Below are 113,941 nucleotides of genomic sequence, written 5' to 3'. Positions count from 1 at the left end.
AGAGTAACAAACCCACTGCGAGTGAAGAGTTGGTGCTTTCCCTGATGCGCCCGCTAAACACGGCTGCGTGTCAGCTTGCTGTGCACGGCAAACGGCGTGGGAGCGCGCCCTGACGGCAGCGCAAGTCCTGCATGGCAACAGACGTGAAGCGAAAACATGTTCGGCCAACGCAATCCAGCGCTGTAGCGTCCTTGTCACGGCGTCAGATTCGTTCAGATTTCGACAGATCTATCGCCGTTACGCTGTCGTTGCCCTGGGCTGGCTTGCCCATGGCTTCATCGTTTCCTTACGCCCGGCATCGACAGCGTTGCCGGGTATTTTTTTGGGCACGCATCGCCCAAGAAAAAGGCCCGGCAACCCTTGCGGGGGCCAGGCCAATGGAGAGAACCTCAATGGATGCCGCTTACAGCAGGCGCAGGTGAATTGCTATGCGCATCTTCGAATCTGAACGATTCTTACGCGGGCGCACTGCGCCTACCGATCTTCAGTTTGCCGGCACAACCACCAGCACGGGTCGGTAACCCGCCGTCGTGTGTTCCTTGGAGGCGTAGGTCACCAGGCCACCACTCCCCACGTTGACAGGCGAGGTCACAGCCAGCGCCAGCCGCTTGTCACTGCCCTGCGCGCTGATCGCCTGCGAGGTGACATCGATCGCCACGGCATTGCCGACGGCGGGTGCCGTCCAGCTCGCCAGCGGCGAGGCTCCCATCGCGGGCATGGTGCTCCAGGTGATGCCGCTTTCCGTCCAGGTGTGGTCGGCTACGGGGTAGCCGTTGTTGATAATGCCAGTCTGCCCCACGGTGGTGGAGGTCAGGTACACCGTGGCCTGCTTAATTGGCGTGCTCACGCTCGACAGATCGAACATCAGGTATGAATCGCGGGCGTAGCTGGTGGCATCGTTCTTCACGGCCAGATCGACCGACGTGCCGAAGTTCGTGCTGGCGTAGGTGCCGTCACGCACGTAGGCGTCTGCCGTGTCGTTCAGGGTTGTTGGCGTGACACCCGGGCCATTGTAGGCGCCACGGTTCGGATTGGCCGTCGCAGAGACCGGATTGCCCCAGTAGTCCCGCCCACCGTTGTTTGGCACGATCACGCCGTTGCTCAACGCGGGGGAGCTGGTCCCCAGCCAATAGCCCGCCGTCGACGCCAGTGCATTGCCGCCCGTGCCCGGCTTGATGAACCCGGGAGCACCGATCACGCCGTCAGAGGTGGGCGCAGGTACGCCCTGGTAGACGTTGCCTTGATAGTCGATCCCACTACCCGTCGGCAGTGTGGACGTCGTGGTCGCCACCCAGATGTTGTTCCACACCTTGGATGAGGTGGGCAACACGATGTTGAGCTTGGTATTGGGGCAATAGAACGTGTTGTTGTACATCCAGAGCGTGACCGCGTTGCCTACGCTGTTCGTGCGGCAATCGTTCTGGGCGACGTTGTAGCGCACGATCTGCGTGGCGCCACCGGAGGTGCCGCAGCCATCACAGTTCAAATAGAAGCCGCCGTAGTTGTCACGACTGTAGTTGTATTGCACGAGGCACGTACCGGTGTTGCCCCAGTCGCAGTCCCAGGCTTGGCTGTCCGCCACCGACGCGTGGTTGCCGGTCACAACGTTGAACTGGATGGTCGGGTTGTGATCGCCCAGCACCCACATGCCGGCAAAGTTGCCGCCCGTGAAGGGATACACGCCACCGCCCAGGTCATTGGCAACGTTGTACTCGATCAGCGGCGACTCGCTGTACGAGACCACGATGCCATCACCACCTGCCGACGTGATCGTGTTGTGGTCGACGTGGATGTTCTGGCCGCGCTTGGTCATCGACCCGGTGCGCACCTTGATGCCGCCGCCCCCGGTGTTGCTGACCTGCGTGTTGTACACGTGCACGTTGTTCAAGGTCGAGCCGTTGGTGGTGTCAGCGTCAAACTCGATGCCCGCGGAGTGGATGTAGTCGTTCGAGTTGGTCGCCTTGTTGGTCTGGCCTGCAACGCGATCCACGATCAGCCCGTTGATGTCGAAGCCGGTATGCGCCGTGCCATCCGTTGACTGCACCAGCAGCCCGTTGCGCAGCCCCACCGATGCCGCCGGGTTGGTCAGCTTGATCGCACCGATCGACCAGTAGTCGACGTTGTCCAGCTCGATCGCTGCCCGTGCACCGCTGGCGTTGATAACCGGGGGCGCGCCGCTGCCGTACGCCCCCACGGTGATGGGCGCGGTAGCCGTCCCCGAACCCTTGCCGAGAAATGCTCCCGTGCAGGTGGTGCCACTGTTGAAGAGGAGCGTGTCACCGGGGGTGAACGTCCACGCGTTGAGCTGGCTGATCGAATTCCAAGGGCTGGTGCTGGCACCGGTACCGGCCGCACTCGCGGAGCAATCGACGTAATACGTCGACGCCGCGCTGGCGATACCGGGGGACAGAACGGCGAACAGCGTCGACGCGACAAGCGCCGCAAATCGGTGCGGGCGCTTCCTGTCTGCCCTGTTGTCTGAAAGAACACTGCGCATGACCACCTCGCTATCAAGAATGGGACGGGCGCGCGGGGGAATCCCGCAACGCAGGACGCGACGACGGAACGGCCCTCTTGCGCGCACAGGGAGGCGATGTCGCGGAGCACAAAGTTAAGCGCTTAACTTTGTGTGCGCATCTTGGGAGGCGGCGCTCGTTTTGTGTACTAGTGGGAACCCGTAAATAGGATGGAGTCCGCCCCCTGTCGAAGGGGCGAATCCTGGGACACGTCTGCAGCGGCGCTCCGAACGTACGCGCAGAGCCGCATCGATTTTGATCAAAAAGACACCGGCACCGACTACTCAGACCAAACGGTGTCGACGTCCTTCATCAGATGCCCACCAAGCACGTAATCGCCAAGCTTGGCGGCCTTGGCTTCGAGCTGCTCCAGCTCGTCCGTCGCCAGCCGATCGAGGTCGAACTGGCAGTAGAGATTCCGCTGCCGGAACGTGGTTTTCAGCCGTGCAAGGCCGGCAGCCAGCGCGACCGGTGACTTGACGGCGATGTTCTCCTGCCCGCGAAACGCGACGCGAATGCCAACCGCACGACCCAGCCGGCCGAGCGCAACGGCATCCTGCCAACCGGACTCGTAATCCAGCTCAACGGCGACGATGCCGCCCGACTTCAACAGCCGGATCGCTTCTTCTCGGGTGCAGGCGCGTGCCGTTGCTGCAGCTGTCTTAATTGGCCTCACTGCAATTCGCGAGGGCATGTGTGCCACCTGTCCTGTTTGCATCATCGTCGTCTGTGCGCGCCCTGGCGGAGCCGCTTCCTTGATCAACATCGTTGCCTTGACCCAAAGTCGACCACCCTGCTCGCCTGATCAGCCTGACGTGCGGGGGTACGAATACTGTATATATATACAGCATTAAACCATGGCGGCACACGACTTTCCAGCCAAGGAAGACAGCCGACCCATCCGGTACCCGTTGCAATTTCTCTTTGGCAGAATCTGACTTGTCAAATACTGTTCTGCCCATCAACGTAGCGAACGCGAGATGAAGCACTACAACCGTGACAACTTCCAGGTGATACAAAGCGTCGGTTTCTTCCTCAACCGCGGCCGCAACCTGACCGCGATGGAACTGGATGACGCCCTGAAGCCGCTGGACATCACAAGCCAGCAGGTCGGCATTCTGCTGACGGTGGCGCGCGGCGTTGTCAATACGCCCTACGAGCTCGCCAAACTGCTCGACATCGATACCGGCTTGATGACGCGCACGCTCGACAAGCTGGAGCAGAAAGGTCTGCTCGTGCGCAGCCGCAACGTGGAAGACCGCCGCGTGGTCAATCTCGAACTGACTGTCGCGGGTCTGGACATTGCGGACCAGATCCCCGATATCGCATCGGAGGTGCTGAACAACCGGCTCCAGAAATTCAGCCCGGCCGAGTTTCAGGAATTCCTTCGCTTGCTGAAGAAGTTTGCAGAGTGAGCCTGCGGCTCGCTTCTTCTGTCCACTGATCTGACCAATCAGATCTGCGCCCCGAGCACAGGCCACCTCCCCTCACCACGAGGTGAACCCACCGCCCACAGTCAGGCCCTGCCGCGTGACGAACTTGGAGCCGGACGCGCACCACCACATCACCGCACTGACACCGTCTGGCTGCCCACGACAGGCTCGGCCCCGCTATCCGAGCAGACGCAATGTTTGATGGGACCCACCGTGCCCACCGATGGGTTTCCATTGGTCTTGACCAGGCAGCGACTACTGCTTCGTCGGCGCGGCATATGGCGTTCGCACGCCAAACTTTTCCCACACATGCAGCCAGCGAACCTATAACGTCTGGACAGGTTGCGCTCGACACACCGCCGGCGAGTCGTGTGACGGGTTGTGCAAACTTCGCACGAGCAATCTCCGCTTCCCCCAGGAGACCACGATGGACAAGCGATTGAACAACGAAGGCATGGATTTGCTGTTTCGCCAGGCGCGCACACACAACGCCTGGCAAGCGAGGCCTGTCAGCGATGACACGCTACGGGAGCTCTACGAGCTGATGAAGTGGTGCCCGACTAGCGCCAACTGCAGCCCGGCGCGCATTCTGTTTCTACGCACCAAGGAAGCGAAGGAACGCCTTCGTCCGGCACTGGCGCCGGGCAATCTTGAGAAGACGATAAATGCGCCAGTCACGGCCATCATCGCTTATGACGGGAAGTTCTACGACAAGCTGCCCAAGCTCTTTCCGCACGCAGATGCGCGGTCGTGGTTTGCCGACACGCCGGAACTGGCTGAAGTCACGGCGCGGCGCAACAGCTCGCTGCAGGGCGCCTACTTCATGCTGGCGGCCCGCTCACTCGGGCTGGATTGCGGGCCGATGTCCGGGTTCGATCAGGCCAAGGTCGATCACGAGTTCTTTCCATCAACGGCGCAGGCGCAGGGCTTCGAGCAGGAGTACTTTCCCGACAGCCACATCAAGACGAACTTCCTCTGCAATCTCGGCTATGGCGATCCGGCGGGCCTGTTCCCGCGCAGCCCACGCCTGGATTTTGACGAGGCGTGCAAGCTGCTCTAAGCAGAACACCGCGATGATGCTTGAGGACGGGCGCAGCTTTCATGCGCCCTCCTTGCTGTTCCTCCCAGGCTGGAGCCAGACTCGGCGGATTGACGATGCGACTGCCGGTCCGAACCAGCGTTGCGATGGTGGCCACCGAGCAGGCTGCCAGGGCCTGCCAGGCGCTGCTTGATCGAACGCCTGCGCAATCGCCAGACTTCGGCATCGCACGTGTGCAAGATTAAGAAACCACAACACTGCACACCACCCACTGCAGCGACAATCGCCGGCTGCACCACTCAAGACAAACCCGCCGACTGCGCCTTGCCGCAGCCTTCACTTATGCCGCTTTCGACGCTTCGCCATCTCCTGTCCCCGCTCGCCGTTGCCGTGCTGCTTGCGGGCTGCGCCACACAAGGTGCCCAGCAACCCGGCATGACGTCCACGTCCTTGCCGGCTGATTCCTCCTACGCCTGTCACTACCCAGCCGTGCCGGGTCAGCCTACCGAGGGCGACGGCAACTACGGATGCTATTTCGAGCTGCACGACACCACCTCGCGGCAGAAGCTTGCCAACACACCGTATGAACTGGTGGTGTTCAAGTCAGAGCGGGATCGGTCTGTGTTGGTCTCGGTCAACGGCGTGACCGATGACCAGGGGCGATCGGCCTTTGTCCGGACGGCAGAGCCCGTGGTGATTGGCCAGGTCCGTTTCGTCCAGACCATCGGCACCGGCAAAGCCAGCCGCGCGGCACAGATGGTGCGTCCGACGGATGGCAGTTTCGTGCCGTTCAACCCATACCGCATTGCCGGCTGCGGCTTGAACCACGAAGGCGTGAGCGATGAACGGGGCTATACGGTCAGCCTGCACTGCGAAACACAAAGCAACGTCAAGGTGGAGTTCTACCGCAAGCGGTAGGCCGCAATCAGGCGCACCACGACCTCCCATCCAACCTGCTTCTACGCATCCATGCGATGCGCGCTCTCGTCATGCATACCTTCCCGGTACCTGCCGCACTCACGACGCTCAGCGCCGCGCTGGCGCTGAACCTCCCGCTGTCGTTGCCCGCTGCTGCGCAAACGAACACGACGGCACCCCGCGTGGTCTCCGAGCTGAAAGACATCCGCATGAAGGCGGGCGCTGCCCTGCCGAAAGCCGGCGGCACCCAGCATGACCGCGAAGATTGCCCACAAGCGGTCATCCAGCCGAAGTCTGCCGCTGCCAGGCGGGTGGCCTCGCAGGGCTGGGCCGTCATGGCCGACGTGCCGCTGGGGCCGTATCGCGCAGTCAGCTTTGCGGGCCAGATGCAGGCCGCCACCAGCGGCACCTGCAGCATCACGCAAGGCAACGTGGCGGTGTTCGACCATGACAAGCTGATCGCCCTGGCCTACGGAAAATCAGCAGAAGACACCGCCATCGGCAACCTGATTCCGCTCGAAAGCGGCGCCGTGCGCGTGTGGGATGGTGATATCACCACCTCGCCCGTTGGGGACCTGCATGTCGATGCCGACGGCACGCTGCGCCTGAGCAAGATTGCCAGCGAAGACGCTGTCTGCCAGGGCCGCGCCAAGGTGCCGAGCGTCTACGGCATGCCGATCGACAAGGCACGCAAGGCGCTGGCCGCCAAGGGCTGGAACCCCGTGCGCGCCAAAGCCAGTGGCGACCCGCGGCAAGCTGCGCTGTTCAAGCGCGGCGTCATTGAGACTGACGATTGCTCGGGAACGGGCCTCGCCTACTGCAGCTACAGCTACACCAGCACGGTCGGCAAACTGTCCTTGACCACGATGGGCGAAGACGACCTCCCGAGCGTGGCCGACTACAGCGTCAAGTGCCGCTGAGCCAGCCGTCATCACCGCCGGCGACTGGCACGGCCGCACCATCCAAGTGCCGGTTCTGGCCAGCTTGGTTGCGCCGGTAGTTCAGTCGTCAAAGGTGCCTTGGTACGCCGGTGCGGCGTCCGATCGGGTGTTCAGTTCAAACATCACACCGCCCGGTGCACGGCAGAAGAAGCGCGAACCGCGGCCGTTGTTGAACACCTCCGTCTCCATCTTGACGCCCTCGGCCTGGAAACGCGCGTGCAGCTCGCGCACGGCATCCAGGCTCGGCAACTCAAACCCGACGTGGAAATTGCTGGGCCAGGCCAGGGCCTCGTCACCAGCGTGATCGATTACCACGTCAAAGCCCGGACGCTTGAGGATGTATGACTTGTCCCACGTGCCCGCAATCGTGAAGCCGAGATGGCGTTCAAAGAACTGGGCCGTCGCAAGGGTGTCGGCAGAAGGAAAACTCAGGTGGTTGAGCTTCATGGGTTGCATGGATGCTGTCATCGTCGTGCTCTCTGAGGGTGGCGGTGGCCCAATGCCGTAACCGCCTGACGACGTCAGAATATGGGCTCGTGCCCACCCCAACAACTCGCATCGAAGCTTCAGGTGAAAAGCCTGAAAACCCGCGCCACTGAGCCGTTCACGGCATGACAGCACGCGACGTGAATCGTGTTGCTCGCATTCGTGAGGCGCAGGTTCAAGCCTCAGGGCCGACGTGTTCTTGCCAGATAACCGAACACGGCGGCCCGAACGCGGCGCTCCAGATCTTCGCGGTCGCTTTCGCCGCGCTCGCCAGCGGCATCCACCAGGCCGCGCACCATGGCGAACAGATCGGCCGCAGCCACCTGCGGTTGCGGATGCCGTGGCGCCGCACGCTGGACGACGGCACTGACGAGCGATTCCAGATCCAGAGTGTTCACCTCACCACGCAGTGCCGGTCGCCCTTCTTCAATATCGAGCAGCTTGGCCAGCATGGGACGCTGCAGTTGTTGCCGCACCGATGCCCCGATTAAATGCTCCAACGCCGCCTTGCCACTGCGCATGGACAGCGCTGCAGCCATGTCTTCGCTGAACTGCTTCCGTTCGCGGTGCATGAGCGCCGCCGTGAGCGCATCCTTGCCGGGGAAATACTGATAGAGCGACCCGATGCTGACGCCCGCGCGCCGGGCAACGGCGTTCGTGTTGAACCCGTCCACCCCGTCAGCCTCCAGAACCTGGGCGGCCGCCTCGATGATGACGGCCACCGTCTCCTCGGAACGCGGCTGGCTGGGCGTCTTCCTGGGCTGAAGCGGTGTGCGCGGTGTACGCCGGCTCATCGCAACGCCCCCTTGCGCGTACGCTCGCGGGTGTTGCGGGCCACCATGGCAACGATGGTCTCGAAGAGTTCATCACGCGCCTGCTTTGGGGTGATCTCGCCATTGGCAGCGGCGTGCGAGAGCGCTTCCGCAGCGCCAAGCATCGCTCGCAGCCCAGCCTGCGCCAGCTTGCCGCTGCCAGCAAACGGCGCGAAGGCGGCGCGGCACTTGTCGAGAAACGCAGCTTCGTACGCGCGCTTGATCGCCTCCAGTTCCGGTGAACCGTTCAACGCCGCGTTGATCCCTGGTATCTCTCGCCCCTGACGCAGTACGCATTCAACGTAGGCTGCGGCGATGACCCTCGCCCGGGCCTCCAGCGTTGGTTCGCTGCGCGCCAGCGCGGCATCCATCTGCGTCGTCTGCTGCGCGTCGTACTCTGCATAAAGCGCCGCAAGCAAGCCCGAACGGGTGTCGAAATGGTCATAGGCCACCGGCTTGGTGACCCCGGCCTGTTCCGCCAGATAGCCGAGCGTAAGCGCATCCGTGCCCGCTTCACGAATCAACCGCCATGCCACATCCAGCAACTGGCGGTGACGCTCGTCCCATGACATCCGGCTGCGCGCCTTGCCGCCGGCGGCCACCTCATCAGCGTTGTCGCTTGACTTCATAACTTACCAAAAGTAGTTTACCAACAGTAACTTACTGAAAGTATATCGCCGGAGCCTCCATCGGTCTGGCCCGGGCCCACAGAAACAGGAGTCTTACCATGCATGCCGTCATCGTTGTCACGCATCCCGAGCCGCAGTCGCTCAGCCACAGTGTTGCCGCGCAGATTGGCAAAGGGATAACGCAGGCCGACCCGGACCACACGTTCGAGATTGCCGATCTTGCGGCCGAGGAGTTCGACCCGCGCTTCAATGCGGCTGACCTTGCCGTGCACCGAACACAGGCAACCCCGACGCCCGACGTGCAGGCGGAGCAGGCACGCGTTGCGCGGGCGGATACCCTGGTGCTGGTCTACCCGGTTTACTGGTGGTCAATGCCGGGACAGCTCAAGGGCTGGATCGACCGCGTGTTCTCAAATGGCTGGGCGTTTGACTATCGGCTCGATGGCACGCTAGTCAAGAAGCTGCGCCACCTGCAGGTGCATCTGGTCGGCATCGGCGGCGCCAATGCGCAGACGTATGCGCGACACGGCTACACGCAGGCGATGAAGACGCAGATCGATCACGGCATCTTCGACTACTGCGGCGCCACGGTGGTCACTTCGGAACTGCTGCTGGAATCGGAAATGCAGGACCCTGCCCCGCATTTGGCAACAGCGCAGGCGATCGGGCGATCGCTTTTTCAGCCGGCACCCCAGGCGGCGTGATGGCACGGGCGGCCCGAGAGGCGGCCATCAGTGGCCACCCGCTGCCCTGGCACACAACCGGCAAGAATGTGCATTACGGCTGGAGCGCGCGGCAAAGTGCGCCACCGCGCAATCGGTACGCGGTACGCATCTTGCTGACGACATTGGGTTGCCTATCCTCCAACGGCGGCGTGATCTCCGTCACGCTGCCGGCGTCCAATTCAGCGTGAACCGTTCTTCCTCCTCTCTTCAAAGCATCCAGGCGCTGCGGGGTTTTGCCGCGCTGTATGTCGTTGTATTCCATTCCGGCCTGGCGCTGGCCCATGCAGACATTCCCGCCCTCGCGTGGCTCACCACGCATGTGATCAAGCGCGGGCACGTGGGGGTGGATGTCTTCTTCGTCATCAGCGGCTTCATCATTGCGTGGGTCGCCATTCTGGGCCCGAAGGGGCCGGAAACGCCCGGTGAATTTCTCGTCAAGCGCGCATTCCGGCTCGCGCCGCCGTACTGGTTGATGTCGGTGCTGCACGCCGCGTGGCTCAATCCGGTGTCGGTGGGCGTGCTGCTCAGTTCGCTCGCTTTCCTGCCTCAGGCCAATGTGGATGCACCCTACTTTGGCTACCCCGCGCTCTACGTCGGGTGGTCGCTCAACTACGAGGCGTTCTTCTATGCGCTGTGCGCGCCGGGCTTGGCGCTGTTCGGCAGGCGTGCGCTGTGGCTGGTCGCGCTGGCGTTGTTCACCACCACCATCATCGTGCCGTTCTGGCACGGCGGCGTGGTATTGCGTGACCCGGAAGCGCTCTATGCCTGGGCCACACCCATGCAGGCCATGGCCGCCAACCCGCTCGTGCTTGAATTCCTGCTGGGGGCGGGATTGGCGTGGTTGTATGCGGAACATCGGCACCGTCTGACACCCGTCGTAGCGCGTGTGCTGTTTGCAGTCGGCCTGAGCGCCTTCATCGTCTCCGTCATCGGGCCCATGCCCAGGTTTGATCTGCTCGCGCGTGGCCTGCCGGCGGGTGCATTGCTAATCGGGCTGGTGGCGATGGAGCATTGCGGCCAGCTCCGCGTGCCACGCGTGTCGGTCTGGCTGGGTGAGCTGTCGTACGCACTCTACCTCGCTCACCCAAGCGTGATCGAGGCCACGCATCGGCTGGTGGGCGTGATCGCACCGGGGTGGATCACCACACAGCTCATACTGTTTGCCGTCAACCTTGCACTGACCCTTGCGCTGGCGGCACTGCTGCATCGCTATGTCGAGCTGCCATCCATCGCGCTGGGCCGCAAGACCATCGACTGGATGCACAGTCAGCAGCATGCCTGGCGAGCCCGGCTGGGCCCACAGAAACCGTGAGCGCCGCATAACGTTTCCGGTTTTTATTCGTTCGCCGCACGACGGGCGTCTCACACAATGGTTGCCTCAGAAACAATCTGTCGCACGCCATGTCTGCTCGCTCCCGCTGGTTCCGTTTTGCCCCCACTGTGTTGGCCGTGGCCACGTTGCTTACAGCAACCGTCGCATCTGCAGATGCCACGCTCGACAAAGTCCAGCAACGCAAGAAGCTGGTCGTGGGTGTCGTGCTGTCGGGTGGGCCGTTCGGCTCCATTGACCCCGCCACGCAGCGCGCGACGGGCTTCAATGTGGACCTGGCGCAAGCACTTGGGCGCGGGCTGGGCGTGGAGGTAGAAACCGTGCAGGTGCAGCCGTCCAACCGCATCCAGTTCTTACAGCAAGGGCGCGTGGATATTCTCGTTGCCTCGATGGAGCTGAACCCGGAGCGCGCCGAGCTGCTCGCGCACGTGCCATCGCCCTATTACCGCGTGGGCGGCGTAGCGCTGGTGCCCAAGGACAGTCCCGTACAGAAGTGGAGCGATCTGAAAGGCAAGGATGTCTGCCTGTCGCAAGGCAGCAGCTATACCAAGCCGCTGGCAGCCGAGATCGGCGCCACGCCCAAGGGCTTCAAGAGCCCGGCTGAGTCGTTGCTGGCGCTGCGTGGCAACAACTGCGCCGCCGCCGTACATGACGCCACGCTGCTGCAACCGCTGCCGCGCACCAACCCGGAATGGAAGGACTACCGCGTCGTCGGTCCCGACCTGATCCCCTCGCCCACCGTCATCTGGGCACGCAAGGGCGAGAACGACACCGTGGCTGCGCTCGACCGCATCGTGCAAGGCTGGCATCGCGATGGCTGGCTGATCGAGACCGAGAAGAAGAACGGCATCCTGCCACCGTCGCCCGCGCTGGTCGAATGGCATGAAACGGCAAAAGGCACTGCCAAGGCGAGCCGTAGCTGATTCGTTCTTCGCATGGCTGATGATCTGCTTCTGCGCGTGATTGCGCTGGTCCGCCATACGGGCCTCGACTACGGCTTCCTGGCCGAAGCCTATGAACGCGACGCACTGCTGCAAGGCGCCCGGCTTTCACTGCTGGTGATGTTCAGCACCGTGGTGCTGAGCCTTATCTTTGGTGTGGTGCTGGCGCGCCTGCTGATTTCGCCGCGCAGGCGCGTTGCGCAACTAGCCCAGGGTTTTGTGGAGCTCACCCGCAATACCCCAACGCTGGTGCAGCTGTGCTGCGCGTTCCTGGTCGTCAACACGCTCATCACGCAGGCGCTGGCGCAGTGGCATCTGACCAACCCGCTCACGCCGTTCTTCTGGGCAGTGGCGATTCTCTCGCTGCATAAGGCAGCCTTTCATGCCGAGGCATTGCGCGGCGGCATCGAGGCGGTGCCGCCTGCCATGCTGGAAGCCGCAACCTCACTGGGCTTCAGTGCACGTGAGCGGCTCTGGCGCGTGCAGCTTCCGCTGGCGTTCCGCGCCGCGCTGCCCTCGTTGATGAACAACACGGTGGAGCTGGTGAAGGCGTCGTCGCTGGCATCGGCCATTGCGGTGGGCGACATCACCTACAGCGCACTGATGATCTGGACCCAGCGCGACAACGTGCTCGAATGCATGGTGCTGTTGCTGCTGTTCTACGGCGTGGTCACCTACGCAGTGCACGCAGCCGGCGTGTGGATCGAACGCCGGCTGCGCATGCCTGGCTACGGCACCGCAATCCATGCCGTGACAGGAGCACCTGCCCATGCCTGAAGGCCTGTTTTCGACGCTGCTGCACTGGTCGCCGGCATTGCTGCGCGGGCTGGCAATCAATGTCGGCATCAGCTTGCTTGCCGTTGGGCTGGGCACCTTGATTGGGTTGGCCGTCGGTGCACTGCATCTGTCACCGGCGCGCTGGGTCCAGCGGCTTGCCGGCAGCTACGTCGTCGCCTTCCGCAATGCGCCTTGGCTGGTGCTCGTGTACGGCATTGCTTACGCCGTGCCGTTCGAGATTGTCGTGCGCGGGCATGTGTTTCCGTTTCCTGACTGGTTCAAGGTCACGCTTGCTCTGGCGCTGCCGGCAAGTGCCCACGTGGCGGAGATTTTCCGTGGCGCGGTGCTGTCGATTCCGTCCACGCAATGGGAAGCGGCAGCATCGCTGGCCTTCACGCGTCGCGACATCCTCTGGCGCATCGTGCTGCCGCAGTGCCTGCGCCGCATGCTGCCCTCGTGGATGAACCTGTACGCCGTCATCACCATGGGCACGGCAATGGCCTCGCTGGTGGGTGTGCACGACTTGCTCGACACCGCGCAGATCGCCAGCAACACCGTCAACCGTACGCCGTTCACGGTGCTCACCTACTTCACCGTGCTCACCCTCTTCTTTGTCTATTGCTACCCGATTTCGCGCCTGACCCGGCGCCTGGAGCGCGCCCATGTCGTCGCCTGATCTGTTGCCCCTTGATGCGCCTGCCGCCGGCGCCCCGCTCGTTGCACTGCGCGATGTGCATCTGACGTTTGGCACGACACCTGTGCTGCGCGGCATTGATCTCGACGTGCACCGCGGCCAGGCCGTGTCGATCATCGGGCCCTCCGGCTCGGGCAAATCGACGCTCCTGCGCTGCATCAGCGGGCTACTGCAGCCGCAACACGGCAGCGTGACGGTGGACGGCGTCCGCGTCGATCAACTCACCACAGAGGCCGACACCATCGCTCTGCGCAAACGTATCGGCTTCGTGTTCCAGCAGTACAACCTGTTTCCGCACCTGAGCGTGTTGGACAACCTGACGGCCGCACCGGTGCGCGTGCTGGGCCGGCCCCGGCAAGAGGCCGAAGCCGACGCGCACGCCCTGCTCAAGAAAGTGGGCCTGGCCGACAAGGCACGTGCGTACCCGGGGCAACTCTCGGGTGGCCAGCAGCAACGCGTGGCGATTGCGCGCGCGCTGGCGATGCGGCCCGAGCTGATCCTGTTTGACGAGGTGACCTCGGCGCTTGACCCGGAAACCGTGGGCGAGGTGCTCAACGTGATCGGAGAACTGGTTGATGACGGACTGACTTGCGTGCTGGTGACACACGAAATGGCCTTCGCTCGCGCCATCAGCGATGAAGTGGTGTTTACCGAGCATGGCGTCGTGGCCGAACGTGGCCCGGCGGAGCAAGTGTTCTCGTCACCGATCAGCGAGCGCACACGGGCGTTTCTCTCGCGCGCGCTGTCGGGTCATGCTGGGGCGCGACCGTCTTCGTCTGCCCACGCGCCCTGGCACGCCGCCTTCGCAAGCGCGGCGTTTGCTGTCTGACCCCTCCCGCTCATCCGCCGATGGCGTGCAGCTCCCCTACCGGGGCATGCTGCAGCGCTTGCTCAAGATCTGCGATCAGGTCATCCGCATCCTCCAGGCCAACATGCAGGCGCAACACCGCACCGGTGTGACTCCACTGCGCGTGGTCTGACAGGCGCTCGGGTGCCACCACGGTAACGAGGCTTTCGTAGCCGCCCCACGAAGCGCCAATGGCAAATAGCTGCAGGGCATCGGCAACACGCTCCGCCGTGTACTGGTCTGCGCCTTTGACCACAAACGAGACGAGCCCGTTGGCGCCAGAGAAATCACGTTTCCATAGCACATGACCAGGATCATCCGGCAGCGCCGGATAGAACACCTGGCCCACGCCGGGCTGCGCTTGCAGCCACTGCGCGACGCGCGTTGCGTTGCGCTGGTGCTGCGCCATTCGCACGGGTAGCGTGCGCACGCCGCGCAAGGCCAGGTAGGCGTCATCCGCACCAATGGTCAAGCCCAGTACGTCGTGTGCGGCGGCAATGCGGGCTGCCACCGCTTCCGTGCGCGCGATCACCGCGCCCAGCATCACGTCGGAATGCCCAGCCACGTACTTGGTGGCGGCAAGCACGGAGACATCGGCGCCCGCATCCAGCGGACGGAACAGGATGCCCGATGCCCAGGTGTTGTCCGTTGCCAGCGGAATGCCGTGGCGTTGCGCCACGCGGGCGATGGCCTGCAGGTCATAGATCTCGTACAGCAACGACCCTGGCGATTCCGTATAGATCAACCGTGTGTGCGGCCGAATGGCGGCTTCGAGGCCGCCGCCGTTGGGTGTCACGTAAGACACGTCGATACCCAGTCGCTGCAGCAGCGCGGCATCCAGCCTGCGCACGGGCGCATAGATGCTGTCGGTCACGATCACGTGATCACCGGGCGAGAGCAGCGCCAGAAACGTCAATGCGATGGCCGACAGGCCCGACGGCACCAGGAATGCACGCACGCCGCCTTCAAGCGCCAGCAGTGCGTCTTCCAATGCGCGGTGCGTCTGCGAGCCATGACGGCCGTAGCTCGCGATGTTTTCGCCGGCCTTGCGACGCGCATGCACATCGTGCTGGGCGGCCGTGCTAGCGTGGCGCACGGTGCTGGTGCGCTCGATCGGCACGTTGACGGGGGCGGTTCCATCGACAAACGGCGGGCTGCCGGCATGGATGATCCGGGTGGCAAGCGCTTCCGGCACGTTGCGGGATGCGCGGGTCATTGGGTCACCGCCTCGACCGGTTCGCTGACGAGTGCGTCGGAACTGCCCAGCGCAAACAACGCGCGCTCCTGCACATCCAGTTGCGCCACCAGCCCGATCTCCCAGGCGAGATAACCGCGTGCAGCATCGAGGTTGCCGTCGTGGCGATCGTGCACGAAGAAGAGGTAGTCGATGCGGTCAGCATCGGCCGGCAACGCTGGCGTCGCTTCAAGCGGATACCCGGCGGCATGCCATGCGGCAACGCCCCCTTCAAGACGCCGTACAGACACCGCACCCTGCTCGTGCAGATCCACCGCTGCAAGCGCGCTGACCAAAACCTCATCGTCAACCAGCACGACGTGTGCGCCGCGCACATCGCGCAGCTGTCGCCGCGTTGCCCAGCGTGCGCCGGGGATATGCGCCGTACGATAGGCCGCGCTGCTGCGCAGGTCGAACAGCACGACTTCACCACGCGCGAAAGCGTTGCGCAGCGCGCCGGCATCAATACCCACAGGCGGGGCCGGTTGCCATTGCGCGTCGTGCTGTGCCAGCACAGTGGCGTTCACCTCGCTCAGACCACCTTCCAGCACCACAGCGTCGTACCCCATCTGGCGCAGCCAGCTGGCAATCACGGGGGCACGGACACCATCATCGTCAAAGACGATCAACCAGGCGCCACGCACACCGACGTACTGGTCCGTCGCCTGCAGCAACTGGCCGCCCGGCGCATGTACGGCACCTGGCAGGCTGCCGCGTGCAAATGCGTCAGCGGTACGCACGTCAAGCAGGAAAAGCGTACGCGAGCCGCGCTGTCGCTCGGCTTGAACCACCGCAGCGGTCACAGTCGGCACGGCAAAGCGACGCGACAAGGCAGCCACCGCTTCCTTCGCGCGTCGGCGTGCCGGCACATCGATCGTTTCGGGGTAGCGGCGGTTGGCGCCATGCTCCAACGTCAAGCCGTGCAACTGCCAGCCTTGTGTACCGTTCTCCAGCGCGTAGATCGGATTGGGCAGCCCCAGGTTGCGCAGCGTTTGCGCACCGATGATGCTACGTGTGCGGCCCGCGCAGTTGACGACGACCGGCGTGTCAGCATCCGAAATGAGCGCGTGCGCGCGTAGTGCCAGCTCACCGTTCGGGCAAGCAACAGCGCCGGGAATCGTCATGCGGCGGTACTCGGCAACGGTACGCCCATCCAGCAGCACATGGCGCTTGTGCGCGCGCTGCCAGGCAGCCAGCTCGCCCGCGGTGATGTGCGGCGTGTGATACGCCAGCTCTGCCAGTTCACCAAAGGTCTTGGATGGAACATTGATGCCCTTGAACAGCGCGAACCCGGCGACCTGCCAAGCGGCATTGCCGCCTTCAAGCACGTGCACGCTGCCATAGCCAAGATCGAGCAGACGCCGCGCCGCCTGCGTGGAGAGTGCACCGCCATCGGCATCCGTCACCACCAGTCGAACGTCGGGCCGGGGCGCCAGGCGCAGGGCATCGATCTCCAAGCGGCTGTACGGAACCGGCGTCGCCAGGAAGAGATGCCCTTCGCCAAATTCACCGGCTTCGCGCACGTCGAACAATGCGATCTCCGCGCCGTCATGGAGCCACGCCTTCAACGTGATGGCATTGATGGAAGGAACAGACATGCGGGCCTCGCGCGTAACGGAAAGGCCCATGGTAGGCACGCCGGCACGCACGCGAGAACGAACCGATGCGTCTATGCATATGCGGGATGCTGCGTTGGTGGCGCGGGTTCAGCGGCCTACACTGGGGAGTCCATCCTCCGCTCCATCATCCGCACCAACAAGCCATGAGCCTGACCCAGCAACGCGACCAAGCGGTCCGTCAAACCCTCATCGCCGTCCGCGCCATTGCTGCGCAGGATGGCATTACGCACACGTCCCTCGCACGCATTGCCGATCGGCTGCAGGAGCTGGCTGCGCAGGAGGCGCTGTTCCCCTTCGACGCCTTCCCGCCGCCCCCGTCTGGTGATGCGGATGCCGCCAGCCGCTACCTGCTGCATGAAGAGGCCGACAAGACCTTCGCGCTGTATCTGAACTCGATCAACCCGGGCAAGATCACGCCGCCGCACAACCACACCACGTGGGCGGTGATCGTTGCGCTGGAAGGCGAAGAACTGAATCGCGTATACGCACGTACGGACGACGGCCGCGACCCGGAGCACGCCACGCTCGCCCTGTCGCGCGAGGTGATTGTGCAGCCCGGCACGCCCATCACGTTCCTCGCAGAGGACATCCACAGCATCCACGTGCTCGGCAACAAGCCCACGCGCCACTTCCACCTGTATGGCCGGGCGCTGGAAACGCTGACCGGCCGCGTCGGCTTCGACCTCGCCACGGGGCGCGTGCTGAACTACAACCGCAACTACATGAGCGCGACCAAGCAGGCCGCCTGATACGCCCACCGGCAAGCGTCACGCTGTCGTTGCGGTAAAGACATGCGCCTGGATTCTTCCGTCCACCGGCCCCGGACCAAACCGTGCGGCCAGTGCTTCCGCGCATGCATCGGTGGCAGCAGCTAGCGCGTCGGGGCCAAATGCCTCCAGCTCGCCGCGCAACGGCGTGCCCTGGCAGTAGGCAAACGCAGGCAAGCGGGCGGTGTCAGCATGGCTGCGTGCGGACACGGTCTCGTACACCACCTGCGTAAAGCCGCCGAGCCGCAAGTCCGCCTCGATCAACACTGGGTTGTGATGACCATGGGGCGTGCGTGCCAGGAACGCCGGCGGATTGTCAGGAAAGACGCTCGCCAGCGTGCACGTGACCACGTGCGCAAACACGTTGTCTTCAATGCGGTCCCACACGTTGAAGAGCAGCGTGCCGCCCGGCCGCAACACGCGGCGGGCCTCGGCAAAGGCTTTCGGACGATCGGGAAAGAACATCGCACCAAACTGGCAGATCATCAGATCGAAGCTGCCATCGTCAAACGGCAGTTGCTGCGCGTCGGCTTGCTGCCATGTCACGGGGCGGCATGTGCCGATCGTTGCAGCGCGATCGAGCATCGGCGGGTTGAGGTCGGTCGCCACAATGGTCGTGGTCTCTGGAAGCGTGCGTGCCAGCACGCGCGTTACGGCGCCTGTTCCGGCCGCGACCTCCAGCACGCGCCTTGGGGCAAGCACAGCGGCTCTCGCTGCAATGTCGATTGCATAAGGCTCAAAGATCAGCGGAACCAGCAGCGTGTCATACAACTCGGGAATCGAACCCCCAAAGACCTTGTCGGTGCCATGCGCTTGCATCGTTCACCACCTTTGCCCGGCATGATGGACGGGCATGCACCGTTATAGGCCGGATTATCACGCTCGGCACTCCTCCAAGTTGAGGAGCGATCGGATGGATGCCAGCATGGCGGCTTCGGCTGTCAGGGCAACGATGCTGCCGAGCGGCGGCGAGATACCACTGTTTTTTCAACCAGGCCGGCAGCCTGGCGCGGCACGCGGCCGAGCGTGGGCTTCAACACCGGCGCCTGCTGGGCCAGGAACTCCCACAGCCGATTGGCAACCGGCCCATGCGGCCGGTCACGCCGGCGCGCAACCACCAGATCCTCCACCGTGCCGGGGAAATGGCGCCCGGCAATCGACTGCAGCCGCCCTTCGCGCAACTCCGCCTCGATCATGAAGCGGGGCAGGTGCCCCCACGCCATGCCGTGCAGGATCAGCTCCTTCTTCATCAGTTGGTCGGGGACGAAGCATTGCGGGGCGCCCTCCACAACGTAGTGCGTCTGCGACGGCGGCTGACGCGCGGAATCGTTGATCACGCACTGCATGAAGAGCTGCATCTGCTGCGGCGTGAGGGCGGCGGTCGGTTGAGACGGCAGAAAACCGGGCGCGACCACCGGCACCATCGCGATCTTGCCCAGGTCAATCCACTCCATGCGCACATCGCCCTTCGGCACGCGGTGCACGATCAGATCGGCGGCATCTTCCAGCAGGCGCTCCCAGGGGCCGGTCACGGCCTCGAACTGAAGCTGCAGGCGCGTTTGCGGGCACTGGCCAAAGAACTGGCTGAGCAAGGCCAACACCGGCTGCAGCGGGCACAGGTCGCCCAGCACCACACGCAACTCAGCTTCTTCACCCATGGCCAGTTGCTTGGCGTGCGTCCGCAGCTCATCGCTCTCGCGCAGCAACGACTGGACTTTGCGATGGAAGGACTGGCCGGCCTCCGTCAGCCGCACGCGATAGCCACTGCGATCCAGCAGGCTCAAGCCCAGTTGCTCTTCCAACTTGGCCACCGCTGCAAACACCGAGGGGTGCGAGCGGTGCAGCCGGTCTGCCGCGGCCTGGAAGCTGCCCCCGGCCACAACGGCATCGAAGCACTGCAGTTCGTGTAGCGTGAAATTCGACATTGTTGTCTAACCCTACAGAGTTCTTCCAAACTTTATAGTATCCACGAAACAGGTCGACTTCTACGATGACTCCACCTCAAACACGTTTCAGGAGCCCATCATGGAATCTCGCAATCCCCTCTCGTTCATCACCACTGGCGACGGCGTGCGCCTGGCCTACCGCTTTGACGGCGCGCCCGACAAGCCCGTCCTGCTGCTCTCCAACTCCATCGGTACCGACCTGCATATGTGGGACGTGACGGTGCCGCAGCTTGCCGAACACTTCCATGTGCTGCGGTATGACGCACGCGGCCATGGTGCGTCCGGCGCGCCCTCGGGGCCGTACTCGGTCGACCGATTGGGGCGTGATGTGGTGGAACTGCTGGACGCGCTCGGCCTGCAACGCGTGCACATGCTGGGGCTGTCGCTGGGCGGCATCGTTGCGCAATGGCTTGGCATCCACGTGCCGGAGCGCATCGACCGCCTCGTGCTATCGAACACCGCCGCCCACATCGGCCCGACGCAGTACTTTGACAACGCCATCGCAGAGCTGCAGCGCGCGCCCGACATGCAGGCCACGGCCGAGACGTTCCTACGCAACTGGTTCCCGGCACGCATGCTGGAGGCGAATGATCCGGCCGTCGCGCCCTTCCGCCGCGCGCTGCTGGCAACACCGCGCGAGGGCATCATCGGTGGCTGGGCTGCGGTGCGCGACTCCGACCTGCGCCGGACGATTGCGCTGATCCCGCATCCGACCCTTGTCATCGCGGGCCTGCACGACACGGTGACATCCGCCCGCCACGGCGAGGAAATTGCCGCCACCATTCCGGGCGCACAGCTGCGCATGCTGGACACCGTACACCTCGCCAACGTGGAGGCGCCGGAAGCGTTTATCGAGCTGGTGCTGGATTTCCTGGCCGTGCGCGAACTGGCATAGCGGATCAGCATGCGGCATCAACCCGCCGCAACCGGCCCGGTTACGGTTAACATGGCGGCCATCCAACCGATGTGCCGCCAGACATGTCCCGCGTCAAGAACGAAGACGAATTCGAGCTGCGCCGCGAAAGCGTGCTCGACACCGCCGCTGAAGCCTTTGCGGCCGACAGCTACCCGAGCGTATCGATGAACCAGCTTGCCGCAGCTTGCGGCGGCTCGAAATCGCGCCTGTATCACTACTACGAAGGCAAGGAAGCAATCCTCTTCGATCTGCTCGACCGCTACACCACACGGCTGGCCGATCTGGTCGAACGGGCCGAGAGCGATGCGCGGCACGCCAAGCTGTCGGCACGGGCCACGCTGCATCTGCTGATCCGCACCTTCCTGGCCGAGTATGCAACGTCGCGCACGCGGCACGTGGCGCTACTCAATGACGTGAAATACCTGTCGCCAGAACAGCGCGATATCGTGCTTGCCCGCGAGCGGGACGTAGTGGCCGCCGTGGGCCGGCAGCTCGGCGCGGCCTACCCAGGCAAGGTGGACGAGGCCAACCGCACCCCCATCACGATGATGCTGTTCGGCATGATGAACTGGACCTTCACCTGGCTCAAACCCGACGGCCCGCTGTCGTATGAAGGCTATGCCGAGATGGTGATCGAGATGCTGGAGAACGGGCTCAGTGGCCCGAACGGTAAGACGGGCTGATGATCAACGTTCGTCGTAGCTGACGACAACACGCTGCGTAAGCGGCCGCGCCTGGCACGTCAGCACAAAGCCTTGCTGAATTTCCCAGTCTTCCAGCGTGAAGTTCTTCTCCATCTCCACGCGGCCTTCCAGCACCTTGGCGCGGCACGTGCAGCACACACCACCCTTGCACGCGTAGGGCAAATCCAACCCGGCGCTCAGCGCACTGTCGAGCACCTTGGCGTCTCCCGCCATCGGCACTTCGTGCGACTTGCCATCGAGCACCACCGTTAGCGCCACATCGCCGGCCACGACCGCACGCTTGCGCGCCTTGGCCGATTCGGTTGATGCGTCGCCCACCGGCACACCAAAGCGCTCGGCATGCACGCGCCCGCGCGGCACGCCTCGCTCCAGCAGCGCAGCTTCCACCGCATCGATCATCGTGGAGGGGCCGCAGATGAAGGCTGCGTCGATGTCACCCGGGGGGATCAGCGTATCCAGAAAGGCGTGCGCCTTTGCGCCATCCAGCCGCCCGTTGAACAACGCAATCTCCTGCGCCTGGCGCGACAGCACGTGATACAGCGCAAAGCGGTCGAGGTAGCGGTCTTTCAGGTCTTCCAGCGTTTCGCCAAAGATGATGCTGTCGACGCTGCGATTGCCGTAGACCAGCGTGAAGCGACTGTGCGGTTCGGCTGCCAACGTGGTCTTGATGAGCGAGAGAATGGGCGTGATGCCGCTGCCGGCAGCGAACGCCACGTAATGGCGCGCGCTTTCCGCGGCAAGCGGCACATAGAAGCGGCCGTCGGGCGGCAACACGTCAAGCGACTGCCCCACGCGAATGCGGTCGTGCAGGTGGTTGGAAAACACGCCCGCATCCACACGTTTGACGGCCACGCGCAGCTCGCCATGCGCGTCGTAGTCCTGCACGGAACAGCAGATGGAGTACGAGCGCCGCACATCATCCTGTACATGCCCGGGCACCGGCATGCGCAGCGTCAGGAACTGGCCCTGCGTGAAGCGATACGCGTCGCGCAGGTTGTCCGGCACATCAAAGCGCACGGAAATCGTATCGGCCGTCTCGCCACGCACTTCGGCAACACGCAGCGGGTGGAATTGCGGAGTCATGACAATCGCTCAGTAGGGCTTGAAGTAGTCGAACGGCTCGCGACATGCGCGGCAACGGTACAGCGCCTTGCAGGCTGTTGAACCGAAGGCGGAGATGAGCACCGTATCGTGCGAGCCGCACTGCGGACAGGCGATGTGCTCGCCCTGCTCGGGCCGCATCAGGCGGATCGGGCGCGCCTCTCCCACCGTCACCACATGGGCCGGCGGTGCGATACCGAAGTCGCGCAGCTTGCGGTGCCCATCGGGCGTGATCCAATCGGTCGTCCATGCTGGCGAGAGCACGGATCGCACACGGTAGGCACCTACGTCGGCCGCCTGCAGCGCGCGGCCCGCATCGTCGGCAATCTGATCCATCGCCGGGCAGCCGGAGTACGTGGGGGTGATCGTTGCCACCAGCGTGCCGGCAGCATCGATCTGTACATCGCGCAGGATGCCCAACTCGGCGATCGTGACGACGGGGATCTCCGGATCGGTCACAGCATCAAGCGCCGCGCGTGCACGGGCAAGCCGCGTGGCAACGTCGCCGGAAACGACAGGCTCGGCTACCACGACGCCCCCGGGAATTGACGCGCCAGCCCCTGCATTTCGGCCAGCAGCGTGCCCATGTGCTCGGAATGCACGCCTTGCTTGCCGGTGCTGACATAGGGGCCGGACTCGGGCAAGGTGAGCGTAGCCTCAAGCAGTGCGTCGTTCACGGTGGCTACCCATGCATCACGCACATCGGCGACGCGCACGCCAATGTCGGCGTCGGCCACGGCATCCTCTACCGCGTCGGTGGCGAAGAACTCGTTGGTGTAGGGCATCAGCCAATCCAGCGCGCGCTGCGCACGTGCGTGCGACGCTTCCGTGCCGTCGCCAAAGCGCACCAGCCAGTCACGCGTATGCGCGAGGTGATAGCGCATTTCCTTGACCGACTTGGCAGCAATGGCGGCCAGCTCGGTATCCTTGGACGCGGTCAATGCCTCCCACAACGGCACCATCAAGGCCGCATACAGGAAGTGGCGGACGATGGTGACCGCATAGTCGCGCGCCGCGGCGGAAGTGGCAGCCAGCGGCCCTACATGCGGCAGCTCGAGCAGTGTGTAGTTGCGGAACGCGGGCTCCGCGCGCCAGTAGGCGTAGTCATCTTCACTACGTGCCGTGCCCGTGAGCGCGCCTTCGAGCTGGCCTGCGTGCGTGTAGAGCAGCCGCGCCTGACCGATCAGATCGAGGCTCAGGTTGGACAGTGCGATGTCCTCTTCGAGCACCGGGCCGTGCCCCGTCCATTCAGCGTTGCGTTGGCCAAGGATGAGCGCGTTGTCGGCAAGACGCAGGATGTACTGCAGATGCGCATTGGAAGTCATCGGCACCGCTCACATATGATTGACTTCATCGGGCAGCCGATAGAACGTCGGGTGCCGGTAGATCTTGTCGGCCATCGGGTCGAACAGCATGGGCTTGTCGTCGGGCTCGCTGGCGGTGATGGCGGCCGAGGGCACCACCCAGATCGAGACGCCCTCCTGCCGGCGCGTGTAGACATCGCGCGCCATCTGCAGTGCCTGCTTGGCGTCCACCGCATGCAGGCTGCCGCAGTGCTTGTGCTCCAGCCCCTGCTTGCTGCGGATGAACACTTCCCACAGTGGCCATTCGTGTTGATGCGTGGTTGTCGTCATGTCGACTCCTCAGGCAGCTTGTTCGGTTGCGGCAGCGCGTTCGGCCTGCTTGCGCGCATAGGCGAGCGCGGCTTCGCGCACCCATTCACCTTCTTCATGGGCGCGCTTGCGGGTGGCAAGGCGCTCGCGGTTGCACGGGCCGTGGCCATCGAGCACGCGCTTGAATTCAGACCAGTCGAGCGGCGAGAAATCGTAGTGACCGCGTTGCGCATTCCACACGAGGCCCGGGTCGGGCAGCGTCACGCCCAGTACACGCGCCTGCTCGACAGTCGCATCGACAAAGCGCTGGCGCAGGTCATCGTTCGAGATGCGCTTGATGCCCCAGGCCATCGTCTGCGCGCTGTTGGGTGATGCGGTATCGGGCGGGCCAAACATCATCAGCACCGGAAACCACCAGCGATTGACGGCGTCCTGCACCATGTCGCGCTGCGGCTGGGTGCCGCCCATCATGGTCAGCAGCGACTCAAAACCCTGGCGCTGGTGGAACGACTCTTCCTTGCAGATGCGAATCATGGCGCGCGCATAGGGGCCGTACGAGCAACGGCACAGCGGCACCTGGTTCATGATGGCGGCACCGTCCACCAGCCAGCCGATCACGCCCACGTCTGCCCAAGACAGCGTCGGGTAGTTGAAGATGGAGGAGTACTTGGCGCGCCCCTCGTGCAGCGCGTCGATCATCTCGTCGCGCGTACTGCCGAGCGTTTCTGCGGCGGAATAGAGATAGAGACCGTGGCCCGCCTCATCCTGCACCTTGGCCAGGAGGATGGCCTTGCGCTTGAGCGACGGCGCACGGCTGATCCAGTTGCCCTCGGGCAGCATGCCAACCACCTCCGAATGCGCGTGCTGCGAGATCTGCCGCAGCAGCGTCTTGCGGTACGGCGCGGGCATCCAGTCTTGCGGTTCGATCTTGTGGTCTGCACCGATGCGTGCGTTGAAGCGTGCCTGCAACGCGGCTTCGCCTTGCGGTACAGCAGCCAGTTCTTGTTCAGTGGGCAGGCCGCCGGGCTGGTCCAGGCTTTGGGTGTACATGCGATCCTCCGGCCGCTCTCGCGGAATGTGCACGGTGCAGCATCTGCGCCATGCTGGGGCTGGATCGATTATAAACCGTCCGACCGGTCGGTCAATGGCGAATTACACCGCATGACTCGATTGAGGCATGCGGTGCATTCAGCTTAGATGTGGGCTGCGGAGGATGCCTCGCCCTGCGCCTGCGGATGTGCACGCGTACGCACGAAGGCACCGGCCAGCGCAGAGGCCAGCACAGCCGCAATGGCACCCAGCAGGAAGGCCAAGTGGTAGCCCCCATTGAGCGCGGTGGCGGCATCTGCGCCTGCTGCAGCCAGGTTGCTGGTGCGTGCGGCCGCCAAGCTGGCAAGAATCGCCAGACCCAGCGCGCCGCCCATCATGAATGACGTGTTGACCACGCCCGAAGCAAGGCCCGATTCATCCGGCGCGACATCGCTCATCGCCGCTAGCAGTACTGGGTTGAAGGCCACACCCGCCCCCAGGCCCAGCAGCAACATGCCTGGCAGCACATCCAGAATGAAGCCCCCGTCAGCCGGCGCACGCGCAAACAGCACCAGCCCGACCGCCGCCACCAGCAAGCCCAGCGACAACGGTGCGCGGATGCCAAAGCGCATCACCAGCTTGGCCGACAACCCCAGCGAGAACACCGCCATGATGATATTGGCCGGCAGGAAGGCCAGACCGACCTGCATTGCGCTGTAGTTCAGCACGCGCTGCATGTAGAGCGCCGAGATGAAGAACCACGCGAACATTGCCGCGGCCCACAGCACACCCACCACGTTGGCGGTGGCCACGTTGCGCAGCGCGAACATGTGCAGCGGCATGAGCGGATGCGACACGCGCGATTCGATGACGAGGAATGCAATCATCAACGCGACAGCCACGCCCAACTGGGCAAGCGTTTGCGTGGAAGTCCAGCCCACCTCGTTGCCATGCACGATGGCGTACACCGCCAGCATGAGCGATGTCGTCACGGCAATCGCGCCTGCCACATCCAGCTTGGCGCGATCCGCCAGCGGCTTGCCGGCGGGCAGCAGCGCCACGCACGCGGCGTACACCGCCACACCTATCGGCAGGTTGACCAGGAAGATCCAGTGCCAGCTCAGCGCGCTTGTCAGCAACCCGCCAAGCAGCACGCCGATGCTGCCGCCACCCGCACACACGAAACCGTAGATGCCCATCGCGCGGGCACGGTCTGCCGGCGAGGTGAACAGGTTCATGATGAGCGACAGCGACACCGCCGACACCACGGCCCCACCCAGCCCCTGCACGGCACGCGCCGTAATCAGCAGCCCCTGGGAGTTCGCCAGCCCGCACGCCGCTGAAGCCAGCGTGAACAATGTGATCCCCTGCAGGAACAACTTGCGATGGCCAAACAGGTCACCCAGTCTGCCACCCAGCAGCAGGAAGCCGCCAAAGGTCAGCATGTAGGCGTTGACCACCCACACCAGCGAGGTTTCGGTAAAGCCCAGATCCGCCCGGATGGACGGCAGTGCGACGTTCACGATGGTCGTGTCCAGCACGATCATCAGCACGCCCAGGCAGAGCACGATGAGGGCAAGCCAGCGCTTGCGTTCGTCGATGCCATGCGTCATGGAACCACTCCTTGGATGCGCTGCGGCGCCGCTCAGGACTCCGCAGCCGATTTGAGATTGGCGAGACCGGCCTCGAAATCCTTGCCGATTACCGCGTCCATACTGAAGAACAGGCCCATCACCTTGGAGATGAATGGGCTCGGGCCGTACATGGCCCAGGTCACGTGGGTGAGATCGCCCGCAGGCTTCAGCGTGAATTCCGCTGTGTTGTGGGCTTCGAACGGTTTCAGAAAATCCAGCTGGATCTGGATGCGCGCGGGCGACGCGGTATCGACAATCTCCATGCGCCCAGCGCCCACCTTGCTGGAACCCTCCCACGCATAATTCGCGCCCTTACCATTGGCCGGGCCGCCGTACGTGCGCTTCATTGCCGGGTCGAGTTTTTCCCACGGCGACCAGACGGTCCAGTGGTGGAAATCGTCGATCAGGGCAAACACCTTTTCAGGCGGCGCCTTGATGTCGATCTCGCGCTGCACGCGAAAGCTATCTGGGCGCGTAGCAGCAAAACCGAGCACGGCCACAATGGCAACGACAATGACGATCGCAATGATCTTCAGCATGAAGAGCGCTCCACGAGTTTGGGGGCAGCAGGTGAATGGACGCCTTCGCGCAGGAAATGCGAAGGGTCGCGGCCAGAACAGCCGGTCACCCAGGGGGGTTCGTTGATATTGGTAAGGCCCCGGTGAAAGTGCAGTCTAGCACCGGACTGTCACCCGATGCCAAGGCAAACTTTCCTACGGCTTTGCGTGGTGCGACCACCGACGGGTGGCCGCTGCCCCTCTTGCACAGGCGCGATGACTGCTCGATTACATCGGCTTGGGAGCAATCACCATCCACGTCACACCAAAGCGGTCGACCACCATGCCGAACGCGTTGGCGAAGAACGTTTCGGACATCGGCATCGTGACTTGGCCGCCGTCACCCAGTGCCTTGAACGTGCGCTCGGCCTCAGCTTTGTCCGCCAGGCTCACCGACAGCCCGAAGCCTTTGAAATCGGCCTTGCCCGACGCCATGCCGTCGGACGCCAGAACCTGCGTTTCACCCACGCGGAAGGCCGCGTGCATCACCTTGTCGAGCGGAGGTGCCATACCGCCGCATTGCTCGGCAGTGGGTTGCGCGTCCTTGGGCGCATCCTTGTAGCGCATCATCACCTCAACCTTGGCGCTCAGCGTCTTCTTGTAGAACTCAAGCGCTTCCTCACAACGACCTTCGAAGAACAGATACGGTTGAATTTGCATCACAACTCCTTGGGGTAGGTAGGGACTCAGGGTGGAGATCCGGCCGCGTGTTGGGTCACACGGTCGGAAGAAGCATCTCATCTGCGGACGCCGTCAATTGCACGCCGGTTCAGGCACCGGCATCGGCACCGAGGCGTGCTCGTGTACAACCAGCCAGCGACCATCGATTTTCCGGAAACACACCGTGGCGCGCGTTTGTGCATCGTGCTTCGCACCATCGCGATAACGCGCACGCAGGCGGTTCACGCTGAAGCAATAGGCCAAGTCGCCGCTCACCTCAAGGTGTAGTTCGACAAACTGGAAATCGGCCTGCCCGTCCAGTGCATCGAACCAGCCCTGCCAGTTGCGGCGGTATGCCTCGGCGCCCTTGACGAACAGCGGCGGCATGACATCAAACACCACAACATCGGGCGCGTAGTAACGCATCACAGCGTCCACGTCCTTGGCGCGCACAGCGGCGGCCCATGCTTCGATCAGCGCACGCACCTGCGCCTCATCATTCGCCGCGCTTGTTGCGGTTGTTGCAGTTGTCATGTCGGCCTCCGATGAAGAAAAAGCGCCTTGGAATCTACGGCAACAGCGTCTAGTGTTGATTTGTGAACACTGTCCACAAACGATAGCAGACATAATGAACAGTGTCCACATAAAGCTTGCGGAGATTGCATGACCCAGGAACCACCCCGCCCGCCCGCGCGATCGACCTATCGCCACGGCGATTTGCGGCGCGCACTGCTCGACGCCGGCATTGAGCTGGCGCGTGCCGGCGGCCCAGATGCCATCGTGCTGCGCGAGGCAACGCGCCGCGCTGGCGTCGCACCGAATGCGGCCTACCGGCACTTCGCCGGGCGACTGGATTTGCTGCAGGGTGTGCGCGCGGCGGCGCTGGCAGCATTGGCACGCGCGATGGAAACGGAACTGGATGCAATCGCCCCAACCTGGCCGGAAGACGCCCAGGCCCGCGCATCCTTGCGCGCCGTCGGCGTGGGCTACCTGCGCTTTGCGCAAATGGAGACCGGCCTGTTCCGCACCGCATTTGCCGTGCCCGATGAGGTGGAGAACGACGCCGACCCCGACAAGGCCGGCAACAGCGGTCTGAACCCGTTCCAGCTGCTGGGCCTGGCGCTCGATCGCATGACCGCCGCCGGCGTGCTGCCGGCAGAGCGCCGCCCGGGCGCCGAATACCTCGCGTGGTCTGCGGTGCATGGGCTTGCGCTGCTCATCATCGATGGCCCGCTGCGCGGCCGCCCGCCCGAGCAAACAGGGGCCATCGCCCTGCGCGTGGTCGAGATGGTGGAGAACGGCCTGTAGCCGCTTCGGTTAGACGAAGCCGCACAATCTGCGCGCAGGTTCTGACGACATGCGCAACGCTTCGTTCGCCTGCGCCACCTTCAATGTAACGATGACAGCCTCGTCGCGCCCGCCCACCCGGCGGTGGCGCGCACCGATCAACCGGAGCCACCCTCCGCGACCAGGACGTCAACGTGACTCAAACCAACCTCGAAACGGCTCCCGCACGCTATGGCGCTGCGCTTGAGAAAGACCTGTTCGACCGCGTCGCCGCCGTGCACGCGCCGCACCTGCCGCCTTCACGCACCGAGCCACCCCGCGATGCGCAAACCCCGGAAGAATGGGAAGGAGTGATCGACTACGCGCTGTGGAACGCCGCGCACGATCTCTTCATCGTGCAACTGGCCAGCGCGGGGCTGGACCGGCTGTTCCGCGACGAGCCGGACTTTCAGCTCGCGCTCTCGCGCCAGATCGGCGACGACGGCTTTCATGCGGTGGCCTCGCGCGAGCGCATTCGCGTGCTGTCGGGTCACGACCAGATCGAGCGCATCGCACAGGATGTACGCCACCACTGGGACATCCTCGGCGACTACCCGCTGACCAGCCAGGCCGCCTTCCTCGCATGGGAGTTTCATTACGAGCATCACATCCTCGCGCGGCTGCAGGTCAACCGGCGCACCTCGCGCGTGCTCGACCTGGCCAACCGCGACTTTGCCGAGAACCGCATCATGCCGGACGAGGAGGTGCACCGCATTCTCATCACCGAGTGGTGGCACAACAAGCTCAATGCCGCATCGGATGCGCAACGCGAACAGCTCGTCGGCGAGGTGCTGGAAGCCGACGACAAGCTGCAAGCCCTGCTTGGCGACTACCTGCGCGAATCGTGGGCGCTGAACGAACGCGCAGCCGGCATCGACACGCGGCAGCACATCCCGCTCTACGACGCGTGGCGACGCGAGATTCTGGGCGTACTGCTGCAGCGCCCCGCCGATACCCTACCGACCCTCACCAGCCTGGGCGCCTGAGCACGATGGCCAAGAAACAGATTCTGCTCAACGCATTCAACATGAACTGCGTGGGCCACATCAACCACGGCTTGTGGACCCACCCACGTGATCGCTCGACCGACTACCGCAAGCTCAGCTACTGGACCGATCTTGCCAAGCTGCTGGAGCGTGGCCTGTTCGATGGCCTGTTCATTGCCGACATCGTGGGCGTGTACGACGTCTACCAACAATCGGCCGATCTCACGCTGCGCGAGTCGATCCAGTTGCCTGTGAACGATCCGCTGATGCTCGTCTCCGCCATGGCGGGCGTGACGGAACACCTGGGCTTTGGCCTGACCGTCAACCTCACGTACGAGGCGCCCTACCTCTTCGCACGGCGCTTCTCCACGCTCGATCACCTGACCGACGGGCGCGTGGGCTGGAACATCGTCACCGGTTATCTCGACAGCGCGGCACGCGCCATGGGCCTGCGCGAACAGATCGCGCACGACGAGCGTTACGACCGTGCCGATGAATTCCTCGACGTGGTCTACCAGCTATGGGAAGGCAGTTGGGAAGACGATGCCGTGCTGCGTGACCGCGCAACGCGCGTATTTGCGCAACCCGACAAGGTGCATCGCATCCACCACCACGGCCGCTATTACGACGTGGAGGGCTATCACCTGAGCGAGCCGTCACCACAACGCACGCCGGTGCTGTTTCAAGCGGGGTCTTCTGCGCGCGGGCAGACGTTTGCCGGCCAGCATGCAGAGTGCGTGTTCCTGTCTGGCCAGAGCCGATCAGCCACGCGCGATCAGGTCACGCAGTTGCGGCAGGCGGCTGTGCAGGCCGGGCGCGACGCCAACGACGTCAAGGTCTTCATGGGCATCACCGTCGTTGTCGACAAGACAGAAAAGCTCGCGCGCGAGAAGCTGGCCGAGTATCAGCGTTATGCGAGCGCGGAAGCTGGCCTCGCGCATTTCTCGGCCGGCTCAGGCGTCGACTATTCGACCTATGCGCTGGATGACCCGCTGCGCGCAGTGAAGACAAACGCGATCGAGTCGTCCATTCGCCGTGCTACCGGCGGCGACACGCAGTTCACCGTGCGACGCCTGCTCGATCAACTTGCCCTGGGCGGTCGCTACGTGACCATCGTGGGTGATCCGCAGCAGGTGGCCGACGCGCTACAGCAATGGGTGGATGAAACCGGCATCGATGGCTTCAACCTGGCACGCACCGTCACGCCGGAAAGCTACGCGGACTTTATCGACCTCGTGGTGCCGGAACTGCAGAACCGCGGCATCTACAAGACTGCCTACGCACCGGGCACGCTGCGCCGCAAACTGTTCGGCGTTGACAGGCTGCCGGACGCGCACCCCGGGGCGCAACGTCGGCAGCACGCCCTGCCAACGTTTGCGGATCAGTCCTGAGTGCCGTCGCCGGCTGGGGCGTCCAGCATGCGCTGGAAGAGCGGCAGCAACGCCTGATACGTGCCCAGGTAGCCCGTTGACCCAGCATGGCGCGACGCCCGCGCCGCGCAGAACAGCTCATTGCGCAAATCGGCAAGCGAGGCACGCCGGCGCTCGCGTGCGGCGCTGGTGCATGCTTCAAACGAGCCCAGCTCTTCATAGCCGTTGAATGACATGGCGAAGGCGAAGACGCCTGACACATCGGCCGGATCAGGCAGGTCCTGCCAAGAGATGTTGTTTTTCATGATGCTCCCCACTGCACGACATCGCCGGGCCCCTCATGCGGCCGGACTTCCTGCACGCTGACTGCAACGTCCACCTGATGCTCACCGCCACCCAGGATCATGCCGCGCAGCAGTGAGACATCGCTGTAGTCCCGCCCGATGGCCAGCGTGACGTGATCCAGATCGGCCAGCACATCATTGGTCGGGTCCAGATCCACCCAGCCGCTTTCCGGGCAGAACACCGACACCCACGCGTGCGACGCATCGGCCCCAATCAGGCGGGGCTGCCCGGCCGGTGGCTCGGTACGCAGGTAGCCGCTCACGTAACGCGCGGGCAAACCCAGCGCACGCAGGCAACCGATCATCACCTGCGCGAAGTCCTGGCAAACGCCCCGGCGCAGCACAAATGCCTGCGCGGCCGGGGTATCGAAAGCCGTAGCGGTGGGCGCGTATTCAAAGTCGGCATGGATGCGATGCATCAGGTCGATGGCACCCGCCACCACCGCCATGCCGGGCCTGAAGCTCTGCCGCGCATAGGCGTGCAGTTCAGGGCGCAGCGCAATGTTGGGGGAAGCAAAGCAGAACTCCGCCTCCGGATAGAACGCCGAGCCCGCCTGATAGCGCAGGCGCTGCGCCACCGATTCCCACGCCGGCGTGGCGGCCGGGTCCAGGCCGCTCCAGCGCGGCAGCAGGCGCACGGTGGTTTCGCTCTTCAGCAGCAGGCTGTCGTGCGGCGTGTCGAGCGCGAAATACAGCACATCGTTGCCGAAGCCATCGATGCGGCTGGTGACATAGGACGGCGAAGGCTCGATTTGTTCCTGGTGCGCAACGATCTCCTGCCAAGCACAGGCACGCGGGCGAATGGTCGCCAGATGCTGCGCGGTCTCGACTGCGGTGGCGTAGTGGTAGATCGTGCTGTGCGAGATCGACAACAGGGCGGCGTGCACGTGCATCAGGCCACCTGCGCGGTCGGTGTGCTGGCGTGGCTGAAATAGCGCGCGCTGATCTCGTTGGAGGCGGCGGCCATGTAGTCGCCCAGCCGATCGCACACATCGATCAGATTGGCGTACCGGCCATCGGCATCGGTCTCGCACAGGGCTTCGAGCGAGGGCAGCGTTTCCACCACGGGCAGCATGTCTGCGAACGGTGTGCGCCGTGTGTCAGCGGCGGCCTGTTCGATCTGCTCCAGCTTGGTCCGCAGCCGCGCATACACGCCGTACAGCCCGCGCGGGTTGGTCGGCTCGACCACCAGCAGGTCGAGCAGCGCCGGCACCTCCAGCCGCCCCGGATACAGCAAGCGGTATGTGAGCGTGCTGTCAAACAGTTGCAGCAGCAGGTCGAACCCTTCTGCCGTGGCGAGCTTGCCTTCTTCGGCCACCACGCGCAGCAAGGTCGTCATGGCCCATACGCGTTCGATGTGCCGGCCGGCAAACAGCAGGCGCCACGCCTCATCACGCGTCATGCGATCGCCCTGCGCGCCACTGATGGCGGAGAGCTGCGTACTCAGATGCTCAAGCAGATCGACCAGCGCAACGCGATCGTGCGGGCCGTCCGCCGTCAGGTGGGCAAGCCCATCGCGAAAATCGTTGCGCGCAGCCAGGATGGTGCGCCAGTGATCATTCGACAGCCGCCCACGCACCTCGCCCGAAGCACGCGCCTGCGCGGCCAGGCATTGACCAATACCGGTCGTACCCGACTGCTCGCTCAGCCCTGCCACCAACGCGCGCTCGAACGCGCCCGGGCTGCTGCGTGCAAACACATCCGCGCTGAAGATCAGGCCACATTCAGCGGCCAGTTCCGTCAGCGTCGCGAACATCGTGTCGGCGTCGTTGGCTTCCAGCGAGCCGAGGATCAGCCGACACAGGCGCACGCCATTCTCAGCGCGCTCGCCGTAGCGGCCGGACCAGAAGAGGTTCTCGGCTGCACGGCTCGATACGGTGCGGTGCTTGCGCGCAAGATCTGCCGGGCGCATTGGCGAGGGCAGCAAGGTGAACGGCGCCGTCGGCTGTGGCTGGCTCGACAACACCCAGGTGTCGACGCTGCTGCCCCCCATTTGCATCGAGGCGGAAGCCTGCCGTTCAGCCGCCAGGCGCGTGAACCCACCCGGCATGACATGCCAGCCACCGGAGAGGTCTGCGATGGCATACACGCGCAACACAGAGGGCCGGCCTGTGAGCATGCCGGCTTCGTAGCGCGGCGTGCAGGGATACGGCAGCGGCGCCTGGATCGTGAAGGCATCTGGGGCGCGGTCGATGCGCTCGCGCCAGCTGGCCAGCGGCTGCGGGCCCTGGGCCATGCCGGGCGGCCCGTCTGGCCTGTCACCAGGCCAGGTCGGCAGCAGCAGGCCTGCGGCCAGTTGGGTCTGCGCCTCGTTGCGGGCCAGGGTTTCGCCACACCACCAGGTCGGCACGCTGGGCAACGCCAGCGGTTCACCCAGCAGCGCTTCGGCAATGCCAGGCAGAAAGCCAAGCATGGCCGGCGATTCGGCAAACCCGGCGCCCGGCACGTTCGACACCATCACGTTGCCCGCGCGCATCACCTGCAGCAGGCCCGGCACGCCGATGGTGGAATCGGCGCGCAGTTCCACCGGGTCGCAAAACACGTCGTCCAGGCGGCGCAGCACCGCATGCACGCGCTCCAGGCCGTTGAAGGTTTTCAGGTAGAGCTTGTCACCGCGTACCGTCAGGTCTTTGCCCTCGGCCAGCGTCACACCCAGATAACGCGCGAGAAAAGCGTGCTCGAAATAGGTTTCGCTGAAGGGCCCCGGCGTGAGCAACGCGATATGCGGCGAAGCACCCGCCTCGTCGCCGCGCATGGTGGTGCGCGCGGCAGCCGCCAGTGTGGCGATCAATTGGGAGTACGTGGGCGCCAAGCGCGTGGCGTGCAGCTCGCGAAAGGCATCGGCAAACAGGCTGGAGACGATCAGCCGATTCTCCAACGCGTAGCCCAGGCCCGAGGGTGCCTCGGTGCGATGGCTCATGACGGTCCAGGTGCCATCGGGCGCGCGGGCCAGGTCCACCGCCACAATTTGCAGATACTGCCCACCCGGTGGCGTGAAGCCGCGCACGGCACGCAGGTAGCCCGGATGGCCGAACACCAGCGCGGGCGGCAACAACCCACGCGCCAGCAACGTCTGCGGACCGTAGGTATCGGCCACGATGGCGTTGAGCAGCCGCGCGCGCTGCGTCACGCCCTGCTCGATCACGGCCCATTGGGTCTCGTCAATCAGGAAGGGCAGCAGATCAAGCGCCCAGGGGCGCGGCTCGCCCTTGTCCGCATAGACGTTGTAGCTGATGTCGTTGTCACGCACCTGCTGCGCCACGGAGGTGCGCGCATGGTCCAGCCCGGCGACACCGCCCTCACCCAGTTGTGCGAAGAAGCGGCGCCACGGCTCGCGCAGGGCACCGGAGGCATCGCGCAACTCATCCCAGTGGCCTTCTCGCGAGGGCAGCATGCGCAGCTGGGCCAGGACATCCGCATGGGCGGCGGCGGATTCGAGTGGCAGGGTCGACTGGACAGACAAGGTTGGGGTTCGCAGGGCGTTCTAGTGGCGGCGTAGATCCAGCGTAAACGGAAATTCCAGACTGCGCTCCTGCGCCTGCACTTCCAGGGCCCCAGGCGTATGCCCGGTCGTAAAGAAGCGTGCGCGCCGCCGGCTCTCCGCCTCGTATGCGTTGACCGGAAAGGTCTGGTAGTTGCGTCCACCCGGATGCGCAACATGATACTGGCAACCACCCAGCGAGCGGCCCGTCCAGGTGTCGGCCAGGTCAAAGGTGAGCGGCGCGTGCACGCCGATGGTCGGATGCAGCGCAGAGGCCTGGGACCACGCCCGAAAGCGCACCCCCGCCACTTGCTCGCTCACGCGGCCGGTTGGTTGCAGCGGCAAGGGAATACCGTTGACCGTGACCACGTGCCGGTTGTCGTTCAAGCCCAGCACGCGCACCTCCAGCCGCTCGACCGACGAATCGACATAGCGCACCGTACCGCCGGCGGAGCCCTCCTCGCCCATCACGTGCCATGGCTCAAGCGCACCGCTCAGGGTGAGCGAGATGCCGCCGGTATGCAACTCGCCCACCAACGGGAAGCGGAAAGAAAAATGCGGCGCAAACCAGCGGCGCTCGAAGGCGTAACCGGCTTCACGCAGATCCGCCAGCACATCGTCGAAATCCATCTGTACGAACGTCCCGAGCAGGAAGCGGTCGTGCAGCTCGGTGCCCCAGCGCGTCAGGCGCGTGGTGTACGGCGTGTGCCAGAAACGAGCGACCAGCGCGCGCAGCAGCAGTTGCTGCACCAGGCTCATGCGCGCATGCGGCGGCATCTCGAAGCCGCGCAACTCCAGCAGACCAAGCCGGCCGGTGGGCCCGTCGGGCGAGTAGAGCTTGTCGATGCAGAACTCGGCGCGGTGCGTGTTGCCGGTCACGTCGATCAGGATGTTGCGCAGGATGCGGTCGATCAGCCAGGGCGGCACCTGGGCACCACCGTTGCCCCCCAAGCCAGCTGCGCCAAGGCGGTCAAGCTGCCGCTGCAACTCGGCAAAGGCGATCTCCAGTTCGTAGACCTGGTCATTGCGCGCCTCATCCACACGCGGCGCCTGACTGGTCGGGCCGATGAACAGCCCCGAGAACAGGTACGACAACGATGGATGGTTGTGCCAATACGCGATCAGGCTGGCGAGCAGATCCGGCCGACGCAGGAACGGGCTATCCGCCGGTGTGGCCCCACCCAGTACGAAGTGGTTGCCGCCACCGGTGCCTGTGTGGCGGCCGTCGAGCATGAATTTCTCGGTGCTCAGGTAGGTCTGGCGGGCAGATTCATACAGGTACTCCGTATGGTCCACCAGCTCGCCCCAGTTGGATGCGGGGTGGATGTTGACCTCGATGACGCCGGGGTCGGGTGTCACCTGCAGCAGCTTCAGGCGGGGGTCACGCGGCGGCGGATAGCCTTCGATGACGACCTGTACATGCAGCTCGGCAGCGGTGGCCTCCACGGCGGCCAGCAGGTCGAGGTAGTCGTCCAGTACCGTGAGCGGCGGCATGAAGACGTGCAGCAGGCGTTTGCCACTGCCGAAGGCGTCGTGCTCGACCTTCAGGACCAGCAGCTCGGGCTGGGTCGCGCGCTTCCACGCATAGCGCGGTGCGGTGCGTCCACGAGGCTGACTCGCCTCGCGCCGGCACACGATCCACCGCTGGCTGGCCAGTGCTCCCGCCCAGCGGGGACGACGGTTCGGCCGCGCCATCGGTGCCATCGGTGCCTTCGCCCCGCTCACCCTGGTACTGCATGCGCAACGCTGCCGCCGTGCGTAGCGGCGCGGCTGGACCAAACGGATCATGCGGATGCTGATAGGGGTAGTCGCCCTTGCTCACCCATGGCAGGGAGTCCAGCGGCAGGCGATAGCCCATGGGCGAATCGCCCGGCATCAGATACATGCGCGCATCGCGGAAGAACCACGGGCCGGTCACCCAGCGCGGGCCTGACAGCGCCGCATCCTGCTCGCGCGCCAGCGGCAGCACATAGCCCGTCACAGCCGACAGGCCCGCATCGAACACGCGGCGCAGGCGCACGCGCTCCAACTCATCGTCCAGGCGCGCATCGAATGGATCAACGTTGATGGGCAGCCGCCGCTCACGCCACAGGTAGTACAAGGTGTCTTCATAGGCGGGCTGGATGCACTGCGCATCCACCGACAGCTTGCCCGCCAGATGGCGGATGAAGCGCTGCGCATCGTCAGCGGTGTAGTGGCCCGGGTTGCGCTCGTCGGCAAACAGCGTAGGGTCAGCCCAGCAGGGCTGGCCATCGGTACGCCAGTACAGCGATAGCGCCCAGCGCGGCAGTTGCTCGCCGGGGTACCACTTGCCCTGGCCGATATGCAGGAAGCCGTTGGCGCCGTATTGCCGGCGTAGCTTGTCCATCAACGCGACGGCGTAGCTGCGCTTCGTCGGGCCCAGCGCGTCGGTGTTCCATTCAGCGGCGTCGCGGTCGCGCACGGCCACAAAGGTGGGCTCGCCGCCCATGGTCAGGCGCACGTCCATGGCCGCGAGCTGGGCATCCACGTGGGCCCCCATCTGCACCACATCCGCCCAGTCGGCCTCGGTGTAGGGCTTGGTCACGCGCGGGGCTTCCAGCACGCGCGTGATTGTCATGCGGTGCTCGAACTCCACCTCGCTTTCATCCACCGCGCCGGAGATGGGCGCTGCGCTGCCAGGCTCTGGCGTGCACGCCACAGGGATGTGCCCTTCGCCAGCCAGCAGGCCAGAGGTCGGGTCAAAGCCGATCCACCCCGCGCCCGGCAGGTAAACCTCGCACCAGGCGTGCAGGTCAGTGAAGTCGACCTCGGTACCGCTCGGGCCATCGACGGCCTTCACATCAGGCGCCAATTGCAGCAGATAACCCGACACGAAGCGCGCAGCCAACCCCAATTGCCGCAGCGTCTGCACCAGCAGCCAGCCGGTGTCGCGGCACGAACCGGAGCCGAGCACCAATGTCTCTTCCGGCGTCTGCACACCGGGCTCCATGCGGATCAGGTAGCGAATCTCCTGCTGCAGGCGCTGGTTCAACTCCACCAGGAAATCGATGGTGCGGCGCGGCGTGCGGTCGATGCTGGCAACAAACGCGGCAAAATGCGGCGTCATCTCCCGCTTGACGAGGTAGGGCGCCAACTCGGCGGCCAGCGCATCGTCGTAGGTGAACGGAAATTCCTCCGCCTCGGGCGTCAGGAAGAAATCGAACGGGTTGTAGACCGCCATCTCGGCAACCAGGTCGATGGTCACCTTGAACTCGGTGGTCTTCTCGGGAAACACCAGCCGCGCCTGGTAGTTGGCGAAGGCGTCCTGCTGCCAGTTGATGAAATGCTCGGCCGGCTCCACCCGCATGGAATACGAATGGATGGGCGTGCGGCAGTGCGGCGCCGGCCGCAGGCGCACCACCTGCGGCGACAGCCCGACGAGCCGGTCATAGCGATAATGGGTAACGTGGTTCAGCGCGACTCGGATCGACACACGGACTCCTCAATGGCTCGGACTGGTAGGGCCGGCACACAGCGCCGGCGGGCGGGTCAAGCAAGGTTCATGCCGTTGGCCTGGCTGGACGGCTTTGACCCCGCATGCCATCGTGCCAGTCACGCACGGCGTTGCGTATGACAGTTTCATGCCGGGCTGGACGGCCCACGGCTCCCGTTCGATCATCTTGGCTGGCGTTGGCGCCAAACGCTAGGATTCCCCCAACCCACTGTGGCCCGCGATGAAAACGTTCCACTGCAACCGCTGCCAGCAACTGGTCTTCTTTGAAAACGTACTGTGCGAACGCTGCGACGCGCTACTCGGCTATGTGCCCGAGGTGGGCGAGATCAGCGCCTTTGAAATTGCCGCAGACGCCAAGAACGCTGAAAACGCCGGCGAAGGCCTCTGGCGCAGCCTTCACCCCGGCGTACAGGGCCAGCTCTACCGCCAGTGCCACAACTACGCGGTCGAAAACGTCTGCAACTGGATGATCCCTGCCGATTCGCCCGACACCCTGTGCCGCGCCTGCCAGTTCACCGACACCATCCCCGACCTGACCGTGCCGGAAAACCGGTTCTATTGGTACAAGATGGAGGTGGCCAAGCGCCGGCTGCTCTATACGCTCATGACGCTGGGCCTGCCGCTGGAATCGCGCCTGGAGAACCCCGAAACCGGGCTGGAATTTGCGTTTCTGGAAAGCAAGGAAGACAGCGAGCCCGTGATGACCGGCCACAACCACGGCCGCATCACGCTCAACATTGCCGAAGCCGACGATGCCGCGCGCGAAAAAGCCCGCACGGAGCTGCGCGAGCCCTATCGCACGCTGCTCGGCCACTTCCGCCACGAGTCCGGGCACTACTTCTTCGACCGCCTGATTGCCGGCAAGCCAATGTGGGAAGCTGCTTTTCGTCTGCGCTTTGGCGATGAACGCGCCAGCTATGCCGACGCCCTCAAGGCGTATTACGACAATGGGCCGCCGGCCGACTGGGCACAGCACTACATCAGCGCCTACGCCACCATGCACCCCTGGGAGGACTGGGCCGAAACCTGGGCGCACTATCTGCACATGGTCGATGCACTGGACACCGCCGTGTCGTACGGCCTGGCCCTGCTGCCCGACCACCCGCAAGAGCCCGAACTGACCGACCAGACCCCAGTGGAAGAAGCCAGCTTCAACAACCTGATGAGCCGCTGGTTTCCGCTCACCTATGTGCTCAACAGCCTGAACCGCAGTCTCGGGCAACCCGACGGCTACCCGTTCACACTGGCCTCGCCCGTGATCGACAAGCTGCGCTTCGTGCACCGAGTGATCGCCACTTCGGCAATGAAAACCGGTTGAGCGCACCAATGTTGTGCGGCCTGCACGCGATGTCCACCAACTGCTGCCGACGGATGGAATATTTCCCCCATCTGGCGCGTTTACTATCAGGGCCGGGCACGCACGGCCCGGCTCAACACCGGAGGATGGCCATGCGGACTCAACTCATCAAGTGGATCGGGATTGGCGCGGCGGCGCTCGCGCTCGGTGCCTGCGCGACGCTGGAGCCGGTGCAGACCGCGCAAAAAATGATCGGCCAGCCGGAAAGCGCCGTGCGCACCGCCTTTGGCGCACCCACTGAAACGTATCAGCTCGCAAGCGGTACCCAACGCTGGATCTACTCGAAGCAGCCCATGGGGCACGAGGTCTATGCGGCGGATTTCGACAGCGGCGGCAAACTCACCGGCTTTCGCCAGATGCTGACCGAGAAGGAAATCTACGAGGCGCGCCCGGGCGTGTGGACCAAGCATGACGTGGCCGAGCGCTTCGGCATGCCGCGCGAGCCCACACAGTACTACCCGCTCATGAAGCGCGAGGCATGGTCCTACCGGATGTACATTGCCGGCTATCAGCAAGCGCACTTCAACGCGCTCTTTGACGACAACGGTGTGCTGGACCGCACGATGATCGTCGTCGACCCGCTAGGCGGCGACCACCACAGCCGCAAGTGATGTTCAGGTGATACCCGGCGGCGCATTGCACGCCGCCGGTCATGCGCCATGCCTAGCCCAGCGCCGAGGCAATTGCCTGCGCCAGTTCATTGGCCTCGAACTTGGCGACGTAGCCATTGGCGCCAACGCGGCGCACATGGTCTTCATTGGCCGAGCCCGACAGCGACGAGTGAATCACCACCGGAATCGACTGGAACGCCGGCTCAGTCTTGATCTTGCGCGTGAGCGTGAAGCCGTCCATCTCGGGCATTTCCAGGTCGGTCAGCACCAGCGCGATCTTGTCGCGCACGGTCTTGCCTTCACGGGCGGCGTCGCGAGCGATGTTCTGCAGCGTATCCCAGGCTTCCTGGCCGCTCTTGGTCATTACGTACGGTGCGCCCATGGCTTCCAGGCCGTTGGCGATCAGCGTGCGCGCCAGACCGGAATCATCCGCCACCAGCAGCTTGGCGCCCGGTGGCAGCTTGATGGGGCGCTCGTCATTGTCGGGCGCCAGATCGGTGCGGCGGGTCGGGAACACGTCGACCAGAATCTGCTCGACGTCGATCACCTGCGCCAGGCGCGAGTTGTCGGCATTGCCGTCCAGGCGCGCCAGGCTGGTGATGTTGCTGCTGCCTACGCTGGCCTCGGCCGGGAAGATCTGGCTCCACTCCAGACGGACGATTTCGTCTACCTCTTCCACCGCAAAGCCCTGCGTGGAGCGCGCGTATTCCGTAATCAGCAGAATGTTGGCGTTGCCGTTCTTGGTGCCGATCACGCTGGCCAGGTCAATGACCGGGATGATCTGGCCGCGCACGTTCACCGCGCCCAGGATGTGGGCGCCAGCGTCTGCCACATGCGTCACGGGCGGCATGACCATGATCTCGCGCACCTTGAACACGTTGATGCCGAACATTTCGCGCTGGTTGGATCGAGCAGATTCGCCCAGGCGGAACAGCAACAGTTCAAAGCGGTTGTTGTTCGTCAGATTGGTCCGTTCATCGACTTCCAGTTGCGACATTGTCTTCCCCCGTTCAAGCACACGTTATGTGGCGGTAAACGGCAGGCTGCTGGGCAACTTGAAGGGATTTACGAATGTGAACGCCACGCCCTTCCAGCGTGGGGGATCCGCCGCCTAGGCAACCTTCACATGCGCGACCAGAAAGTCCAGAAATGCCCGCACCCGCGCCGGTAAATGCGCACCCTGGCCGACATAAACGGCGTGAATATCTTCGGTTTCGCCGGGGTTGTACGCCTCCAACACTGGTACGAGGCGGCCCGCGTCAATATCTGCACGCACCTGAAACTCGGCCAGCCGCGCCAGGCCCAGCCCAGCTACGGCCACCGCGCGCAGGGCCTCGCCATCGCTGATCTGCGTGTTGCCCTGCGGCATGACCTCGGTGCGGCGGCCCCGCCTGGTGAAAGGCCAACCGTTGACCGCCCGCACGTAGCTGAACGCCAGACAGTTGTGGTTTGCCAGGTCAGCCGGCGTGCGTGGCGTGCCAACCCGTGCCAGATAGGCGGGTGAGGCCACGACCATCAACCGCGTCTGCCCGAGCTTGCGTGCGACCAATCGGGAGTTCTTCAGCGGCCCACTGCGCAGTGCAACATCGGTGCGGTCTTCCAGCAGGTCGATCACCCGGTCCGTCAATGCAATGTCGAGCGACACCTGCGGATGGCATTCCAGAAACGCCGGCACGATCGGCAGCAGCAGATGCGTGCCAACCGGCACATTGGAGTTGACGCGTAAACGCCCCGACGGCTGCGCGCCGGCTGAAGCCTCGCGCTCGGCCTCGTCCAAGTCCGCCAGTACCGCCACGCTGCGTTCGTAGAATGCCGCGCCTTCCGGCGTGAGCTGAAAGCGCCGCGTTGACCGGTTCACCAGCCGCGCGCCAAGCCGGGTTTCCAGCCGCGCCACCAGCTTGCTCACCGCCGATGGCGTCATCCGGCATGCCCGCGCCGCAGCAGAAAACCCGCCCTGCTCCACCACCCGCACGAAGACTTCCATCTCGCCAAAGCGATTGACATCGAGCCGCGACATTGTGATTTCAATTCATAAATGTTGTTCTTTCAGGCAGTCTATCGCACAAGCCATGGTGTCGACATACTTGGCCGTATTCCGCCACTGCGGCCAGTTTTAAGGACATACGACCATGCCTGTCGCTTTACTCGCCTTGACTGCCGGTGCATTCGGCATCGGCGTGACTGAATTCGTCTTAATGGGGTTGCTGCTGGAAGCCAGCGCAGACCTGCACGTGAGCGTTGCGCAGGCGGGTCTGCTGATCTCCGGCTACGCGTTCGGCGTCGTGCTGGGCGCACCGGTGCTGACGGCACTTACCGCCCGCTGGCCGCGCAAGACCGTGCTGCTGGGGCTGATGCTCATATTCACGGTGGGCAACGCGGCCTGCGCGCTGGCGCCCAACTACGCACTGCTGATGGCCGCCCGCGTGCTGACGGCGTTCGCACATGGCACGTTCTTCGGCGTCGGCTCGGTGGTCGCCACCGGCCTGGTGCCGCCCAACCGCCGCGCGTCGGCCATCGCCATCATGTTCACGGGGCTGACGGTTGCGTCCATCCTGGGCGTGCCGCTGGGTACGTGGCTGGGTCAGGCGTATGGCTGGCGCGCCGCGTTCTGGGCCATCGTGGCCATTGGTGTGGTAGCGCTGGTCGTCATCGCCCGCTTCGTGCCGTACGAACCCGCGCCGCAGGATGCCGGCGACTGGCGCCACGACATGCGCGTGCTGATGCGCGGCCCCGTGCTGCTCGGCCTGCTGACCACGGTGCTCGGCTATGCCGGCGTGTTTGCGGTGTTCACCTACATTGCGCCGCTCATCATCGAGGTGACGGGTTACACCAGCGCTGCCGTCTCACCAGTGATGCTCGTATTCGGTGGCGGGCTCATCGCCGGCAACCTGATCGGCGGACGACTGGCAGACCGCCACCTGCGCAGCACGCTCATCGGCACCCTCGCCGCCCTGGCCGTCACGCTCGCGCTGATGACGTTCGCCGTGCACGACAAGGTCTGGGCCGTGGTGTTCGTGGCGCTGCTGGGCGCGGTGGCCTTCTCCACCGTGCCGCCGCTGCAGATGTGGGTGCTGGAGAAGGCGCACGGCGCCGGCCAGAGCATCGCGTCGAGCTTCAACATCGCTGCATTCAACCTGGGCAATGCGCTCGGGGCATGGGTGGGTGGCGTGGTCATCTCGCACGGCCCGGGGCTGACCGCCTTGCCTTGGGTGGCTGCCCTGGCGCCCGTCGGCGCGCTTGCTCTCGTCGTCATCGGCCTGCGCCTGCACGGCGCCGGAGATGCCGCACAGCGCCCACAAACCGCGTGATCGATCACGCATCAACGTTTCACAGCACACCATCATGACTGCACAGCACAAAGTCGCGCTCGTCGTCGGCGCGCAAGGCGTCATTGGCCGCAACCTGATCGACCACCTCGCCACGCTGAACGACTGGCGCGTCGTCGGCCTGTCGCGCCGTGGGGGCGAATCGACCGAACGCATCCGCCACATCGCCGTCGACCTGCTCGACGCTGCCGACACGCGCACCAAGCTCGGCGCACTCAACAACGTCACGCACATCTTCTACGCCGCCTACCAGGACCGTCCCACGTGGGCTGAGCTCGTGCCACCCAACCTGGCCATGCTGACCAGCGTGGTCGACGCCATGGAAGCCGTGGCACCCCACCTCGCGCACATCAGCCTGATGCAGGGCTACAAGGTCTACGGCGGCCACCTTGGCCCCTTCAAGACCCCGGCACGCGAAACCGATGCACACTTCATGCCGCCCGAGTTCATGTTCGACCAGCAGACCTTTCTGGAAGCGCGCCAGCAGGGCAAAGCGTGGACGTGGTCGGCCATCCGCCCGTCGGTGGTCGGCGGCTTTGCGCTGGGCAACCCGATGAACCTGGCCGTGGCGATTGCCATGTACGCGTCGATCTCGAAAGAACTTGGCTTGCCGCTGCGCTTTCCCGGCAAACCCGGCGCGTACGACCACCTGCTGGAGATGACCGACGCCGGCCTGCTCGCCCGCGCCACTGTGTGGGCCGCGACTGACCCGCGTTGCGCCAACCAGGCCTTCAACATCAACAATGGAGACCTCTTCCGCTGGAGTGAAATGTGGCCCAAGATCGCGCGTTACTTTGATCTGGAAGTCGCCCCGCCGCTGCCCCTGTCACTCGACACCGTCATGGCCGACAAGGCACCGCTGTGGCAAAACATGATCGCCAAGCACGAGCTGGCCGACACGCCGTACCGCGACGTGTCTTCGTGGCGCTTTGCCGACTTCGTGTTCTCGTGGGACTACGACATGTTTGGCGACGGCTCCAAGGCACGCCGCTTCGGTTTTCATGAGTATGTGGAGACGGAAGCGATGTTCACGCGCATCTTCGACGACTTGCGGCAGCGCAAAATCATTCCGGGCTAGAGCGTCCGGATGCCTCGACCGGCCCGGCCGACTGACCGATCGGGCTAGGGAAATGTCCCGACTCGGGTTTCCTCAGGAAGCGTCGATATAGTGAAGGCGGGACGGTAGCTCATGGGTCGAGCAGCGACGGTTCACCGGCGCAGGCAGGCAGGTTCAAGTCCTGTACGTCCCACCATTTCAAGGTCCAGCGATGTCCACCGGAATCCGGTGAATCGTTGTGCCACAAGGCTTTGCGGGCAATTCATTGGACTGGATAGTCAACGGGAGGGTCCTAATTCACCGAGTTCTACCGCCAACCTGATCTGCTGGCCGGCAATAGTCACCGATAGCCACCGCAACCTATTCTTTTGAAAATCAATACGTTACGGCGGCTTCTCGATAGCTGGCGATCGTCCTCGAAGAACCCGGTCTTGTTCCCCTGTAGATCGTGCACACGACGCGGCGATTGCCCTCATCGGGAAGAGGGCATGAGACCCATTCTCACAAGGTTACGCCCGCCCTCCTTTGCTGCGTAACACGCGCTATCTGCTGCATCCAGCCAAGCATCTAGCGCCACGCCCTTCCGATCGCTCCAAACAACACCAATACTCGTCGTAACGCTGATCCGGGTGTCGGCGATCACGCTGGACATCACTTCGATACGTTTGCGAAGCCGCTCTGCGACCGCGCGGGCGTCTTTCTCGTTGACGTTGGGAAGATAAAGTACGAACTCTTCGCCACCATACCGCGCGAAAACGTCCCCCTCTCGCAAAGCGTCTCGAACGGTCCTGGCAACCGACGCCAATACTTGATCGCCAACAGCGTGTCCGAACCTATCGTTGATCTGCTTGAAATGATCGACGTCCAGAATCGCCAGGGCACTGTTTGCCAGCGAAGCGGTGGGAACGCGGCTGAAGAACCACCGTCGGTTACCAACGCTGGTCAACGGATCCGTATCCGCTGCGAGCTGCAGGCCCGCCTCACGACGCTCCCTGACCAGCGTCACAACCAATAGCGCAATCCAGAAATTGAAGAAGATCTGAAGGAAAAAGGCGGTTGCGAAGTCGAACGCCGATGGAATATCGAAGACGATGCAGGCTAGGCGCACAGCGTAGATCCCCGCGCTGATCAGGAGGCATGCAGCAAGCGGGCGACGTGCCGGCAATGGCTCACCATGTCGATCCAGCCAGATTTCGGCTGCTGATGCCGCCAGGAACATCACGGCTGTGAGATGAAAGACGCTCGCGCGCTGTGCGTTAATCAGCGGGAAGCCCGACACGATACCAATCAAGAACCACGCCGTCGGCACAAGCACAACGACCCAGTAAAGACTACGGCGGCGGCCACTTAAGCGACGCATGCCATCCCACAGCAGCGGATAGGCGACCGTCCCCAGAAAGATGCTGAGATGCGTCCACAGCCAATACGGTAAGGCGGCGCGTTCCCCAAACGCAGCCACTGCCGCACCCATTGCCAAGGCAAAAAATGCAACAGCAAGACGGCCCAAACCCATGGGGCGCGGCGAACGCCTGCGGCTATGCAAGATGGTAGCCGCGCCTGCAATCAACGAGGTATTGTGGAGCAGGATGACAGTGGCCAAATCAAACGCCAGGTGCATACAACCTCTTCGGTTTCCAATCTTCGAATTATCAAGGAAACGTTTTCCATCAAGATGACTGGCGTGATTGGGACTTGCCCTCACCTCAACATCGCGCCATGTCCGGGGGAGATGGATCGCTTACAGTCCACTTCTCCGCTCTCGACGACTTCTGCAATGCCACGTCACCACCACCATGTCTACGTCATCGAACTCTCGCGGCAAGTACTGACCGAGGCACGCTTCGTGAAAGCAAACCCTCATTACCTCGGCGACAAGCCGTGCGTTTATGTGGGCATGACAGGGCAATCACCGGACGTGCGCTTTGACAAGCATAAGGCGGGGCTGAAAGCGAACCGATTTGTCCGGGAGTACGGCTTGCGTTTGATGCCGGAGCTGTACGAGTGCTTCAACCCGATGCCTTACGGCGCAGCACTGGAGATGGAAGTGGAGCTGGCCATCGGATTGCGCGAGGACGGGTATGCGGTGTGGCAGGCGTAAATCAGTGACGGACGCCGGGACCTGAGGGTGCTCTGGCCGATCGAGAAGTTCACCGCCGAATGCTCCATCGGGGCAATGAAAACTGGGGTTGTCTCCCCTTGGTGGGGCACGCACATCTCGAAGCTGCAACAAAGCCATCTGGGCATGACGCGGCTGCCCACTGGACTCGACCTCACATAGCAGCGTCCGCTTGCGCGACGATGGCTACCGCGGCACCCGCATTCCGAGCCTTAACGATCACCTTATCGATCGCAGTGGGTTGCTCTACAAGCTGGTGCAAGACTTCAGCGGCTTGATGTTCGATGTTCACGGATTGAACTGACGCGACGACACATCCAAACCGCATTGCGTTGCCCCGCGCGACCCACGGGACGCGTTTCTCGAATGAAACGATCCCGCATCAATCGCCGAATCGCACAGTCCTACGTGTCGCGGCACCTGCCCGGCAACGGCGTCGCGGCGCCATGATGCAAAAAAACGAGGGAGATGGCACGACCCTCGCTCTGTATCGGAGTCGACCTTTGGCGGCGCAATACGCCAGATCAGTTAGGAGGCTCTGATGACAACGCAACGAATCGCCAGCGGGTGGCTGCTCGCGTCCGCCCTGGCGGCGGGCTGGGTGCTCTCCACACCTGCCCTGGCAGCAGGTCCCGGCAACACGATCACTGTGCAAGGCCAATCCACGGGTTCCGCAAACGGGCCGAAGAAACCAGGGCCTGGTGTGCTGGGGCCCGATGGCCGGGTTCTACCGCCGCCTCGCCCAAGCGTGATCACGCATGTCTCCCCCGGTGTCCCGCATGAAGACCTCAAGGAAGCGGACCACGAGCGCGGCACGAAATTCAATGCCGGGAAGTTTCGCGCCGCGAACGGCAAGGTGTTTCGAAATTGAGCCGGAGAACCATCATGAAAACATTTCTGCGCAAGTTTTTTGTAGCGCTGACATTGGGGCTCGGGCTGTTCTGCACCTCGCTCACGCCGTCGCTGCAAACCCTGCCCCAAGCCTGTACGGTGCAGCTCGGTGCCGTCTGTGTCTCGATGGGCGCACCGGCTCAGGCGCAAACCGCCACGGCCGAGATCCTGATCCTGTATGACGCACCGCCCAACGACCAATACACCAAACTGGGCCTGTCGTACGCGATCATGCTCGACAACCTGCTCGGGCATTTCAATACGGACGTCACGCTGATGCCGGTGCAGAACTATCAGGCCGGCATGACGGAAAACTACAACGCTACCTTCTACCTGGGGAGCTACTACAACAACCCGATTCCAGCGGCGTTCCTGCAGGACGTGACCACCACGAACACCACCATCGTGTGGTTCAAGTACAACCTGTGGGAAGCCGCCTGGGCCGCACCCGCGCCCTCTGCGTTCACAACGCGCTATGGCATCAACTTCGTGGGCCTGCGCGGCATGAATGCGGCGCCGTCGTCCAGCAACCCCAACCCCGGGTTCTTCGACACGGTTTCATACAAGAACCAGTCGATGCTCAAGTACTACGCCTTCAATGCCTCGACCGGCGTCATCAGCTCTGACCCGGACATCGGCGTGACCTCGGTGGCCGACGCCACCAAGGCCAGCAGCCTGGTGACGATCACCAACACAACGACGAAGGAAACCGCGCCGTACGTGATCCGCTCGGGCAATTTCTGGTACTTCGCCGACATGCCGTTCTCGTACATCGGACCGCGCGACCGCTACCTCGTCATCTGCGACATGCTGCATGACATCCTGGTCACCAACCAGCCGACGCTGCATCAGGCTATGGTCCGTCTGGAAGACGTGGACGCGCTGGTGTCGGTGTCCACCATGACCACGCTCACGGATTGGATGGCCAGCAGGAAGATTCCGTTCGGCATTGCTGTCATTCCGCTGTATATGGACCCGAATGGCGTCTACAACGGCGGCGTGCCGCAGACCATCCACCTGGCCGACGCCAGCGGGCTCACGCAGTCGCTGGACTATGCCGAGGCGCATGGCGGCAACGTCCTGATGCACGGCTACACGCACCAGTACAGCAACATCCCGAACCTGATCAACGCGGTCAGTGCCAACGACTTCGAGTTCTGGCTCGCCACGCAAAACCGGCCAGTGAATGAGGACTCGACGCAGTGGGCGGCCGGTCGCCTGGCGGCTGGCGTAGCTGAATTGGCGGGCTCCGGCTACGTACCGTTCGCGTTTGAAGCGCCGCACTACCAGTCGTCGCCACTGGCGATCAAGGCCGTGCCGCAGTACTTCGATACGGTGTATCAGCGGGAGGTGTACTACACGTCGGACAACCCGCAGACGCTGAATTCCACGGCGCCCGGCCATGACTTCTCGGTGGGGCAGTTCTACCCGTACATCATCTACCAGGACTATTACGGTCAGCGCATCCTGCCGGAGAACCTGGGCAATATCGAATACAACATCTGCAACATTGACCCGTCGTCATGTCTGACGTACACCGCGCAGGACATCCTGACCAACGCGCAGTACGCCCTGGTGGTACGCGATGGCTTTGCCTCATGGTTCTTCCATCCGTTCTGGCTGGAGCCGGAGATCAACAAGCCGGGTTTTGCCGACTTCCAGTCGGTCATGAACGGCATCACGGCGCTGGGATTCAAGTGGGTAGACCCGAGCCTGGTGCAATAGCAACGCAACACGCGGCGCTTCTTCGTGCCCTCTAGCAGGAGGGCCTGGAGAACCCTTCCCATGTTCGCGGCCTCTGAGACGCTCAACGTCGCACGAGGCCGCTGCGCGGGGGAGATGCCCGTCAGTTGTCTGCCTCAGGCCCAACGAGAAGCATGATCTGAAGTGCCGCAAGCTCGCGTAGCCGCGATGGTTCGTGATAGATGCGCTCCATCACGGCGAGCCCGCGCGTGAACGCAATGATGGCCTGGGCAGCGCTGTCAGGCGGCACAGTCAGCGATGCGCGCACGGCATCGCGAGACAGCGCTTCGGCAATGACCGCCTCCAACTGTTCCAGGAGGTCACGCACGCGGTTCTGCATGGCCTCGCCAATCACGTCGCTCTCCACTGCCGTCTTTGTCGTGAAGCAGCCCCGCGGCGGCATGTCAGCCGTCATGCTGGTGATGGACACGTCGAAGAAGCGCTTCAGCGCGAGACGTGCGGTTGGCGCATCCAGCGCCTGCCGCGACTCGGTCAGAACGGTTTCCGCATATCGATCAAACGCGAGCTGAAACAGGTGCTCCTTGCTGCCGTACGCGTGGTACAGGGAGCCGCGCTGGACATCGGTGGCTTCAGCCAAGTCGGCCATGGAAGTCGCCTGCCAGCCCTTGACCCAGAACAACTCCAGCACCTTGCCGAGCACGGCTTCCTCATCGAACTGCCTGACCATTGCCATCTGCTTAGCCCCCCACCCTCAATATTTGACACCGGTGTTAACTTTGACAACCATGTCAATAATTATAGCGCGATTGCGCAAAGGACCCGTCTGAACCGTCCCGCCCCAGGTACGTGCCAGCCGCCCCGATGCGGTGGCGCCGAGCCTGGGGTGTTGTCTGGGTGTGCGCCGGTTGTACTGCAGTTGCAGTTTTCATGTCCCTCACCATGAACGGAGCTCTGATCACATGAATGGTCAAACCCATGGCGCCGAAGCCGCCGCGCACGCCAGCCACAACGCCCAGATCCGCTTTGAAGCGCAGATTACCGAGTGCCTCGAGTCTGCACAGCTCACGCGTGAGACCAACCGGTTCTTCGTGCAAGCCAAGTCGGTCAAGTCGATCGAGCCCCTCCCAGCGCTGCGCATTGCCCATGGCTGGCGCGAGATGACCAAGGCGTTCATGTTCACCTCCATCGCCGGGCTGGGCGTGATGGCCGCCGACGCCGATGCGCAGACCGAGCCCAATCGCAACCTGCTCAAGGCGATCCAGACCATCTTCCACGTCATTGGTGACGATCTGTCGAACCTGATGCCGGTCTTTCGCGAGGTGGCGCCGGAAGGCCCGGACGGCATGCACTACGCCTGGTGGGAAAGCTCCATCGTCGACCCGCTCAAGAACGCAGTGGGTGCCCCCGCCAACGACACGACCGACATGTTGGGCGCCGGCGCGAGGCAGCTGATCGCCAACATGCGCGCGCTGATTCACGAGCCGCTAGGTGCGGCGGTGCAACTGCGCGTGGTGGAGGCCATTGCACTGGACATCACGGTGGCGTTCAAGCGGGTGTTCTCCAAGGCGGTAGTAGACGGCAACCGCCTCTTCACGCGCCCCGAGCAATTTGTGTGGATGGACTCGCACATCCACGCCGAGGTCGAACACCACAAGGCGGTCAGCGACGACGACACGGGCACCACGGCCATCGCCGATACCGAGGAAAAGCAACGGCACATGCTGCGCCTGACGCGGCAATACGCAGAGAACTGGAACATTGCGCTCAACGAGTTCGCAGACCACCTGCCCGCCGCGCAGGACCCCGTCCTGGCCGACGCTGCCACGGCTTGAGCGCGCACGCGCGCCTGACGCAACGTACAAGCGAATCGGAGCACAACCATGCTGAATGAAGAATTGAAGCGGCAATTCCAGGAGAAGGGGTATTGCGTCCTGCGGAACGTGGTCAGCGAGCCCGCGTTGAACGTCCTGCACGAAGCAGCTGAGGCCTGCTCGCTCGACCTCGACGACCCCGGACGCGTGACCGAGCAGGATGGCATCACGGTGCGTGGGCTGCACGGCACCCACCTGCGCAACGAAGCCATCGCCAGCCTGTGCCGTCACCCCGTGCTGCTCGATGCGGCCAAGCAGGTTTTGGGGCAAGACGTCTATGTCCACCAGTTCAAGCTCAACATCAAAGCCGCGTTCGTGGGCGATGTCTGGGAGTGGCACCAGGACATGACGTTCTACCACCGCGAGGACGAACTTCCGGAACCGGAGTTCCTCACGATTGCCGTCTTCCTGGACGACGTGACCGAGTTCAACGGGCCGCTGACGCTCATCCCCGGCTCACATAACGCGGGCTTCCTTGACAGCATCAAGCACACGATTGCGGCCTACGACCAGCAGAGCGACTGGCTCAGCAACACCACCGCCAAGCTACGTTACACGGTCGATCGCGGTGTGCTGCGCAAGCTCGTGCAGCAGTGCGGCATGGAGGCACCCAAGGGCAAAGCCGGCGACTGCGTCGTCTTTCACGCCAACCTGTTCCACGCCTCGGGCGTCAACATTTCGCCGTTCGACCGTCGCGTGGCCTTCATTTCCTACAACAGCGTCAAGAACCTGCCCAAGCCTACCCGGCCACCACGACCGGAGTTCCTGGCCGCGCGCAATTTCGAACCACTGACGCCGATTCCCGACGAGGTGTTCCAGTAGACGGCCTGCAGCAGCGCCCCGGCGCGTCAGCCACGACGCGCCTTTGCTCGCGGCCAGACGCTGATCCGTCCGGTCGCGCACAGCGCAACGCGCTCCCATCCGGCACGCAACGCGATTCCGGCCGATGCGGCGATGTCGATACAACGACAGCCCACGGCCGGAGCTGCGCGCGCACGCGCGCCGAGAACCCATCGGCCCGCCGCCGCAGCCAGTCGCGCCGCCGCACGCACCGAGGTTCGCACATGGCTCACCCTTTGCTGTCCGCCGCCGTCAAGCGGCGCTTGTCCGTCAGAGAATCCTATTTGTACTTCCCCACCTGGACCCAGCCCTTCTGGACACGCTTGACGGGCAAGCCGCTGCCCCTCGAACAACCGATTGCGCGCCTGCCGGTCACGCTGGCCATGTGGCTGGATCTGGTCATGGCGGTGCTGGCCTGCATGCTGCACCTGAGCTTGCTCGCGGCGGCGGATACGTCGCTCTTGCTGATCGGCTACGGACTCACGCCGATATTCGCGCTCTATCTGACCGGGGCGCTACGCAAGGCGCAGGTTGTCTACGGACACCATGCAATCCACGGCACGCTGTTCAAGCAGCGCAGCAAGGCGAACGACCATGCCGCACGCGGTCTGACGATCATCGCGCTATCGCAGAACGAGGCGGAGTATGAGCAAGACCACCTGGACCACCACCGCCGCACGATCTTCACGACCCTGCACGACGCAGACGCCGCACTCTTGTACAGGTGCGGCGTACAACCCGGCAAGCCGCTTGAAGACCTGAAACGGGCATTGCTCGCCACGCTGGTCTCGCCGCGTTACCACCTGTGGTTCCTCAAGGCACGGCTGATGTCGAATCTGCGCCGGCCACCCCTTGAGCGCGCGATCGCCATCGTCTGGATGGCGTTGATTTTCATCATCGTGCCGTTGCAGTACGGCGTGGTTGCGGCATGCATGGCGCTCTGGTTGCCGTTGACCATTCTGTACCAGATGAGCGCGCTGCTGCAGTTCGCGACCGAGCATGTCTGGCTGACCGGCGAGGCTCCCGGCGCCAACGCACTTGCCTACGCGCAGCGCTGCCATGGCCGCTTCAGCGGAGAGCGCGTGCCCGGCACGGACGGCTCACCGGCATCAGCACGCACCTGGCTGGCCTGGTGGACCCGGACGCTGTGCATCCATGTCCCAACGCGCTTGGCCGTACTCGTGGGCGACCTGCCAGCGCACGACTGGCACCACCTCGTCGCCGCAGTCGGACACAGCGCAAGCAGTTGGCCACATGCAATCTACGAACGGCAGCGTGCCATCGACAGCGGCAACTCCGCCGGCATGGAGGAGCGAGAGCTTTGGGGGATCGGCGACATGGTTTGCCACGTCCTCCTCAGCATGTCACGCGCACCCGCCCAACTGGATGCGCATCGCATACGGCAGGAGGCAAGCCCAGCAAACAGCCTCTGACCCGATTCACACGGATGTGGCCCAAACGCTCTTGCTCGGAGATGGGGCGCGGTCCACACGGTCTCAACGCCCCGCAGTGGGCCTCGCAATCGCACCAACATGGCTTACGAAAACAACGACAAGAAATTCGTCGCAGTCGTCAACAGAAAGCATCCGCTGCCCGTGATCCTCAACGCGCTCGCGCATGCCGCCTTCGGCATGTCGGGCAAAGGGACGCACGTCGGACGCCTGCTCGACTACCCCAACCAGGCCACCGGCTTCTCGGCCAAGGTGGATGAATCGCCGTTCATCATCCTCGAGGCCAAGAACAGCAGCCAATTGCAGACGCTGGTGTCGGTTGCGATGGACAGCACGCACGTTGCCTACAACGTGTTCACCACCTCCATGATCGGCCGGTCCGCCGATGGTCAGGTGGCCGCAACGCAGGCAGCCGCAGGCGACGGGCTGGACTTTGTCGTGGTCGTGCTCTTCGGCCCGCGCGAGGAGGTCGAACCCCTGACCAAGCGATTTTCACTCCTCAAGGGATGATCATGGACAGCGCCAATCCGATCCAACACCCCGCCGCCACGGAAACTGCCAGCAGCAAATCCGCACGTGAGGGCTGGGCTGCGGTGCTCACTGCCGCCACGTTGTGGGGCACAACGGGCATCGTCTTTCACGCGCTGGGCACGTCAGGTGGCGCCAATGCCGTGTCGATCAGCTTCCTGCGGCTTGCGTTGTCCGTGCCATTCCTCTTGGTCATGGCGCGCATCCGTGTCGGCACGTGGCTTGCACCGCTGACGGCGCGCGGCTTTCTTGTGCTGGTCGGACTCGGGCTCGGGATGGCTGCCTACCAGCTCACCTACGTGCTGGCCATCGAGCGTGTGGGTGTCGCCATCTCGGTGCTGATCAGCATCTGTGGTGCCCCGATCTTCGTGGCACTGATCTCGGTGGTGTGGCTGGGTGAACGCCTGCAGGCGCAGACCCTGGTTGCGCTGGTGACGGCCATTGTGGGCACCGTGTTGCTTGTAGGCTTGCCCACCGAAGTCAACCAGAACAGCCATGGGTTCTGGATCGGCGTGGCCATCGCCGTTGCATGTGCAGTCTGTCAGGCGTTCTACGTGCTGGCAGCGCGCGCTTCAGGCTCGGTCTGCGGGCCCATGCACGCTGGGGGCATCGGCTTTGCCATCGGCGCGCTCGCGCTGCTGCCCTTCGGCCTGGTGGATGGCCTGCAACTGAACTACTCGCCCGGCGGCTGGGCGATGCTGTTGTATGTGGCTGCGGTGCCCACGGCGATTGCTCAAACCCTGTTCCTCAGCGGGCTCAAGGGCACAGGCGCCATCGGTGGTGCGATTGCGAGCCTGCTCGAGCCACTGGTGTCGACCGTGCTTGCCGTCATCCTGCTGCATGAGCGCATGACGTGGGTCGGGGTGCTAGGCACCGTCATCCTGCTCAGCGGGATCGTGATCATCCAGTGGACGCCCAAAAAGCGTCCGACCACCGTCGCGACGCCCGCTCTGAACGCGCCGACGCAGACCACGACGGAGCCCACGCCATGACGCTCTATCAACGCCACATCTTCTTCTGCACGAATCGCCGCGAAGACGGCGATGCTTGCGACCAGCACGGCGCGACTGAACTCTGCGCGTATGCCAAGCGGCGTTTTGCGGAGGCCGCTCCGCATTTGGCAGGCCATGTCCGCGTCAATCGCGCAGGCTGTCTGGCGCAATGCGAAAACGGCCCGGCAGTGGTGATCTATCCCGAGGCGGTCTGGTACACCTACATCGACGCCGCCGACATCGACGAAATTGTTGACGAACATCTCGTCAATGGTCGAATTGTTGAACGATTGCGCATCGACCATCCCGCCTGACCCAGCAGGCAAGCCGGGCGAAGGTAGCACCGCACGGCTTGCCATGTCTGCATCGCACGCCCCATTTAAGTGGTCGAATATCGCTTAGGCAGCAGACGTTCATCAATAAGCCGACCTCAAAACCGGCCCCAAAGGCCGCGCAATACTTGCCTTGCCAGTGAAAAAAACAGGGCAAGCACCTACAGCAAAACACCCAAACAAACTTTTGAACGACTTTCCGATATGCCCGGAACCGTGGAAAATCGCGCTCTGATTCCTCCTCTCTCCCCCGCGGTAAGGCATGACAGAAAACAACCCCTCGGAGACCGCGCGGCACGCCCTCAAGCTGCTGGCCTCACGCAGGTTGGCCCCCACGCCAGACAACTTTGCCGCGATTTACTACGAACTTGCCGGCAGCAAGCCAAATGGGGATGCACAGAGCGCAGAACGGGTGTCCCTGGTGCGTGAGTTGTGCGAACAGCTTGCGCGCACCGTTGAGTACTGTCTGCCTGCGCTGGGCGAAGACGACGTCGCGATCGGCCCGGTTGCCTGGGCACTGGTCAGAGCCTGCCGTTCGGAATCGGAAAACCTCACGCATCTGAACGCCAAGCTGGCGGCGTTCAACCATCGGCTATCACTGGCGGCAGAAGATCAGAACGAGATTCGCAAATCGTTGATGGGGCTGCTGCAGCTTGTCTTTGAGAACATCGGCCAGTTGTCGTTGGACGATCGCTGGCTGCGCGGCCAGATCGACGCCCTACTGAAGGCCAGCGAAGCGCCAGTCAGCTTGCGCCGGCTTGATGACGTACGGCGTCGCCTCAAAGAGGTGATCCAGAAACAAGGCACGCTGAAGGCCAAGTCGGTCGAAGCCCAGGAAGAGATGAAACGGCTCCTGGCCTCGTTCATGGAGCGCTTGTCCAATGCAGCCGAAACCTCCGGCGAACATCACCGTCAGATGGAAGCGTGCGCCAAGAAGATCGAATCAGCCAAGACGATCTCCGAGATTGCCCCCGCCATCCAGGACGCTTTGTCCGCCACGCGCTGGATGTCGCTGCAAGCTGCGCACAATCGCGATGCGCTTTCAGCGATGAAGAAGAAGGCCGAAGACGCCGCGACCGAAGTCGCAAACCTTCGCAAGGCGCTCGACATGGCGTCGGCCTCGGCGCGGCACGACCTGCTGACCGGCGCACTCAACCGCAAGGGCCTGGAGGAAGCGTTGGAGCGCGAGGTCGCCCGCGCCGCGCATCAGAACTCGACGCTCTCCATCGCATTCCTGGACATCGACGATTTCAAGTCGATCAACGATGCCCACGGACACAGCTTCGGTGACGATGCCCTCTCACACCTGGCCCAGGTGGCGCGCGAATCCATCCGCCCGCAAGATGCACTTGCACGCTTTGGCGGCGAGGAGTTCGTCATCCTGATGCCCGACACGTGTCTGGAAGAAGGCGTGCAGGCGATCACCCGGTTGCAACGCACCCTCACCCAACGCTTCTTTGCCGCCGGTGATACCCGGCTCTTCATTACGTTCTCTGCGGGTGTGGCGGAACTCGGCAAGGATGAAGCGCCGATGGCGGCGATCCAGCGCGCCGACCGCGGCATGTATCAAGCCAAACGTGCCGGAAAAAACAAGGTCGTCAGCGCATAGCGCGCCATCTCTTTCTCATTGACCCAAGGAATCCAGCCTTCATGCCGTACGTCAACATTCAGATCACCGCGGGCGCAACCCGAGAGCAGAAAGCCCAACTGGTCAAAGACGTGACTGACTCGCTGGTTCGCGTCCTCGGCAAAAAGCCCGAGCACACGCATGTGGTCATTCAAGAGATCAAGGAAGAGGATTGGGGATACTCGGGCTTGCTGACTGACGAGTGGAAAAAGCAGCAACAGCAGTCACCGTCGAAAGGTTGACTCAAGCACCACGCTAGCGCATTTGCGCCTTTCGATTTCTCTGCCTGCGCCTTTCCAGCTGAAGACTTGTTGACGCCCTGAACGCAGCGCCGACCCGCCATGCGGTGCACTGGCCTAGCCTTGCGGGCCTACGCCTGCCCCACCGTCGCTTTTTTCGATGGCGTCAACGCTAAACAAATCTCCAAATCCATGGATATATGGGTCGGTTGGACATCCAACTACCTCAATGTCCTGGGCTAACTGCGTCTGGCGCTGGAAAACGAGCACTCTCGCCGTTGCCCCTTCATTCCTTGCAGGAGCAAGCATGCAAAAATCGACCACCGCTACCGCCGCGCCTCTCGGTAGCACCCCGACCATGTCCAAGGCCGCTCAAAGCGCCTGGAAAGTCACTTTCGCCAGCGCCAAACCTGCCGCCATGCCGACGGACCGCATGAAGGCACGCGGTGAAACCGTGCGCGCCGCGCTGACCACGGCGACGTACTGATTTTCCAGCCCCACCGTTCTGGTGGGGCATTCCGATTCTTCAATCCGCTCCTGCATGTACTCACCTTCGCGCCTGTACCAGCCGCTCGCCCAGATGGACGATTCGGACTGGCAGCGAATACTGGAGCGACATACGTTCTGGCAGAACGCCGGCGTGTCGCTCGACGAAGAGCATCTCGACATTGCTTTTCACGTTCTTCTGGAAGAAGGCGAGATCGCCCGGGACAAATCGGCGAAAGCGCAATCTGATCGGGAATTCGACGCAGTGGCGATTCCCGCCGCAGAATTTGACGACACAGAACTTTGCCGCTGGATCGACGCCTGGTCGACCATGCACGCTGAAAACTATGGCCCCGGCATTACGACCAAGATGGGGCTCTACGTCATCCGCGCCGGTGGAACACTAGGTTTCCATGTAGACGGGCCGGTTTTCCTGAAGGGCGAACGTGCCGACCTGTCCATACCGGACATCCAACGCGGCATCGTCGAACTGCACGCCTCGCACCGGACCATCATGCCGCTGCGCTTCAATGCCGAAGACAGTTTCATGATCTGCAACTACAAGGCTCCGTTGCAGCGCGGTGAACTGTTCGAGTTCAGCAACGTGCTCCCGCATGCCTACTTCAATCGGGGCAGCGATCACGCTGTACTGCTCGTGACCACCTATCTGCAGGAAGCCCTGCTGCCCGCCGAGTTCAACTACGCGCAGCCCGACGTTCAAGTGATCTGATGACGCAATATCGGTTTCTGGCTCCGTCCTTGGAGCATGGCGATGCAAGACCAGTCCCCGGCTGGATCCAGCAACCAGAGGTTCTGCAAACGAAACTGCTGGATACGGCCACCGCGCGGGAGTTGGCCGACATTATTCTGTCCGCTCACAGTACCGGCAAAAGCTTCGCGTCGCGTACCCGTTACGCGGCCAATACCCATTGGGATGTCAACGAGAGCTTCCGCAGCTCCAAGAACATTCCCCCTACGCTGGACGGACTGGCCGCGGGATTCGCTGCCATGCAGCGTTACGCGGAGCAATCAATGCCGACGTTCGGCATTGATGCCGAGCGCTATCAGTTGCAGCCAGTCAACGACCAGTGCCTGATTTATGAGACCGGCGACTATATCCGCGACCACGCCGACGACAGCGCACTGCACGACGTGGACGGGCAGCAAGTCTGGCGCGCCATCAAGCCGGACCGCCACCTGGTCGGCATTGTGTGGCTGACGTCCCAGCAAGACCAGACGACGGATGGGGAGACCGATGCCCTGCACGTCTTTGAAGGCGGTGAACTGCAGATCAACTCGCTGGTCGATGTGGCCACGGGCTCTCCGCTGAGTGTCTGCCCTCAAGCGGGCGCCATGGTTCTGTTCCCGGCCAATCCCTGGTACCGGCACGAGGTACTGCCCGTACGAAGCGGCACGCGTGTGGCTCTCACGCGCTGGTGGAAGATCGCCCCGAGATCGGCGGATGGGGCCTGAGGTGTCGCAGCGCCATCACAACAGCATCGACTGCTGAACACCCTACACTGCCGGCCCCAAGACCTTCTCGCGTGCCGGCAGCCGACCACTCGTGTGCGCGGTCGTCATGACCGCACACCAAGCGCATCGCCCGCACATCCTTCGCATCGAAAATGGCCACCTATATCAACGACATTCTCAACCATCTTCGTGCACTGCAAACCTGGGCTGCCGGCAAGGACATGGCGCTCGATCTGGACATGAAGACGTTCTTGCTCGAGGTCAAGTATCGGGGGCGCTATTTCACGATGTACCCCATGTTCCAGGGCGGCGAGAATGGCAGGCCGGAACGCGTTTTCCACATGGAAGTGCTGACGAACGAGACAATCGGATTTGGCGGTTGGCGCCCCTACCGCACCATCCAGCACCCGCTCTCCACCGACAAGCAGCTCTTCAAGAATTTCCTGCGCAACCAAGGCATTGCCACACCGGCGTCAGGGCTGCATGACATCAGTCGCCCGCCAACGTTCGACTACGTGATCAAAGGCACCCGCGGATCGTTCGGCAAGGAGATTTCCGGCCCGTACCGTGCCAACACGCAACCCGCCAAGGACAGCTGGGCCCAATGGTCCGCCGGCAACGAGACGTTCATCGAGCAGTTCATCAACGGCGAAACCGCGAAGATCTGGTTCTGGGGCAAACGCCCCATCTTTGCGCAGTCGCATGCGTTTCCTGTCGTGCGCGGTGATGGCGCGTTGTCGCTCGACGCGCTGATCCGCAAAAGGCTGGCCCCGCGCCGCAACTGGGACACCTTTGCGGATCGCGACCTCATGCTCTCCTGCTTCGACTTTCAGGAGATGGACCTCTCCGCCATCGTGCCGGAAGGCAAGGAGGTCTGGATCGACTATCGCTTTGCGCAGCGTTATGCCAACCCGCCGGGCAACGGTATCGACTCGGACTCGACACTGCCACAGCTGATGGAGCGATCCGGCGCCCAGATTCAGCAGATGGGTGATGCGCTGGCCGATCTGCTGCGCCAGGCGATTCCGGCGCCGGTACTGATCACAGTGGACTGCATGGTGGACCACCAGGGCAAGATCTGGTGGCTCGAGATGAACACCAACTCGCTGATGCCGCCGGAAGGTTACGCGGCAATGTTCGAGGACATGTTCCGCTAGGCCGCACGCCCACAGCATGCCTACCATCCATCTCTCTCAAGAGGGCGGTACGACGGGCGCCCACGGCCAGCACCTCATCTGCGCGGAAGTGACGCTCGACGATGAGCGCACGCACACCGGTTTCGGGCGTGACACCGATCTGCAGATCGCCCAGGACAAAGCGATCAGCGAGGCGATTGAACGGTTGGCCTTCCGCACGCTACCGGATACGCAGTGGGCGACGGCGGCGCAAATGCCATCGCGCATCGCGCCGGATGCGCTGGTGCGCTACCTACCAGAACAATATGCGGACCCGGGTTTCGGTATCGCTACATTCCACGAGGATGTGCCCTACCACTGGGTCGCGATGCGGGATGCAATGGATGACAGCATCACGTACACGTTGGCTGATTTCGTATGTAGCCCGGCAGCATTCACTCCCGCTTATCGAAGCCAGCTCGTGACGCACGCCACATCATCCGGATGCGCAAGCGGCCCAGACCTGAACGCGTGTATCGAGCGCGCGGTTCTGGAGCTCGTGGAACGAGATGCCTTCATGCGGCACTGGTTTGCACAGCAGCCCGGCCACTCGATCGACCACAACACCCTGCCGGACGACCTGCGCGAACGGGTCGTGCATCTGGAGCATCTGGGTACTGCATCCGGTGTGCAATGCCTGCGCCTGGGCCATCACCCGACATGGATGGTCTGGCTGCAACACGAAGCCGCGCATTTCACAACCGTAGGCTCGGCTTGCAGCTTCGACGCCGAGGGGGCGCTGCGTAACGCGTTTGCCGAGGCAGAGGCGCTGGCGCTGGCGCACATTGATGCCCCACCCAACAACGCTATCGAGCTCGCCAACGTTCGGACACCGGCAGACCACAGAGCACTTTACGCAACGCCTGCGTACTTCCGGAAGGCGGACCGGCTCTGGACGGATACCGGTGACCGCATTCCCTACTCAAAGGCGGCCGCAACGTTCCACAGTGACGTTGCCACACTCTTCAATCGTTTAGGCACAGCGGGCCACCGCCCTTGCTGGACAGAACTGGCGCCGCCCGGCGGTACCCCGGTGATTGGCGACCGCGCAATTCATACGGTCCGCGCGCTGGCGCCGGGCCTCATTCCCATCAGCTTCGGCTATCGCCGAGAGCCGCTCGGGATGGACCGCTGGCGACAGGCAGCACCCGGTGCTATCCATCCGTTTGCCTGAAAGTTCACTACATCGTTCCGAAACCGTCATGACGTCGACAACCATCCAGATCCGAGAGTTGCATCCAGAGGACTCGCTCGAGGAGCTGACCACGCTGATCAACCGCGCATACGCACGCGTCGCAGCGATGGGCTATCGCCTGGCCGGAACGTATCAGGACATCGAGCACACCCGGCGTCGGGCCGCACGCGGTGTCTGTTTTGTTGCAGTTCTGGATGGCGTCTTGGTGGGCACCATGTCTGCCTGCCCCGGCTTCCCAAACGACACGTGCGCGTACCTGACTCGTCCCGAGCTCGCTTACCGGTTTCAGTTTGCGGTCGCAGAACACCTTCAAGGGAACGGTATTGGAAGCGCGCTGAGGCAGCGGGTGGATATGTGGGCGCGCGAGTACGGGTTCACAGAAATCGGCACCGACACCGCCGAGGGTTACGCCGAGCGGCTCGCGTCGATGACAAAGGAAGGTTTTGTCCAGGTGGACCGGATTCGCTGGCCGGGCGACGATTTCTACAGTGTCGTCATGGCACGTCCGCTGTAACGCAGACATGGATAACCACACAGATTGCCTATCGCAAAGCCTCGTGGCCTTTTCCAATGACGGCCATGTGCACATTCCAAACTTGATCGACGCCGCACTGATTGGACAAGCACGGTCGGCGCAGGAACGCATGGACGCGAAACTCGATGCAAGCCATCGTGCGACACATCGCATGCATCGCCCGAAGGGCAACGACTTCCTCGATCTCGCGCCGCTCTACTCCCACGCTGGTCTTGTGGCATTTGCCGATGCCATTCTGGGCGAGCCATGCCGCATCAGCATGGTGGAGTTTGGCGTCACCCCGCCGGAGAACATAGATTGCCGCGGTCCGGGTGATCCGCACACGTTCGGATACTTCTATCTGGGCAACATGGGCGCGCATCGCGATGGCGGATGGATCGAAGAAGATCTCTGCGTAGAACACCCACCCATGCTGACATTCAAGGCAGCGATCTGGCTGGACGACGTACCCGCAGGAGGAGGCAACCTCTTGCTCTACCCCGGCACACATCGGATGTCACCTCAGGCGATCCGTCATCTCGACCTTGAGACGGCACCACAGCACGCCGTCGTGGCGCGCGCGGGTGATGTCACGCTGTTTGATCGCAGACTTCTGCATTCGCGCACCTGGAACCGGGGCACCGCAACACGGCTGGTCATGTTCGTGGAATTCTCGGTGCCATGGATTCGCCGCAAGCAAGACTGGCAGCTGCCACACGAATGCCGCCAGCTATCGATTGCCCGCCTGATTTGTTGAATTGACACCGTCTCGTCCGCAGCGGCGCCGGCCCATCACACGCCATGAAAGCCTCACTCCAACAACTCGAAACCGACGGCCTCATCACCATTTCGCGACGGACTGATTGGCTGATCGACGTCCCCACGCCGGCCAGCCCGCAAACGGTGGCCAGCCATCCGGAAATGCTAGGCATCGTGTGTCAGTTGCTCGGGCCGAACATCTCGGTACGACGTGTCTTGGCGCTTCCCGACAGCGCACTGTCGCAAGCCATCGGTACTACGCCGTCGGATCCGTATGTCCCGCATGCTGGGGGGCCGATGTATTCCATTGGCGCGATCCTCTGCATGGAAGCCACGCGCAGCAGCAACACAAGCGAGCACATCACCCTTGAAGCGGGTGACGTCGTACTCATCGACCGGAGATCGCCGCGCGCCGTGGCGCTCGCGCAGTCCGTGCAACTCCGCCGTGGCATGTACCTGGAATACGCGCTTCGCTGGCTGGCGCCGTGTCCTGAGCAAGCACCAATGCCCCTCAATGAGGCATCCACCGACGCTGAGCGGCAACTGTTCTCGAACCATGGGTTCTGGAACACCTTCGGCCCTCAGCCGGCGGACGTACCGCTGGCCGCGTGGATGAAGTCGAACGGAATCACACGGCAAGGGCATGCGGACCCGCACGCCAAGTTGCCCACCGCAGCATCAGGGCCGCGCTATCAGGTTTGAGCCGGCCTACAACCGCGCCAAGGCCTGATCGATGTCGGCAATCAGGTCTGAGGTTGCCTCCAGGCCAACACTGAACCTGACCAACTCCCCCTCCAGCTCCTGCAGCGTGGCGACGCTCTTGCCATAAGAAACCGCCAGGCTGACAGGCCCGCCCCAGCTGAATCCAATCCGGAACAGGCGCAGGCTATCGACAAAGCGGTCGATATCCGCCTCGCTGAAGCGTCCGTCGAACACCACGCTGAAGATACCTGCCGCCGCTCGGCAATCGCGCGACCAGAACTGGTGCCCGACGGAATCCTCCAACGCCGGATGCATGACGCGCGCCACCTTCGCGCTGTTGCGCAGATGCGCGGCCAAGGTGCGCGCGCTCTGGTCATGCGCGTGATAGCGCAGCGTCAACGTTGACAGCCCCTTGAGCACCGACTCGGCATCGGGCCCCGACACATTGAGACCGAGCCGCATATAGCAAAGCTTCAGCGCATCGTAGAGCGACTTGTCCTTCGTGGTGATCGCCCCCATGACAACGTCGGCACTGCCGCTCGCGTACTTGGTGAGCGCATGCACCGAGATGTCGACATCGAAATCGAACGGCGAGAACGCAATGCCCGCTCCCCATGCATTGTCCAGCGCCACGAACGCGCCGTGGCGATGTGCCAGTTCCACCAGCGCGGGCAGGTCCGGATACTCGAACGTCATCGAGCACGGCGCCTCGACCCAGACCAGCCGGGTCCGATCCGTAAACGTGAGTGAATCGAGATCGGTCGGATCGTAGATCGAGACATTGATGCCCCACCCCATCAGCTCCTGCGTAACGAAGGTGCGATTGGCAGTGTAGACATTGATCGGCACCAACAACTCATCGCCCGGCCTGAGCAGCGTGATGTAGACCAGCGCGATCGCGTTGAGCCCGCTCGGACACACGAGGCAGTGATCTGCGCCTTCCAGCTGCGCCACCTTGGCTTCCAGGGCAAAGGTGGTGGGCGTGCCATGGGGCCCGTAGATGTAGCCGGACTTGGCGGTCCAGTCACGCTCGCGCCACGCCTGCATGCTCGGGAAGAACACGCTGGACGCCCGGAACGTACCCGGTTGCACAGCCTCGAAGTGCTGCGCGTCGCCGTGCGCGGTATGCAGCAGCGCGGTCTCTGGCTTGAGTGTCACGTCAGCACTCCTTCAGGCCGCACATTGGTGGAGTGCCTGATCAAGATCGGTGAGCAGATCCTCGATATGCTCGATCCCCACGGACAGGCGCACCAGCTCTTCACTCACACCGCTCTTCTTCAGGTCTTCGGCCGAAAGCTTGCGATGCGTGGTCGATGCCGGATGGCAGACCAGCGTCTTGCAGTCGCCAATGTTGGTCGAGCGTCGGATGAGCGTGAGTGCGTCCTGCAGCTTTGCTCCCGCCTCGCGTCCGCCCTTCACGCCAAAGCTCAACACGCCGGACGTCCGCCCGCCCATGTAGCGCTGTGCCCGTTCGTGATCGGGATGGTTTTCCAGCGCCGGGTAGCTAACCCACTGCACGGCTGGATGCTCCAGCAGGAAGCGGCCGATGATCTCGGCGTTGAAGCAGATGCGGTCCATGCGTACGGCCAGAGTCTCGATGCCCAGGGCGATCATGTTGGCCGACATGGGCGGCAGGATCGCGCCCAACGTGCGCAACTGCACTTCGCTGCAACGGCCGATGAAGGCGGCCTCGCCATAGACCTCAGTAAAGACCTTGCCATGGGCGCTCACGTCTGCCTGCGTCAGCTTCGGGAACTTGTCAGCAGACTTCGCCCACGGAAACTGCCCCGAGTCCACCACCACACCGCCGAGCGTGGCGCCATGGCCACCCATGTACTTCGTCATGGAGTGCACCGAAATGTCCGCACCGTGCTCGAAGGGGCGACACAGATACGGCGTGGCGATCGTGTTGTCGACGATCAATGGCAATCCGTGCCGATGCGCAATCTCGGCCAGGCCGGCAATGTCGGCCACATGCCCCGACGGATTGGCGATTGACTCGCAGAAGATGGCCTTGGTGTTGCCGTCGATCAACTGCTCGCAGCGGTCGTGATCGCGGTAATCAAAGAACTTCGCCTCGATCCCATATTGCGGCAGCGTATAGGCCAGCAGCCCGTACGTCGTGCCATACAGCGAACTGGCTGCCACGATGTTGTCGCCAACGCCGGCAATGGTCATGAACGTCGCGGCAACCGCTGCCTGGCCGGAAGCCAGTGCAAGCGCGCCCACGCCCTGCTCCAGCGTAGCCACACGCTGCTCAAGCGAGCGGACAGTCGGGTTACCCAGGCGGCTGTAGATAAAGCCATCGACCTTGCCGTCAAACAGGTCGGCAGAGTGCTGCGCATCATCAAACGCGAAGGCTGCTGTCTGGTAAATCGGCATGGCCACCGACCGCACGTGCGGGTCAGGATCGTAGCCGGCATGCACGGCGGACGTTTCAAATCGCCAGAATCGTTCCATGTTTCGGGTTCTTGTACAGGTCAATGCTCGACTGCCGCCCGCGCTTGTGGCGCTGGAGCATATCGGGCGATCGGGGTGGAAGCGTTGCTTGTGCCGAACCTTGAGCAGACACGCCAAGGTGGCAGTCAGATCAGCGGGTGAGGCTTCAAATTAATCGCCCCGGCACGCCGTCAATTAGATCGCGGATGCAGCTCGCGTGATGTGTCGCCAAGCGTTGGAGCGACGTTTCGGGACAGGTGTGAATTTTCCGCGAATGCGTGCACCGATGCAACGCAAAACAAAGTCTGTGTTGCATCGGTGGTAGTACTGCTGGTTCCTTACAGTTCGGGCAGAAATTCGCTGGACAAATCCTGCAGACCGTCCAGACACACATCGATATTCAGACGCCTTGAAGAATAGAGGCACTCAAGAGCTTGATCTTGGATACCGCATCAAATTCAAGAACTAGCTTTACACCGCTTTCAACCATCGCGTAACTGCTATGGGACTTGTCGTATCTAACAGGCACACCAAGTAACCCATGTATCTCATCCTGATTCATATCTGCCGCAATACCGAATAGCAACGGACCCGAGTATGCGGAAAATCCCTGCATTGCCTTCATGTAGATCTGTACCGTAGCTACGTGGTCGCGCACAATCATCAAGTCGATGCCTCGTGACCTCGAACCAATGTATCGACGATCCGGAGGAGCATCACCGATCTCATCAAGCTCAAGCCCGCGAATCAGTCGAACCACCTCGGGATCACTCTGCTCTCTGCCAAGAACACCCAGAATGTCATTCACCATCGTTTGATCTGACCCAACTCAGAGCCAACTGCCAGCAAAGTCGCCGTTGATCCGCGACTTGTTCGACACACTGCCTGGACTAACAAACTTCGTTGCTGCCAATTGCATCTTCGCAGCCGCCACCGGCATTGATGCGATCTTCGCGTGGCTCAGGTTGGAGCGGAGTCGAAGTAGTTCTGCTGCCTGTCTACGTCGACAAACTGCTCACCGCCTTCCTTCCACGTGGGGGACCAGCAGCCAAAGCACGTCACGGAAACCGTGTGTTCTCTAAGCGGGATCGGGAACTGAGTGCACTCAAACGAGTGGATGCTGAAGGCAAACGCAAAGCGCAATCACCGATGCTTATGAAACAAAATTCTTATCCACGAACATCTCAGCAAACTGTTGAGCGTCAAGCGCTGCGTTATTTGCTGTGGCAATTTCCATGTTCTTTTTCCAGACATCACGGATAAGCATCGGCATCGTATCGGGAAACTTCATAACTGATTCAACAATTTGATCCCAAGTACCATCAACGCCATAGAGCTGAACAAGCTTAGGCTCCATAGCCGTCAGATTCTCCGAATCACTCATCGACAGCCTCCCCACTGCTTTAAGTACATAGCATTCGAGCAGGCGAAGTAACGGCTTCCCTTGGTAGCGAGAGTTGTGCATCAAATTATGTCCAGGTCGAAATCAAGATCATAAATAAACGACTCGAAGCTGACCAGCCGCCAAAGCACTTCACAGAGACCGTGTGCTCGCTAGGCGGGATCGGGAACTGAGTGCACTCAAGCGGGCGGGGCTGAACGCAGCTACCGTATAAAACTGCCCCTCAATCCTCCCGACTTTGCTGCGGCATGATCCGCCACGGCATTTGCCGGGAAAATGGGATTCTAACGCAGGTGCTGCCCGCCCCAATGAGACTGTGTACGGTTACCGCAGCAGGTGCCCCAACAAGGCATCTACTTCATGATCCTTAAATCCACCGCCAGCATTGGCGATATCCCATTTCCAAATAACCTGCATATCCTCCCCAGCAATTTCGTCCTCAAATATATCTGCGACCAGGGAGGCTACTTCAAATTTATTTATTCTGTAAAACGCGGAGATTCTGCGCAGCACACGAGAAATCGAGTCAGCGGCAGTTGCCTCCCTCCTCCACCTCTCAATTTCATCTCGAGACAGATCGATATCTGACATATTTCACCCTATTACCGACCAAACCAAACCTTCACTGCTTGCCCCATATCTTCAATCTTTTGGATTTTTGTGAATCCAAACTCCCCAGCCCTCGAAGCGCTGCAGACCGTACGTGTAGGTGTTGGTGTAGCCCCCTTCGTAGTCCGTCAGCGAGTACTGCAGCACGTTGCCGGCCGCGTCGTAGCTGTTGTAGTTGATGTCCGCCTTGAGCGCGCCGTCGCTCTTGAGCGTGCGCCGATGCAGCAGTCGGCCGTTGGCGTCGTACTGGTTGGAGCGCATTTCCAGGCCGTTCGTCTGATCCTGCGGCAGGCCTTCGTTGAGCTTGGCCGCGTAGTCAGTCGGCAGGTTGCCCGAGCCGGTTTGCGTGACACGGCCTGCGCCGTCGTACGAGCGGTGGTCGATCTGCACGCCATCGCGCACCACGCTGTTCAGGCGGTTCAGGTTGTCGCAGGCATACGTCTCGGTGGTGTAGCCGCTCGAGCGCACGAACGTCGTCGGCGTCGTGCTGTAGATGGCCTCGCCCGATTCCTGATAGCCCACGATGATGCTCTGGCCGCCGGCGGTCGAAACCTTGTTGCCCCAGTGCGTGTCGGTGAGGCGGTTGCCGTTCTTGTCGTAGGTAATGGACAACGCCCACCAGGCGGTGGGCGTTCGAGCAACAACATCAACAAAACTAATCGGCCAACAACCTACCTCAGCTTTTCAACATCAAAGTTGTAGAGATCGCAAGCCAGCTTGCGGCCTCGCTCCTTTTCGCCTGCGTCGAACGCCGCGATCATCTCGTGCAACGTGCGGTCAACATATTCCGCCCCCTCCAGGTCTCGCTTGAGCTTGGGCCGAATTTCGGACCATAGATCATTAAGATCATCTCGGTGGTCCTCATAGGATCTCCATTCTGGATACTCGTCATGCGCGTACACCATCGCGCTTGCAAATGAACCCGACAGATCTCTCAGCCGTTCCTTTAACGACATCACATTCCTCTACGATTCGGATTGCCATACGGAAGAATCGATTGCGGTCGGATCACATACGACCCCTGCACTCCCGGCATGTTAGTTGGCCGAATAATCACATAATTGGCGTCAGGCCTGATTTCGTTCCACTTCATGATCTGCAGTGTACTACCCGACTTGTTGGCCAGCGTCGTGTCCACGAACAGATTCGACCCCAAGCGGTTGTCCGGAATACCGCGAAGCGTACCATCGCTAATGCTGCGGTTCACGCCCCAGATACCAGACATACGGCCTTCCGAGATACCCTCCGATCTAGCGAAGCTTCTCAAGTCATCACGCACCACCTTATCCACAAAGCTCCCTAACGTAGCAGCGTAGCCCGCCTGAGAAACTTTCAAATCACCACTCTCGATAAGTTGCACCCCGCGTTCGTAGGCCCGGTTAGCCGCATTCTGCTGCAAATCCAGCGTGCGCTTCTCAAACTCCGTCACCGTCATCTGCGACTTGCCCAAGCGCACCGAACGGTAGTCCTCGCCCCACGTGCTGCGCAAGCGTTGATCTCGGACAAAGTCTTCGTAGCCGCTTTGCAGGTTCTTGAGCGTGCCGTTGTAGTCGCGCACGATATTGCCGTTGGCGTCCCAGGCTTCCGCATAGCCGGGTACGTTTTTCATGCCCGCAGCTTTCATGCCATCGCGCATAGCATTGATGCGTTTCTCGGCGTTGATGTCGCTAAGCTTTTGCAGATCACCTTGCAGGCCCGTAACCTCACCTAATAGGCCAAACGGGTCAGCGATGAGGTTCAGCGCTGCATCCCAGTTGCCATTGCGAACCATTTCAATAGGCGGACGGATACCGCGCAGACCTGAGGTGGGGCCGGCAGTCCTGAGTAAAGCACCACCCTGCAATGATGCGTCACGCTCATCCTGGGCAGCCAGTTCCCACCGAATCTGATTTTCAATGTCGCTGCGGCTAAGGCCAAGCGAATTACCATTGCCACCTACATCCGCGAACATCCGTCCAGAGGACTGAGCATAGTTTCCTTCCAGCGGCGCCGAGAACCACGACTCGCCGCCCAGCGAGCCCGCAGAAGCGTAGTGCTGCTCAACTCCTCCGCCATACAAGGTGCCGTAGCCAGCCACTTCCGGAGGGATTTGATACGAGCCGGTTGGTGTCACGACCGTCGTAGGCAACGTACCCGCAAATATCGGGCTGGTTGCTGGCGCACCCGGTCCCGCCACCAGAAAGTTTGATCCGCTCACATTTGGAGATGCTGATGCCTGCGTGAACGCATCTACAGCTGCTGCATAGAATTGATCTTCAACGCTCTGCGGCTTCGCTACAGTACGATCCATCACCGTGTTGTCAGTGTCGCTCGTCCCAACGAACACCCCACTCACTGGCGTTTTGTCCAGATAGCTATAACTCGACGCAGAGCCATACAACGTGCCGTTCCACGCGGTTTGCAACGCATCTTCCTGCGAGCTGCTGGCGTTGCTCATTTGGCCGGCCAAACTACCGCCCAGCGCATTGCCAAACGCATCGGTTGCCACTTGCACAGCAGCAATACGGCCACCTTGCAGCGCTGCCGTAGTCATACCGCCGGTGAAGCTAGAAATCGCCCCTTGCGCAACGCTACTAGCAAACCCACTACCCAACTTGCCGTTGAGCGCACCACCCACTTCAGCGCCAACCTGCGCACCGGCGGCAGCCGCCGCTACGCCCTTCCAGTTGAAGCTCGACTGCAGTCCGGTTGCCAAGCCAATGCCTTGTGTCATCGCACTGGCAACGCCCACGCGTGCCGCTGCGCTTGAGAGCAGTGTTTGGGTCCAACCGGTACTGGTCTTCGCCAAGTCCGCGAGCCCGCCACCAATGCCAGCAGTCACACCAGCACTCAACGCTGTCAGGCCAACCTGGCTCCAGCTGAACTTGTCCTGAATGCCGGTGGCAATGCCAACGCCCTGCCCCACGATGCTGCCAACCGCGGCACCCACAATGGAGGCGCCCACGGCCGTAGCCGTGCTGATGCCACCGAGGGCAACCGCCGCTCCCATACCAGCAGTACCAACAAGCGCCCCACCAGTGAGTGCAGCACCACCGGCGGTCATGACGCCAGCCAGACCCGCATTCGCCAGTGCCGCAGCCGCACCAATGCCCTGCGCAACACCGGCGGCAGCCACAGCCGCCGCACCCGCCGTGAACACGGTAGCCACCACCACGACAATCGCCGTGATGATCATGCCAACCGCACCGCAACCGCCCCCACCGTCACTCGGCATCGGCAGATTCGGCGTCGTATCCCCAACCACCTTGCTCGGGTCATACGGCTTGAACACGCTGCCGTCGTTGTGGACGCCGGTGGCCTTGTTCGGGATGTTCAGCGTCTGGCCGACACGCAGGTCACGGTCCGAGCTCAGGCCGTTCGCTTCTGCAATGCGGAACCACAGTGCCGAGTCGCCATACGCGCTGCGCGCGATGCTCTGCAGCGTGTCACCGTTCTGCACCGTGTAGCTGCCCGGCGCGGCGTTCGGGTAGTTCGCCACGATCGGCTGGTAGCCAAAGTCGAAGTCCGCCGTGTACGAGAAGTTCGGGTTGCCGTTGCCGTCGCGCGGGGTCACCGGGTTGACGCCCACGCCGTGCTGGCCGATCACCTCGCCGTTGACGACCAGTTCGCGCACTGCGTTGCCGCCCTGGTTCGCCATCAGCACGTGGCCCGATACGTCATTGACGAACGTGCGGTTGTTCTGCCACTTGGTCGAATCGGTAATGCCCGTCAGGTTGCCGTTGACGTCGTAGCTGCTGGTGGTCGTGCCCGGGTCCATCTTGGTGCTGGTGCCCGATACCGTGCTCTGCTTGTAGCCCTCGAAGCGCTGCAGACCGTACGTGTAGGTGTTGGTGTAGCCCCCTTCGTAGTCCGTCAGCGAGTACTGCAGCACATTGCCGGCCGCGTCGTAGCTGTTGTAGTTGATGTCCGCCTTGAGCGCGCCGTCGCTCTTGAGCGTGCGCTGATGCAGCAGTCGGCCATTGGCGTCGTACTGGTTGGAGCGCATCTCCAGGCCGTTCGTCTGATCCTGCGGCAGGCCCTCGTTGAGCTTGGCCGCGTAGTCCGTCGGCAGGTTGCCCGAGCCGGTTTGCGTGACACGGCCTGCGCCGTCGTACGAGCGGTGGTCGATCTGCACGCCATCGCGCACCACGCTGTTCAGGCGGTTCAGGTTGTCGTAGGCATACGTCTCGGTGGTGTAGCCGCTCGAGCGCACGAACGTCGTCGGCGTCGTGCTGTAGATGGCCTCGCCCGATTCCTGATAGCCCACGATGATGCTCTGGCCGCCGGCTGTCGAGACCTTGTTGCCCCAGTGCGTATCCGTGAGGCGGTTGCCGTTCTTGTCATACGTGATCGCATGACCCTGATAGCCGATGTTGCCGGCGGCATCCACACCGTCCACCACGATCTGGCGGTTCATCGCGTCGTACTTGAAGAACCGGCCGACATCGGAGCGATTGTTGCCGTCCACCGCATGCTGCTCGATGTACGTGCGGTTGCCCACGTTGTCGTACTGGAACGAGATGTGGACCTGACCATCGGCCACGTCGCGCAGGCGGTTCAGTGCGTCGTAGCTCAGGAAGTTGTCCTGATAGACCACACCTGCCTGCACGGTTTTCTCGCGCACGTGGTTGCCCGCCAGGTCGTAGGCATACGTAGTGGTCTGGTTAAGGCTGTTGTCCTGGATGGTCGTCAGCTGACCTGCAGCGTCATAGCTGTAGTTCAGGGATTGACCGCGCGTGTTGGTCTGCTTGATCAGTTGACGGGCGTTGTCGTAGACGTAGTCGTAAGCGGCCCCACCGATGTCGGTATGGCGCGTGACCTTGCCGAAGTAGTTGTACGTCCAGGTTGCCGCCATTGCCGTCGGGTCCACCTCGGCAATCTTGCGGTTGAGCGCATCGTATGCAGAACGCGTCGTCTGGCCCATCGGCTGCGTGACCGAAAGAACGTTGCCACGCAGGTCGTAGGAGTAGCTCGTCGTTTCACCCGCGCCGTTGGTCTGGCGCAGGAGACGGCCCGCCTGGTCGTAGGCATACCGTTCCGACAGGTTCTGCCAGCCTTGGCTCTGCAGTTGGTAAGCACCGTTGATGGAAGTCACTTCCACCTGCGAATGCGTGGCAGACAGCAGTCGGTTGGCCGCGTCGTAGTTGTACTTGGTCACCAGGCCCATCGCGTCGATGGTGGTGGTCTTGTTGCCGAAGGCGTTGTAGCGGTAGTTCACCACGCCGCCATCCGCATGCAGCTCGGCCGTGACATTGCCGCCGGCATCGTAGACCTTGCCGTTGACGTTGCCGTTGGCATCCACCACCGCCACCTGGCGGCCCAGGGCGTCATAGGTCGTGCGCGTGACGGGGCTTGCACCGCTCTGGTTGCCCTCGCCGTCCGGCTTGCGCTCTTCGATGGCCTGGTTGTTGGCGTTGTAGCGGTACGTCGTCTTCCAGTACGGTGAGCGCGGGTCGCTGATCTCGGTCACGTTGCCCCAGCGGTCCACCTTCTGGTTGACCACCGGGCGTGCCCAATAGGCGTCGCCGTTCGTGACGGCAACCTGGCCAAGCACGGCACCTGCCTGGCTGGCGCTCAGACTGACCGACGTGCTGGACGTGGTCGACACGCTGGCACTGTACTGCGCGGGAATTGCGCTAACGAAGTACGCCGGCGTATAGGGCGGTGTCGTGGACTGGCTGGTCGGCGGCGGCGTGGTGCCATCCACCCAGACCTGCTGTTGCTGCGTCTGCCATTGGTACACGGTGTACGGCACGGCAACGGCAACGTTGCCATTCCAGGCGTAGTGCGCGCCCAGCGTCTGGTGGCCCGACTCGTTGGTACCGACCACCACCGGAGCGTTATAGAGCGGCCGCGGTGCAGCCGTCATGTAGGCGTTCGGATCCGCCGGATAGATCGTCACCGGCCCGTAGACCGGCACGCTGCGCGAGCGTTGCTCGTTCACCCAAACGGTCGTGTAGATGATGTTGCCGGACTCGTCGCGCTTCGGAACCTGCTGGCCCGACTCGTTCGTGGTCATGACGGGCGGCCCCTGCGTGGGGACCTGCACCGTGTAGTACTCCGTGGTCCAGCCGACAACCTGCGTCTGCTGGTACGGCACCGCGACGACGACGTTGCCTTGCCATGCGTAATGCGCGCCCAGCGTCTGGTTGCCAGACTCGTCGGTGGCGACCACCACCGGATACGTGTACTTGGCCTGCGTATAACCGCGGATGTACAGCGACGGGTCAGGCGGGGTCACCGTTACCGGCACCTGCACCTGGACATTGCGCATTTCGTAGTGTCCGGGGCCCTGCGGATAGAACGTCAGGGTGCCCAGCCCTTGGGCAGTACGGTTGCCGCTGCCGTCCGTCGCGACGACTTGGTATTCGTAGGTACCGGCCGCCATGCCCGTCACATTGACGAACTGGTATGCCGGGTTACCCGACTCGTCGGCGCCGTGATACATCACGGGCAGAGACGCCCACGCACCGCCACCCTGCGGTCGATACAGGAACTGAACGTTGCCCGTCTTCGCCGGCCACTTCAACACCTTGGCAGGCGTTCCGCCAATGACGTTGCCGGCCTCGTCCGTCTTGTAGGTCGGGCGGCCATAGGTGTCGGTAATCACCTGCGTGCCGACCACGCCGTCGGCCAGGCCCACGGCAATCGGCGGATAGTTGACCTGCGGCACCCAGTAGCCAGGCACCTCAGCCACCTTCACGAACTGGCCGGTCGCATGTGCGTAAGGCGCGGCATTGCTGGCCTGCGTCCACAGCAGTTCGAACTCGTACGTGCCAGCACTCAGTGCCGATGTATCGACGCCATACAGGCCATTGCCACGGGCCGTGGCCGTGAGCGTCTGCCAGCCGGCACCGCTGCCTGCCGGGCGGTAGCGCAGCGTTTGCACAACGTTGTCGCCAGGGCTCTGCCAGGCCAGCACACCGGCGCCTGCTGCACCGTATGACAGCGGCGTGCCAATCGTCTGGAGCGCCGGTGCTGCAATGCTCACGCTGCCGGTGCCCGTGATGTGGGTCACGTTGTCGCGGCCAACGGTAATGACTTGGTATTGATAGTTGCCAGGTGGCAGGTTGGCGGCGTCATAGCGCAGCACATCGCCAAAACGCACCAGCGGCAGCGAGTTGCCCCAGTTGGCAGTACCGGCCGGTGCGAGCTGCAGATACACCTGCTGCATCGGGTCGGCTGGTGCCTGCACCTCGATGGCGTTGCCGACTGTACCGTTGCCGCTCTGGTCGATGACCTGCACCCACTCGCCCTGCGCGTTCTGCTTGTACACACGAACGTGCGTGATCTGGCTGACACCGCCAACCGTGCCGACGCCGTCCTGCCATGCAAACGTGGTGCCGTAAGCGCCTTGCTCTGCGCTCACGATCTGCGACCGCGACCGCGCCACACCCGGCACGGTTACGGTGCTTCCGCTTTCGTTCGTGCCGCTTTCGTTCTTGCCGCCCAACTTGTTGTACTGATACGGCGCGGTTACGTAGTCGACATCCACCCGGACCTGGCCGCTGCCCAGACCCTGCAGGCCCGACCACGACAGATTGATCTGGTTGGTGCCACTCCACGTGGCGATGCCCGACTCATTGGAGGCGGCGGTGGCTGACTGCAGCGAAGACGACAGCGACACCGGATGCGCCCATACGCCCCCTTGCGATTGCAGGCGTTCGGGGCCGGTCTTGGAAACCTGCCGGCCCAGCGCGTCGTATTGCGTGTCGGTGCGGCGTGCGTTGCCCAACGAACGTGCGGCATCCGGGCTGCTGACGGCGGCGACATTGATGTCGTCGCGGCCCATGCCGGCACTGCGAATGTCCGCGGTGGCATTGCCATAGGCGTCGAACAGCGTGATGCGATCTACACCGTCGCCATTGTTAGTACGCCACAGGTGGCCTGCGTTGTCGTAGTCGAAGTACTCCTGGCGGCCGCCGTTGACGCCCTTGCGCACCACTTCGCCAAAGGCGTTGTACTCCATGGCGGTATCGGTAATACCAGCCTGTGCCTGGGTGACCACCGCCATGCCCGAGCCGTTGGCCTGGGCGGGGCTGCCCTCCCACTTGCTGACCCACTGGCCGTTGTCCAACTGCCAGACGCGGATGTAGGTGAGGCTGCTCAGGCCACCGTCGGCCGTGTCGCTATCCGACCACGAGATGGTGGCGCCGCTGGGCACCTGCCCTGCGCCAAAATCGACCGTACGGCTCGCTGCGTGCGACGCAACGCCGCCTGTGCCGCGCGACTGGCCGTTCTCGTTCGTGCCCAGCGAGTAGCGGGTGTCGGCGGTGATGTAGTCCACCTCCACGCGCACCAGACCACCTTGCGCGTTGATCAGCGACGACCACGCCAGATTGACCTGGTTGGTGCCTCGCATGCCGATACGGCCAGATTCATCCAGCACGACCCGTGACGAGCCGCTGGAACTGACGTTCAGCCCCCCCTGCAGCACGGCCGTCGACGCCGGGTCGAACGTATGTGTCAGCTGACCGAGCTTGTCGTACTGGTAAACCTCAAACTGCGTGTGCGCAACGCCATCGTTGCCGGTGACATCCATCCAGCTCTTGGCAAGCTGGCCACGCTCGTTGTACGAGTTGTAGTGATTGACGCCAGCAGCATCGGTCGTCTGGATCGCCTTGCCGTGCAGGTCGTACTGCGTAAAGGTGTAGTGGTTTCCGGCCTGGCTCGACGTTCCGTAGCCGTCCACCGAAGCCGATGTGGCCCCGGTGGCGTACTCGGTCTGCAGCACGACGTTGCCATAGGCATCGCGCCAGAATTCCGTCAGCGGCGTGAGCGCGCCGCCATTGTCAGTGCTGGTGCGGGTGGGAGCCGCCACCGCACGGATGCGGCCCAGCACATCATAGTAGGTGTACGTCTTGCTACCAGCTGCGTCGGTCACGCTGGTCTGGTTGCCGACCGCGTCATAGGTGTACGAGGTCGTCAGGTTGCCGCGCGTGCTCGATCCGTTGGACGCTGTGCTGTATTCAACGTTGACACGCGTCTCGCTGGTCTTGCGATTGGCACGGTCGAAGGAGTACGTGGTTGTACGGTCATCTGCCGAACCGGCAGGTGCACCATAACCGGCCTGCGACCAGCCGCCTGCCGCGATAGCGTTGGCGTACTCAGTCTGCGCTACGACATTGCCTGCGGCGTCAAAGTTCTTGGTGGTCAGATAGCCCAGCGCATCCACCGTGGCAATCTGGTTGCCCCGCAGGTCGAAGTAGTTGGTGGTGGTCGTCCAGTTGTTGGTAGCTGCATTGCGCAGCTGGCTCACCTGCACGGTATTGCCAAATGCGTCGTACGCCGTGCGTGTGGTCTTGCCTGCCGAGAAATACTGGGCCCCCGCTGCGGCACTGGAGTCGTAGGCAAACGCCTGCGGCTCCACGAGCTGCACCACACGACCAAGCTTGTCGTAGGTGGTCAGGATCGCGCGGTCAAGACTGTGGTCGACCCCGGAGGCATTGATAGCCCCCTCCACCGCCGTGCGCGTGGGCGCGCCGGCAGCATTGGAGAATGCGGCGGCTGTCAGACCGGTGCGCGTGGCGTAGCGCACTAGGCGCGCCACCTCGCCGAATGCGTTCCGGGTGTAGCCGGTGACGTAGCCTTCAGCATCCACTTCGTAAAGCAGCTTGCCGGTGGCGTCGTACACCTTCGCGCTGCGGTTGCCCGCAACGTCTTTGCCGCCCACGGCATTGCCGAAGATGTCGTAGTAGGTCTCGGACGTGAGCGACATGACCGTGTCGCCACGGGCAGCGCCCCCGTTCTGGCCGTTGGCCGCCACGTTGCCCAGCGCCTCGGTGTACACACCCACCGGCGGGAACGTCGTCCTGATCTGGCGGCCCAGCGCATCGTATTCGTAGCGCGTGGTCCGCTCTTCCGGCCGCCCTGCTGCTTCCGTGCGCGCAATCAGGTTGCCGAGACCATCGTACTGATACCGCGTGATGATCGGTACGCTGATGTTCTGCGACACCTGCAAGCTGCCGTTCGCCCCGCTCGGCGCCACCGTGACCGACGTCACCAGCGGCGACGTCTCCTGGATCAGCCGGCCCACCGCATCGTAGGCGTACGACCAGACGGCGCCCAGCTTGTTGGTATAGGTCTGCTTCTTACCCAGGCCGTCGTAGGTGTACGTTTCCGTACCGCCCAGCGGGTCGGTGCTGGAAACCAGATTGCCGGAGGCGTCGTACGTATAGGTATTCGACTGATCGAGCGCGGCGGAACCCACCACGGCGGCGCCGATCGCATCCGCATTGGCAGCCACGGACGCCGGAATGGCAAGTGCGTACTGCGTGGTCCGGACAACCTGGCCGACGCCGTTGTACTGCGTCTGCTTCACATAGCCGAGCGCGTCGACCGTGTAGATCTGCCGGTTGCCGGCGTCGTAGCCCCGGCGCTCGATGCGGTCGTGCGCGGAGTCGGCACTCAACAGCCCGCGCAACGTGGACAGCGTGGCGGTGGTGGACAAGCCCGTCGTATCCACTGTCTTTGCGTAGACATGTACAGACGCCACGTTGCCCGCGCCGTCATACACAGTCTCCGTCGCAACGCCTTGCGCATTGATGGCGACCACCTGACGGTTGGCGCTGTCATAGCCAAAACGGTCGATCCGATCATCGGCACCCGGCTTCAACGCCGCACGAATATCTGCAGCATGCGGATCGTCGAGCACCAGGGCAAGCGTTGTCCCAGTCAGCGCGCCTGCATACCGCGTGATTGCCGTGACGTTTCCATTGGCGTCATAGCTGCGCTCGGTGACACCTCCCAGCGCATCCACCTGGAAGATCTGGCGATTGGCGGTGTCGTACACATACGCCGTCACGACATCCGCTGCAGGGTTGGGCGTGACCGTCTGAATGTCCTGGCCGACAGGAACCTGCCCGGCGTAGCGAATCGTACGCACCAGGTTGTTGGTCGTCGCGTCGTAGACGAACTGCGTGATCGAACCCGCCCCATCCACAGTCCAGACCGCGCGGTTGGATGCGTCATAGAGCGTGCTGAGGTGCGAGTCCTTTGCTGCGTTTGCCACCAAGGCAACCGCAGCCGAAAGCGCATCCGCCGTGGCTGCCGTGGTGGTCGGCACCGCCGCCGCATAGGCGATTTTCTCGAGCACGTTGCCCACGCCGTCCACGACCGTCTTCGTGACGAAGCCCTTGGCGTCGATCGTGAAGATCGGTCGGTTGACGTCGTCGTACACGGTGCGCACGTCGATGTCGTGCGCCGGGTCGGCAACCACGGCGGGTGCCGTTTTTCCGTCCCAGTTGGCAAGCGCGATCCGGTTTGTGTAGCCGATGCGTTCAATGACGTTGCCGTTGGCGTCGTAGCGCAGCTCCGTCACGCTGCCGGTGCCATCCACGGTATAGCGCAGACGCCCGGTGGCGTCGTAGACGCTCGACGTCACCACGTCGCTGAGGGGGGCTGCGGTGATACGCGCAGTCACCTCGGCCAACGTCGGCGCATTGGAGAGACCCGTCAGCGAAATCGGCGTCGCATAGGTCGTGGCGCGGACCACCCGGCCTTCGGCATCGTAGACCGACTGGCTGACTGCGCCGTTGGCGTTGATCGTCAGAACCAGTCGGTTGTTCGCGTCGTAGACAAAACGCGTGACATGACCGTTGGCATCGGTGCTGGTCACCGCATTGCCGTTGCTGTCGTAGGCGTAGGTCTTGGTCAGGTTCAACCCGTTCGGGTCGGTCTGCTCGCGGATACGACGACCTGCCTTGTCGTACGTGTACGCGGTCACCACCCCTGAGGGCGATGTCGCGGTCAATACACGGCCGGCGGCATCGTACGCGTAGGTGGTTCGCAGGTTCAGGCCCCCGTTATCCACCGTCTGGGTCAGTACCTGGCCCTTCTGGTCGTACTGGTAGCTCGTAACCGTGCCGTGCTCATCCTTGACGGTCAGCCGATTGCCTAGCGCATCGTAGGTGTAGACCGTTGTCAGGTTGTCGCCGGTGGGGTCTACCCGCTGGGTCAGTACGCGCCCAGCGGCATCGTACGTGTAGGTGGTCTTGTTGCCGCTGGCATTCAAGAATTGGGTGAGTTGCCCCGCCCGATCGTACGTATTCTTGGTCTGCGTAATGTTGCTGTCCGTCTGGATCAGCGCGCCATTGGCGTTGTACTTGTAGACCGTCTGGTTACCGCGCCCGTCCGTGATCCGGAACGTCTGCCCGTAGCGGTTGCGCTCCGTGACGGTGACAATGCCCCCAGGCAACGTCACCGTGACGCTGCGGTTCTTGTCGGAGTAGGCATAGGTGACAACGTTGCCCAGCGCGTCCGTGCTGGTCAGTGTGCGGTTGAATGCGTCGTAGGTGGTCGCCCGGGTGCTGCCGAGCGGGTCCTTCGTGGCAACCACGCGCCCAAGGCGATCGTAGGTCACCTCGCTCACGTTGCCGTTGCGATCCACCGAGCGGATCGCCCGGCCAAATGCATCGTAGACCGTGCTCGTCGCCAGGCGCAGGCCGGATGGGTCCAGCACCGACTGCGTGGTCTGGCCACGATGGTCATAGCTGGTCTCCTGCACCACCGTGCTGCCGTCCACCTGGGTCGAGGTGCGCGAAATCTCTTCGCCAAAGGCGTCGTACGCGAACGTCGTCTGGTTGCCGTTGGCGTCCACGGTGCCCGAGACGAGCCCCCCAGCCGTGTAGGTATAGCTGACCTTGCTGTCCTTTGCCGCGTTGCGGACAGCGTCGATGGCGCTGGTTAGCACAGCATTGACGATGCCGCCGGCGTTGCCCCCCGTCAGGCCCGTCAAGGAAATGCGTGTGGCATAACGGACCGATGCCGTCAGTTGCCCCTGCGCGTTGTACTGCTGCTCCGTGACCTCGCCCAGCGCGTTGACGGTGTGCGTCAAGCGGCTGTCGACGTCGTAGAAGTAGAGGGTGCGGAAACCGTTGGCGTTCGTGCTGCTGGTCCGGCGGCCGGCTGCATCGTAGGTGTACGTCGTGGCGTACTGCGTCCAGATGGCGTCGATCTGCGCCTGGGTCTGCCCCGTCGTCAGCTTCGTGGCGCCTTCTGCGGAAAGCTCCGCGATGACGCGCCCCTGGATGTCGTAGCGAACATTGAACTTGCGCAGGTCCGTCGTGCCCACGGCGGTGGACGTCAACGTACGGTTGCCCATCACGTCATAGGTGTATGACGTGACCGTGCCCTCAACGTTGGTTTCCGTCAGGACGCGATTGAAACCGTCATACGTGCGTGCCGTGATCTGGTCCGTCGACTTGGTTGCCGGACGAATCGCCGCTAGCGTGGAGTTTGCCGTAACCGTGCCGACAGCCTTGTTGGTGTAACGCGTGCTCTTGAGGACGTTACCCGCTGCGTCATAGACCTTCTCGGTCAGGTAGCCTTCCGCATCGACTTCACCAACCTGCAGCCCTCGCGCGTCATACAGATAGAAGGTGTGTGCGTCTGCCGCATTCGCTGCCGGCAGGAGCTGGTCAAACGTGCCTGTTGCACGCAGCGATGCCGTGGTCGGTGTTGCGTAGGTGACCCGGTCCACCAATTGACCGGCAGCGTTGTAACGCAACTCCGTCAGATAGCCCTCGCCATCGAGCGTGGCGCGCAACAGGCCGTCGGCATCGTAGAAGTTGCGCAACACACGATCTGCCGCTGATGCGGGCGGCGCCACACTGGCCGCAGTTGGCATCAGGCTCAGGGTCGCCGGGTCGATCGTGGTTGCGTAGCGCACAATCGCGACAACGCGGGATGCACCGTCGTACTGGGTCTCCGTCACCGCCCCAGCAGAATCGACTGACTTGACTAGGCGGCCGGCATCGTCGTAGATACGCCAAGTCTTGCTGTCCTGCGCAGATGCCGCCGGACGCACGCTCCCGATCACTGGATTGGTCGGTCTGCCCTGCGCATCGACGAGTGAGCTGATCGAAATGGGAGTCGCATAGACAATCGTGTCAATCAGCTTGCCATTCCAGTCATAGACGTATTCTGTCAGTGCGCCTTTGTCATCAATGTCTGCACTTTTATAGCCGGCGGGGTTATACAGTGCCCAACGGCGAACGCCGGTTGGGTCTTGTGTCATCAACAGCCGACCATCCGCGTCGTAGGTGTAGGTCGTTTGCCCGATCGACTGCGCAGATGCGTTGGACTGGGAAACGCTGACCAATCGGCCGGCTTTGTCGTAAAGACTGGTTGTTACGAGACCATTGGCAGCGAGCACCGATGTCTTGTTACCGGTGTCGTCATAACGCGTCGTGGTCAGTTGATTGGCTGAGTCAATCGTTGCCACCACACGGCCCAGACCGTCATAGCTGTACTGCGTGATCGCTCCGGTACCGGTAATCGTCTTCAGCAGCCAGCCATGCTGGTCGTAAACGTACTGCGTTATGGCGGCACTGCCGGAAACACCGTTGCCGGCAGCATCTACAGCCGAATAGGTGGTCGTGGCCTGCAGTTGCCCACGGAAGTCATAGGCCATCTCCGTCAAAGCAATGCGACGCATATCCTGCGTGCCGCTCCAGGAGACCAGCTGAGACTCTGTCAAGACAGCTGTCTCAGTCAGAGACGCAATGTTGTAGGCCCCCCCCGCATATGTGATGCTGCGCACGCGATTGCCCGCGGCATCGTAGCGGTACTCGGTCACCCGACCTTCCGGCGAGACCACAAATCGCAGCAAACCTTTGTTGGCCGCGTCGTAGACGTAACGTGTCGTTTGTGGAAGGCTTGGCAACCCCGGACCAGCTCCATCGGGATCCGCTGCTAGATAGGCGGTCTCGTTTAGCAGCCGATTCTGAGCGTCGAAAACGCGCCTGACAGTGTTGCCCGCCGCATCGCGCTGCAGCGTTTGATTGCCGTTGGCGTCGTACTCCATATCGATGGCGTGATTACCGGCATCGAGCACGCGTGTTAAGTCACCGTTCGCGTTATAGGTGAACGTCGTTTCCCGCCGTCCACGCCAAGGGTTCAGTGCACTGACGCTGACCAGTTGACCACTGGTGTCATAGTTGTAAAAGACAGGAATACCGAGCGGATCGGTCACCGTGGTTCGACCGCTCGCCAAGTCATAGCTGTACGACGTGGTCTGCCCCAACCCATCCGTCACCGACGCGATGCGATACTGGCCGCCGATGTTCACATAGGTGAACGCCAAGCTGCTGCCATCCGTCTGGGCAATCGTGGCAATGCGGTTGCTGGCGCCGTCGTAGGTGTACGTCGTCGTGTAGACGTTCCCGTCCGCGATGGAGCCATCGTCCGGCGTCAAATCCACCGTGACGGTGGACAGCCGGTTGCTCGCGTCGTAGGTGTAGCTGACCGCGCTGAGCGCCTTGAGCGTGCCGTTGACCAGCACCATGCTGCGCACGCGCGAGACGTTGCCGTTCGCGTCGTAGTCGAGCTGGATCGACTCGCCATCGCTATTGCTGACCGAGGTGACACCGCGGCTGCCCCAGGTGTACGTCAGCGTCCGGCCCTGCGGATCGGAGCTGGTGGCAATGCGGCCCGTGGCGTCGTACACCTCGGTTCGCTGCGTGTCGCCGTCCTTCCAGGTGTATTTGCCCGTGCCCGAGTCGTAGGCCAGGGTGTCGTATGCACCCGCGCCGTCCGTCGAGATGTACAGCCCACGGCTGGCGTCATATTGATACGTCGACGTCGAGCCGTCGCGATCGGTACGAACCACCGAGCTGCCGGCCGTCAGCGCTGTGCCGTTGAGCTGCAGCTTAGTGTCCAGCCCATTCCACCAGTTGTCGCCATTGTCGTCGGTGAACTGGCCCTGACTGTTGTACGTGCGAAGCGCGCTGGTAGCGCCACCCACGCCGACCAGGCGGTCATCGCGGTCCTGGACAATGAGGTTGCCCGTTGCGATGTTGACGTACACCTGCTCGCCGTTACGTCCCGAGGCGGAGTTGCCGATGACACCGCGTTGCCCGAGGGTCGCGAGGGACGAGAGATTCAGGCCAATGCTGTTGCCGCTGACGATCGCTACCATGAGTTCTTCTTACGTATGGACGGTGAGTTCACGAGCAGTCGGGCTGGCAACAGGCACAGCAACATCGACCGGTCTACGGTCCAATACATCCAGAGACTCGGCGAAATGTTTAGCGGCGCACATCAATCTCGCGGCAGGAGCATCGCACGCTTGGCTTTGCGCTAAACAGAATGAAAAACGTGCGGATATACTCCGAGCGGCTGCTTACCCCAGGAAATCGGCCAAAAACCATCTACCGCACTTGCCAAGGCAAGCTGTGTCTGTTCGTCCCCTGGAAGGGTTGTCAGCATTGCAAACTTCAGATCCTGACGCGCTGCTGCGCGATGCCATCGCGGCCAGCCAGCGCAACGACAGCGAGACTGCGCTGTCTCTGTTCGCCCGTGTCAGCGAACTCGTGCCGCACTCGGCCGTCCCTCACTTGCTGGCGGGGGGTGAGCTCGCGCAAATCGGCCGGTATGCGGAGGCGGAGTCCGCCTATGCCAGGGCGGTGCTCGCTGATCCGCAGTTGCATATCGCGCGCTATCAGCTCGGCCTGCTGCAGTTCACCTCGGGCAATGTGCCCATGGCGATGCTGAGCTGGCAGCCATTGCTGGAGCTGGGGCCACAGAATGCGCTGTCCCTGTTCGTGCAGGGTTTCGCACAACTGGCGCAGGACAACTTCGCGGATGCGGCGTCGCTGTTCCAGGCCGGCATGACGGCCAACACCGACAACGCACCGCTCAATGCGGATATCGCGATGGTGCTGCAGCGCATGGCGGAGTTGCCCGGCACCGACGGCCGCCCCACACCGCAGCAGGCGGAGGCTGCCGCTCAGCCGGTGGCCGAGGAGCCGCCCTCGGGCGCGCACGTATTGCTCTCCAACTACGGCTCGCTCAACTAAAGCCGGTACGTCGCCCGGCCCCTCCCTCGCTTTCAAGTATTCATGACACAGATCGACGGCGCGAGCCGCCTCGCAGCAATGATTCGTGCGGAGGTCGCCTCGCTGGGCAGTCGCCGCACGAACGCTTCCGGCACGCGCAAAGAGGCATCCAAACGCGATGCAACACATGCTGCCGGGCAGGATTCGGATCTGGCCGCCGTGATCGCACGGCGGGTTGCAGCCATCGACCCCAACGACCCTGAGCGTGGCCGCAAGGCCTTTCGCGTCTTCCTGGAATCTGTACTGCTGGCCGAGTTTGGTGAAGCGCTCATGAACGACGCACACTTTTATCAGCTGGTAGATGACGTCCAGAAGCAAATGGAGGCGGATCCAGAAATTGCAGCTGCCATCAAAGAGGCGACGCGCCTGCTGATCTAGAACGAAAAAAAACGGCCCGCATGAACGGGCCGTTTTTCTTTGCCTGGGCGCCAACGCGCCTTTGAAAGCAGGTGTGTTTCAACCCGCCATCGTGCCGTCGGCAGACCCAAACCGACGCGTGAGCAGCTTGGTTGCAAGGCGTTGAATCGATTCAACGTCACTGACTTCACCAGCCAGTATGGCGCTGGCGTATTGCGTAGCCAAGCCATTGCCGTCGAGGCCGCGCGCACGGGCGATCTCGCTTTCCGCCAGTTCTCGCTGGCCCAGGAATGCGTACGCCACGGCAAGACCGCCATGGCTTTCGCCGAAGTTGCGATCCAGCGCCACCGCTTGTTCGAACGCCTGTACCGCGGCGTCCATGTCGCGGCGCACGACGTGGGTCCAACCCAGGCCATTCCAGGTGCCCACGTGGGCAGGCATGAACCGGACAGCCTGATGGAAGGCAAAGAGCGCAGCTTCCAGCTGCAGCTCCAGCAGTTCCGCAAACCCCAGTGCCGACCAGGCGCGACCGTCCTCCGCGTGAACGCTCAACGCGCGGCGCAGCAGCTCTCTGGCTTGCGCTGCATCCCGGCGTGCCAGCGCAACGCTGCCCGCCGCAACCAGCGCCTCCAGCTGCTGACCGTTCTTCTGCAACGCAGCGGCAGCCCACGCCTGTGTCGCGTCCATCTCGCCAAGATCCAGTGCCGCCAAGCTCGCAACACCCATCGCATCCGATGCCAGTGTCCCGTTCGCGGTCCGTGCGCGGGCCCATTCAATGGCTTGCTTGAGCTCTCCAGCCTGGTGAAGCGTACGCAACCAAAGCACCTGCAACGCCGGCGATGGCGTTGCCTGTTCCGCCAGCATGCGCCCCACCAGCCGATCATGGGCAGCGGCAAAATCGCCTTCGCGGAACACCGTATAGGCGATGTCATGCTCGATAGCATCCCTGGCCTCGTCGGAGAGGTCAGGTGCCATCTTCAATGTTTCCAACCGCGCCCGGGCGTCCGCCCAGCGGCGCATTGCCATGTCGATTCGGCTCTCGCGGAACTCCACAATGGCTCCGGTCACGCCAAGGGCCTGCGCATGCCTCAGGTGAAACCGAGCACGCTGCCACTCGCCGGCGGCAAAGGCGGCGTCGAATGCCTCTTCAAGCAACGTCAGATTGTTTGGGTCTTCCCGCAGGTACTGCTCAAGGCGCGTGAGGCGATCTGCGGTAGTCATGTCGTTTGCCATGGTTGTCATGTTCTGGTCTGATGCCGCGTTACCACGCTACGTCAGAAGGATGATGGGATTGCAAGGACTTGCACAACTTCTCCAGCGCGGCACGATGAATCTGCGCGACCCGCCCCTTGGTTACGCCCAGCATGCCCGCAATCTCATCAAAGCTGATCTCTTGCAGGTAGTGTGAGCGAATAACCGTCTGCTCCTGCGCGGAAAGCGTACCGATGAAATAGCGCAGCCGCTGCTGCAGTTGCCGAAACTCAATGCTTCCATAGTAATGAGGCGCAGGTGCACTGGCGAGCGCATCGCTTTCTATCAGGCCTGTGCCCTCCAGGAGAAAGGTCAACGCCATACCGATCCCGACCTCGGCAAGGTAGCGGAATGGTGCCGCCTTTGCCGCCCGGCTGCCTTCGCGTGCCTGCGCCTCCTCAGCACTTTCCCGCGCGGCGTCCTTGATCTCCTTCATCCGCTCCTGTCGCAGACGCATTCGCAGGGCAATCTGTTGCTGCTTCTCTGTCATGCGCTCGAGGCCATTCAGGATCGCCCCATGCATCCGCCGCGAAGCAAACGTTTTGAACTGCGCGCCGCGGTCGTCCGCATAGCGGTCTACAGACTCCACCAGGCCGACGATCGCGAACTGCCGGTACTCGTCAAACTCGATCTCGTCGTGAATGCGGCGCGCATAGTAGGTTGCCGCCACCGTGTGCGCATACGGCAGATAGTGACGAATCAGCGCATCGCGGTCCTCTGCGCGCTGATGCTCACGGAACTGCTGCCAGAGCAATGCCTCCTCGGCCGGCGCCGCAGCTGCATGTTGCGGCTCGTGCTCCCCGTCGTCTGCGTCGATGATCGAAGCCATGTCGCGACTCAGTGGAAAGAGCCCACCAGGGCTTTCAGCAAGACACTCCAGCCGTCGATGAGGATGAACATGAGGATCTTCAACGGCAAGGCGATCGTCATCGGAGGCATCATCATCATGCCAAGCGCCATGAGAATGCTGGACACGATCAGGTCGATCAACAGGAACGGCAAGAAAACGACGAAGCCAATCTGGAAAGCCGCGCGCAGCTCGGAGAGCATGAACGCCGGAATCAACTGGACATTGCTGATGTCGTCCATCGTCTCCGGCTTCTTGGCCTTCGACAGCTCCACCATCAGTGCCAAGTCCTGCTCGCGCGTCTGCCGCACCATGAACTCGCGCATCGGGCCACTGGCCTTCTCATAGGCTTGCTCCATGTTGATGCGCCCCTGCATGAACGGCTGCACGGACTCGGTATTCACCGTTTGCAGCACTGGCGCCATCGTGAAGAGGGTCAGAAAGAGTGCCAAGCCGATCAGCGCCGTATTCGGGGGCGTCTCTGGCATCCCCATTGCATGGCGCAACATGGACAGGACGATGATGATCCGCAGGAACGCCGTCAGGCAGATCAGCATCGCGGGCAGCACGGCCAGCACCGTCAGCCCGATCACGGCCCGCAACGCAAACGTGGTTTCGCCCGGCGAGATGCGAATGTCGGGCGCGCGAGTCACCGTCCCTCCTTGGATCGGTGCGGCACTGACACGATTGGCGGGCCGCTCCGGACCCCGCGTGCTCTTTGGAGCCGGTGTATCCGGAACCGTTGGTTTTGTGCGTTCAATCGCGATCGAGCCCGCCGGCGTCACCGCACTGGCTGGCAAGTCGTCGCCCAGCAACGTCACCACGGTTTCCGCCTGCGCGTCTGACGCAGCCGCCATGGCAGGGCCGGCCAAGGGCGCCACCAGCAACATCACCAGCCAAAGCAGGCGTACGCGCCCAAACAGCATCGTCATCGCGACACACCCTCCGCCACGGCGCCACCGATAACCTGACGCTCCTGCAGCACGGTCACCTGACCTGCCGTGTTCGCCGAGACAAGCACCTGGCCGCCATCCCACTCCACGACATGCAGTCGCACATTGGGCGTCAGGTTCGTCGATGCGGATACGACGATGTGCTTGCCTGCCGCACCCGGCGTTGTCTGTCGGCCCAACGCACGCGCAAGCCATGTGGATTGCGTCTGCCGACGGCCGACCGCCCATAGCGCGGCGACGGCCACCACGAGCAACAGCAAGATGACCGCGCCGGTTGTGGTGGAAACAGGATCCTCATCCTGCCGGAACGGCAACGGCGCAGGGGTGGACGCGACCGCCGTCGAAGACGACGTGCCGGGACTCTCGACCGGGAGAGGCTTTGCTGATTGCGACATCTCAGGGCACCAAAGGCACGGGCAGTTCCGTCAGGCGTACGGCGAAGCTCTCTCCCACTGCCACCAGAAGGCCTCGAGCCACGACCTTGCCGTCGAGCCGAATGTCGACCGGCTGGTCAACCGTCCGATCCAAACGCAGCACGTGCCCGTCCTTGGCCGCCAGCAATTCTCCGACCGTCAACTCGGTCTCACCCACGCAAACCTCGAGCCGCGCCCTGACGGCCAACAGCGGGCTGGTCGACTGCAACACGGCACCGCCGCTGTTTGACACCGCCGGCGTTAGCGGCTCATAGGTCAAGGTCTGCGCCGTGACGGGATTTTCTTCGCTGGTATGGGCACCAGCTTGGGACAACTCTTGTTTGGACATGATGATCAGGTTTTGAATGAAGTAACGGCCTTTTCACGGCTCGCCTGGAGTTGAATGCCTTTGGCGTTGTCGACGGCCCCGAGATGGCCGCTGGCGAGGCATGCGCTACCCTGATCTGCCTGCAGCAGAAACAGCTTGGTCGGCTCGTGCAACCCTTGAGGCACCGTCACCACGTCACCCGCACGCAATGTCATCAGCGCTTTCAAATCCAGATCGACTTCCGCCAGCCGGACCGCAACACGAAGCGGCTGGCGGCTTAGCGCGTCAAAAAGGGGGGTAAGTACGCGCGCAGGTTGCGCCGCCTTCTGAGCGTTGGCACGCACCGGTATCCATTCGCGCGCGCGCGTCGGTTCCAGGTGCAATGGCAGATCTACGGTTGTGACACCTCGCAAGGTCAGCAGGCCGGTCACCGCGCCGGACCAAGGCAAGCGCTGCTTCGACGGAAAATCGGCTGCGTGAAACGGTTGCTCGACCTCGCTTGTTGCCCCTGGGTGTTCACCGCCGAGCGCCTCGCACAACGCCTTCCACGCCTTGGCCGCAACCTCTGCCGACATGGGCTCTCCGGCGCTCTCGCTTGCCGCGCGGCCAAGCACATCCTCGGTGCCGAACAGCGCACGGCGCAGCATCACCGGCAGTGAATCCGCCCCAGCCATCCAGATACCGCGACAACGATCAAGCGTGTCGGCAAGACTCGACCACGCGCTCAATGGCGGCATCAGAATCGACCGCTCCGCGTCGCACGCGTTGGTCAGCGGCCCCAGCGACAGTTCAAGCCCCCACGCACGGCCGAAGCTCGCGAGCCTGGCCTCGAGGTGCTCACGCAAGGCACCCAGATCTGCAGGCTGCCACCAGACCAGCGCACGCACTGGCGATTTGGCATCGTGATGCAACGCCGTCATGCCTTGCTCTTCATTGAATAGAGTTCCTGGATCATGTCATTGGCCGTGGAGATGACCTGTGACGACGCTTGGTAACCGCGCTGCATGATCACCAAGTCGCTGAACTCCTGTGAGAGGTTGACGTTGGAAATCTCCACCGTTGAAGCCTTGATGCCACCGAATGCGTCGCTGTTGGCCGTACCGGTGTGCCAGTGCGCGTTGTTCGTTGAGCGAAACAAGTTGTTGCCTACCGACTCGATGGCATCTGCAGTATCGAAGCGGCCCAGCACCAGCCGGTCTCCCTTCTTGGTTTGCCCATTGGAATAAGTGAGAACGACAAAGCCATCGGTATCGAAGCTGACGTTAGACAACGTGCCAGACCCAAAACCGTCTTGGCCCGATGCCGCCAACGTGGACAGATTGCCCGACGCAAACGAGGTTACGTCCTTACTAAAATCGAGCGTGACCGTCATCGGGGACTGCCCGGCCGGCGTGTAGTCGAACTTCATCAGCGACGAAGCGGAGTCGGGCTTGCCGTCCTTGAAAAGCAACGTTCCGGTACCGACGGCAGTCGTACCGTCCAGAACCGACAAGGTCCAACTCCCGGGGTTGGTCGCGCTGCCGTTGGTGAACTTGACCGACAGCGTATGTTGCGTACCAGTGCTGTCATAAACATTGACACTACCCACGGTTTGCTCGGTCGCCGTGCTGGACAGGTTGCCCGAGAACTTGACCGTGCCGGTAGGCTTGGGGGGCGATGCGCGAGAGCCGTCCAGCGAGACGATCCCGGTGTTGCCGTTGGCATCGATACCGAACACTTTGAGCCCGCCCACGCGCGTGACCAACAAGCCCGCGTCATCGAACTGGAACTGACCGGAACGGGTATAGCGAACGTTGCCGTCTGCATCCTGCACGGTGAACATGCCCAGCCCATCCACCGCCACATCCATGGCATTGCCGGTCTGACGCAATTCACCTGGATTGAAGTTCAGTGCGGTGCCATACGCGGCGAGGCCAAACCCCTTGCCGTGCTGCATTCCGGGCCCGCCGGCATCACCGCTGGTAGGGTCGTTGTAGACCAGATCGCCAAACTGCAGTGTCGAGCTCTTGAAGCCCGGCGTGTTCATGTTGGCCGTGTTGTTGGCGATCACCTTCAGCCCCTGGGAATATCCCATCAGGCCGGTCATGCCCAGGTAGATTGAGTCGAGCATGGTGCGCTCCCCTGTTGCGATCGGCCGTTAGCGGACCGTGTTGATCTGCGACAAGCTGATACCCGACAACGTGGTACCGCTGGTCGTGGTAATGGTCAGCTGCGGCGAACCGCTTGCCAGCGACAGCGACGACACCGTGCCCGTCGCCGTACCTGATTGCGTCTTTACCTCCACCGTCTTGCCGATCAGCCCCACTGATTGCAGCGAGGATTGGCTGGAAAGCAGCGTATCAAGCTTGGTATTGATCTGCTGCGTCTGTTCGAGCGAGGTGAACTGTGCGATCTGCGCCATGAACTCCTGGTTGTCCATGGGCTTGAGCGGATCCTGATACGTCAACTGCGTCAGCAGGATCTTGAGGAAATCCTGCAGCCCGATAGACCCCGACTGCAAGCTCGTGCTACCAACACTATCAACCGTTGCCATTGTGTTCCCCCTCGATGGGATAGTTGACCTGCGGCGCCTGTGCGGCGCGTGCGGTCAGGTTTCCGTTCCATGATTTGCCATTGCAGACGACGTCAGCCAACCCAATGCCACGCGCAGCCAGGCGCTGGCGCACATAGGCAACCGCCTGTGCAATCTGCTCGGGATCGGTTTGGGCCGCCCCGATCCAAAGACGTCCGCCCTCCTCACCGATCTCCAGATGCAAGCGCATGGGCACAGCTCCCTCTACTCCGTAGTCCACGCTCTCGGGCATCGCGCCTAGCGGCATGCGTCCCTCTGTTGACGCCCGGACCGCCGTGGCCGCTGGGTCCTGTGTGGACGCCCCCACCGGCCGCACCCATTGACCAACATATCCTCGCGCCTCGGGTGGCACCGGCCATTCCTTCTGCTGGGCTGGTCTGGTATCGGAATCAGCGCTCGCAGCGAGATCCAGACGAAGCGCCTGCATTGCCAAGTGTCGAGATGCAGTCAACGTACCATCGGCTGATGCCTGGCGCCCCGGCACCCCCACCACCGTCGACCGCGATGCCGCCTCCGGCTCTGCAAGAAGACGGCCGCTATAGCGCGTCGCACCTTGAAACCAGTCCTGCGTCTGAGCGCGCTCCATTTCCCGCTGCCATGCCGCAGCGTCGCCGGCGGAAGGCAACGTAACCTCAGCCCCCCTGGCGGCATCGGCCTTGTCCGGCAGCAAACCATAGGGCAGCGGCTTCATGCCTCATCTCCATTGCCAGACGTCTGCGCGTTGGTGCGTTGCCACGCCCGGCGCGCGGTCCAATCGTTGTCGGCCTCGACCGCGGCGCCACGTGCACAGGCTTCCGCATACGCTCGACGGCTGCCTTCCCGATGCTGCGCGAGCAACTCTGCTGAACGGTGTGCCTCGCCAAGTGCAGCCTGTGCCCGCTCCCGCGCTTCGTTACAGGCGCGCACCTGTTGCGCGCTTTCCTCGAGCCGAGCCTGCGTCCTGCCCAGATAGCGCAAGGCAAGCGCACGTTGCGCGACGTCCACGGATACACCGTCGTCCGCCGCAACCGCAGTCACGGCAGCGGCGTGATCCGCCTGCAACTGGGCATGGCGATCTCGCTGCGTCGCCAGCGCAGTCGTGGCCTCTGCAAGCGCTCGGGTGGCGGCATCCAATTGCCAGCTGGAACGCTTGAGCACTGGCTCCAGACCGTAGCGGAACCCACGGCTATCCATGCTCAACTCCGGCACCGGCGCTCACCTGCTTAGCGCCCGGAGGCGCAAACGATGCGGCATGTCGCGAAGGCTGCGCTGGCTGCCGAGAAGCTGGCGGTACGATCTGCGACGTGGGTGCTGCCGGAGCCAGCAGCTCCGCCAATGCCTGCAGCGACGCTTTCCGTGGCTGACCACCTTCTGCCTGCGATAGGAACGCGCGCAATGCCGGCTCAAGCGTCAGTGCAGTATCGAGCTCGGCGTTTGCACCGGGTTCGTAGGCGCCAATGTCCACCAGTTGCCGGTTCCGCTCGAGAATTGCGAGCTGCCTGACTGTCTCGGTGGCCAACGTACGCGTTGGCGCATCCGTCAGTTCGGACATCAGGCGGCTGGCACTCTGCAATACATCGATGGCCGGATACTGACCGCGATGCGCCAGCGCGCGTGAAAGCACGATGTGACCATCGAGGGTGGCACGCAGCGTATCGGCGATGGGCTCGTTCATATCGTCACCTTCCACGAGCACCGTCAGCAGCGCCGTGATACTGCCTCCGCTGCTCGCGGTACCACAGCGTTCGCACAGTTGCGGCAGCTCTGCAAAAACAGATGGGGTGTATCCACGCGCCGTAGGTGGCTCCCCTGCAGACAGTCCGATCTCACGTCGGGCCATGGCCAAACGGGTGATCGAATCCATGGTCAACAACACCTGCTTGCCGGCATCGCGAAATGATTCGGCAATGGCGACGGCGGCATACGCTGCATGCAGGCGCGCCAACGCGGGCTGATCCGATGTCGCCACGACCACCACTGAGCGTTTCAACCCGTCCTGGTCGAGCTGCTTCTCGATGAACTCCCGTACTTCCCGACCACGCTCACCGATCAGTGCAATGACGTTGATGTCTGCTGTCACATGCCGAGCGATCATCCCGAGCAGCGTGCTCTTGCCCACACCGCTGCCAGCAAAAATGCCCATGCGCTGCCCCTGCCCCAGAGTCAGCAGCGTATCGATGCTGCGCACTCCGGTCTCCAGCACGCGATTGATCCGGGGACGATCCATCGGATTGAGCGGTGTGGCATGCAACGGCCTGCGCTCCACGCAGACTGGCCGCGGCAGTCCATCGAGCGGCTCGCCAAAGCCATCGATGACGCGGCCCAGCAGCGCATCTCCCACGCCGATGCTGGCGGTACGGCCCATCGCCACAACCTTGCTGCCAGCGCCCAGACCAACCGCCGATGCGTAAGGCATCAGCGTTACGGCACCCGGGCGCACGCCGACGATCTCGGCCATCACGGGCGCCCCTCCACGCCGAGGAGTAATCGCGCAGATTTCACCGATAACGGCATCCGGCCCCTCGGACTCGATCACGAGGCCGGAAAGCGCGCGCACCGTACCGGTACGTTCAGTCAACACGGTGTGTGCTGTCGCGCGCCGCGCCGCAGCCAAGATGCCGCTCACGACACCCTCCCCTCGGCTTTGAGGGCTGTGCTCCGTGCGTCATCGCCCACCTCAGACACTGATTTGCGCCATGCATTTCCAAGACTGCGCAATTGGACTTCAAGCCGCGCATCCAGCGTACCCGTTGCCGTATCAACAACACACCCGCCCACGGCAATCGTCTCATCTGCGACCCAGCTGATGCCGGGAAAACCCAAGAACATCGTCTGCAGATCGGCACCGGTTTGCAGCGTCGCCAGATCATCTGGGCGCATGCGCACGCGCAGCACCGGTTTTCCAGCCAGCTCGTTCAGTGCCTGACCGACCACGGCGCGCACGGCTGCAGGGCTCGCTGCTGCGTCACCAACGACACGACAGACCGCCTCGAACGCAAGACCGATTGCTTGCTCCTCAATACTGCGCAGGCCGGCTGTCAAGCTCTGTTGAACCTGTTCAAGCACGCGCCGCGTCACCGCGGCGTGCTCGGCGAGTGCGGCATCGATACGCTTGCGCTCGCTATCCCGAGCCGCTTCGGCCTCAGACTGCACCGTCCGCACTGCCTGCTGGGTTGCTTGCTCGACCTTTTTCTCCGCATCCGCCAGCCCTTCCCGTAGGCCGCGTTCGTACCCCTGCTCGAAGCCGCGCGATGCGGCTTCGGCAGTCTCCTCCACCAGTACCGTCGGGATGCCGCCTGCCCCCTCAGCGGTTCCCGCAGCTACCGGCGCCTGGACTGCCGCAGATGCCTGTGGCCGGACAAGCGTGCGAGGCGCACCTTCCAGTGCAACAGCGCGCAACACATGAGAGATGGGGCGCTGGCTCATGCCTGGACCTTTCTCGACAACGACTGAATCAGGCCGGCCAGATTCCAAGACACGCGGCGCTTCACCTGCGCAGTGGATCGCACCCGGTGCTCTGTATCCTCCGGCTGAGCCATCGCGACGCCAGCTAGCGTGGCCTCCAGCATCGCAACGTCACGCGCTTTGCCTGGCAATGCGGTGTATGTCATCGAGACCTCCGCAATGCGGCGGGCCTGGGTTGCGCCAATCCGCTGCATGACTTCTGCTCGCCACGGCCATGCGGAAATCGCCATCAGGGCAGCGGCAAATGCCGCAGGCTCACGTCGCAGGACCTTGACCACCGCGTCGGGCGACAGCGCCGCAACTTGCGCGATCAGTTGAACTTGCAGCGGGTCCACTGCGGGTCTCGGTGCGCTGGCCGATGGTGCCGCCACCCTGGTTGCAGCCAACAACATGCGGTCTTTTGGCAGACCAAGCGTGACAAGCTCATCCAGCAAGGCAAGCAACTGCGCACGCGTGTGCTGAGGCAATTGATCGAGCATCCACGCGCGGTCTGCAGCAGTCATCGCATGCAGCGCCAGCGCCGTGTGACGAAGCCCATCTTCGCCTCCCGCCTGGACCAGATCCGACATCGCGTTCATACGCGGCCTCCATCGCCCATGCGGTCAGCCTTGCCCGACGCCTGCAACCAGCTCTGCATCTGCGCAAGCATTGCCGCGCGCTCTGCGTCACTCATGCCGGGGGCCGCCACATCAGCCTTGTTGCGGCCCCGACCGATCCACCATCCGAGGACAAGGCACAGTACCGCCATCAAGAGTATCGGCACGCCGTAACCCGAAGCGATTGCACGAGGGCTGCTCAACCTCGATTCGTTCACGACCGACGACGGTGCAACTTCGGCAGTTGGCGTTGCCGGCATCGGGCTCGCGGGGGTGACCACGTTGGCGCTGTACGTACCCATCGTCTGCACCAGTACCACGTCGCCTCGCTCGGGCATGATCCCGGTCGCCGTCGCAACCAGGGCCTTCGCGTGCTCGATCTGCTCAGATGAAAGCTGAGGCTTGATGACCGCCAGTACCTGCATGCGCTTAACGGAACCGGGCTGGCCAATGACCTGCTCCACCCGCTTGCCGACTTGGTAATCGACCTCGCGCTGAGTACTGCCACTACCTGCGTCGCGCACCCCCAGCGGCAGCCCGCCATCATGACTGCTCTCGCGCTCACGCACGACCACGCCAGTCAATGCCTGATTGCCACGGCCCGGCGTGCCAACCACGTCCTCTGTTGTGATGCGCACCGCATCCATGTTCAGCGTGACGTCAACGCTTGCAATCGCCTGACCTGTACCAAAGGTTTTCTCGAGCACCTCGGTGGCCTTCTTGGCCAGCGCATTCTCGGTATCGCGCTTCAGGTCAAGCCTTGCGGAGCCGTCCCCACCTGCGCTCGCCTGAGCACTGCGCGTCAGCGCAATGCCCTGCTCGTTGACGATGGTGACGTCCTGGCTGATGAGCCCCGGAACGGACGCCGCCACCAGCCGCTGGATGCCGGCCGTCTGCTCGGGCGTCAGCGTATGTCCGTCCTTCAAGGCGATGGTCACCGAAGCCTTCGGCTTGTTGTCCGCGCGCTTGAATAGCCCGTCTTCCGCCAACGCAATATGAATCCGCGCCGACTTCACGTCCGCGATCGAGAGGATGGTTCGGGTCAATTCCCCTTGCAGCGCGCGCTGATAGTTGACCTTCTGCGCGAACTCCGTCATCCCGAAATCGCCGGCATTGAACAGTTCAAATCCGACGCCACCGTGCAGCGGCAACTCCTTGCCCATGAGCTTGAGGCGCGTCTTGTGGACGACGTCTGCCTCCGTCAGGATCGTGGCGCCCTCGTCCGCAAGACGATACGGCACCTTCATCCTGTCGAGCTCGGCCATCATCACAGAGGCATCCTGCGGCGACAGGCCCGAGAACAACACCTGCTCATTGGCTCGAAGCAGCCAAACGCCGGCGAGCGTCGTTGCGCCAACGATCGCTACTGCGCCGACAATCAAACCAATCCGGCGTGCTCCGGAAAGGCTGGTCCAGAAGTCCTTCAGCACATCACCCCCTGCTACTCATCCCCGTTGTCTTCTTTGACGGACACGCCGTCACACCTGCGTCCGCATGATGTCTTGGTACGACTCGAGCACACGATTGCGCACCTGCAGCATCAGTTGAAACGCGATCTTGCTTTCTTCCAGGCGCACCATGACCTGATGCAGGCTCTGTACATTCCCGATTGCGAGGTTCTGCATGTCCTGTTGGCTGGTCAACAGCGCCTGGTTCACCTGCTCCAGACCCGTACTCACCATGCTGCCGAACGATGTCGTGGCATCGGCTCGTGCGGACGGTGCCGCCGCGACCTCCGCCCCGGTAGGCATCGTGGGGCTGACAACTTGCGAGACGACGCCCGCTACTGCCTCGATCTGTGCCGCAACCGTCATTGCTTACCTCCAATTTCAAGTGCTTTCATGGCCATCGTGCGGGCCATCGTCATGGCGGCCACGTTGGCCTCGTAGGCACGCGTGGCAGACATCATCGTCATCATTTCCGTCGCGGTATCCACACCGGGATACGACACGAATCCTTGTGTGTCTGCATACGGGTGTCCCGGCTCGTAGGCACGGCGCACAGGAGCGAGACTTGGTTCGACGCGCGCCTCAGGCGCCGACAGCGCGCGATTGATCATCGACGTGAACGTGCTTTCGCCGGCAGCGACCGACGCCATGGCGAGCGGTGTACGCGCGTACGGCACCAGCTTCATCGGCTGGAATGTCGTGCCGCCCGCTCCAATCACGGTGTTGGCGTTCGCCAGGTTCAGCGTCGAAATATCCACGCGCATGCGCTCGAGGCTCATACCCGCTGCGCTCACTGCAAAGGATTGCTGGTAGTCCATGATGTCTGTGCCTATCGTTTGCCGTCCGAGACAGCACTGAGCAGCACGGAGAAGTGCCGATCCAGCGCCGTCGCCAGTGCCTGGTACTGCAGCGCGTTGGCAGACATCGCCGCCATCTCCTGGTCTGGCTGCACAGATGTCATTGCACCGCTTGCATCCTGGGCGGGCTGCAGCGACATGCGAACTGCAAACATCGACGCCGGATCTGCCGACACGGATGCCCGGCGCGCGGCCATCTCGTCGATCTGCGCGGAAAACTGCAGCCGCATCGGCACATAGCCGGGTGTATTGGCGTTGGCGACATTGGCGGCGAGCACCCGATGCTGCAGCGATGCCGCGTCGAGTGCCAGCGACAACGCCGCTGTTGTCACGCCTTCGATTCCTGAATTCACTTCTTTCCCCCTTGCCTGTTTTGTATCTGGTGGCCAAGCGTTACTGGACCACCAACTCCGCATGTAGCGCGCCTGCCGCCTTGACGGCACGCAAGATCGAGATGATGTCCCGCGTGTTTGTCTTCATCTGAGCGAGCGCCTGCACGAGATCTGCCACGGTGTTGTTGGTGGCCGCCACGAAGGCCGGCGCATTGCGCTCGTCCACATCCACACGCGAGTTGGAAACGATTGCGGTCTGTATGCCCGGACCGCCGTGGCCGATATAGAACGGCTGCGACACCGTATTCTCGGTAGCAATCGAGATCTTCAGATCGCCGTGCGAGATGGCTACCTTGGCAATGCGCACGTCTCCGCCCGTGACGACCGTGCCCGTGCGCTCATTGATCACGACTTTGGCGCGCCGGTCAGGCTCGACCGTCACGTTCTCAATGCGCGAGAAGAACTGCACGGGGCGCTCACGCAACGATTCCGGAATCCGAATCTCAATGCCCGAAGCATCCCGAGCTTCTGCCAACGGCACACCAAGCTGAGCATTGATCGCATCTGCAACCCGGTTGGCCGTCGTGTAGTCGGGCTCCGCTAGCACGAACGTAATGTTTTTGCGTGCGTCGACCATGTTCGCGCCAGTGCCGACTTCCACCGTTGCACCTGCAGGAACTGAGCCGACCGTGGGGTGATTCTTCTGTACGACGTTACCGTTTGCGTCGTAACGGTAGCCACCTACGGATAGCGGCCCCTGGGCCAGCGCATAGACACGGCCGTTGGGTGCCTTGAGCGGCGTCAGCAACAGCGTGCCGCCGACCAGGCTGCGCGCATCACCGGCAGAGGTCACGGTGACGTCGAGCGTGTCGCCCTCGCGCGCAAATGTCGGCAGCGCTGCGGTGACCATCACGACGGCCACGTTCCGGCTTTGCACCTGCTCGGGTGCAATCGTCATGTTGAACTGGGAGAAAACGTTCGCCAGCGCCTGTTTGGTCGAGCGATTGGTGGGGGCGTCGCCGGTGCCGGCAAGACCCGTCACGATGCCGTAGCCAACCAGAGCATTCTCTCGCCAGCCCTGGAGCTTGCCGAGGTCCTTCACACGCACCGGTGCATCTGCAATGGCAAATGCCGACATCGCGTTGAACAGGAGCGGTACGGCAGCAACGGCCAGTACGGCACACCGCAGCGGCCTGCGCCACTGCTGAACAGCGAACATCCTCATCATAGCCCCAGAAAATCGAGCACTTTGCGCCACCAGGCGCGCGTCTGCCGTTCGGACAAGTCGCCCTCGCCCACGTAGGTAATCCGTGCATCGGCAATGCGCGTCGACAACACGACGTTGCCGTCAGAGATGTCCTGCGGCCGGACGCGCCCCTCCAGGTTGATACGCTGCTGCTCACCATTGATGACCAGCAACTGCTCACCGGCAACACGAAGGTCGCCACTCGGCAGCACCTCCTGCACGCGCACCGTCAGCAGCGCGAGGACCTTGCCCGCACGGCTCGTCCGGCCGCCACCGTCGAAGTCTCCGGCAACGTTCAGGTTGGCCGCGAACGGTGCGGTGCGTGTCACGGTCAGGTTGCCGCCCACATCGTTCTTGCGACGCGTTGCCGTGTCGGCGTTTGCCGCAGCCGACGCGTTCTCATAAACCTGTACGGTAATGACGTCATCCACACGGAACGCCTTGTTGTCTGCCGTCAGCGGCCTGAATTGCTGCTCCGAGTACAGGCTCTCAGCACTAGCCATGCTGCTGTTCAACAGCAGCATGGCTGCAATCGCAGCAAGGTAACGGGATGTCAGGAAAGGATGACTCATGATCTCGCTCAATCCACCTATCGTCTGCTTCACTGGCCCAGCTCCACAACGCCGTCTTCCATCACGTGGCCGCGGACAGGCGACCGGCTGGCGAGCATCCGGACCTGCACCGGGTGACCCGGCCATCCATCCTGCAGTGCCTCGGCTCGGGCCTCCAGGGAAATCGCGCCTACACGGCTGCGCAAGATCACGGTCTGTCCACGCGCGATCACAGGCGCCGGCTGCATGGCCGCCTCCATCAGCGGTGCGCCCGCCATGACGCCATGGCGGGCACGCCAACCATCCGGAATACTGGTAACTGGAGTCGCGCCTAACTTGGCGATATCGATCTCACGCCGCTCGAAGTCGACGCTGCGCAGGGTGTCGCCGGCACGCACATCATGGCGAGCGACCCACGCGGCCTGATAAACGTTGACGTCGAATGCCACCGAGACCACGCGCACAAACTCACCGGCCACCCATACCTCGACCCAGACCACCATGCGATGCATGGGCAACTGGTTGTCCGAAAGATCACGCACGCGCAGATCAACGTCACCGGCAGGCACGGAAAGATCGTCGACGTTCTGCCCGGCGGAGACAGAGAAACGCTCGTAGCGGCCACGCAGCCACGACTCCAAGCGCTGACGTGCTGCTGTCTGCAACTGCGAACCGAACAGCGGCTGAATGGCACGCTCGATCCGCACACGTTCCGCGCCATCCCACTCAACGGCGTCTGCCGTCAACTCCAGTCGCCGCTGCACAAAGCGCGCGATCGTCTTGGCGTCCAGCACGATCGATTCACCCGGACGCGGCGCAGGGCCGATAGACAGTGCCATCAACTGGCGCAGGGTCTTCACATCACGCGTGCGTAACTGCGCAACATCATTCAATGTCACGCTCGCCTGTCGCACCTGGACACGCTCGTGCAAGGCAACGTGCACGCCGGGATCGGCGAGTACGTGCGTCGACACACCGCCCGTGGCGGCCAGCGCAGCAATGACGAAGCAAGTGCGCCGCAACGGCCAACGGGCAGTCATCGGCGGAGATTGTTGATCATGCCGAGCATCTCATCGGATGCCTGCGCGATCTTGACGTTTGCCTCATAGGCGCGTTGCGCCACCATCAGGCTCACCATCTCGTCGACAAGCTTGACGTTGGATGACTCAACAAACCCTTGCTGGATCTGCGATGTACCGTCGTCACCGGCACGCATGGCAATCGGCTCACCCGCGTTCTCGTTGGTGCGATACAGGTTGTCGCCTACCGCCGTGATCGCGCCGGCATTCGGAAATTTGACAAGCTCCAGTTGACCAACGTCGGTTGCGGAGGACTGGCCGCTCACGCGCACCATCACGTGTCCGTCCGCTGTGATCTTCATGTCGGTGGCATTCTCGGGAACGGCGATTCCCGGTTTGAGCGGATAACCCGACAGCGTTGACAACATACCGTCCGAATTGACCTTCAATGTGCCACCGCGCGTGAAGGCACGGCTACCGTCGGGCATTTGCACCTCAATAAAACCCGGCCCAGCGATGGCGACATCAAACGGCGAATCCGTCTTCTTCAGATCACCCACATCGAGAACACGGCCCATGCTGGCAATGCCTACACCTACGCCCAGGCGGGAAGCCGTGCCAAGCAATCCGGCCGTCGCGTCTGTGCTTGTCGCCACGGCCCGCGTGACGTCCTGTGTGACGAGATCCGTAAAACTGACCTTGCCTTTCTTGAATCCAGGCGTATTCACGTTCGCAAGGTTGTTGGCAATGGTGTCGACGTTGGTCTGCTGCGACTGCATGCCCGTGGCAGCAATATAGAGGGCGTCTAGCATCTGGATTCAGGTCTTCTTCTGTCTTGTTGTAGGGCAACCGGCTTCAGACTTCGCCGAGCTTGCGGATTGCTTGGCCGATCATCTCGTCATAGTTCTGCGTCATGCGCTGGACCGACTCCGCATGTCGCATGGTCTGAACCAGTTGCGTCATCTCCACCAGCGAACTGACGTTGCTGTTTTCGAGATAGCCCTGACGGACGGTCTGCACGGTGTCCTGGGCCTGCGTCATGCCTTCGCCCGGCGCCCAGAGTCCATCTCCAAGGCGACGCAGAGACTTCGGATCGGAGAAGGTCACCAGCTTCAGTTGACCCACGATGTTGCCTGCCTCACGGACGACGCCTGCGTTATCAATGACCGGATTTGGCGTGGTCAATACGATCTCTCCGCCGCGCCCCATCACCGGCTTGCCGCCCATCGTCACCAAACGGCCCCGTGTATCGACACGGAACTCACCGTTGCGGGTATAGGCAGGGCCCGACTCCGTCGCCACCTCGAAGAATTCGGGGCCGGTCAAGGCAAGTTGCAGACTCTGACCGGTCGCACGCAGAGTACCCGGACGCGTATCCGCCACGGTCTGCTGTGTCGGGACCGACGCGGCCACTCCCGCTTCGACCTGAGCGCCGAAGGCCTGGGTGGCACCGACCATTGCTCCAGCACCGGCAACCTCACGCCGGTAGCCCGGCGTCGATGCATTCGCCAGATTGAGTGCGATGCGATCCAGCCTGTTTGCATCCTGCTGCAATGCAGACAATGCGACGACAAGTGTTTGTTGCACGAACGCTCTCCAAAATTCTCTATACGCCAACAACGCCGAACGATTTGAGCTCCACCGCGTGAGGCACCTCGGCCATGGAGATCACTCGCAGATGCGGCAGCACACGCTCGGTAAGGCTGCGGATATGCCGTCGAAGCTCCGGCGAGCAAAGAATCACCGGCAGCAAGTTGCTCTTCATCATTTTCTCGGCGTGGAATACCAGGCGTTGAATGAACTGCTCCGCGAGGCGAGGCTCCAATGCGAATTGCCCACCTGCATCGCCGGTATGCAAACCCTGCAGAAAGCCGGCTTCCATCGCGGCATCCAGTGTCAGCACCTGCAGCGCACCGGCATCACCGATCAACGCTTGGCAAATTGCGTGACCCAGGCGTTGACGCACCAGCTCGGTCAACGCCAACGGGTCCTTGGTATTGCGACCACCGTCCGCCAGCGTTTCGAGAATCGCCTCGATATGCCGAATACTGACTTTCTCGCGCAGCAGATGCTGCAGGACCTTCTGCACATCCCCCAGGGTCAGCACAGTCGGGATCAGCTCTTCCACCAGTCCGGGGTGGCTTTCCCGCACACGCGCCAGCAACCGCTCGGTGTCCGCTCGTGTAAGCAAGGTGGCCGATTCGCGCCGCAGGATCTCGGTCAGGTGCGTCAGGAAAACAGTCTGCGGATCAACCAAGGTGTACCGCGCAGTCGCGGCGGCATCGCGTTGCGTGTTCTCGATCCACAGCGCGGGCAGGCCGTAGGTTGGGTCCTTGGTGACCTCGCCCGGGATCGCGCGGGTATCGCCCGACGGATGAATCGCCAGCAAGCGGTCCATCCGGGCTTCCGCTTTCGCCCGAACGACGCCGTCCACATGGATCTCATACTGATTCGGCCCCAGCTTCGATCCCTCACGAAACCGGACAGGCGGCAACACCAGGCCCAACTCCTGTGCGTGCTGCTTGCGAAACAGCAGAATCCGGTCCATGAACAGTCCGCCCTCCTGCCCAACCAACGGCAACCACTGCGAGCCAACGTGGACCTCGATCGGTTCGATGGCAAGCGCTGCGTATGTATCGCCATCGCGCGCGGATTGCTCGTCTGGCTTGGGCACCTCCACATCAGCACCTACATCTGCGCGCTTGCCGCGAAAGGCAAACATCGCAATGCCAAGCATGACGGCCAGCAGTACAGCGACCGGTAGCCACGGAATGCCAGGCAGGAGGAAGAGGCCAACGAGTGCGCAGGCCACCAGCAGCAGCGTTTTCGGAAGCGAAGTAATCTGCCGCAGCACCTCTTGGCTCAGGTTGGTATCCGAGGCCGAGCGGGTCACGATGATGCCGGTGCCCACGGCGATCACCAGCGCAGGAACCTGCGTCACAATCCCATCGCCGATCGTCAGCAGCGTGTAGGTCTGCAAGGCCTGATCCCAGCGCATTCCGAACTGCATGGTGCCGATCACCAGGCCACCCACGATGTTGATGAGCATGATGATGATCCCGGCAATGGCATCACCTTTGACAAACTTGCTGGCACCATCCATCGCACCGTAGAACGCGGCTTCCTTCTCCAGGTTCTTACGCCGCCGCTGTGCTTCCTCTTGATCGATAAACCCCATGTTCAGATCGGCATCGATACTCATCTGCTGACCAGGCATGCTGTCCAGGGTGAAGCGCGCTGCCACTTCTGAGACGCGCTGAGCACCGCTCGTCACGACCACGTACTGCACGACGATCAGGATCAGAAAAACGATCAGCCCGATCACGTAGTTGCCACCGACGACATACGATCCGATGGCGGCAATGACACGCCCGGCATCGGCATCGGCAAGAATCAGCCGTGTCGCTGCCACATTGAGTGACAGCCGGAACAGCGTTGCGATCAGCAGCAGCGACGGAAAGGTGGAAAACTCCACTGGCCGCGCCATGTAGAACGTCAACAGCAAGATCAGGAAAGCAAACGAGAAGTTGGCCAGGATGAGGAAGTCCAGCATCCCGCGCGGAATCGGCGCAAAGAGCACCAGCAGAATGCCGAGGACGAGCGCGACCAGCACAACGTCCCCTTGCCGCAATAACAGACGTTGCAAGTTCATCATGACAGAGCACCTTCAGCCGACGCGGCCGTAACAGCGTGCCGCGACCGCTTCATCGCAAGCACCCAGACCATGATCTTCGCCACATCGGCGTACAGGGATGGCGGCACGTGATGCCCGATATCGAGCTGCCGGAATAGCGCACGCGCCAGGGAACGGTTTTCCACGATAGGCACGCCATGATCGCGACCCACCCGGCGAATGGCCAAAGCCACCGCGCCAGCCCCCTTGGCGATGACACGCGGCGACTCCATCTTGCCGTGCTGGTACTCCAGCGCAACAGCGAGGTGAGTCGGATTGGCAATGATGACGTCGGCACCGCCGGCCTTGCCGATCAAGGCGGAACGCTTGGACATCTGTTGACGGATCTCGCGCTGGCGCGCACGAATGCGAGGATCGCCCTCTCGTTGCTTGTGCTCGTCCTTGACCTCGCGCTTGCTCATACGCATGCGCGTAGCGAACTGCCTGCGCATGAAGAGCCAGTCGACGGCGGCGATCAGTACCAGAATGGCCCCAACGCGAAACCCGACGTCACCGATATCGGCGACCATCGTTTCGATATAGCGACGCGGTGACAACGCCGCCAGATGGTGGAACTGCGGCAGCATGGCCTTCAGCGCATACCAGACGACCAGTGCAAGCAACACCAATTTGATGCAGGATCGCCCTGCCTGAAATAGCGTACGAACCGACAGCAGTTGGCGCAGGCCTTTGACGGGATTCAGTCGACTCCAGTCCGGTTTCAGTGCCTTCGGAGCGAACATCGGCCCTGTCTGCAACAGATTGCCCGCAATGGCCGCCAGAACGATCGTGACGAGAAAAGGCAGCAGAGCAGCCAGAAGATGCCCAAGCATGGCCCCTGTCAGCGCCACCAGTTCGACACCATCCTCAGCGCGAGCCGCACGCTGGAGGACTGTGAGATCGAAACGAAACTCTCGCAGGATCCCATCCGCACCCTTGGCATGCAGCATGGCAATGGCTGTGACCAGCACCACGGCCGTGACCACCTCAGTACTCTTCGGTACCTGCCCTTGTTCGCGCGCACGCTGCAATTTATAGGGCGACGCCGCTTCGCTCTTGTCAAAATCCTCGTCAGCCATTATCGGAACAGTGCCTCCCAGCTACGGAACACTGCAGTGAAGATGCGGCCGACGTGATCCCCCGCCCCCGAAAGCCAGGCTGCCAGCGCACCCAGGCCCACGATGATCTTGACCGGCATACCCAGCGCAAACATGTTCATCTGAGGAAGATTTCGCGCCAGTAGAACCAGCCCGAACTCCGTCAGCAGCAGGCACGTCACGACCGGAGCAACCAGTGCAAACGCCAGCGTGAACACGCCGGCCAAATGACGCAGCACGACAGGAAAGCTGTCTGCCATTGCCCATGGCATGCCCATTGGAAAATGCTCAAAGCTATAAGCCAGTGCCCGCAGCAGCGTGTGATGGACGTCCAGGGAAAACAGGCATACAGCAGCGAGATAGCCCATGGTGCCGGTCAGCAGCGGCAGGTTCTGGCGCGTAGCAGGATCGAACAACTGGCCGATGCCAAATCCGATCTGAATATCGAGGATGCGCCCTGCCACCGAGAATGTCGCAAATGCAAGCAACACGCCGAGCCCGAGTACAACCCCTACCGAGAACTCAATCAGCGCTGCGGTCATCAGCGCTGTCAAATCGATGGTGCCTCGATACGTAGCAGACGGTATCGCCCCCACCAACGCAGCAGAAAATCCGAAAACGAACAGCACCCGCACCATGAGAGGCACGGGTATGGCGCTGAGAATCGGCGTCATGGCGAAGACCATGCCGATACGGATGCTCATCAGCAGCACGGATACGGCCCAAGGTCCGTACCACGGAAAACCAACCATCGACGCCACGGGACGACGGCTTCAGAACAAGGTTGGAATGCTTGCCCAGAGCTGCGCGGCATAGCTTGTCAGCTTGCGCAGCATCCACGGGCCCATCGCGATCAAGACAACGCCTGTCGCAAGGAGTTTGGGGACAAAAGTCAGGGACATTTCCTGAACTTGGGTCACGACCTGCAACAAGCTAATGGCAAGCCCGACCACCAAAATGACAGCGAGGACAGGCAGGCAAATGGTTAGCCCCGTCCACAAAAGATTCGCCGTCATGCGCAGCGCCAGATCCGCATGCATTCTTACTTCCCCATCCCTGTGCGTTGTTTTGATGTTCTTAGTATCGCGGCCGCTGCTATTTCCCCTACCGGGGATGTCGGCTTATGCAAAACGCTGGCAACCTCTCCGTAAATCCCGGGCATTACCCGCAATCTGCGCCAATCTTTGTTGTATGCAGACGGCTTGCCCCGCTCGGAGAACGCCGGCAGGGATGGCTCAAAAGCTGGATGAAAAATGGGAGGAGGTACCGCGCGGGCACGATTCTGCAGGCAGCCCGAAAAACTTGCAACACACTGTTACAGAAAGCACAAGAAGATTTACAACAGCTCAGGCTTTACACACACTGTGTGGAAAGCGGTCACCCTCAAGATGACGACGTTGCGTGCAAATCGCAATATAACGCTACAGATCCATACAAATCGCCGCAAACACGATCTGCCCTGAAGCACTGGAAACGAGTAGGTGATTAATGCAGCGCATTTCCTGATGCGTGCAGCTGCGCGGGTTAAGCGGGTTTTATTTCAGGCGTCTAGATGGAATGCCATCACGGGGCAGCACCGGGCAGTCCTCAATGAAAATGGATTTGTTAAGGTTTAATAATCATTCTCCGATTGCTGCATGCCCCTTTTTGCAGCCTCACACTGATATCGCTGCGTATTCCAGCATCAAGTGGTGAGCCGAACAGCGGTTGCCGACCTAGCCATGCACCTTGCTCCGCGCACTCCTGCGCCCCACCTCCTGCCCCGCCACAGCCACCTCCCCGCCCATGCGCTCCAGCCACGACAGCGCATCCACATACGACAGGAACTGCCGCAGATACTCCGGCGATACCTCGCGCATCAGCAACAGCGACCGATGCACAAGGCTGCTCGAATTGAGAGGGCCGGCATTGGTCGGCACCTGATCCAGTGACTGGCGCAGCTGTTTCTCTGCACTGACGCGCGACCAGGTTTCCCGCACGTCTTCGAGCATCTTCAGCTCGGTCGGCGCATGGGGATGACGCCCCGGAACACCGGTTTCAGCGCTGCTGGCATTGGCATCCTCACGCGCCTGGCTGGCGATACCGTCAAGCAATTCAGCCAGCGCACTGCGGGCCGGTTCACCTGCGGCCCCCTCTGCCTCAGACGTGGGTGCCGCTCGAGCGAGATCATCCGCATAAGCGGCGATCAGGTTGCCCAGCCGTTCATCCAGGATGCGCCGCGCCTCACCTGTTTGGTTGGCCGCACGGCGATGCAGCGCCTCGATAAAGTGAAAGCGCACGCGATCCAGGCGATCCGCTCCGCGTGCGCGCCAGTCGTCGAGCGTGGCCTGCGTGTGCGAATCAGTTCGACTCACGACGCCCACCGTTGGAAGCTGACTGCCTCGGCACCGGGGCAATCTCTACACGCCGGTTCTTCGCGCGGCCCACGTCATCCGCATTGGAACTCACGGGCTGCTGCGAGCCAAACGCTGCCGCAAACACGCTCGACGCAGGAATGCCCTCGTCGATCAACGCGCGCGTCACGGTCAATGCGCGCTTGGCTGACAGCTCCCAGTTGTCAGCAAACTGGCGATTGCCTGCCCGCACCTGCTGGTCATCGGAGAACCCGCTCACCATCAGGATCTCGTCACGAGATTTGAGATAGGCCGCCAGCGGCCCCGCCAGGCTCTTCATCAGCGTGCGGCCTTCCGGCTGCAATTGGTCGGAGTTGAGCGCAAACAGCACGTTGCCGTTGATGCCGATCCGCCCGTTGACGAGCGTCACGCGCCCCGCCGCCAGCGGGCCTGCCAGTGCCTGCTCCAGCGTCTTGCGGCGCTGCGCCTCTGCCTCGCGCTGCTTGATCTCGCTCTCCAGCTTGGACGACAGCTCCAGCTGCACACCAATCACGCCCACCAGAATCAGCACGAAGGCGCCGAGCACCACCGACATCAAATCGCCAAACGCAGCCCAGACCGGCGCGGCGTCCAGGCCGCCGTCAATCTCGTCGTTCATGCTGCCTCGGTGCCGGCAAGGGCTCGCTGATCGCCCGAATGGCCGCCCAAGCGTTGCAGGTCTTCAAGGATCTGCTTTTGCGACAGCATGCTCAGATCGACCACCTCCCGGGCCTGTGCCACGTAGTAGGCAAGCTGCTCGTCGCTGCGCGTGAGCGACTTGTCCAGTGCCGATTCGATCCGCTGCAGGTGCGCCACCAGCTTGTCGTTCGATTCACCGAACAACTGCACGGCCACCCCAAACGCCTCGCCCAGGCTCGCCACCTCGACTGCGCTGCCGGTCACCTGCGCAGCCACTGCACCGAGTTTGCCGGTCTCGGCTTCGACCCGATCCGTGAACCGCACCCCAACGCGCTCAAGCAACTCCGCCGAACTTGCCACCAGCGCATCCACGGCGGTGCGCTGCTCGGTGGACGCGTGATTCACGGCATCCAGCAACGTCTCCAGCGTGCCCAGCAGGCGCGTACGTTCTTCCAGCATTGCCGTGTCGCGGACCATGCTGTCGGACAGCTTCTGGCGCAGCTCGGCAACCACCTCGGCTGCCGCCTTGGGCGCTTCTGATGCGGCCTGCACCAGTCGAGAAATCTCGGCGATCGTGTCCTTGGCATGGGCCTGCGTTTGCGAAGAGATATCGCGCGCGGTCTGCGCCAGCGCATCGCAGATTGCCTGCTGGCGGTTCGCAGTGTCAGCGCCCGTCCTTTCCCATTCCTGGCTCAGCTTGGTGCCCATTTTGCCCAGCGCCTCGGTCCAAGCGGCCAGGCGCTGCTGGTCACGTGCTTCCAGCGCAGTTTGCAACGCTGCGTGCGACTGGCGCGACGCGTCCTGCAGCGACGCAACATCGCGAGCAGTCTGCGCCAGCACGTCGCAAATTTCCTGCTGACGGCTCGCAGTGCCGGCGCCCGTCTTTTCCCACTCCGCACTCAGCTTGGCACCCATTGCGCCCAGCGCCTCGGTCCAGGCAGCAAGGCGTTGCTGGTCGCGGGCCTCCAGCGCGGTTTGCAGCGCTGCGTGCGATTGGCGCGACGCATCCTGCAGCGATGCCGCATGCTGTTCAAACGTTGCAGCAGCCGCCTCAAGGGCACGCTGGTTCCTGCCCGCCAGTTCCGCATGGGTGTGCTCTTGCCGCGACAGCGCATCGTTCCAGGCACCGGACAGGCTGCCTGCCGTGGCGTCCAGGCGTTCGGCAACACCATCGAGCAGACGCGCCGAACGTTGCTCGAAGGTTTCGGCAAACCGGTCCAGCGACGCGCCCACTTGCCCGACCAGCGCAACGCTTGCGCGCTGATGTTCCGACAAGGCCGTGTTCCAGATACCGGAAACCGTCTCCGCCGTTGCCTCGAAGCGCGTCGACAGGCCATCCAACTGGCGCTGCACCGCGTGCGTCACCATCTCATGCAACGCGGCGGACTCGCGCGCAAGCCCCGCCATCGTCGTGTCGACCACCGGTTGAAGCGCCGCACCGGCAACGCGCGCACTCTCGGCCGCACTGTCTTGCAACGACTGCCCGACAGAAGAAGCGAGGTCACGGTAGGCCAGTTCCGTCTTGTCGAGAAACGCCTGCTGGCTGGCGATCTGGCGTTCACTGCTGGCGGCGCCCTGTTGCTCCAGAGCCGTCATCATGGCCTGCAGCCGTTCAACCAACGCAGGCATTGTGTCGGACTGCCGTTGCAACAGCTTGAATGTCTCTTCTCGTTGATGCGCGTGCGAATAGATGCGCAGCGTCGTGGCGATCTTGGTGTCGAGCAACTGGACAGCGTGCAGCCGCTCGCGCCGGCACAGTGCAGACAGCAATCCCAGCATGGCAGACGTGGCCACGCCGGCAATCGAGGTGCCGAACGAGAACCCCAACCCCTTGACCGGCGCGGCCAGCGACGCGCGAATCGCCTGCAGGTCGGTTGCACTCTCCAGTGCAGCGCCCGTGCCCTTGAGCGTCATCACCATGCCGAGCAACGTCCCGAGCATGCCCAGCAGGACAAGCAGACCCACCAGATACGGCGTCAGCGCGGGGCCGGGCAACGCAACGCGCTCGCCTTCCACGCGCAGGCGCACAGCGTTGCGCAGGCTCGGGTGCAGTTGCTCCAGCCAGGCCCCCAGCTTGGGCGGCTGTTCAGACAGCCCGGCCACGGCTTGCGTGAGCGTGCCCGTGGCCTGCTGATAGCGGCGCAATTCCAGCGCCCCCGTCACATAGGCGGCACCAATCACGATCGTGACGACCAGCGCCAGCGGGTTCATGCCCACGATGTAGCCGGCGGCGATCCACCCCAAGGCAGCCAGCCCAACAAAGAAAACAACGAGATTCAGGTGATTTCTGGACATGGTGTCCTGCTAGCGGGTACGAAGGGCAGCAAGCAGCCCCTCGACCGGTTGAAAACGAACATCCAGCTCGGCAAGGAGCACGCTCTGCATGTCCTTGCGGAACGCGTGCAACCACGCGCGGGATGTGGTTTGAGTGGCTTGCACAGGTTGCGCAGCGTTCTCCGATGGCGTACCGGCCTGCGGCTCTTCAGCCGCGCGCAAACGCTCGAACACCTGCCCAAGCAGCGTCGGGACGGCACTCAACAGCGTGCGCTCGCGCCCCCCCAGCGCCTGCTCCATGCTGGCATCCAGCACCGCAAGCCGGGCCAGGTCCGGCGTCTTTGCCGCCAGCACGCGTCGCAGGCGGCCACGCAAGTCACTGATCTCCATCTCCATGGTCTGCTGCATCAAGACGTAGCGCTGCCGGAGATCGGCATAGTTGGCCGGAGCGGCCGGCGCTGCGCTTTGAATGGGCGCGCGTGCGCCTGCGCCCGGCCTGCCATCAGGCGCGCAGGCGGCGGCAATGGACTTCGCCAGTGCGGTGCGGACGCGGCTGCACATGGTCTCGGCGTCGACACCGGCGGACCGCACACTGGGGGCGATGGCCGGCGGACTGGCGCTAAGCGCCGTCGAGAGCGTGATGGCATCCGTCCAACTGAGCCATTGGCTCAACCGGTCTGAAAGCGGCTGCCCGGATTCGGAAACGTCAGCGTCCGTCAGGCGAGCAAGTAAGCGGATCAGCGCAGGGCCGCTGAGCGCCCTGCGTTGCTGGGCGTGCGCCATGCTACGAGTGCCAAAAAAAGGCTGGAGTTTACACTGCCTGACCGCCGAGACCGCTCTCACGGGGTGCTGAAAGAATCACTTAAACCGGAAGAATCGCAACAACTGGCCAGACTGCGGGCGATGCGAGGCCCGCATCCGGCAACGCATCAGCGCGGCATTGGGCCTTTCGGATTATCCTCGTGCCCCTTGCAAGACTGGGAGCATCCGGATGCGAATCGCTGTCATCGGCACATCGGGGGTGGGCAAATCGACGCTCGCCAGGCGGCTGGCCGCGTCCACCCAGGGCGCCTATATCGAGCTCGATGCCATCAACTGGCAACCGGAATGGAAAGCGCTGGCCACCGACGACCCCGCGGAGTTTCATCGCAGGGTGCAAGCCGCGGTGGCAGGCGCGTCATGGGTCTGCGATGGCAACTACCCCGGCGTGCGGGACGTTGTGCTGGCGCGCGCCACACACGTCGTGTGGCTGGACTACTCCCGCCCGGTGATCATGTGGCGGGTGATCCGGCGCTCGTTCTGGCGTGCCGTCACTCGGGCCGAACTGTGGCCGGGCACCGGCAATACCGAAGCATTTGCGGCATGGCTCGACAAAGGCCATCCGATCCGCTGGGCGTGGGACACCTTCACGCAGCGCCGCGCACAGTACGCCCGACTGCTCGAGGAGCCGATCCTGGCGGCTGCGCAGAAGTACCGCGTAGCGCGGCCCCGAGAACTCGCAGCGGTTGAATCCGCACTGGAACAGCAGCGCGATGGCGCTAGAACATGACCGAACAGGAACTCCACACGCGCTTAACAACCGGCTTTGACTTGGTCATCGACCCTGCCGAGCGCGGCTGTGCTCGCACGTACTTCCTCGGCAAGGTGGCGTGGCATCCGTCCGCAAGCACGCGCATCCTTCATGTTCAATATGATGCCGACGGCCACGTCAGCCACATCAAGCGCTGCGTCTCGTCAGACAACAACAGCGTGTTTGTACCGTTGCCGATTGGCTGGCCGGCGCTTCGCCAGATCGTGACCGACGAGATTGCGCAGCACCTGAAGCCCCTCGACCGCTAGCGGAGTGCTGCGCCCGGCGCCTGCCCCGCATTGTGCGTTTGCACCGCCAGCGGTATCGTGTCGCCCACTACCGCGCCCTACCCCGCTTCCTACGATGTCCCCCGTGACCGACCACCCCACCCTCACCTGGACCGACGTTGAAACCGACGCCGTCCACACCGCCCTGTGGCGCTCCGAAGCCGGCAACCCGCCGCCCAAGCGCGTTGTCATTGCCGACGACCGCACCACCGCGGACACCGCCTACCGCCTGGCCTGCGAAGGCACGGCACTGCTCTGGCGCGGCGACTTCCAGAACGCGCGGCAACTGCTGCAGGCGATGTCCCGCCGCACGGACCGCAAGCCGCGCAAGGAAGCCACCTCGCCCATCGAGGCCTTCAACTTCCACCGTCAGGCGCAATCGCAGCGGGCACGCACGCTCGGCATGTTGCTGATTCCGCTGGATGCCGATTACACCATCCCGCTGCGCCGCG

Annotated in this window: 107 protein-coding genes, 1 tRNA gene and 1 pseudogene (1 of these 109 only partly in view); 45 read left to right on the top strand and 64 right to left on the bottom strand. The window is 62.9% G+C overall.

Annotated features, from left to right (window positions below; translation table 11 throughout):
• Window positions 1-484: 484 nt before the first annotated feature.
• Window positions 485-2,497 carry a CBM96 family carbohydrate-binding protein gene (locus tag ACS13N_RS24730; protein ID WP_438934229.1) on the bottom strand — a complete coding sequence of 671 codons (2,013 nt, stop codon included), beginning with the start codon at window positions 2,495-2,497 and terminating at the stop codon, window positions 485-487.
• Between the two features lie 299 nt (window positions 2,498-2,796).
• On the bottom strand, window positions 2,797-3,210 hold the full coding sequence (locus tag ACS13N_RS24725) for a PHA-granule associated protein 4 (protein WP_438934484.1): 414 nt from the start codon (window positions 3,208-3,210) through the stop codon (window positions 2,797-2,799).
• 286 nt (window positions 3,211-3,496) lie between these two features.
• On the opposite strand from ACS13N_RS24725, the gene ACS13N_RS24720 reads away from it, so the two are divergent.
• The 4 genes from ACS13N_RS24720 to ACS13N_RS24705 all read left to right on the top strand — a co-directional run bounded on the left by ACS13N_RS24720 (window position 3,497) and on the right by ACS13N_RS24705 (window position 6,826).
• Window positions 3,497-3,931 carry a MarR family winged helix-turn-helix transcriptional regulator gene (locus ACS13N_RS24720; RefSeq protein ID WP_438934228.1) on the top strand — a complete coding sequence of 145 codons (435 nt, stop codon included), beginning with the start codon at window positions 3,497-3,499 and terminating at the stop codon, window positions 3,929-3,931.
• Between the two features lie 445 nt (window positions 3,932-4,376).
• Window positions 4,377-5,009: a malonic semialdehyde reductase gene (locus ACS13N_RS24715; RefSeq protein ID WP_438934227.1), complete on the top strand. Its 633-nt coding sequence runs from the start codon at window positions 4,377-4,379 to the stop codon at window positions 5,007-5,009.
• Window positions 5,010-5,423: 414 nt separating this feature from the next.
• On the top strand, window positions 5,424-5,906 hold the full coding sequence (locus ACS13N_RS24710) for a hypothetical protein (protein WP_438934226.1): 483 nt from the start codon (window positions 5,424-5,426) through the stop codon (window positions 5,904-5,906).
• A 56-nt stretch (window positions 5,907-5,962) separates the two neighbouring features.
• A complete protein-coding gene (locus ACS13N_RS24705) occupies window positions 5,963-6,826 on the top strand; it encodes a PASTA domain-containing protein (RefSeq protein ID WP_438934225.1) in 864 nt (287 codons plus the stop codon).
• A gap of 81 nt (window positions 6,827-6,907) precedes the next feature.
• On the opposite strand, the gene ACS13N_RS24700 is transcribed toward ACS13N_RS24705, so the two are convergent.
• The 3 genes from ACS13N_RS24700 to ACS13N_RS24690 form a co-directional block, all read right to left on the bottom strand.
• The gene (locus tag ACS13N_RS24700; protein WP_438934483.1) at window positions 6,908-7,294 is read right to left on the bottom strand and encodes a VOC family protein; all 387 of its coding nucleotides are present in this window, start codon (window positions 7,292-7,294) and stop codon (window positions 6,908-6,910) included.
• A 221-nt stretch (window positions 7,295-7,515) separates the two neighbouring features.
• Window positions 7,516-8,127 (bottom strand): TetR/AcrR family transcriptional regulator, encoded by a 612-nt coding sequence (locus tag ACS13N_RS24695; RefSeq protein WP_438934224.1) that lies wholly within the window; start codon window positions 8,125-8,127, stop codon window positions 7,516-7,518.
• Window positions 8,124-8,774 carry a TetR/AcrR family transcriptional regulator gene (locus tag ACS13N_RS24690; protein ID WP_438934223.1) on the bottom strand — a complete coding sequence of 217 codons (651 nt, stop codon included), beginning with the start codon at window positions 8,772-8,774 and terminating at the stop codon, window positions 8,124-8,126. Before ACS13N_RS24690 ends, ACS13N_RS24695 begins: the two co-directional genes overlap by 4 nt.
• 98 nt (window positions 8,775-8,872) lie before the next feature.
• On the opposite strand from ACS13N_RS24690, the gene ACS13N_RS24685 reads away from it, so the two are divergent.
• From ACS13N_RS24685 to ACS13N_RS24660, 6 genes are all read left to right on the top strand, one after another.
• A complete protein-coding gene (locus tag ACS13N_RS24685; protein ID WP_438934222.1) occupies window positions 8,873-9,478 on the top strand; it encodes an NAD(P)H-dependent oxidoreductase in 606 nt (201 codons plus the stop codon).
• 205 nt (window positions 9,479-9,683) lie between these two features.
• Window positions 9,684-10,811: an acyltransferase family protein gene (locus tag ACS13N_RS24680; protein ID WP_438934221.1), complete on the top strand. Its 1,128-nt coding sequence runs from the start codon at window positions 9,684-9,686 to the stop codon at window positions 10,809-10,811.
• An 89-nt stretch (window positions 10,812-10,900) separates the two neighbouring features.
• Complete coding sequence (locus ACS13N_RS24675) at window positions 10,901-11,752, top strand: transporter substrate-binding domain-containing protein (RefSeq protein WP_438934220.1); 852 nt, start codon at window positions 10,901-10,903, stop codon at window positions 11,750-11,752.
• A 12-nt stretch (window positions 11,753-11,764) separates the two neighbouring features.
• Window positions 11,765-12,547: an amino acid ABC transporter permease gene (locus ACS13N_RS24670; protein WP_438934219.1), complete on the top strand. Its 783-nt coding sequence runs from the start codon at window positions 11,765-11,767 to the stop codon at window positions 12,545-12,547.
• Window positions 12,540-13,223 carry an amino acid ABC transporter permease gene (locus ACS13N_RS24665; RefSeq protein ID WP_438934218.1) on the top strand — a complete coding sequence of 228 codons (684 nt, stop codon included), beginning with the start codon at window positions 12,540-12,542 and terminating at the stop codon, window positions 13,221-13,223. The genes ACS13N_RS24670 and ACS13N_RS24665 overlap by 8 nt, the downstream gene beginning before the upstream one ends.
• Window positions 13,210-14,070 (top strand): amino acid ABC transporter ATP-binding protein, encoded by an 861-nt coding sequence (locus tag ACS13N_RS24660; RefSeq protein WP_438934217.1) that lies wholly within the window; start codon window positions 13,210-13,212, stop codon window positions 14,068-14,070. The genes ACS13N_RS24665 and ACS13N_RS24660 overlap by 14 nt, the downstream gene beginning before the upstream one ends.
• Window positions 14,071-14,080: 10 nt before the next feature.
• On the opposite strand, the gene metC is transcribed toward ACS13N_RS24660, so the two are convergent.
• Together metC and ACS13N_RS24650 are read right to left on the bottom strand one after the other, a co-directional pair.
• On the bottom strand, window positions 14,081-15,304 hold the full coding sequence (metC, locus tag ACS13N_RS24655; protein WP_438934216.1) for a cystathionine beta-lyase: 1,224 nt from the start codon (window positions 15,302-15,304) through the stop codon (window positions 14,081-14,083).
• A complete protein-coding gene (locus tag ACS13N_RS24650; RefSeq protein ID WP_438934215.1) occupies window positions 15,301-16,920 on the bottom strand; it encodes a rhodanese-like domain-containing protein in 1,620 nt (539 codons plus the stop codon). Before ACS13N_RS24650 ends, metC begins: the two co-directional genes overlap by 4 nt.
• 164 nt (window positions 16,921-17,084) lie before the next feature.
• Between ACS13N_RS24650 and ACS13N_RS24645 the strand changes: the two genes are divergently transcribed.
• Complete coding sequence (locus tag ACS13N_RS24645; protein WP_438934214.1) at window positions 17,085-17,690, top strand: cysteine dioxygenase; 606 nt, start codon at window positions 17,085-17,087, stop codon at window positions 17,688-17,690.
• An 18-nt stretch (window positions 17,691-17,708) separates the two neighbouring features.
• On the opposite strand, the gene ACS13N_RS24640 is transcribed toward ACS13N_RS24645, so the two are convergent.
• Window positions 17,709-18,527 carry a class I SAM-dependent methyltransferase gene (locus tag ACS13N_RS24640; RefSeq protein ID WP_438934213.1) on the bottom strand — a complete coding sequence of 273 codons (819 nt, stop codon included), beginning with the start codon at window positions 18,525-18,527 and terminating at the stop codon, window positions 17,709-17,711.
• Window positions 18,528-18,649: 122 nt separating this feature from the next.
• Window positions 18,650-19,633, bottom strand: a complete 984-nt coding sequence (locus ACS13N_RS24635; protein ID WP_438934212.1) for a LysR family transcriptional regulator — start codon at window positions 19,631-19,633, stop codon at window positions 18,650-18,652.
• A gap of 100 nt (window positions 19,634-19,733) precedes the next feature.
• Here ACS13N_RS24635 and pcaD point away from each other — a divergent pair, with 100 nt between their 5' ends.
• Complete coding sequence (gene pcaD, locus ACS13N_RS24630) at window positions 19,734-20,549, top strand: 3-oxoadipate enol-lactonase (RefSeq protein WP_438934211.1); 816 nt, start codon at window positions 19,734-19,736, stop codon at window positions 20,547-20,549.
• Window positions 20,550-20,632: 83 nt separating this feature from the next.
• Window positions 20,633-21,253 carry a TetR/AcrR family transcriptional regulator gene (locus tag ACS13N_RS24625; RefSeq protein WP_438934210.1) on the top strand — a complete coding sequence of 207 codons (621 nt, stop codon included), beginning with the start codon at window positions 20,633-20,635 and terminating at the stop codon, window positions 21,251-21,253.
• A gap of 3 nt (window positions 21,254-21,256) precedes the next feature.
• On the opposite strand, the gene paaE is transcribed toward ACS13N_RS24625, so the two are convergent.
• From paaE to ACS13N_RS24580, 9 genes are all read right to left on the bottom strand, one after another.
• Window positions 21,257-22,357, bottom strand: coding sequence for a 1,2-phenylacetyl-CoA epoxidase subunit PaaE (gene paaE, locus ACS13N_RS24620; RefSeq protein WP_438934209.1), 1,101 nt, complete (start codon window positions 22,355-22,357; stop codon window positions 21,257-21,259).
• Between the two features lie 9 nt (window positions 22,358-22,366).
• The gene (gene paaD, locus ACS13N_RS24615) at window positions 22,367-22,906 is read right to left on the bottom strand and encodes a 1,2-phenylacetyl-CoA epoxidase subunit PaaD (protein WP_438934208.1); all 540 of its coding nucleotides are present in this window, start codon (window positions 22,904-22,906) and stop codon (window positions 22,367-22,369) included.
• Window positions 22,900-23,700: a 1,2-phenylacetyl-CoA epoxidase subunit PaaC gene (gene paaC, locus ACS13N_RS24610; RefSeq protein ID WP_438934207.1), complete on the bottom strand. Its 801-nt coding sequence runs from the start codon at window positions 23,698-23,700 to the stop codon at window positions 22,900-22,902. The genes paaD and paaC overlap by 7 nt, the downstream gene beginning before the upstream one ends.
• Window positions 23,701-23,709: 9 nt before the next feature.
• Window positions 23,710-24,009, bottom strand: a complete 300-nt coding sequence (gene paaB / locus ACS13N_RS24605) for a 1,2-phenylacetyl-CoA epoxidase subunit PaaB (protein ID WP_426400488.1) — start codon at window positions 24,007-24,009, stop codon at window positions 23,710-23,712.
• Between the two features lie 9 nt (window positions 24,010-24,018).
• Window positions 24,019-25,038: a 1,2-phenylacetyl-CoA epoxidase subunit PaaA gene (gene paaA, locus ACS13N_RS24600; RefSeq protein WP_438934206.1), complete on the bottom strand. Its 1,020-nt coding sequence runs from the start codon at window positions 25,036-25,038 to the stop codon at window positions 24,019-24,021.
• Between the two features lie 143 nt (window positions 25,039-25,181).
• The gene (locus tag ACS13N_RS24595) at window positions 25,182-26,630 is read right to left on the bottom strand and encodes a DHA2 family efflux MFS transporter permease subunit (RefSeq protein ID WP_438934205.1); all 1,449 of its coding nucleotides are present in this window, start codon (window positions 26,628-26,630) and stop codon (window positions 25,182-25,184) included.
• Window positions 26,631-26,662: 32 nt separating this feature from the next.
• Complete coding sequence (locus ACS13N_RS24590) at window positions 26,663-27,190, bottom strand: SRPBCC family protein (RefSeq protein ID WP_438934204.1); 528 nt, start codon at window positions 27,188-27,190, stop codon at window positions 26,663-26,665.
• A gap of 246 nt (window positions 27,191-27,436) precedes the next feature.
• The gene (locus ACS13N_RS24585) at window positions 27,437-27,868 is read right to left on the bottom strand and encodes a VOC family protein (protein WP_438934203.1); all 432 of its coding nucleotides are present in this window, start codon (window positions 27,866-27,868) and stop codon (window positions 27,437-27,439) included.
• A gap of 93 nt (window positions 27,869-27,961) precedes the next feature.
• Window positions 27,962-28,402 carry a YybH family protein gene (locus tag ACS13N_RS24580; RefSeq protein ID WP_438934202.1) on the bottom strand — a complete coding sequence of 147 codons (441 nt, stop codon included), beginning with the start codon at window positions 28,400-28,402 and terminating at the stop codon, window positions 27,962-27,964.
• 129 nt (window positions 28,403-28,531) lie between these two features.
• Here ACS13N_RS24580 and ACS13N_RS24575 point away from each other — a divergent pair, with 129 nt between their 5' ends.
• The 3 genes from ACS13N_RS24575 (at window position 28,532) to ACS13N_RS24565 (ending at window position 31,571) form a co-directional block, all read left to right on the top strand.
• Window positions 28,532-29,176, top strand: coding sequence for a TetR/AcrR family transcriptional regulator (locus ACS13N_RS24575; protein WP_438934201.1), 645 nt, complete (start codon window positions 28,532-28,534; stop codon window positions 29,174-29,176).
• A 173-nt stretch (window positions 29,177-29,349) separates the two neighbouring features.
• On the top strand, window positions 29,350-30,180 hold the full coding sequence (locus tag ACS13N_RS24570) for a hypothetical protein (protein ID WP_438934200.1): 831 nt from the start codon (window positions 29,350-29,352) through the stop codon (window positions 30,178-30,180).
• 5 nt (window positions 30,181-30,185) lie between these two features.
• Entirely contained in the window at window positions 30,186-31,571 is a 1,386-nt protein-coding gene (locus tag ACS13N_RS24565; RefSeq protein ID WP_438934199.1) for an LLM class flavin-dependent oxidoreductase, read from the top strand.
• Here ACS13N_RS24565 and ACS13N_RS24560 read toward each other — a convergent pair.
• The 4 genes and pseudogenes from ACS13N_RS24560 to ACS13N_RS24545 all read right to left on the bottom strand — a co-directional run bounded on the left by ACS13N_RS24560 (window position 31,562) and on the right by ACS13N_RS24545 (window position 38,829).
• Window positions 31,562-31,855 (bottom strand): hypothetical protein, encoded by a 294-nt coding sequence (locus ACS13N_RS24560; RefSeq protein ID WP_438934198.1) that lies wholly within the window; start codon window positions 31,853-31,855, stop codon window positions 31,562-31,564. The genes ACS13N_RS24565 and ACS13N_RS24560 overlap by 10 nt on opposite strands.
• Window positions 31,852-32,787, bottom strand: a complete 936-nt coding sequence (locus ACS13N_RS24555) for a transglutaminase family protein (protein WP_438934197.1) — start codon at window positions 32,785-32,787, stop codon at window positions 31,852-31,854. The genes ACS13N_RS24560 and ACS13N_RS24555 overlap by 4 nt, the downstream gene beginning before the upstream one ends.
• Complete coding sequence (locus ACS13N_RS24550) at window positions 32,787-35,357, bottom strand: circularly permuted type 2 ATP-grasp protein (protein ID WP_438934196.1); 2,571 nt, start codon at window positions 35,355-35,357, stop codon at window positions 32,787-32,789. The genes ACS13N_RS24555 and ACS13N_RS24550 overlap by 1 nt, the downstream gene beginning before the upstream one ends.
• A gap of 21 nt (window positions 35,358-35,378) precedes the next feature.
• Window positions 35,379-38,829: pseudogene (locus ACS13N_RS24545) on the bottom strand (DUF2126 domain-containing protein).
• Window positions 38,830-39,070: 241 nt separating this feature from the next.
• Between ACS13N_RS24545 and ACS13N_RS24540 the strand changes: the two are divergent.
• Window positions 39,071-40,168 (top strand): zinc-binding metallopeptidase family protein, encoded by a 1,098-nt coding sequence (locus ACS13N_RS24540; protein WP_438934195.1) that lies wholly within the window; start codon window positions 39,071-39,073, stop codon window positions 40,166-40,168.
• Window positions 40,169-40,299: 131 nt separating this feature from the next.
• Window positions 40,300-40,818, top strand: a complete 519-nt coding sequence (locus ACS13N_RS24535) for a hypothetical protein (protein WP_438934194.1) — start codon at window positions 40,300-40,302, stop codon at window positions 40,816-40,818.
• Between the two features lie 52 nt (window positions 40,819-40,870).
• Here ACS13N_RS24535 and ACS13N_RS24530 read toward each other — a convergent pair whose 3' ends face one another.
• Entirely contained in the window at window positions 40,871-41,815 is a 945-nt protein-coding gene (locus tag ACS13N_RS24530) for a chemotaxis protein (RefSeq protein WP_438934193.1), read from the bottom strand.
• Window positions 41,816-41,929: 114 nt separating this feature from the next.
• A complete protein-coding gene (locus tag ACS13N_RS24525) occupies window positions 41,930-42,835 on the bottom strand; it encodes a LysR family transcriptional regulator (RefSeq protein WP_438934192.1) in 906 nt (301 codons plus the stop codon).
• A 112-nt stretch (window positions 42,836-42,947) separates the two neighbouring features.
• Here ACS13N_RS24525 and ACS13N_RS24520 point away from each other — a divergent pair, with 112 nt between their 5' ends.
• From ACS13N_RS24520 to ACS13N_RS24510, 3 genes are all read left to right on the top strand, one after another.
• Window positions 42,948-44,126: an MFS transporter gene (locus tag ACS13N_RS24520; protein WP_438934191.1), complete on the top strand. Its 1,179-nt coding sequence runs from the start codon at window positions 42,948-42,950 to the stop codon at window positions 44,124-44,126.
• A gap of 34 nt (window positions 44,127-44,160) precedes the next feature.
• The gene (locus ACS13N_RS24515; RefSeq protein ID WP_438934190.1) at window positions 44,161-45,222 is read left to right on the top strand and encodes an SDR family oxidoreductase; all 1,062 of its coding nucleotides are present in this window, start codon (window positions 44,161-44,163) and stop codon (window positions 45,220-45,222) included.
• A 98-nt stretch (window positions 45,223-45,320) separates the two neighbouring features.
• Window positions 45,321-45,397 (top strand) — tRNA-OTHER (locus ACS13N_RS24510).
• 276 nt (window positions 45,398-45,673) lie between these two features.
• On the opposite strand, the gene ACS13N_RS24505 is transcribed toward ACS13N_RS24510, so the two are convergent.
• The gene (locus ACS13N_RS24505; RefSeq protein WP_438934189.1) at window positions 45,674-46,819 is read right to left on the bottom strand and encodes a diguanylate cyclase; all 1,146 of its coding nucleotides are present in this window, start codon (window positions 46,817-46,819) and stop codon (window positions 45,674-45,676) included.
• Window positions 46,820-46,975: 156 nt separating this feature from the next.
• Here ACS13N_RS24505 and ACS13N_RS24500 point away from each other — a divergent pair, with 156 nt between their 5' ends.
• From ACS13N_RS24500 to ACS13N_RS24490, 3 genes are all read left to right on the top strand, one after another.
• Window positions 46,976-47,299 (top strand): hypothetical protein, encoded by a 324-nt coding sequence (locus ACS13N_RS24500; RefSeq protein WP_438934188.1) that lies wholly within the window; start codon window positions 46,976-46,978, stop codon window positions 47,297-47,299.
• Between the two features lie 559 nt (window positions 47,300-47,858).
• Window positions 47,859-48,188: a hypothetical protein gene (locus tag ACS13N_RS24495; RefSeq protein WP_438934187.1), complete on the top strand. Its 330-nt coding sequence runs from the start codon at window positions 47,859-47,861 to the stop codon at window positions 48,186-48,188.
• 14 nt (window positions 48,189-48,202) lie between these two features.
• Window positions 48,203-49,933 (top strand): DUF2334 domain-containing protein, encoded by a 1,731-nt coding sequence (locus ACS13N_RS24490; RefSeq protein WP_438934186.1) that lies wholly within the window; start codon window positions 48,203-48,205, stop codon window positions 49,931-49,933.
• Between the two features lie 121 nt (window positions 49,934-50,054).
• Here the strand turns inward: ACS13N_RS24490 and ACS13N_RS24485 are convergent, their stop codons facing one another.
• Window positions 50,055-50,639, bottom strand: coding sequence for a TetR/AcrR family transcriptional regulator (locus ACS13N_RS24485; RefSeq protein ID WP_438934185.1), 585 nt, complete (start codon window positions 50,637-50,639; stop codon window positions 50,055-50,057).
• Window positions 50,640-50,871: 232 nt separating this feature from the next.
• On the opposite strand from ACS13N_RS24485, the gene ACS13N_RS24480 reads away from it, so the two are divergent.
• The 16 genes from ACS13N_RS24480 (at window position 50,872) to ACS13N_RS24405 (ending at window position 64,096) form a co-directional block, all read left to right on the top strand.
• Entirely contained in the window at window positions 50,872-51,744 is an 873-nt protein-coding gene (locus ACS13N_RS24480) for a DUF6202 family protein (protein WP_438934184.1), read from the top strand.
• 48 nt (window positions 51,745-51,792) lie between these two features.
• Window positions 51,793-52,605, top strand: coding sequence for a phytanoyl-CoA dioxygenase family protein (locus ACS13N_RS24475; RefSeq protein WP_438934183.1), 813 nt, complete (start codon window positions 51,793-51,795; stop codon window positions 52,603-52,605).
• 242 nt (window positions 52,606-52,847) lie between these two features.
• Complete coding sequence (locus ACS13N_RS24470) at window positions 52,848-54,056, top strand: fatty acid desaturase (RefSeq protein ID WP_438934182.1); 1,209 nt, start codon at window positions 52,848-52,850, stop codon at window positions 54,054-54,056.
• Between the two features lie 99 nt (window positions 54,057-54,155).
• A complete protein-coding gene (locus tag ACS13N_RS24465) occupies window positions 54,156-54,584 on the top strand; it encodes a DUF2000 domain-containing protein (RefSeq protein WP_438934181.1) in 429 nt (142 codons plus the stop codon).
• A gap of 2 nt (window positions 54,585-54,586) precedes the next feature.
• Window positions 54,587-55,594, top strand: coding sequence for an EamA family transporter (locus tag ACS13N_RS24460; RefSeq protein WP_438934180.1), 1,008 nt, complete (start codon window positions 54,587-54,589; stop codon window positions 55,592-55,594).
• Window positions 55,591-55,908, top strand: a complete 318-nt coding sequence (locus ACS13N_RS24455; protein WP_438934179.1) for a (2Fe-2S) ferredoxin domain-containing protein — start codon at window positions 55,591-55,593, stop codon at window positions 55,906-55,908. Before ACS13N_RS24460 ends, ACS13N_RS24455 begins: the two co-directional genes overlap by 4 nt.
• A 280-nt stretch (window positions 55,909-56,188) precedes the next feature.
• A complete protein-coding gene (locus ACS13N_RS24450) occupies window positions 56,189-57,535 on the top strand; it encodes a diguanylate cyclase (protein WP_438934178.1) in 1,347 nt (448 codons plus the stop codon).
• A gap of 41 nt (window positions 57,536-57,576) precedes the next feature.
• On the top strand, window positions 57,577-57,795 hold the full coding sequence (locus ACS13N_RS24445; RefSeq protein ID WP_438934177.1) for a tautomerase family protein: 219 nt from the start codon (window positions 57,577-57,579) through the stop codon (window positions 57,793-57,795).
• A 304-nt stretch (window positions 57,796-58,099) separates the two neighbouring features.
• Window positions 58,100-58,279, top strand: coding sequence for a hypothetical protein (locus tag ACS13N_RS24440; protein WP_438934176.1), 180 nt, complete (start codon window positions 58,100-58,102; stop codon window positions 58,277-58,279).
• A gap of 93 nt (window positions 58,280-58,372) precedes the next feature.
• A complete protein-coding gene (locus ACS13N_RS24435) occupies window positions 58,373-59,008 on the top strand; it encodes a hypothetical protein (RefSeq protein WP_438934175.1) in 636 nt (211 codons plus the stop codon).
• Window positions 59,008-59,751, top strand: coding sequence for a 2OG-Fe(II) oxygenase (locus ACS13N_RS24430; protein ID WP_438934174.1), 744 nt, complete (start codon window positions 59,008-59,010; stop codon window positions 59,749-59,751). Before ACS13N_RS24435 ends, ACS13N_RS24430 begins: the two co-directional genes overlap by 1 nt.
• 152 nt (window positions 59,752-59,903) lie before the next feature.
• Window positions 59,904-60,908 carry a hypothetical protein gene (locus ACS13N_RS24425; protein ID WP_438934173.1) on the top strand — a complete coding sequence of 335 codons (1,005 nt, stop codon included), beginning with the start codon at window positions 59,904-59,906 and terminating at the stop codon, window positions 60,906-60,908.
• Between the two features lie 16 nt (window positions 60,909-60,924).
• Window positions 60,925-62,100, top strand: coding sequence for a YcaO-like family protein (locus tag ACS13N_RS24420; RefSeq protein WP_438934172.1), 1,176 nt, complete (start codon window positions 60,925-60,927; stop codon window positions 62,098-62,100).
• A gap of 28 nt (window positions 62,101-62,128) precedes the next feature.
• Entirely contained in the window at window positions 62,129-62,635 is a 507-nt protein-coding gene (locus tag ACS13N_RS24415; protein WP_438934171.1) for a GNAT family N-acetyltransferase, read from the top strand.
• 7 nt (window positions 62,636-62,642) lie between these two features.
• Window positions 62,643-63,392 carry a phytanoyl-CoA dioxygenase family protein gene (locus tag ACS13N_RS24410; RefSeq protein WP_438934170.1) on the top strand — a complete coding sequence of 250 codons (750 nt, stop codon included), beginning with the start codon at window positions 62,643-62,645 and terminating at the stop codon, window positions 63,390-63,392.
• Between the two features lie 44 nt (window positions 63,393-63,436).
• Entirely contained in the window at window positions 63,437-64,096 is a 660-nt protein-coding gene (locus tag ACS13N_RS24405; RefSeq protein ID WP_438934169.1) for a hypothetical protein, read from the top strand.
• 6 nt (window positions 64,097-64,102) lie between these two features.
• Here the strand turns inward: ACS13N_RS24405 and ACS13N_RS24400 are convergent, their stop codons facing one another.
• The 8 genes from ACS13N_RS24400 to ACS13N_RS24365 all read right to left on the bottom strand — a co-directional run bounded on the left by ACS13N_RS24400 (window position 64,103) and on the right by ACS13N_RS24365 (window position 84,444).
• Complete coding sequence (locus ACS13N_RS24400; RefSeq protein WP_438934168.1) at window positions 64,103-65,254, bottom strand: trans-sulfuration enzyme family protein; 1,152 nt, start codon at window positions 65,252-65,254, stop codon at window positions 64,103-64,105.
• 12 nt (window positions 65,255-65,266) lie between these two features.
• Entirely contained in the window at window positions 65,267-66,556 is a 1,290-nt protein-coding gene (locus ACS13N_RS24395; protein ID WP_438934167.1) for an O-acetylhomoserine aminocarboxypropyltransferase/cysteine synthase family protein, read from the bottom strand.
• A 379-nt stretch (window positions 66,557-66,935) separates the two neighbouring features.
• Window positions 66,936-67,346, bottom strand: coding sequence for a hypothetical protein (locus ACS13N_RS24390; protein ID WP_438934166.1), 411 nt, complete (start codon window positions 67,344-67,346; stop codon window positions 66,936-66,938).
• 342 nt (window positions 67,347-67,688) lie between these two features.
• Complete coding sequence (locus tag ACS13N_RS24385) at window positions 67,689-68,000, bottom strand: hypothetical protein (protein WP_438934165.1); 312 nt, start codon at window positions 67,998-68,000, stop codon at window positions 67,689-67,691.
• 261 nt (window positions 68,001-68,261) lie between these two features.
• The gene (locus ACS13N_RS24380; RefSeq protein ID WP_438934164.1) at window positions 68,262-68,528 is read right to left on the bottom strand and encodes a hypothetical protein; all 267 of its coding nucleotides are present in this window, start codon (window positions 68,526-68,528) and stop codon (window positions 68,262-68,264) included.
• Between the two features lie 51 nt (window positions 68,529-68,579).
• Window positions 68,580-69,158, bottom strand: a complete 579-nt coding sequence (locus tag ACS13N_RS24375; RefSeq protein ID WP_438934163.1) for a hypothetical protein — start codon at window positions 69,156-69,158, stop codon at window positions 68,580-68,582.
• 59 nt (window positions 69,159-69,217) lie between these two features.
• A complete protein-coding gene (locus tag ACS13N_RS24370) occupies window positions 69,218-69,502 on the bottom strand; it encodes a hypothetical protein (RefSeq protein ID WP_438934162.1) in 285 nt (94 codons plus the stop codon).
• A complete protein-coding gene (locus ACS13N_RS24365) occupies window positions 69,502-84,444 on the bottom strand; it encodes a LysM peptidoglycan-binding domain-containing protein (RefSeq protein ID WP_438934161.1) in 14,943 nt (4,980 codons plus the stop codon). Before ACS13N_RS24365 ends, ACS13N_RS24370 begins: the two co-directional genes overlap by 1 nt.
• Before the next feature lie 289 nt (window positions 84,445-84,733).
• Here ACS13N_RS24365 and ACS13N_RS24360 point away from each other — a divergent pair, with 289 nt between their 5' ends.
• Together ACS13N_RS24360 and ACS13N_RS24355 are read left to right on the top strand one after the other, a co-directional pair.
• Complete coding sequence (locus ACS13N_RS24360) at window positions 84,734-85,324, top strand: hypothetical protein (protein WP_438934160.1); 591 nt, start codon at window positions 84,734-84,736, stop codon at window positions 85,322-85,324.
• 42 nt (window positions 85,325-85,366) lie between these two features.
• On the top strand, window positions 85,367-85,741 hold the full coding sequence (locus ACS13N_RS24355; RefSeq protein ID WP_438934159.1) for a hypothetical protein: 375 nt from the start codon (window positions 85,367-85,369) through the stop codon (window positions 85,739-85,741).
• 78 nt (window positions 85,742-85,819) lie between these two features.
• Here ACS13N_RS24355 and ACS13N_RS24350 read toward each other — a convergent pair whose 3' ends face one another.
• The 30 genes from ACS13N_RS24350 to ACS13N_RS24205 all read right to left on the bottom strand — a co-directional run bounded on the left by ACS13N_RS24350 (window position 85,820) and on the right by ACS13N_RS24205 (window position 112,415).
• On the bottom strand, window positions 85,820-86,962 hold the full coding sequence (locus ACS13N_RS24350) for a hypothetical protein (RefSeq protein ID WP_438934158.1): 1,143 nt from the start codon (window positions 86,960-86,962) through the stop codon (window positions 85,820-85,822).
• Window positions 86,963-86,981: 19 nt separating this feature from the next.
• Window positions 86,982-87,800: a sigma-70 family RNA polymerase sigma factor gene (locus ACS13N_RS24345; protein ID WP_438934157.1), complete on the bottom strand. Its 819-nt coding sequence runs from the start codon at window positions 87,798-87,800 to the stop codon at window positions 86,982-86,984.
• Between the two features lie 8 nt (window positions 87,801-87,808).
• Window positions 87,809-88,750: a flagellar type III secretion system pore protein FliP gene (gene fliP / locus ACS13N_RS24340; RefSeq protein WP_438934156.1), complete on the bottom strand. Its 942-nt coding sequence runs from the start codon at window positions 88,748-88,750 to the stop codon at window positions 87,809-87,811.
• Entirely contained in the window at window positions 88,747-89,166 is a 420-nt protein-coding gene (locus ACS13N_RS24335; protein WP_438934155.1) for a flagellar biosynthetic protein FliO, read from the bottom strand. The genes fliP and ACS13N_RS24335 overlap by 4 nt, the downstream gene beginning before the upstream one ends.
• Before the next feature lies 1 nt (window position 89,167).
• Window positions 89,168-89,533, bottom strand: a complete 366-nt coding sequence (locus ACS13N_RS24330; protein WP_438934154.1) for a FliM/FliN family flagellar motor switch protein — start codon at window positions 89,531-89,533, stop codon at window positions 89,168-89,170.
• A 5-nt stretch (window positions 89,534-89,538) separates the two neighbouring features.
• Window positions 89,539-90,432 carry a FliM/FliN family flagellar motor switch protein gene (locus ACS13N_RS24325; RefSeq protein WP_438934153.1) on the bottom strand — a complete coding sequence of 298 codons (894 nt, stop codon included), beginning with the start codon at window positions 90,430-90,432 and terminating at the stop codon, window positions 89,539-89,541.
• Window positions 90,429-91,622 (bottom strand): flagellar hook protein FlgE, encoded by a 1,194-nt coding sequence (locus tag ACS13N_RS24320; RefSeq protein WP_438934152.1) that lies wholly within the window; start codon window positions 91,620-91,622, stop codon window positions 90,429-90,431. Before ACS13N_RS24320 ends, ACS13N_RS24325 begins: the two co-directional genes overlap by 4 nt.
• A gap of 27 nt (window positions 91,623-91,649) precedes the next feature.
• The gene (locus ACS13N_RS24315) at window positions 91,650-92,045 is read right to left on the bottom strand and encodes a flagellar hook capping FlgD N-terminal domain-containing protein (RefSeq protein WP_438934151.1); all 396 of its coding nucleotides are present in this window, start codon (window positions 92,043-92,045) and stop codon (window positions 91,650-91,652) included.
• Window positions 92,032-92,775, bottom strand: a complete 744-nt coding sequence (locus ACS13N_RS24310; RefSeq protein ID WP_438934150.1) for a hypothetical protein — start codon at window positions 92,773-92,775, stop codon at window positions 92,032-92,034. The genes ACS13N_RS24315 and ACS13N_RS24310 overlap by 14 nt, the downstream gene beginning before the upstream one ends.
• The gene (locus ACS13N_RS24305; protein WP_438934149.1) at window positions 92,772-93,257 is read right to left on the bottom strand and encodes a hypothetical protein; all 486 of its coding nucleotides are present in this window, start codon (window positions 93,255-93,257) and stop codon (window positions 92,772-92,774) included. Before ACS13N_RS24305 ends, ACS13N_RS24310 begins: the two co-directional genes overlap by 4 nt.
• Window positions 93,250-94,677 (bottom strand): FliI/YscN family ATPase, encoded by a 1,428-nt coding sequence (locus ACS13N_RS24300; protein WP_438934148.1) that lies wholly within the window; start codon window positions 94,675-94,677, stop codon window positions 93,250-93,252. Before ACS13N_RS24300 ends, ACS13N_RS24305 begins: the two co-directional genes overlap by 8 nt.
• Before the next feature lie 8 nt (window positions 94,678-94,685).
• Complete coding sequence (locus tag ACS13N_RS24295; RefSeq protein WP_438934147.1) at window positions 94,686-95,489, bottom strand: FliH/SctL family protein; 804 nt, start codon at window positions 95,487-95,489, stop codon at window positions 94,686-94,688.
• Window positions 95,486-96,106 (bottom strand): hypothetical protein, encoded by a 621-nt coding sequence (locus tag ACS13N_RS24290; protein WP_438934146.1) that lies wholly within the window; start codon window positions 96,104-96,106, stop codon window positions 95,486-95,488. The genes ACS13N_RS24295 and ACS13N_RS24290 overlap by 4 nt, the downstream gene beginning before the upstream one ends.
• Entirely contained in the window at window positions 96,103-97,554 is a 1,452-nt protein-coding gene (gene fliF, locus ACS13N_RS24285) for a flagellar basal-body MS-ring/collar protein FliF (RefSeq protein WP_438934145.1), read from the bottom strand. Before fliF ends, ACS13N_RS24290 begins: the two co-directional genes overlap by 4 nt.
• A 48-nt stretch (window positions 97,555-97,602) precedes the next feature.
• Window positions 97,603-97,938: a flagellar hook-basal body complex protein FliE gene (gene fliE, locus ACS13N_RS24280; RefSeq protein ID WP_438934144.1), complete on the bottom strand. Its 336-nt coding sequence runs from the start codon at window positions 97,936-97,938 to the stop codon at window positions 97,603-97,605.
• Window positions 97,935-98,390 carry a flagellar basal body rod protein FlgC gene (gene flgC, locus ACS13N_RS24275; protein ID WP_438934143.1) on the bottom strand — a complete coding sequence of 152 codons (456 nt, stop codon included), beginning with the start codon at window positions 98,388-98,390 and terminating at the stop codon, window positions 97,935-97,937. Before flgC ends, fliE begins: the two co-directional genes overlap by 4 nt.
• An 11-nt stretch (window positions 98,391-98,401) precedes the next feature.
• A complete protein-coding gene (gene flgB / locus ACS13N_RS24270) occupies window positions 98,402-98,782 on the bottom strand; it encodes a flagellar basal body rod protein FlgB (protein ID WP_438934142.1) in 381 nt (126 codons plus the stop codon).
• 40 nt (window positions 98,783-98,822) lie between these two features.
• Window positions 98,823-99,980, bottom strand: a complete 1,158-nt coding sequence (locus tag ACS13N_RS24265) for a flagellar basal body P-ring protein FlgI (RefSeq protein ID WP_438934141.1) — start codon at window positions 99,978-99,980, stop codon at window positions 98,823-98,825.
• 5 nt (window positions 99,981-99,985) lie between these two features.
• Window positions 99,986-100,579, bottom strand: coding sequence for a flagellar basal body L-ring protein FlgH (locus ACS13N_RS24260; RefSeq protein ID WP_438934140.1), 594 nt, complete (start codon window positions 100,577-100,579; stop codon window positions 99,986-99,988).
• Window positions 100,580-100,608: 29 nt separating this feature from the next.
• On the bottom strand, window positions 100,609-101,598 hold the full coding sequence (gene flgA / locus ACS13N_RS24255; protein WP_438934139.1) for a flagellar basal body P-ring formation chaperone FlgA: 990 nt from the start codon (window positions 101,596-101,598) through the stop codon (window positions 100,609-100,611).
• Window positions 101,595-102,389: a flagellar basal-body rod protein FlgG gene (flgG, locus tag ACS13N_RS24250; protein ID WP_438934138.1), complete on the bottom strand. Its 795-nt coding sequence runs from the start codon at window positions 102,387-102,389 to the stop codon at window positions 101,595-101,597. Before flgG ends, flgA begins: the two co-directional genes overlap by 4 nt.
• 43 nt (window positions 102,390-102,432) lie before the next feature.
• Complete coding sequence (locus tag ACS13N_RS24245) at window positions 102,433-103,164, bottom strand: flagellar hook-basal body protein (protein ID WP_438934137.1); 732 nt, start codon at window positions 103,162-103,164, stop codon at window positions 102,433-102,435.
• A gap of 19 nt (window positions 103,165-103,183) precedes the next feature.
• Complete coding sequence (gene flhA / locus ACS13N_RS24240) at window positions 103,184-105,232, bottom strand: flagellar biosynthesis protein FlhA (protein ID WP_438934136.1); 2,049 nt, start codon at window positions 105,230-105,232, stop codon at window positions 103,184-103,186.
• Window positions 105,229-106,329 (bottom strand): EscU/YscU/HrcU family type III secretion system export apparatus switch protein, encoded by a 1,101-nt coding sequence (locus ACS13N_RS24235; protein WP_438934135.1) that lies wholly within the window; start codon window positions 106,327-106,329, stop codon window positions 105,229-105,231. Before ACS13N_RS24235 ends, flhA begins: the two co-directional genes overlap by 4 nt.
• A complete protein-coding gene (locus ACS13N_RS24230) occupies window positions 106,329-107,051 on the bottom strand; it encodes a flagellar biosynthetic protein FliR (RefSeq protein ID WP_438934134.1) in 723 nt (240 codons plus the stop codon). Before ACS13N_RS24230 ends, ACS13N_RS24235 begins: the two co-directional genes overlap by 1 nt.
• A 69-nt stretch (window positions 107,052-107,120) precedes the next feature.
• Complete coding sequence (locus tag ACS13N_RS24225) at window positions 107,121-107,387, bottom strand: flagellar biosynthetic protein FliQ (RefSeq protein ID WP_438934133.1); 267 nt, start codon at window positions 107,385-107,387, stop codon at window positions 107,121-107,123.
• Window positions 107,388-108,062: 675 nt separating this feature from the next.
• Complete coding sequence (locus tag ACS13N_RS24220) at window positions 108,063-108,701, bottom strand: DUF2894 domain-containing protein (protein WP_438934132.1); 639 nt, start codon at window positions 108,699-108,701, stop codon at window positions 108,063-108,065.
• Entirely contained in the window at window positions 108,688-109,338 is a 651-nt protein-coding gene (locus tag ACS13N_RS24215; RefSeq protein WP_438934131.1) for an OmpA family protein, read from the bottom strand. The genes ACS13N_RS24220 and ACS13N_RS24215 overlap by 14 nt, the downstream gene beginning before the upstream one ends.
• Window positions 109,335-111,653 carry a DUF802 domain-containing protein gene (locus ACS13N_RS24210; RefSeq protein ID WP_438934130.1) on the bottom strand — a complete coding sequence of 773 codons (2,319 nt, stop codon included), beginning with the start codon at window positions 111,651-111,653 and terminating at the stop codon, window positions 109,335-109,337. The genes ACS13N_RS24215 and ACS13N_RS24210 overlap by 4 nt, the downstream gene beginning before the upstream one ends.
• 9 nt (window positions 111,654-111,662) lie before the next feature.
• Window positions 111,663-112,415, bottom strand: coding sequence for a DUF3348 domain-containing protein (locus tag ACS13N_RS24205; protein WP_438934129.1), 753 nt, complete (start codon window positions 112,413-112,415; stop codon window positions 111,663-111,665).
• Window positions 112,416-112,623: 208 nt separating this feature from the next.
• Between ACS13N_RS24205 and ACS13N_RS24200 the strand changes: the two genes are divergently transcribed.
• The 3 genes from ACS13N_RS24200 to ACS13N_RS24190 form a co-directional block, all read left to right on the top strand.
• On the top strand, window positions 112,624-113,181 hold the full coding sequence (locus ACS13N_RS24200) for a toxin (RefSeq protein WP_438934128.1): 558 nt from the start codon (window positions 112,624-112,626) through the stop codon (window positions 113,179-113,181).
• Entirely contained in the window at window positions 113,178-113,471 is a 294-nt protein-coding gene (locus tag ACS13N_RS24195) for a hypothetical protein (RefSeq protein WP_438934127.1), read from the top strand. Before ACS13N_RS24200 ends, ACS13N_RS24195 begins: the two co-directional genes overlap by 4 nt.
• A 103-nt stretch (window positions 113,472-113,574) precedes the next feature.
• Window positions 113,575-113,941: the beginning of a methyltransferase gene (locus ACS13N_RS24190; RefSeq protein WP_438934126.1), read on the top strand. The gene runs 764 nt beyond the window's last position; the window shows 367 of its 1,131 coding nt (coding positions 1-367); its start codon is at window positions 113,575-113,577; the stop codon falls past the right edge of the window.

The sequence above is a fragment of the Ralstonia sp. 24A2 genome (assembly GCF_051783885.1).
Lineage (GTDB): Bacteria > Pseudomonadota > Gammaproteobacteria > Burkholderiales > Burkholderiaceae > Ralstonia.
Note: the sequence above shows the minus strand (reverse complement) of the source record. Positions and strands in the feature narration are given on the sequence as shown.

Excerpts from the sequence above, each read along its gene's own strand:
- ACS13N_RS24730 (WP_438934229.1), bottom strand. The coding sequence starts at position 2,497 with ATGCGCAGTGTTCTTTCAGACAACAGGGCAGACAGGAAGCGCCCGCAC.
- ACS13N_RS24725 (WP_438934484.1), bottom strand. The coding sequence starts at position 3,210 with ATGCCCTCGCGAATTGCAGTGAGGCCAATTAAGACAGCTGCAGCAACG.
- ACS13N_RS24720 (WP_438934228.1), top strand. The coding sequence starts at position 3,497 with ATGAAGCACTACAACCGTGACAACTTCCAGGTGATACAAAGCGTCGGT.
- ACS13N_RS24715 (WP_438934227.1), top strand. The coding sequence starts at position 4,377 with ATGGACAAGCGATTGAACAACGAAGGCATGGATTTGCTGTTTCGCCAG.
- ACS13N_RS24710 (WP_438934226.1), top strand. The coding sequence starts at position 5,424 with ATGACGTCCACGTCCTTGCCGGCTGATTCCTCCTACGCCTGTCACTAC.
- ACS13N_RS24705 (WP_438934225.1), top strand. The coding sequence starts at position 5,963 with ATGCGCGCTCTCGTCATGCATACCTTCCCGGTACCTGCCGCACTCACG.
- ACS13N_RS24700 (WP_438934483.1), bottom strand. The coding sequence starts at position 7,294 with ATGAAGCTCAACCACCTGAGTTTTCCTTCTGCCGACACCCTTGCGACG.
- ACS13N_RS24695 (WP_438934224.1), bottom strand. The coding sequence starts at position 8,127 with ATGAGCCGGCGTACACCGCGCACACCGCTTCAGCCCAGGAAGACGCCC.
- ACS13N_RS24690 (WP_438934223.1), bottom strand. The coding sequence starts at position 8,774 with ATGAAGTCAAGCGACAACGCTGATGAGGTGGCCGCCGGCGGCAAGGCG.
- ACS13N_RS24685 (WP_438934222.1), top strand. The coding sequence starts at position 8,873 with ATGCATGCCGTCATCGTTGTCACGCATCCCGAGCCGCAGTCGCTCAGC.
- ACS13N_RS24675 (WP_438934220.1), top strand. The coding sequence starts at position 10,901 with ATGTCTGCTCGCTCCCGCTGGTTCCGTTTTGCCCCCACTGTGTTGGCC.
- ACS13N_RS24670 (WP_438934219.1), top strand. The coding sequence starts at position 11,765 with ATGGCTGATGATCTGCTTCTGCGCGTGATTGCGCTGGTCCGCCATACG.
- ACS13N_RS24665 (WP_438934218.1), top strand. The coding sequence starts at position 12,540 with ATGCCTGAAGGCCTGTTTTCGACGCTGCTGCACTGGTCGCCGGCATTG.
- ACS13N_RS24660 (WP_438934217.1), top strand. The coding sequence starts at position 13,210 with ATGTCGTCGCCTGATCTGTTGCCCCTTGATGCGCCTGCCGCCGGCGCC.
- metC (WP_438934216.1), bottom strand. The coding sequence starts at position 15,304 with ATGACCCGCGCATCCCGCAACGTGCCGGAAGCGCTTGCCACCCGGATC.
- ACS13N_RS24650 (WP_438934215.1), bottom strand. The coding sequence starts at position 16,920 with ATGTCTGTTCCTTCCATCAATGCCATCACGTTGAAGGCGTGGCTCCAT.
- ACS13N_RS24645 (WP_438934214.1), top strand. The coding sequence starts at position 17,085 with ATGAGCCTGACCCAGCAACGCGACCAAGCGGTCCGTCAAACCCTCATC.
- ACS13N_RS24640 (WP_438934213.1), bottom strand. The coding sequence starts at position 18,527 with ATGCAAGCGCATGGCACCGACAAGGTCTTTGGGGGTTCGATTCCCGAG.
- ACS13N_RS24635 (WP_438934212.1), bottom strand. The coding sequence starts at position 19,633 with ATGTCGAATTTCACGCTACACGAACTGCAGTGCTTCGATGCCGTTGTG.
- pcaD (WP_438934211.1), top strand. The coding sequence starts at position 19,734 with ATGGAATCTCGCAATCCCCTCTCGTTCATCACCACTGGCGACGGCGTG.
- ACS13N_RS24625 (WP_438934210.1), top strand. The coding sequence starts at position 20,633 with ATGTCCCGCGTCAAGAACGAAGACGAATTCGAGCTGCGCCGCGAAAGC.
- paaE (WP_438934209.1), bottom strand. The coding sequence starts at position 22,357 with ATGACTCCGCAATTCCACCCGCTGCGTGTTGCCGAAGTGCGTGGCGAG.
- paaC (WP_438934207.1), bottom strand. The coding sequence starts at position 23,700 with ATGACTTCCAATGCGCATCTGCAGTACATCCTGCGTCTTGCCGACAAC.
- paaB (WP_426400488.1), bottom strand. The coding sequence starts at position 24,009 with ATGACGACAACCACGCATCAACACGAATGGCCACTGTGGGAAGTGTTC.
- paaA (WP_438934206.1), bottom strand. The coding sequence starts at position 25,038 with ATGTACACCCAAAGCCTGGACCAGCCCGGCGGCCTGCCCACTGAACAA.
- ACS13N_RS24595 (WP_438934205.1), bottom strand. The coding sequence starts at position 26,630 with ATGACGCATGGCATCGACGAACGCAAGCGCTGGCTTGCCCTCATCGTG.
- ACS13N_RS24590 (WP_438934204.1), bottom strand. The coding sequence starts at position 27,190 with ATGCTGAAGATCATTGCGATCGTCATTGTCGTTGCCATTGTGGCCGTG.
- ACS13N_RS24585 (WP_438934203.1), bottom strand. The coding sequence starts at position 27,868 with ATGCAAATTCAACCGTATCTGTTCTTCGAAGGTCGTTGTGAGGAAGCG.
- ACS13N_RS24580 (WP_438934202.1), bottom strand. The coding sequence starts at position 28,402 with ATGACAACTGCAACAACCGCAACAAGCGCGGCGAATGATGAGGCGCAG.
- ACS13N_RS24575 (WP_438934201.1), top strand. The coding sequence starts at position 28,532 with ATGACCCAGGAACCACCCCGCCCGCCCGCGCGATCGACCTATCGCCAC.
- ACS13N_RS24565 (WP_438934199.1), top strand. The coding sequence starts at position 30,186 with ATGGCCAAGAAACAGATTCTGCTCAACGCATTCAACATGAACTGCGTG.
- ACS13N_RS24560 (WP_438934198.1), bottom strand. The coding sequence starts at position 31,855 with ATGAAAAACAACATCTCTTGGCAGGACCTGCCTGATCCGGCCGATGTG.
- ACS13N_RS24555 (WP_438934197.1), bottom strand. The coding sequence starts at position 32,787 with ATGCACGTGCACGCCGCCCTGTTGTCGATCTCGCACAGCACGATCTAC.
- ACS13N_RS24540 (WP_438934195.1), top strand. The coding sequence starts at position 39,071 with ATGAAAACGTTCCACTGCAACCGCTGCCAGCAACTGGTCTTCTTTGAA.
- ACS13N_RS24535 (WP_438934194.1), top strand. The coding sequence starts at position 40,300 with ATGCGGACTCAACTCATCAAGTGGATCGGGATTGGCGCGGCGGCGCTC.
- ACS13N_RS24530 (WP_438934193.1), bottom strand. The coding sequence starts at position 41,815 with ATGTCGCAACTGGAAGTCGATGAACGGACCAATCTGACGAACAACAAC.
- ACS13N_RS24525 (WP_438934192.1), bottom strand. The coding sequence starts at position 42,835 with ATGTCGCGGCTCGATGTCAATCGCTTTGGCGAGATGGAAGTCTTCGTG.
- ACS13N_RS24520 (WP_438934191.1), top strand. The coding sequence starts at position 42,948 with ATGCCTGTCGCTTTACTCGCCTTGACTGCCGGTGCATTCGGCATCGGC.
- ACS13N_RS24515 (WP_438934190.1), top strand. The coding sequence starts at position 44,161 with ATGACTGCACAGCACAAAGTCGCGCTCGTCGTCGGCGCGCAAGGCGTC.
- ACS13N_RS24505 (WP_438934189.1), bottom strand. The coding sequence starts at position 46,819 with ATGCACCTGGCGTTTGATTTGGCCACTGTCATCCTGCTCCACAATACC.
- ACS13N_RS24500 (WP_438934188.1), top strand. The coding sequence starts at position 46,976 with ATGCCACGTCACCACCACCATGTCTACGTCATCGAACTCTCGCGGCAA.
- ACS13N_RS24495 (WP_438934187.1), top strand. The coding sequence starts at position 47,859 with ATGACAACGCAACGAATCGCCAGCGGGTGGCTGCTCGCGTCCGCCCTG.
- ACS13N_RS24490 (WP_438934186.1), top strand. The coding sequence starts at position 48,203 with ATGAAAACATTTCTGCGCAAGTTTTTTGTAGCGCTGACATTGGGGCTC.
- ACS13N_RS24485 (WP_438934185.1), bottom strand. The coding sequence starts at position 50,639 with ATGGTCAGGCAGTTCGATGAGGAAGCCGTGCTCGGCAAGGTGCTGGAG.
- ACS13N_RS24480 (WP_438934184.1), top strand. The coding sequence starts at position 50,872 with ATGAATGGTCAAACCCATGGCGCCGAAGCCGCCGCGCACGCCAGCCAC.
- ACS13N_RS24475 (WP_438934183.1), top strand. The coding sequence starts at position 51,793 with ATGCTGAATGAAGAATTGAAGCGGCAATTCCAGGAGAAGGGGTATTGC.
- ACS13N_RS24470 (WP_438934182.1), top strand. The coding sequence starts at position 52,848 with ATGGCTCACCCTTTGCTGTCCGCCGCCGTCAAGCGGCGCTTGTCCGTC.
- ACS13N_RS24465 (WP_438934181.1), top strand. The coding sequence starts at position 54,156 with ATGGCTTACGAAAACAACGACAAGAAATTCGTCGCAGTCGTCAACAGA.
- ACS13N_RS24460 (WP_438934180.1), top strand. The coding sequence starts at position 54,587 with ATGGACAGCGCCAATCCGATCCAACACCCCGCCGCCACGGAAACTGCC.
- ACS13N_RS24455 (WP_438934179.1), top strand. The coding sequence starts at position 55,591 with ATGACGCTCTATCAACGCCACATCTTCTTCTGCACGAATCGCCGCGAA.
- ACS13N_RS24450 (WP_438934178.1), top strand. The coding sequence starts at position 56,189 with ATGACAGAAAACAACCCCTCGGAGACCGCGCGGCACGCCCTCAAGCTG.
- ACS13N_RS24445 (WP_438934177.1), top strand. The coding sequence starts at position 57,577 with ATGCCGTACGTCAACATTCAGATCACCGCGGGCGCAACCCGAGAGCAG.
- ACS13N_RS24440 (WP_438934176.1), top strand. The coding sequence starts at position 58,100 with ATGCAAAAATCGACCACCGCTACCGCCGCGCCTCTCGGTAGCACCCCG.
- ACS13N_RS24435 (WP_438934175.1), top strand. The coding sequence starts at position 58,373 with ATGGACGATTCGGACTGGCAGCGAATACTGGAGCGACATACGTTCTGG.
- ACS13N_RS24430 (WP_438934174.1), top strand. The coding sequence starts at position 59,008 with ATGACGCAATATCGGTTTCTGGCTCCGTCCTTGGAGCATGGCGATGCA.
- ACS13N_RS24425 (WP_438934173.1), top strand. The coding sequence starts at position 59,904 with ATGGCCACCTATATCAACGACATTCTCAACCATCTTCGTGCACTGCAA.
- ACS13N_RS24420 (WP_438934172.1), top strand. The coding sequence starts at position 60,925 with ATGCCTACCATCCATCTCTCTCAAGAGGGCGGTACGACGGGCGCCCAC.
- ACS13N_RS24415 (WP_438934171.1), top strand. The coding sequence starts at position 62,129 with ATGACGTCGACAACCATCCAGATCCGAGAGTTGCATCCAGAGGACTCG.
- ACS13N_RS24410 (WP_438934170.1), top strand. The coding sequence starts at position 62,643 with ATGGATAACCACACAGATTGCCTATCGCAAAGCCTCGTGGCCTTTTCC.
- ACS13N_RS24405 (WP_438934169.1), top strand. The coding sequence starts at position 63,437 with ATGAAAGCCTCACTCCAACAACTCGAAACCGACGGCCTCATCACCATT.
- ACS13N_RS24395 (WP_438934167.1), bottom strand. The coding sequence starts at position 66,556 with ATGGAACGATTCTGGCGATTTGAAACGTCCGCCGTGCATGCCGGCTAC.
- ACS13N_RS24390 (WP_438934166.1), bottom strand. The coding sequence starts at position 67,346 with ATGGTGAATGACATTCTGGGTGTTCTTGGCAGAGAGCAGAGTGATCCC.
- ACS13N_RS24385 (WP_438934165.1), bottom strand. The coding sequence starts at position 68,000 with ATGCACAACTCTCGCTACCAAGGGAAGCCGTTACTTCGCCTGCTCGAA.
- ACS13N_RS24380 (WP_438934164.1), bottom strand. The coding sequence starts at position 68,528 with ATGTCAGATATCGATCTGTCTCGAGATGAAATTGAGAGGTGGAGGAGG.
- ACS13N_RS24370 (WP_438934162.1), bottom strand. The coding sequence starts at position 69,502 with ATGTCGTTAAAGGAACGGCTGAGAGATCTGTCGGGTTCATTTGCAAGC.
- ACS13N_RS24365 (WP_438934161.1), bottom strand. The coding sequence starts at position 84,444 with ATGGTAGCGATCGTCAGCGGCAACAGCATTGGCCTGAATCTCTCGTCC.
- ACS13N_RS24355 (WP_438934159.1), top strand. The coding sequence starts at position 85,367 with ATGACACAGATCGACGGCGCGAGCCGCCTCGCAGCAATGATTCGTGCG.
- ACS13N_RS24350 (WP_438934158.1), bottom strand. The coding sequence starts at position 86,962 with ATGACAACCATGGCAAACGACATGACTACCGCAGATCGCCTCACGCGC.
- ACS13N_RS24345 (WP_438934157.1), bottom strand. The coding sequence starts at position 87,800 with ATGGCTTCGATCATCGACGCAGACGACGGGGAGCACGAGCCGCAACAT.
- fliP (WP_438934156.1), bottom strand. The coding sequence starts at position 88,750 with ATGACGATGCTGTTTGGGCGCGTACGCCTGCTTTGGCTGGTGATGTTG.
- ACS13N_RS24335 (WP_438934155.1), bottom strand. The coding sequence starts at position 89,166 with ATGTCGCAATCAGCAAAGCCTCTCCCGGTCGAGAGTCCCGGCACGTCG.
- ACS13N_RS24330 (WP_438934154.1), bottom strand. The coding sequence starts at position 89,533 with ATGTCCAAACAAGAGTTGTCCCAAGCTGGTGCCCATACCAGCGAAGAA.
- ACS13N_RS24325 (WP_438934153.1), bottom strand. The coding sequence starts at position 90,432 with ATGACGGCGTTGCATCACGATGCCAAATCGCCAGTGCGTGCGCTGGTC.
- ACS13N_RS24320 (WP_438934152.1), bottom strand. The coding sequence starts at position 91,622 with ATGCTCGACTCAATCTACCTGGGCATGACCGGCCTGATGGGATATTCC.
- ACS13N_RS24315 (WP_438934151.1), bottom strand. The coding sequence starts at position 92,045 with ATGGCAACGGTTGATAGTGTTGGTAGCACGAGCTTGCAGTCGGGGTCT.
- ACS13N_RS24310 (WP_438934150.1), bottom strand. The coding sequence starts at position 92,775 with ATGAAGCCGCTGCCCTATGGTTTGCTGCCGGACAAGGCCGATGCCGCC.
- ACS13N_RS24305 (WP_438934149.1), bottom strand. The coding sequence starts at position 93,257 with ATGGATAGCCGTGGGTTCCGCTACGGTCTGGAGCCAGTGCTCAAGCGT.
- ACS13N_RS24295 (WP_438934147.1), bottom strand. The coding sequence starts at position 95,489 with ATGAGCCAGCGCCCCATCTCTCATGTGTTGCGCGCTGTTGCACTGGAA.
- ACS13N_RS24290 (WP_438934146.1), bottom strand. The coding sequence starts at position 96,106 with ATGAACGCGATGTCGGATCTGGTCCAGGCGGGAGGCGAAGATGGGCTT.
- fliE (WP_438934144.1), bottom strand. The coding sequence starts at position 97,938 with ATGACGGTTGCGGCACAGATCGAGGCAGTAGCGGGCGTCGTCTCGCAA.
- flgC (WP_438934143.1), bottom strand. The coding sequence starts at position 98,390 with ATGGACTACCAGCAATCCTTTGCAGTGAGCGCAGCGGGTATGAGCCTC.
- ACS13N_RS24265 (WP_438934141.1), bottom strand. The coding sequence starts at position 99,980 with ATGTTCGCTGTTCAGCAGTGGCGCAGGCCGCTGCGGTGTGCCGTACTG.
- ACS13N_RS24260 (WP_438934140.1), bottom strand. The coding sequence starts at position 100,579 with ATGAGTCATCCTTTCCTGACATCCCGTTACCTTGCTGCGATTGCAGCC.
- flgA (WP_438934139.1), bottom strand. The coding sequence starts at position 101,598 with ATGACTGCCCGTTGGCCGTTGCGGCGCACTTGCTTCGTCATTGCTGCG.
- flgG (WP_438934138.1), bottom strand. The coding sequence starts at position 102,389 with ATGCTAGACGCCCTCTATATTGCTGCCACGGGCATGCAGTCGCAGCAG.
- flhA (WP_438934136.1), bottom strand. The coding sequence starts at position 105,232 with ATGATGAACTTGCAACGTCTGTTATTGCGGCAAGGGGACGTTGTGCTG.
- ACS13N_RS24235 (WP_438934135.1), bottom strand. The coding sequence starts at position 106,329 with ATGGCTGACGAGGATTTTGACAAGAGCGAAGCGGCGTCGCCCTATAAA.
- ACS13N_RS24230 (WP_438934134.1), bottom strand. The coding sequence starts at position 107,051 with ATGAGCATCCGTATCGGCATGGTCTTCGCCATGACGCCGATTCTCAGC.
- ACS13N_RS24225 (WP_438934133.1), bottom strand. The coding sequence starts at position 107,387 with ATGCATGCGGATCTGGCGCTGCGCATGACGGCGAATCTTTTGTGGACG.
- ACS13N_RS24215 (WP_438934131.1), bottom strand. The coding sequence starts at position 109,338 with ATGAACGACGAGATTGACGGCGGCCTGGACGCCGCGCCGGTCTGGGCT.
- ACS13N_RS24210 (WP_438934130.1), bottom strand. The coding sequence starts at position 111,653 with ATGTCCAGAAATCACCTGAATCTCGTTGTTTTCTTTGTTGGGCTGGCT.
- ACS13N_RS24205 (WP_438934129.1), bottom strand. The coding sequence starts at position 112,415 with ATGGCGCACGCCCAGCAACGCAGGGCGCTCAGCGGCCCTGCGCTGATC.
- ACS13N_RS24200 (WP_438934128.1), top strand. The coding sequence starts at position 112,624 with ATGCGAATCGCTGTCATCGGCACATCGGGGGTGGGCAAATCGACGCTC.
- ACS13N_RS24195 (WP_438934127.1), top strand. The coding sequence starts at position 113,178 with ATGACCGAACAGGAACTCCACACGCGCTTAACAACCGGCTTTGACTTG.